Annotated in this window: 101 protein-coding genes, 5 tRNA genes, 1 other RNA gene and 2 pseudogenes (2 of these 109 only partly in view); 75 read left to right on the plus strand and 34 right to left on the minus strand. The window is 66.2% G+C overall.

Going from position 1 to position 114,352, the window contains the following annotated elements; all coding sequences use genetic code 11:
• Window positions 1-487, plus strand: partial view of a lytic transglycosylase domain-containing protein gene (locus ABIB54_RS01750; RefSeq protein WP_354573802.1) — the 3' portion only. 287 nt of this gene lie to the left of the window's left edge; the window shows 487 of its 774 coding nt (coding positions 288-774); the start codon falls outside the window, past its left edge; the stop codon is at window positions 485-487.
• Between the two features lie 4 nt (window positions 488-491).
• Here the strand turns inward: ABIB54_RS01750 and ABIB54_RS01755 are convergent, their stop codons facing one another.
• Window positions 492-1,511: a LacI family DNA-binding transcriptional regulator gene (locus ABIB54_RS01755; RefSeq protein WP_354573803.1), complete on the minus strand. Its 1,020-nt coding sequence runs from the start codon at window positions 1,509-1,511 to the stop codon at window positions 492-494.
• Window positions 1,512-1,642: 131 nt separating this feature from the next.
• On the opposite strand from ABIB54_RS01755, the gene ABIB54_RS01760 reads away from it, so the two are divergent.
• The 4 genes from ABIB54_RS01760 (at window position 1,643) to ABIB54_RS01775 (ending at window position 5,000) form a co-directional block, all read left to right on the plus strand.
• Window positions 1,643-1,724 (plus strand) — tRNA-Tyr (locus tag ABIB54_RS01760).
• Window positions 1,725-1,814: 90 nt separating this feature from the next.
• The gene (locus ABIB54_RS01765) at window positions 1,815-2,606 is read left to right on the plus strand and encodes an inositol monophosphatase family protein (protein WP_354573804.1); all 792 of its coding nucleotides are present in this window, start codon (window positions 1,815-1,817) and stop codon (window positions 2,604-2,606) included.
• A 562-nt stretch (window positions 2,607-3,168) separates the two neighbouring features.
• Window positions 3,169-3,891 (plus strand): M23 family metallopeptidase, encoded by a 723-nt coding sequence (locus ABIB54_RS01770; RefSeq protein WP_354573805.1) that lies wholly within the window; start codon window positions 3,169-3,171, stop codon window positions 3,889-3,891.
• Window positions 3,892-4,121: 230 nt separating this feature from the next.
• Complete coding sequence (locus tag ABIB54_RS01775) at window positions 4,122-5,000, plus strand: M23 family metallopeptidase (protein ID WP_354573806.1); 879 nt, start codon at window positions 4,122-4,124, stop codon at window positions 4,998-5,000.
• Between the two features lie 91 nt (window positions 5,001-5,091).
• Here ABIB54_RS01775 and ABIB54_RS01780 read toward each other — a convergent pair whose 3' ends face one another.
• Entirely contained in the window at window positions 5,092-6,837 is a 1,746-nt protein-coding gene (locus ABIB54_RS01780) for a glycoside hydrolase family 13 protein (RefSeq protein ID WP_354573807.1), read from the minus strand.
• An 88-nt stretch (window positions 6,838-6,925) separates the two neighbouring features.
• On the opposite strand from ABIB54_RS01780, the gene ABIB54_RS01785 reads away from it, so the two are divergent.
• The 4 genes from ABIB54_RS01785 to ABIB54_RS01800 all read left to right on the plus strand — a co-directional run bounded on the left by ABIB54_RS01785 (window position 6,926) and on the right by ABIB54_RS01800 (window position 10,208).
• A complete protein-coding gene (locus ABIB54_RS01785) occupies window positions 6,926-7,984 on the plus strand; it encodes a sodium:calcium antiporter (RefSeq protein ID WP_354573808.1) in 1,059 nt (352 codons plus the stop codon).
• 97 nt (window positions 7,985-8,081) lie between these two features.
• Complete coding sequence (locus tag ABIB54_RS01790; protein ID WP_354573809.1) at window positions 8,082-9,956, plus strand: glycoside hydrolase family 13 protein; 1,875 nt, start codon at window positions 8,082-8,084, stop codon at window positions 9,954-9,956.
• Window positions 9,957-10,033: 77 nt separating this feature from the next.
• Window positions 10,034-10,105: transfer RNA gene (locus tag ABIB54_RS01795), tRNA-Thr, on the plus strand.
• Window positions 10,106-10,134: 29 nt separating this feature from the next.
• A tRNA-Met gene (locus ABIB54_RS01800) sits at window positions 10,135-10,208 on the plus strand.
• Window positions 10,209-10,341: 133 nt separating this feature from the next.
• Here the strand turns inward: ABIB54_RS01800 and ABIB54_RS01805 are convergent.
• The 3 genes from ABIB54_RS01805 to ABIB54_RS01815 all read right to left on the minus strand — a co-directional run bounded on the left by ABIB54_RS01805 (window position 10,342) and on the right by ABIB54_RS01815 (window position 13,625).
• Window positions 10,342-10,941, minus strand: coding sequence for a DUF305 domain-containing protein (locus tag ABIB54_RS01805; protein WP_354573810.1), 600 nt, complete (start codon window positions 10,939-10,941; stop codon window positions 10,342-10,344).
• Window positions 10,942-11,006: 65 nt separating this feature from the next.
• Complete coding sequence (locus ABIB54_RS01810) at window positions 11,007-11,459, minus strand: DUF6153 family protein (RefSeq protein ID WP_354573811.1); 453 nt, start codon at window positions 11,457-11,459, stop codon at window positions 11,007-11,009.
• Window positions 11,460-11,549: 90 nt separating this feature from the next.
• Window positions 11,550-13,625: a heavy metal translocating P-type ATPase gene (locus ABIB54_RS01815; protein WP_354573812.1), complete on the minus strand. Its 2,076-nt coding sequence runs from the start codon at window positions 13,623-13,625 to the stop codon at window positions 11,550-11,552.
• 277 nt (window positions 13,626-13,902) lie between these two features.
• Here ABIB54_RS01815 and ABIB54_RS01820 point away from each other — a divergent pair, with 277 nt between their 5' ends.
• From ABIB54_RS01820 to ABIB54_RS01835, 4 genes and pseudogenes are all read left to right on the plus strand, one after another.
• On the plus strand, window positions 13,903-14,268 hold the full coding sequence (locus ABIB54_RS01820) for an ArsR/SmtB family transcription factor (protein WP_354573813.1): 366 nt from the start codon (window positions 13,903-13,905) through the stop codon (window positions 14,266-14,268).
• 14 nt (window positions 14,269-14,282) lie between these two features.
• Window positions 14,283-15,356: a cation diffusion facilitator family transporter gene (locus ABIB54_RS01825; RefSeq protein WP_354573814.1), complete on the plus strand. Its 1,074-nt coding sequence runs from the start codon at window positions 14,283-14,285 to the stop codon at window positions 15,354-15,356.
• A gap of 113 nt (window positions 15,357-15,469) precedes the next feature.
• Entirely contained in the window at window positions 15,470-16,087 is a 618-nt protein-coding gene (locus ABIB54_RS01830) for a dihydrofolate reductase family protein (protein ID WP_354573815.1), read from the plus strand.
• 132 nt (window positions 16,088-16,219) lie between these two features.
• Window positions 16,220-16,914 (plus strand): annotated as a pseudogene (locus tag ABIB54_RS01835) (SDR family oxidoreductase).
• Window positions 16,915-16,941: 27 nt separating this feature from the next.
• Here ABIB54_RS01835 and ABIB54_RS01840 read toward each other — a convergent pair.
• Window positions 16,942-18,039, minus strand: coding sequence for a DNA glycosylase AlkZ-like family protein (locus tag ABIB54_RS01840; RefSeq protein ID WP_354573816.1), 1,098 nt, complete (start codon window positions 18,037-18,039; stop codon window positions 16,942-16,944).
• Between the two features lie 253 nt (window positions 18,040-18,292).
• Between ABIB54_RS01840 and ABIB54_RS01845 the strand changes: the two genes are divergently transcribed.
• Both ABIB54_RS01845 and ABIB54_RS01850 read left to right on the plus strand, forming a co-directional pair.
• The gene (locus ABIB54_RS01845; RefSeq protein ID WP_354573817.1) at window positions 18,293-18,931 is read left to right on the plus strand and encodes a TetR/AcrR family transcriptional regulator; all 639 of its coding nucleotides are present in this window, start codon (window positions 18,293-18,295) and stop codon (window positions 18,929-18,931) included.
• Between the two features lie 91 nt (window positions 18,932-19,022).
• Window positions 19,023-21,581, plus strand: coding sequence for an MMPL family transporter (locus ABIB54_RS01850; protein ID WP_354573818.1), 2,559 nt, complete (start codon window positions 19,023-19,025; stop codon window positions 21,579-21,581).
• Between the two features lie 17 nt (window positions 21,582-21,598).
• On the opposite strand, the gene ABIB54_RS01855 is transcribed toward ABIB54_RS01850, so the two are convergent.
• A complete protein-coding gene (locus ABIB54_RS01855; RefSeq protein ID WP_354573819.1) occupies window positions 21,599-21,964 on the minus strand; it encodes a VOC family protein in 366 nt (121 codons plus the stop codon).
• Window positions 21,965-22,061: 97 nt separating this feature from the next.
• Between ABIB54_RS01855 and ABIB54_RS01860 the strand changes: the two genes are divergently transcribed.
• Entirely contained in the window at window positions 22,062-22,421 is a 360-nt protein-coding gene (locus ABIB54_RS01860; protein ID WP_354574236.1) for a VOC family protein, read from the plus strand.
• Window positions 22,422-22,554: 133 nt separating this feature from the next.
• Here the strand turns inward: ABIB54_RS01860 and ABIB54_RS01865 are convergent, their stop codons facing one another.
• From ABIB54_RS01865 to ABIB54_RS01875, 3 genes are all read right to left on the minus strand, one after another.
• Window positions 22,555-23,052 (minus strand): hypothetical protein, encoded by a 498-nt coding sequence (locus ABIB54_RS01865; RefSeq protein ID WP_354573820.1) that lies wholly within the window; start codon window positions 23,050-23,052, stop codon window positions 22,555-22,557.
• Window positions 23,053-23,243: 191 nt separating this feature from the next.
• Window positions 23,244-23,666, minus strand: a complete 423-nt coding sequence (locus tag ABIB54_RS01870; RefSeq protein ID WP_354573821.1) for a DUF6114 domain-containing protein — start codon at window positions 23,664-23,666, stop codon at window positions 23,244-23,246.
• The gene (locus ABIB54_RS01875) at window positions 23,666-24,262 is read right to left on the minus strand and encodes a DUF6230 family protein (protein WP_354573822.1); all 597 of its coding nucleotides are present in this window, start codon (window positions 24,260-24,262) and stop codon (window positions 23,666-23,668) included. Before ABIB54_RS01875 ends, ABIB54_RS01870 begins: the two co-directional genes overlap by 1 nt.
• A 128-nt stretch (window positions 24,263-24,390) precedes the next feature.
• Here ABIB54_RS01875 and ABIB54_RS01880 point away from each other — a divergent pair, with 128 nt between their 5' ends.
• Entirely contained in the window at window positions 24,391-24,852 is a 462-nt protein-coding gene (locus ABIB54_RS01880) for a GNAT family N-acetyltransferase (protein ID WP_354573823.1), read from the plus strand.
• A 6-nt stretch (window positions 24,853-24,858) separates the two neighbouring features.
• Here ABIB54_RS01880 and ABIB54_RS01885 read toward each other — a convergent pair whose 3' ends face one another.
• Window positions 24,859-26,178 (minus strand): LLM class flavin-dependent oxidoreductase, encoded by a 1,320-nt coding sequence (locus ABIB54_RS01885; protein ID WP_354573824.1) that lies wholly within the window; start codon window positions 26,176-26,178, stop codon window positions 24,859-24,861.
• Between the two features lie 151 nt (window positions 26,179-26,329).
• Here ABIB54_RS01885 and ABIB54_RS01890 point away from each other — a divergent pair, with 151 nt between their 5' ends.
• Window positions 26,330-27,670: an O-acetylhomoserine aminocarboxypropyltransferase/cysteine synthase family protein gene (locus ABIB54_RS01890; RefSeq protein ID WP_354573825.1), complete on the plus strand. Its 1,341-nt coding sequence runs from the start codon at window positions 26,330-26,332 to the stop codon at window positions 27,668-27,670.
• Between the two features lie 78 nt (window positions 27,671-27,748).
• Here the strand turns inward: ABIB54_RS01890 and fgd are convergent, their stop codons facing one another.
• Window positions 27,749-28,780: a glucose-6-phosphate dehydrogenase (coenzyme-F420) gene (gene fgd, locus ABIB54_RS01895; protein ID WP_354573826.1), complete on the minus strand. Its 1,032-nt coding sequence runs from the start codon at window positions 28,778-28,780 to the stop codon at window positions 27,749-27,751.
• A gap of 131 nt (window positions 28,781-28,911) precedes the next feature.
• Between fgd and ABIB54_RS01900 the strand changes: the two genes are divergently transcribed.
• The gene (locus tag ABIB54_RS01900; RefSeq protein ID WP_354573827.1) at window positions 28,912-29,904 is read left to right on the plus strand and encodes an MBL fold metallo-hydrolase; all 993 of its coding nucleotides are present in this window, start codon (window positions 28,912-28,914) and stop codon (window positions 29,902-29,904) included.
• A 91-nt stretch (window positions 29,905-29,995) separates the two neighbouring features.
• On the opposite strand, the gene ABIB54_RS01905 is transcribed toward ABIB54_RS01900, so the two are convergent.
• Both ABIB54_RS01905 and ABIB54_RS01910 read right to left on the minus strand, forming a co-directional pair.
• Window positions 29,996-30,949 (minus strand): acetylxylan esterase, encoded by a 954-nt coding sequence (locus tag ABIB54_RS01905; RefSeq protein WP_354573828.1) that lies wholly within the window; start codon window positions 30,947-30,949, stop codon window positions 29,996-29,998.
• 37 nt (window positions 30,950-30,986) lie between these two features.
• Window positions 30,987-31,616, minus strand: a complete 630-nt coding sequence (locus ABIB54_RS01910; protein ID WP_354573829.1) for a C40 family peptidase — start codon at window positions 31,614-31,616, stop codon at window positions 30,987-30,989.
• A gap of 455 nt (window positions 31,617-32,071) precedes the next feature.
• On the opposite strand from ABIB54_RS01910, the gene ABIB54_RS01915 reads away from it, so the two are divergent.
• The 3 genes from ABIB54_RS01915 to ABIB54_RS01925 are packed head-to-tail and all read left to right on the plus strand — an operon-like array spanning window position 32,072 to window position 34,047.
• Window positions 32,072-32,518 (plus strand): FAS1-like dehydratase domain-containing protein, encoded by a 447-nt coding sequence (locus ABIB54_RS01915; protein ID WP_354573830.1) that lies wholly within the window; start codon window positions 32,072-32,074, stop codon window positions 32,516-32,518.
• Window positions 32,515-32,934 (plus strand): MaoC/PaaZ C-terminal domain-containing protein, encoded by a 420-nt coding sequence (locus ABIB54_RS01920; RefSeq protein WP_354573831.1) that lies wholly within the window; start codon window positions 32,515-32,517, stop codon window positions 32,932-32,934. Before ABIB54_RS01915 ends, ABIB54_RS01920 begins: the two co-directional genes overlap by 4 nt.
• A gap of 3 nt (window positions 32,935-32,937) precedes the next feature.
• The gene (locus ABIB54_RS01925) at window positions 32,938-34,047 is read left to right on the plus strand and encodes a UDP-N-acetylmuramate dehydrogenase (RefSeq protein WP_354573832.1); all 1,110 of its coding nucleotides are present in this window, start codon (window positions 32,938-32,940) and stop codon (window positions 34,045-34,047) included.
• Between the two features lie 15 nt (window positions 34,048-34,062).
• Here ABIB54_RS01925 and ABIB54_RS01930 read toward each other — a convergent pair whose 3' ends face one another.
• From ABIB54_RS01930 to ABIB54_RS01950, 5 genes and pseudogenes are all read right to left on the minus strand, one after another.
• Complete coding sequence (locus ABIB54_RS01930) at window positions 34,063-34,836, minus strand: M23 family metallopeptidase (protein WP_354573833.1); 774 nt, start codon at window positions 34,834-34,836, stop codon at window positions 34,063-34,065.
• 135 nt (window positions 34,837-34,971) lie between these two features.
• Window positions 34,972-35,634: pseudogene (locus tag ABIB54_RS01935) on the minus strand (LuxR C-terminal-related transcriptional regulator).
• Window positions 35,631-36,788: a sensor histidine kinase gene (locus tag ABIB54_RS01940; protein WP_354573834.1), complete on the minus strand. Its 1,158-nt coding sequence runs from the start codon at window positions 36,786-36,788 to the stop codon at window positions 35,631-35,633. The pseudogene ABIB54_RS01935 and the gene ABIB54_RS01940 overlap by 4 nt, the downstream one beginning before the upstream one ends.
• Window positions 36,789-36,824: 36 nt before the next feature.
• Window positions 36,825-37,667, minus strand: a complete 843-nt coding sequence (locus tag ABIB54_RS01945; protein WP_354573835.1) for an ABC transporter permease — start codon at window positions 37,665-37,667, stop codon at window positions 36,825-36,827.
• The gene (locus ABIB54_RS01950) at window positions 37,664-38,551 is read right to left on the minus strand and encodes an ABC transporter ATP-binding protein (protein WP_354573836.1); all 888 of its coding nucleotides are present in this window, start codon (window positions 38,549-38,551) and stop codon (window positions 37,664-37,666) included. Before ABIB54_RS01950 ends, ABIB54_RS01945 begins: the two co-directional genes overlap by 4 nt.
• A 259-nt stretch (window positions 38,552-38,810) precedes the next feature.
• Between ABIB54_RS01950 and ABIB54_RS01955 the strand changes: the two genes are divergently transcribed.
• The 6 genes from ABIB54_RS01955 (at window position 38,811) to ABIB54_RS01980 (ending at window position 42,576) form a co-directional block, all read left to right on the plus strand.
• A tRNA-Trp gene (locus tag ABIB54_RS01955) sits at window positions 38,811-38,883 on the plus strand.
• A 55-nt stretch (window positions 38,884-38,938) separates the two neighbouring features.
• Window positions 38,939-39,205, plus strand: a complete 267-nt coding sequence (secE, locus tag ABIB54_RS01960) for a preprotein translocase subunit SecE (protein ID WP_185202311.1) — start codon at window positions 38,939-38,941, stop codon at window positions 39,203-39,205.
• 127 nt (window positions 39,206-39,332) lie between these two features.
• Window positions 39,333-40,382: a transcription termination/antitermination protein NusG gene (gene nusG, locus ABIB54_RS01965; RefSeq protein WP_354574237.1), complete on the plus strand. Its 1,050-nt coding sequence runs from the start codon at window positions 39,333-39,335 to the stop codon at window positions 40,380-40,382.
• 448 nt (window positions 40,383-40,830) lie between these two features.
• Window positions 40,831-41,262, plus strand: coding sequence for a 50S ribosomal protein L11 (gene rplK / locus ABIB54_RS01970; protein ID WP_185202312.1), 432 nt, complete (start codon window positions 40,831-40,833; stop codon window positions 41,260-41,262).
• Window positions 41,262-41,951 carry a 50S ribosomal protein L1 gene (rplA, locus tag ABIB54_RS01975; protein WP_185202313.1) on the plus strand — a complete coding sequence of 230 codons (690 nt, stop codon included), beginning with the start codon at window positions 41,262-41,264 and terminating at the stop codon, window positions 41,949-41,951. Before rplK ends, rplA begins: the two co-directional genes overlap by 1 nt.
• Window positions 41,952-42,051: 100 nt before the next feature.
• Window positions 42,052-42,576: a GNAT family N-acetyltransferase gene (locus tag ABIB54_RS01980; RefSeq protein ID WP_354573837.1), complete on the plus strand. Its 525-nt coding sequence runs from the start codon at window positions 42,052-42,054 to the stop codon at window positions 42,574-42,576.
• On the opposite strand, the gene ABIB54_RS01985 is transcribed toward ABIB54_RS01980, so the two are convergent.
• On the minus strand, window positions 42,573-43,532 hold the full coding sequence (locus tag ABIB54_RS01985) for an NADP-dependent oxidoreductase (protein ID WP_354574238.1): 960 nt from the start codon (window positions 43,530-43,532) through the stop codon (window positions 42,573-42,575). The two genes, ABIB54_RS01980 and ABIB54_RS01985, sit on opposite strands and share 4 nt — an antisense overlap.
• A gap of 94 nt (window positions 43,533-43,626) precedes the next feature.
• Between ABIB54_RS01985 and ABIB54_RS01990 the strand changes: the two genes are divergently transcribed.
• On the plus strand, window positions 43,627-44,322 hold the full coding sequence (locus tag ABIB54_RS01990; RefSeq protein WP_354573838.1) for a DUF998 domain-containing protein: 696 nt from the start codon (window positions 43,627-43,629) through the stop codon (window positions 44,320-44,322).
• Here ABIB54_RS01990 and ABIB54_RS01995 read toward each other — a convergent pair.
• Complete coding sequence (locus ABIB54_RS01995; protein WP_354574239.1) at window positions 44,319-44,921, minus strand: YqaJ viral recombinase family protein; 603 nt, start codon at window positions 44,919-44,921, stop codon at window positions 44,319-44,321. The genes ABIB54_RS01990 and ABIB54_RS01995 overlap by 4 nt on opposite strands.
• A gap of 155 nt (window positions 44,922-45,076) precedes the next feature.
• On the minus strand, window positions 45,077-46,273 hold the full coding sequence (locus tag ABIB54_RS02000) for an ROK family transcriptional regulator (protein WP_354573839.1): 1,197 nt from the start codon (window positions 46,271-46,273) through the stop codon (window positions 45,077-45,079).
• A gap of 161 nt (window positions 46,274-46,434) precedes the next feature.
• Between ABIB54_RS02000 and ABIB54_RS02005 the strand changes: the two genes are divergently transcribed.
• From ABIB54_RS02005 to ABIB54_RS02020, 4 genes are read left to right on the plus strand one after another with little or no spacing between them, the layout of a single operon-like run.
• Complete coding sequence (locus tag ABIB54_RS02005) at window positions 46,435-47,202, plus strand: sugar phosphate isomerase/epimerase family protein (RefSeq protein WP_354573840.1); 768 nt, start codon at window positions 46,435-46,437, stop codon at window positions 47,200-47,202.
• Window positions 47,199-48,299, plus strand: coding sequence for a Gfo/Idh/MocA family protein (locus ABIB54_RS02010; protein ID WP_354573841.1), 1,101 nt, complete (start codon window positions 47,199-47,201; stop codon window positions 48,297-48,299). The genes ABIB54_RS02005 and ABIB54_RS02010 overlap by 4 nt, the downstream gene beginning before the upstream one ends.
• A 10-nt stretch (window positions 48,300-48,309) precedes the next feature.
• The gene (locus ABIB54_RS02015; protein ID WP_354573843.1) at window positions 48,310-49,476 is read left to right on the plus strand and encodes a Gfo/Idh/MocA family protein; all 1,167 of its coding nucleotides are present in this window, start codon (window positions 48,310-48,312) and stop codon (window positions 49,474-49,476) included.
• Complete coding sequence (locus tag ABIB54_RS02020) at window positions 49,473-50,489, plus strand: sugar phosphate isomerase/epimerase family protein (RefSeq protein WP_354573844.1); 1,017 nt, start codon at window positions 49,473-49,475, stop codon at window positions 50,487-50,489. The genes ABIB54_RS02015 and ABIB54_RS02020 overlap by 4 nt, the downstream gene beginning before the upstream one ends.
• Window positions 50,490-50,599: 110 nt before the next feature.
• On the opposite strand, the gene ABIB54_RS02025 is transcribed toward ABIB54_RS02020, so the two are convergent.
• The gene (locus tag ABIB54_RS02025) at window positions 50,600-51,379 is read right to left on the minus strand and encodes an alpha/beta fold hydrolase (protein WP_354573845.1); all 780 of its coding nucleotides are present in this window, start codon (window positions 51,377-51,379) and stop codon (window positions 50,600-50,602) included.
• 168 nt (window positions 51,380-51,547) lie between these two features.
• Between ABIB54_RS02025 and ABIB54_RS02030 the strand changes: the two genes are divergently transcribed.
• The 6 genes from ABIB54_RS02030 to rplL all read left to right on the plus strand — a co-directional run bounded on the left by ABIB54_RS02030 (window position 51,548) and on the right by rplL (window position 57,933).
• Window positions 51,548-52,303, plus strand: a complete 756-nt coding sequence (locus ABIB54_RS02030) for a response regulator transcription factor (protein WP_354573846.1) — start codon at window positions 51,548-51,550, stop codon at window positions 52,301-52,303.
• Window positions 52,300-53,835: a sensor histidine kinase gene (locus tag ABIB54_RS02035; protein WP_354573847.1), complete on the plus strand. Its 1,536-nt coding sequence runs from the start codon at window positions 52,300-52,302 to the stop codon at window positions 53,833-53,835. Before ABIB54_RS02030 ends, ABIB54_RS02035 begins: the two co-directional genes overlap by 4 nt.
• Before the next feature lie 54 nt (window positions 53,836-53,889).
• Window positions 53,890-54,735: an NAD-dependent epimerase/dehydratase family protein gene (locus ABIB54_RS02040; RefSeq protein WP_354573848.1), complete on the plus strand. Its 846-nt coding sequence runs from the start codon at window positions 53,890-53,892 to the stop codon at window positions 54,733-54,735.
• Complete coding sequence (locus tag ABIB54_RS02045) at window positions 54,728-56,284, plus strand: hypothetical protein (RefSeq protein WP_354573849.1); 1,557 nt, start codon at window positions 54,728-54,730, stop codon at window positions 56,282-56,284. Before ABIB54_RS02040 ends, ABIB54_RS02045 begins: the two co-directional genes overlap by 8 nt.
• A 693-nt stretch (window positions 56,285-56,977) precedes the next feature.
• Complete coding sequence (rplJ, locus tag ABIB54_RS02050; RefSeq protein ID WP_185202324.1) at window positions 56,978-57,493, plus strand: 50S ribosomal protein L10; 516 nt, start codon at window positions 56,978-56,980, stop codon at window positions 57,491-57,493.
• Window positions 57,494-57,549: 56 nt separating this feature from the next.
• On the plus strand, window positions 57,550-57,933 hold the full coding sequence (gene rplL, locus ABIB54_RS02055) for a 50S ribosomal protein L7/L12 (protein WP_185202325.1): 384 nt from the start codon (window positions 57,550-57,552) through the stop codon (window positions 57,931-57,933).
• Window positions 57,934-58,355: 422 nt separating this feature from the next.
• Here rplL and ABIB54_RS02060 read toward each other — a convergent pair whose 3' ends face one another.
• Window positions 58,356-59,369 (minus strand): LacI family DNA-binding transcriptional regulator, encoded by a 1,014-nt coding sequence (locus ABIB54_RS02060; RefSeq protein ID WP_354573850.1) that lies wholly within the window; start codon window positions 59,367-59,369, stop codon window positions 58,356-58,358.
• A gap of 306 nt (window positions 59,370-59,675) precedes the next feature.
• Between ABIB54_RS02060 and ABIB54_RS02065 the strand changes: the two genes are divergently transcribed.
• The 19 genes from ABIB54_RS02065 (at window position 59,676) to ABIB54_RS02155 (ending at window position 85,029) form a co-directional block, all read left to right on the plus strand.
• Complete coding sequence (locus ABIB54_RS02065; protein ID WP_354573851.1) at window positions 59,676-61,052, plus strand: ABC transporter substrate-binding protein; 1,377 nt, start codon at window positions 59,676-59,678, stop codon at window positions 61,050-61,052.
• A gap of 139 nt (window positions 61,053-61,191) precedes the next feature.
• Window positions 61,192-62,325, plus strand: coding sequence for a carbohydrate ABC transporter permease (locus tag ABIB54_RS02070; RefSeq protein ID WP_354573852.1), 1,134 nt, complete (start codon window positions 61,192-61,194; stop codon window positions 62,323-62,325).
• Window positions 62,322-63,299, plus strand: a complete 978-nt coding sequence (locus ABIB54_RS02075; protein ID WP_354573853.1) for a carbohydrate ABC transporter permease — start codon at window positions 62,322-62,324, stop codon at window positions 63,297-63,299. The genes ABIB54_RS02070 and ABIB54_RS02075 overlap by 4 nt, the downstream gene beginning before the upstream one ends.
• A 355-nt stretch (window positions 63,300-63,654) precedes the next feature.
• Window positions 63,655-65,523 carry an ABC transporter ATP-binding protein gene (locus ABIB54_RS02080; protein ID WP_354574240.1) on the plus strand — a complete coding sequence of 623 codons (1,869 nt, stop codon included), beginning with the start codon at window positions 63,655-63,657 and terminating at the stop codon, window positions 65,521-65,523.
• Between the two features lie 86 nt (window positions 65,524-65,609).
• Entirely contained in the window at window positions 65,610-66,974 is a 1,365-nt protein-coding gene (locus ABIB54_RS02085; protein WP_354573854.1) for a cystathionine beta-synthase, read from the plus strand.
• 19 nt (window positions 66,975-66,993) lie between these two features.
• Window positions 66,994-68,148 carry a cystathionine gamma-synthase gene (locus ABIB54_RS02090; RefSeq protein WP_354574241.1) on the plus strand — a complete coding sequence of 385 codons (1,155 nt, stop codon included), beginning with the start codon at window positions 66,994-66,996 and terminating at the stop codon, window positions 68,146-68,148.
• A gap of 110 nt (window positions 68,149-68,258) precedes the next feature.
• Window positions 68,259-68,681: a cyclase family protein gene (locus ABIB54_RS02095; protein ID WP_354573855.1), complete on the plus strand. Its 423-nt coding sequence runs from the start codon at window positions 68,259-68,261 to the stop codon at window positions 68,679-68,681.
• A 96-nt stretch (window positions 68,682-68,777) separates the two neighbouring features.
• A complete protein-coding gene (locus ABIB54_RS02100; RefSeq protein WP_354573856.1) occupies window positions 68,778-69,791 on the plus strand; it encodes a LacI family DNA-binding transcriptional regulator in 1,014 nt (337 codons plus the stop codon).
• Window positions 69,792-69,996: 205 nt separating this feature from the next.
• Window positions 69,997-71,181: an ROK family transcriptional regulator gene (locus ABIB54_RS02105; RefSeq protein ID WP_354573857.1), complete on the plus strand. Its 1,185-nt coding sequence runs from the start codon at window positions 69,997-69,999 to the stop codon at window positions 71,179-71,181.
• Window positions 71,182-71,381: 200 nt separating this feature from the next.
• Complete coding sequence (gene mmsA, locus ABIB54_RS02110) at window positions 71,382-72,929, plus strand: multiple monosaccharide ABC transporter ATP-binding protein (protein ID WP_354573858.1); 1,548 nt, start codon at window positions 71,382-71,384, stop codon at window positions 72,927-72,929.
• On the plus strand, window positions 72,929-74,296 hold the full coding sequence (gene mmsB, locus ABIB54_RS02115) for a multiple monosaccharide ABC transporter permease (RefSeq protein WP_354573859.1): 1,368 nt from the start codon (window positions 72,929-72,931) through the stop codon (window positions 74,294-74,296). The genes mmsA (ABIB54_RS02110) and mmsB (ABIB54_RS02115) overlap by 1 nt, the downstream gene beginning before the upstream one ends.
• A gap of 84 nt (window positions 74,297-74,380) precedes the next feature.
• A complete protein-coding gene (locus ABIB54_RS02120; protein WP_354573860.1) occupies window positions 74,381-75,487 on the plus strand; it encodes a substrate-binding domain-containing protein in 1,107 nt (368 codons plus the stop codon).
• 485 nt (window positions 75,488-75,972) lie between these two features.
• Entirely contained in the window at window positions 75,973-77,697 is a 1,725-nt protein-coding gene (araB, locus tag ABIB54_RS02125; RefSeq protein ID WP_354573861.1) for a ribulokinase, read from the plus strand.
• On the plus strand, window positions 77,694-78,371 hold the full coding sequence (locus tag ABIB54_RS02130; RefSeq protein ID WP_354573862.1) for an L-ribulose-5-phosphate 4-epimerase: 678 nt from the start codon (window positions 77,694-77,696) through the stop codon (window positions 78,369-78,371). The genes araB and ABIB54_RS02130 overlap by 4 nt, the downstream gene beginning before the upstream one ends.
• Complete coding sequence (gene araA / locus ABIB54_RS02135) at window positions 78,368-79,888, plus strand: L-arabinose isomerase (RefSeq protein WP_354573863.1); 1,521 nt, start codon at window positions 78,368-78,370, stop codon at window positions 79,886-79,888. Before ABIB54_RS02130 ends, araA begins: the two co-directional genes overlap by 4 nt.
• A 123-nt stretch (window positions 79,889-80,011) precedes the next feature.
• A complete protein-coding gene (gene chvE, locus ABIB54_RS02140; protein ID WP_354573864.1) occupies window positions 80,012-81,133 on the plus strand; it encodes a multiple monosaccharide ABC transporter substrate-binding protein in 1,122 nt (373 codons plus the stop codon).
• 90 nt (window positions 81,134-81,223) lie between these two features.
• Window positions 81,224-82,765 carry a multiple monosaccharide ABC transporter ATP-binding protein gene (gene mmsA / locus ABIB54_RS02145; protein WP_354573865.1) on the plus strand — a complete coding sequence of 514 codons (1,542 nt, stop codon included), beginning with the start codon at window positions 81,224-81,226 and terminating at the stop codon, window positions 82,763-82,765.
• Window positions 82,762-83,976 carry a multiple monosaccharide ABC transporter permease gene (gene mmsB, locus ABIB54_RS02150; protein ID WP_354573866.1) on the plus strand — a complete coding sequence of 405 codons (1,215 nt, stop codon included), beginning with the start codon at window positions 82,762-82,764 and terminating at the stop codon, window positions 83,974-83,976. Before mmsA (ABIB54_RS02145) ends, mmsB (ABIB54_RS02150) begins: the two co-directional genes overlap by 4 nt.
• 66 nt (window positions 83,977-84,042) lie before the next feature.
• A complete protein-coding gene (locus ABIB54_RS02155) occupies window positions 84,043-85,029 on the plus strand; it encodes a LacI family DNA-binding transcriptional regulator (RefSeq protein ID WP_354573867.1) in 987 nt (328 codons plus the stop codon).
• 43 nt (window positions 85,030-85,072) lie between these two features.
• Here the strand turns inward: ABIB54_RS02155 and ABIB54_RS02160 are convergent, their stop codons facing one another.
• From ABIB54_RS02160 to ABIB54_RS02170, 3 genes are all read right to left on the minus strand, one after another.
• Window positions 85,073-85,963 (minus strand): carbohydrate ABC transporter permease, encoded by an 891-nt coding sequence (locus ABIB54_RS02160; RefSeq protein ID WP_354573868.1) that lies wholly within the window; start codon window positions 85,961-85,963, stop codon window positions 85,073-85,075.
• Complete coding sequence (locus ABIB54_RS02165) at window positions 85,960-86,922, minus strand: carbohydrate ABC transporter permease (protein WP_354573869.1); 963 nt, start codon at window positions 86,920-86,922, stop codon at window positions 85,960-85,962. Before ABIB54_RS02165 ends, ABIB54_RS02160 begins: the two co-directional genes overlap by 4 nt.
• A 75-nt stretch (window positions 86,923-86,997) precedes the next feature.
• The gene (locus ABIB54_RS02170) at window positions 86,998-88,317 is read right to left on the minus strand and encodes an ABC transporter substrate-binding protein (RefSeq protein ID WP_354573870.1); all 1,320 of its coding nucleotides are present in this window, start codon (window positions 88,315-88,317) and stop codon (window positions 86,998-87,000) included.
• Between the two features lie 204 nt (window positions 88,318-88,521).
• On the opposite strand from ABIB54_RS02170, the gene ABIB54_RS02175 reads away from it, so the two are divergent.
• From ABIB54_RS02175 to ABIB54_RS02190, 4 genes are all read left to right on the plus strand, one after another.
• A complete protein-coding gene (locus tag ABIB54_RS02175; protein WP_354573871.1) occupies window positions 88,522-89,544 on the plus strand; it encodes a LacI family DNA-binding transcriptional regulator in 1,023 nt (340 codons plus the stop codon).
• Window positions 89,545-89,682: 138 nt separating this feature from the next.
• The gene (locus ABIB54_RS02180; RefSeq protein WP_354573872.1) at window positions 89,683-90,876 is read left to right on the plus strand and encodes a Gfo/Idh/MocA family protein; all 1,194 of its coding nucleotides are present in this window, start codon (window positions 89,683-89,685) and stop codon (window positions 90,874-90,876) included.
• A 31-nt stretch (window positions 90,877-90,907) separates the two neighbouring features.
• Window positions 90,908-91,618 (plus strand): ThuA domain-containing protein, encoded by a 711-nt coding sequence (locus tag ABIB54_RS02185; RefSeq protein WP_354573873.1) that lies wholly within the window; start codon window positions 90,908-90,910, stop codon window positions 91,616-91,618.
• A complete protein-coding gene (locus ABIB54_RS02190) occupies window positions 91,603-92,700 on the plus strand; it encodes a Gfo/Idh/MocA family protein (protein ID WP_354573874.1) in 1,098 nt (365 codons plus the stop codon). The genes ABIB54_RS02185 and ABIB54_RS02190 overlap by 16 nt, the downstream gene beginning before the upstream one ends.
• Before the next feature lie 27 nt (window positions 92,701-92,727).
• Here ABIB54_RS02190 and ABIB54_RS02195 read toward each other — a convergent pair whose 3' ends face one another.
• From ABIB54_RS02195 to xylA, 4 genes are all read right to left on the minus strand, one after another.
• Window positions 92,728-93,177 carry an HTH domain-containing protein gene (locus ABIB54_RS02195; protein WP_354573875.1) on the minus strand — a complete coding sequence of 150 codons (450 nt, stop codon included), beginning with the start codon at window positions 93,175-93,177 and terminating at the stop codon, window positions 92,728-92,730.
• Between the two features lie 108 nt (window positions 93,178-93,285).
• Window positions 93,286-93,792 carry a SecDF P1 head subdomain-containing protein gene (locus ABIB54_RS02200; protein WP_354573876.1) on the minus strand — a complete coding sequence of 169 codons (507 nt, stop codon included), beginning with the start codon at window positions 93,790-93,792 and terminating at the stop codon, window positions 93,286-93,288.
• A gap of 221 nt (window positions 93,793-94,013) precedes the next feature.
• On the minus strand, window positions 94,014-95,432 hold the full coding sequence (gene xylB / locus ABIB54_RS02205; protein WP_354573877.1) for a xylulokinase: 1,419 nt from the start codon (window positions 95,430-95,432) through the stop codon (window positions 94,014-94,016).
• Window positions 95,433-95,568: 136 nt separating this feature from the next.
• Entirely contained in the window at window positions 95,569-96,759 is a 1,191-nt protein-coding gene (gene xylA / locus ABIB54_RS02210) for a xylose isomerase (protein WP_354573878.1), read from the minus strand.
• A gap of 98 nt (window positions 96,760-96,857) precedes the next feature.
• On the opposite strand from xylA, the gene ABIB54_RS02215 reads away from it, so the two are divergent.
• From ABIB54_RS02215 to ABIB54_RS02250, 8 genes are all read left to right on the plus strand, one after another.
• The gene (locus tag ABIB54_RS02215; RefSeq protein WP_354573879.1) at window positions 96,858-98,072 is read left to right on the plus strand and encodes an ROK family protein; all 1,215 of its coding nucleotides are present in this window, start codon (window positions 96,858-96,860) and stop codon (window positions 98,070-98,072) included.
• A 4-nt stretch (window positions 98,073-98,076) separates the two neighbouring features.
• Window positions 98,077-99,360 (plus strand): multidrug effflux MFS transporter, encoded by a 1,284-nt coding sequence (locus tag ABIB54_RS02220; RefSeq protein WP_502917039.1) that lies wholly within the window; start codon window positions 98,077-98,079, stop codon window positions 99,358-99,360.
• 542 nt (window positions 99,361-99,902) lie between these two features.
• Window positions 99,903-100,580, plus strand: a complete 678-nt coding sequence (locus ABIB54_RS02225) for a hypothetical protein (protein WP_354573881.1) — start codon at window positions 99,903-99,905, stop codon at window positions 100,578-100,580.
• A 99-nt stretch (window positions 100,581-100,679) separates the two neighbouring features.
• Window positions 100,680-101,192, plus strand: coding sequence for a signal peptidase I (locus ABIB54_RS02230; RefSeq protein WP_354573882.1), 513 nt, complete (start codon window positions 100,680-100,682; stop codon window positions 101,190-101,192).
• 85 nt (window positions 101,193-101,277) lie between these two features.
• Complete coding sequence (locus tag ABIB54_RS02235) at window positions 101,278-101,997, plus strand: phosphatase PAP2 family protein (RefSeq protein WP_354573883.1); 720 nt, start codon at window positions 101,278-101,280, stop codon at window positions 101,995-101,997.
• Between the two features lie 9 nt (window positions 101,998-102,006).
• Window positions 102,007-103,284 carry a saccharopine dehydrogenase family protein gene (locus tag ABIB54_RS02240; RefSeq protein WP_354573884.1) on the plus strand — a complete coding sequence of 426 codons (1,278 nt, stop codon included), beginning with the start codon at window positions 102,007-102,009 and terminating at the stop codon, window positions 103,282-103,284.
• Window positions 103,281-104,393: an o-succinylbenzoate synthase gene (gene menC, locus ABIB54_RS02245; protein WP_354573885.1), complete on the plus strand. Its 1,113-nt coding sequence runs from the start codon at window positions 103,281-103,283 to the stop codon at window positions 104,391-104,393. The genes ABIB54_RS02240 and menC overlap by 4 nt, the downstream gene beginning before the upstream one ends.
• 232 nt (window positions 104,394-104,625) lie before the next feature.
• Entirely contained in the window at window positions 104,626-106,461 is a 1,836-nt protein-coding gene (locus ABIB54_RS02250) for a helicase HerA-like domain-containing protein (RefSeq protein ID WP_354573886.1), read from the plus strand.
• A gap of 18 nt (window positions 106,462-106,479) precedes the next feature.
• Here the strand turns inward: ABIB54_RS02250 and ABIB54_RS02255 are convergent, their stop codons facing one another.
• Together ABIB54_RS02255 and ABIB54_RS02260 are read right to left on the minus strand one after the other, a co-directional pair.
• Entirely contained in the window at window positions 106,480-107,106 is a 627-nt protein-coding gene (locus ABIB54_RS02255) for a hypothetical protein (RefSeq protein ID WP_354573887.1), read from the minus strand.
• A gap of 123 nt (window positions 107,107-107,229) precedes the next feature.
• Window positions 107,230-107,314: transfer RNA gene (locus ABIB54_RS02260), tRNA-Ser, on the minus strand.
• Window positions 107,315-107,457: 143 nt separating this feature from the next.
• On the opposite strand from ABIB54_RS02260, the gene ffs reads away from it, so the two are divergent.
• The 3 genes from ffs to ABIB54_RS02275 all read left to right on the plus strand — a co-directional run bounded on the left by ffs (window position 107,458) and on the right by ABIB54_RS02275 (window position 110,937).
• Window positions 107,458-107,554, plus strand: an RNA gene (ffs, locus tag ABIB54_RS02265) — signal recognition particle sRNA small type.
• A 61-nt stretch (window positions 107,555-107,615) separates the two neighbouring features.
• Window positions 107,616-109,712, plus strand: a complete 2,097-nt coding sequence (gene pta / locus ABIB54_RS02270; protein ID WP_354573889.1) for a phosphate acetyltransferase — start codon at window positions 107,616-107,618, stop codon at window positions 109,710-109,712.
• Window positions 109,713-109,812: 100 nt separating this feature from the next.
• On the plus strand, window positions 109,813-110,937 hold the full coding sequence (locus tag ABIB54_RS02275; RefSeq protein ID WP_354573890.1) for an acetate/propionate family kinase: 1,125 nt from the start codon (window positions 109,813-109,815) through the stop codon (window positions 110,935-110,937).
• A gap of 65 nt (window positions 110,938-111,002) precedes the next feature.
• Here ABIB54_RS02275 and ABIB54_RS02280 read toward each other — a convergent pair whose 3' ends face one another.
• A complete protein-coding gene (locus tag ABIB54_RS02280) occupies window positions 111,003-111,650 on the minus strand; it encodes an SDR family oxidoreductase (protein ID WP_354573891.1) in 648 nt (215 codons plus the stop codon).
• A gap of 226 nt (window positions 111,651-111,876) precedes the next feature.
• Between ABIB54_RS02280 and ABIB54_RS02285 the strand changes: the two genes are divergently transcribed.
• Window positions 111,877-114,021: a DNA polymerase III subunit gamma and tau gene (locus ABIB54_RS02285; RefSeq protein WP_354573892.1), complete on the plus strand. Its 2,145-nt coding sequence runs from the start codon at window positions 111,877-111,879 to the stop codon at window positions 114,019-114,021.
• A 2-nt stretch (window positions 114,022-114,023) separates the two neighbouring features.
• On the plus strand, window positions 114,024-114,352 hold the 5' portion of the coding sequence (gene recR, locus ABIB54_RS02290) for a recombination mediator RecR (RefSeq protein WP_185202393.1). Its footprint extends 271 nt past the window's final position; only the first 329 of its 600 coding nucleotides appear in the window; its start codon is at window positions 114,024-114,026; its stop codon lies beyond the right edge, outside the window.

A 114,352-nucleotide genomic window follows, 5' to 3' on the forward strand; every position in this document is an offset into this window, starting at 1 on the left:
CGTGGCTATCTCGTTCGAGAGTCGTGAGTGCGGAATCGGCTGGAACACGCTGGCGGGCATCGGGGACATCGAGTCGCGCCACGGCACGATCTTCGGTGGGCACATCGCCGCGGATGGCACGGCCACCCCCGCGATCTTCGGGGTGCCGCTCGCCGGGGGAGCCGTCGCGAACATCCCCGATTCCGATAGGGGCACGATCGACGGAGATGCGAGCATCGATCGGGCCGTCGGACCGATGCAGCTCATCCCGGAGGCCTGGCGCAACTGGCATGCGGATGGCAATGCCGATGGGGTACAGGATCCACAGAACATCGATGACGCGACCCTCGCCGCGGCGGGCTACCTATGCCGCGCCGGTGGCAAGGCGTTGAATACGGAAAGCGGCTGGCGGCAGGCGGTGCTCGCGTACAACGGGTCACAGCAGTACCTGGATGACGTCATCAGGTACTCCACAGGCTACGCAGCCGACGTGGCGCCGTCACCCTAGGCGATCACCGCGCCGATGGACGCGCCGTCGTCGAGCGCACCATGAGTTCGAAGGGGAGCGGCGTGTTCGACGAACCGAGGGTTCGGCGATCGGGGTGCAGCTCGTCCATGAGCAACTCGACCGCAAGGCGGCCCTGCAGCTCGGGAAACTGCGCAACCGTCGTGAGCCCGAAGAAGTCGCTGAGCTCGTGGCCGTCGATGCCGATCACGGAGATATCGGCGGGCACCCGAAGTCCGAGGTCGCGTGCGGCCAGGATGGTGCCGATGGCCATCTCGTCGGATGCGGCGAACACGGCGGTCGGCCGGGTCCGGGGGTTGCCGAACAGTTGCTTCGCCGCCGCGTACCCACCCGGAATGGTGAAGTCCGCAGACCGGAACAGCGACGGATCCGGCGAGATCCCCGCGGCTTCAAGCGCGGCCTCGTATCCGACCCGCCGGTTGGTGGGCAGGTGGAAGTCCCGCTCCGACTCCTGGTCGCCGCCGATGTGGGCGATCGACACGTGTCCGAGGGCGAGCAGATGCTCCGTCGCGAGCCGAGCGACCGCCACATCGTCGATGCTGAAGGTGCGCACGCCCTTCAGCGGTCCGCCAACGCCCACGATCGGCTTGCCGAGGGCGAGCAGGCCGGCGAGCTCGACCGGGGTGAGTTCGAGGGAGATCGCGACGACGGCATCCACCCGCTTGCGCAGCAGAAAGTGCTCGAAGACACTGCGTCGTTCTTCCCCGCCCCCACCGAGGTTGTAGAGGGTGAGGTCGTAGCCATTGCTCAGCAGCGAACGTTCGGCCCCCTCGAGCACCGAGCTGTAGAACCACCGGTTGAGAAAGGGGATGACGACGCCGATGTTCTTGGTGCGCCCGCTCGCGAGGCTCGAGGCGTTCGAGCTCACGACGTAGCCGAGGTCCGCGGCTGCGGCTGTCACGCGTGCCTTCGTGATGTCGGAGACGTGGCCGTTGCCGCTCAGGGCCCTGGACACCGTGGCGGTGGACACGCCGGCGGCATCCGCGACCTCCTGGATGCCAGCCATCCACCCGTCCTCTCACCCATCGTCGTGTGACCGACTGAATCTTATGGCCTCGCTCACCCCGCCCTCGATTTCGCGGGAGCCATTCACCCTGTATCCTTTATTTGCGCGTTCGGCCCGTGGTCGATGTGCATGGCAAGTTACCCAAGTGGCCAAAGGGATCTGACTGTAAATCAGCCGTCTACGACTTCGTGAGTTCGAATCTCGCACTTGCCACAGCAGCACCTGCACGACCGACGGCCCGGCTCGATACGAGACGGGCCATTCGTGTCTCATCAGCGCACCGCTACCGAGAGCCAGGAATCCATGACGGCCGAACTGCTCGAGATCGCCCGCACCGTGGCCGTGCAGGCGGCTGCTCTCGCGCAACTGCGCCGCTCCGAGGGGGTCGAGGTTGCGGCGAGCAAGTCGTCGACCGAAGATATCGTGACCTTTGCGGATCGGGAGACCGAGGCGCTCATCCGTTCGAGACTCGCCGAATTGCGACCTCACGACGGATTCTTCGGGGAGGAGAGCGGTGCGGAGACCGGCACGAGCGGTCTCACCTGGGTCGTCGACCCGATCGACGGCACCGTCAACTTCCTCTACGGGATTCCGCACTACGCCGTGAGCATCGCGGTGGTCGAGGGGGATCCGGATCCGCTCACCTGGCGCGCGCTCGCCGGAGTGGTCGCGAACCCCGCCAGTGGCGAGACCTTCTCCGCGCGGGAGGGCGGAGGGGCATACCTCGGCGCTTCGCCGATCCGCGTCGCTCCGGCGGTCGAGCTCTCCCAGGCCCTCGTCGGCACCGGGTTCTCGTATCTCGCGGACATCCGTTCGGAGCAGTCGCAGGTGCTCAGCGGACTGCTCCACCGGGTGCGGGACATCCGTCGCATGGGCGCCGCGTCCCTCGACCTGTGCGCCGTCGCCTGTGGTCGGCTGGACGCCTATTTCGAGCGGCGGCTCAGCCCCTGGGATCACGCCGCGGGTGCCCTCATCGCCCGGGAAGCCGGTGCGCGAGTCACCGGGATGGATGGCGCGCCGCCGTCTCGCGAGTTCGTCCTGGCCGCCGAACCCACGCTCGCCGCCGGGCTCGAGCGGCTGTTCGCAGAACTCTGAGCGCCGGTTCAGGCTGCGCTGCGACGATGGACGGCATCGTTCCGCGCACGCTGGAGCGATTGCCGTTTGGGCGGCAGTGTCGTACCCTTTACCTATTCGTTATAAGTTCCGAGGGCTTGCACCAGGGGCTTAGCGCCAAGAATCACTGACCTACAGACGTACTCGAGTTCTCCAGCTCGCTGTATTTGTTGTTGGAGGACCATCAGCTTGAACGCCTATCCCTCATCCATGCCTGCATCATCGGTGAATCCGGAGAACCGATAGCGTGGCCGGCTTCGATTGGAGCGCCGAGTCCGCCCGTGACCAAGAGTCACGTGACACGGAGCGCAGCGACACGACAGCGGCCGAGCCCGCCGCCACCTCACGCCGAGCCCTGAGGGAACAGGAGACGGCGGCATCCGCGTCCCGAGTTCGCAGCCTGAAGGCACCCCGAGCACTCAAGGAACCCCGAGCCCGCGCCCCGAAAACCCGAGCTCCAAAAAAAACTTCGGCTCGTGCCGCGACCCCGCGACCGAGTGCTCCCCGTGCATCAGCGGTCCGCACGACAACGGTTCGCCCGACCGTGAGTCGCTCGGCCCCCCGTCGCGGGCAGCTCCTGCGCAAGTTCATCACCGTCAGCGCGATGTTCGGTGCTGGCGCACTTCTCGTCGCGACCTCCCTCCCGGCCGTGGCGCTGCAGATGAACTCGGCCAGTGCTCTGACGCCCGAGCTTCCCACCACCTCGAATTCCCAGGTGCAAAGCCTCATCGTGAACCATGAAGCCGCGGATGCCGCCCCCACCCGGGACCCGTACACCGTGGTCAACACGATCCAGCAGGCCCGCATGAAGTTCGGACTGAAGAGCTTCTCGTACACGAACGATACGAACGGCACGATCCAGTGGCCGTTCCCGTCGCCAGTTCCGATCAGCTCGGGCTTCGGCGCGCGCGTCTCCCCCTGCGGAGGCTGTTCCTCGTTCCATGAGGGCGTGGACTTCATCCCCGGAGCGGGAACGCCGATCGGTGCGATAGCGGACGGCACCGTCACCTATGCCGCATATGACGGCAATTTCGGCTACCACGTGATCATCGACCACAACATCAACGGCCAGAAGGTGCAGAGCCTCTACGCCCACATGCTCGCCGGCTCCATCAAGGTGGTGGTGGGCCAACAGGTCACCGTGACCCAGGAACTGGGCCTGGTGGGGAGCACCGGACACTCCACCGGCGCCCATCTCCACCTCGAGGTCCATCTCGACGGCACGCCGGTGGATCCCTTCGCCTGGCTGAAGGCGAACGCGAACTGACGTTCGCCCCCGCTTGCGGGGCTGGCCTTCTTGGCCGCGTTTAGCTACTCTTAACGAATTCGTTACTTTCGTATACACATTGTGATGCTTGGCAGGCGAAGTATCCGTGTGGCCGTACCAGTCCAGTGGTGCCGCGCATTCCCGCAAGGAGCAGCAGTCGTGTCACCATCGTCCAGTGTTCTCTCGAGCGCGTGTGGGAACGATCTCCCTGTGCGCCTCCCGGGACTCGTGTGAGCGGCGACCTCGGACTGCCGCCCGCGCGATCACGTCGCGAGCTGGCGGAGCGTCGATCCTCACAGCCCCGGAAGCGCGCGCGCCGGGTTCGTGCGCTGACACCGGCCGCGCTCCCGGCGGCGCCCCTCCGCCGCAACGCGGTGCGGCGGGTGCTTCGCAAGCTGATGACCGTCGGGGCGATGGCGGGAGCCGCCGCGTTGCTCGTCTCCACCTCCCTGCCGGCAAGCGCCTTCCTGCCCGTCTCCTCCGGATCCAGTGCGTCGGCGACCACAGCATCCCTCAGCGCGGCCGTGCCCGCCGAGGCCCCTGCGGTGCAGAACATGCGGGTGGATGCCGCGGCCGCGGCCGCCGCGCCCACCAGGGACGCCTACACCGTCGTCTCTCTCGTGCAACAGATCGCCACCAAGTACGCGGCTGCCGCGCGCAGCAGCGCCTACACCAACGATCCGAACGGCACGATCCAGTGGCCGTTCCCCGTGCCGGTGCCGATCACCTATGGATTCGGTCCGCGTTCCGTGCCCGGATGTGGATTCTGCTCCACCTTCCACGAGGGCGTCGACTTCACGCCGGGCTCGGGCGTCGCCATCCAGGCCATCGCCGATGGAGTGGTGAGCAAGGTCGAGTTCGACCACGGTGGCCTCGGCAACAACGTCACCATCGACCACAACATCAACGGCCAGAAGGTGCAGAGCATCTACGGGCACATGCTCACCGGTTCGGTGCGAGTCGTGGTCGGCCAGATGGTCAAGGTGACGGATGAGGTTGGCCAGGTCGGCAGCACCGGCGCCTCGACCGGTGCTCACCTTCACCTCGAGATCCACCTCAACAACACCCCGGTTGACCCCTTCGCCTGGCTCAAGGCCAACGCGAACTGACCCGCCGTCGGTCGGGTGGGTCGCGCAGCGACCGTATCGAGGCCTACAGACCTAGAGACCTGCAGACCTAGAGACCTGCAGACCTAGAGACCTAGGCGCGAAGCCAGACCGCGGTGTCACCCGGCAACGAGCGTCCAGCGAAGCCCTCGGAGGCCACGATGATCTCCCCGGCGGGCAGGTCGACCGGCTCGGCACCGGTGTTGGCGATCACGGTGACAGACCCGTTACGGAACGCGACGACGGCATCCGGGTAGCCCGTGAGCCACTCGACATGACCGAGTCCGAGGTCCGCGACGGAGCGCTCGGCCAGAAGTGCGCGATAGAGCTCGAGAGTCGAGCCGGGGACGTCCCGCTGGGAGTCGCGGGCATAGGGAGCCCAGTCCGCCGGTTGCGGGAGCCAGCTCTTGCCGCTGGTACCGAAGCCGTAGGACGGCGCGTCGGCCTCCCAGGGGATCGGCACGCGACATCCATCCCGGCCGTAGCGTTCGCCGTCGGTGCGGAACCAGGTGGGATCCTGGCGCGCCTCGTCGGGAAGGTCGATGACCTCGGGCAGCCCGAGCTCCTCGCCCTGGTAGAGGTAGGCGCTGCCGGGCAGGGCGAGCATGAGGGTCGTCGCGGCGCGCGCGCGTCGAAGTCCGAGGGAGCGCAAGGGGTGGCCAGGGGATCGCGGTCCGATCCCGTGGCCCTGAGGGTTCTCGGCGGTCACCGCGAGGCGTGAGGCGTGACGCACGACGTCGTGGTTAGAGAGCACCCAGGTGCTCGGAGCGCCGACGCCGGTGAACGCGGCGAGCGAGGCGTTGATGATCGCCCGCATCGTCGGGCCGCTCCACGGGGTCTCGAGGTAGGAGAAGTTGAAGGCCTGCTGCATCTCGTCGGGTCGCACCCAGCGCGCGAGCTTGGTCAAGGGCTCCACCCAGGCTTCGGCGCAGAGAACCCGGTCGCCCTCGTATTCCTCGAGCACGGAGTGCCAGTCGCGGTAGATCTCGTGCACGCCGTCCTGGGCCCAATAGGGCCGGGTGACGTCGTTGTCGAGATTCGCGTCGATCTGAGGCTCGAGCCCCAGGGTGCCGCTGCCGCCCATGCTGCCGCCATCGGCCGGAGCCGTGTAGTCGGGAAGGCCGTCGGCCTTGATCAGGCCGTGTGCGACATCCACCCGGAAACCGTCGACGCCGCGGTCGAGCCAGAACCGCAGGATGTCGCGGAACTGTTCGCGCACCCAGGGGTTCTGCCAGTTGAGATCGGGTTGCGAGGAGTCGAAGATGTGAAGGTACCACTGGCCGGGACGGCCGTCGGGGTTGGTGAGTCGGCTCCAGGCGGAGCCGCCGAACACGGATTCCCAATTGTTGGGCGGTAGTTCGCCGTTGAGGCCCGTGCCCTCGCGGAACATGTAGCGGTCGCGCTCTGGGCTCCCCTCTGGCGCGGCCAAGGCCTGCTGGAACCAGATGTGCTGGTCGGACGAGTGGTTGGGCACGAGGTCCACGATGAGTTTGAGGCCGAGTTCGTGAACCCGCTTCTCGAGTGCCGCGAAGTCGGCGAGGGTGCCGAAGATCGGGTCGACGTCGCAATAGTCGGCGACGTCGTATCCGGCGTCCTTCTGCGGCGAGGTGTAGAACGGCGAGAGCCAGACGGCATCCACCCCCAGCTCCACCATCGCGGGAAGCCGTTCGGTGATGCCGATGAGGTCGCCGAGGCCGTCGTCACCCATGCCGTCGGCGAAGGACCGAGGGTAGATCTGGTAGATGACGGCGGAGCGCCACCATTCGTTTCCGGAGGCGCTGGAGAGTGTGGTGGTCTCGGTTGCGGGCGCAGAAAAACCCTGCCGAATGTCGAGGCTCATCCGAAAACCTTATTGCATCCCCCGTTGCCCGAAATCGCGGAGCCGCTGGCCGCCCGCCGGAGTGGCAGAGAGCGTACTGTCTGCAGACGTGAACACTCTGCCCCTCTGGCTGCTTGTGCTGATTTTCGTCGCGGGAGCGGCCGTCATCTGGGTGGCGGGCATCCAACTCTCCAAAACGACGGATGTCCTGGATAAGCGGCTGCACCTCGGTAGTGCCCTCGGCGGACTCATCGTTCTCGCGGTTGCCACCAATCTCCCCGAGATCGCCATCACCGTCAGCGCCGCACTATCGGGGAATATCGAGGTCGCAACGGGAAACATCCTGGGCGGCATCGCGATGCAAACAGTCGTGCTGGCCGTCCTCGATCTCTTCGGACGGCGCGGAAAGGGCGTGCGGCCGCTGACCTACCGGGCCGCCTCCCTGACATTGGTGCTCGAAGCGGTGGTCGTCGTCGCGGTTCTGTCTGTCGTCGTCGCAGGCAGCCAGCTTCCCGCCGGGCTCGTGTTTGCCCGGGTCACCCCGGATGTGCTCGTCATCGCCGCCCTCTGGATTGTCGGCCTGATGCTGGTACAACGCTCCGGCTCACACCTGCCCTGGCACGAGGACGGGGCGGCACCGGACTCGTCTCCGCATCCCCGCGGACATCGACGCCACACTCCCGACAAGAAGATGAGTGTGACGAAAGCCGCCATCGTGTTCGCCGTCTCCGCCCTTGCCACCCTCGTCGCGGGGGTGGTGCTCGAGCGGGCCGGGGATGCCGCGTCGTCGCAGATCGGTCTGTCGGGGGTGCTCTTCGGGGCGACCTTCCTGGCGTTGGCGACATCCCTGCCCGAGATCTCCACCGGGCTTCAAGCCGTGAAGCAGGGCGATGACAATCTGGCGATGAGCGACATCTTCGGCGGGAACGCCTTCTTGCCTGTTCTCTTCCTCGTCGCGACGATCATCTCCGGCGCCTCGGTGCTGTCCCATGCCAACTCCAGCGATATCTACCTCACCGCCCTCGCGGTGCTGCTCACTCTGATCTATATCGTCGGTCTGATCTTTCGACCGTCCCGACGGATCCTCGGCATGGGTGTCGACTCTCTCACCGTGGTCGTCGTCTACGCCGTGGGCATCCTCGGGCTGCTCTCGATCACGAGCGGATGACCGAACTCCCGTCGTAATCGGGCCGTAACGGCGCTACGGTACCTTCGACATCAGTATCGGCGGGCAATTCAGCCCCGCAGGCCATCGAAGGGTCCCCATGGGTATCGTCAACACGCCGCACCACGACGGTTCTCCCCTCTATGTCTCCGATTCCGCACCCCAGCTCGGTGACCACGTGCGTGTGCGCATCCGCATCCCCGCGGGCTTCGGACCGGTCATCGCCGTGCACACCCGCTCCAATCCCGACCACGAGCCGCGGTTCGCCGTGGCCTCGCCCGTTGCGGATGTCGACGGGTGGGAGTGGTGGGAGGCCGAGATCGAGATCGAGAACCCGGTGCACGGCTATCGCTGGCTGCTCTCCCTCGCGGACGGCGGTTCGGTCTGGGTGAACGCCACCGGCGTCCACACCATCGAGACCCTCGATTCGGAGGACTTCCGGATGGTGACCTACCCGGCGGCACCGGACTGGGCCTCGTCGACGGTGATGTACCAGATCTTCCCCGACCGATTCGCCCGGTCTGCAGCGGCATCCGCTCGCCAACTGCCCGATTGGGCCGTGCCGGCCGCGTGGACGGATGATGTGGTGTACGTGGGTGCGGACACTCCCCGCCAGTTCTATGGCGGCGATCTCGCGGGCATCGCCGAGCATCTCGACCATCTGGTGGCGCTCGGGGTGAACCTCATCTACCTGACGCCCGTGTTTCCGGCGCAGTCCAACCACCGCTACGACGCGTTGTCCTTCGCCGAGGTGGATCCGCTGCTCGGCGGGGACGAGGCGCTCGTCGCACTCATCGACGCGGCGCACGGGCGCGGACTGCGGGTGATCGGGGACCTCACCTCCAACCACAGCGGGGACGCCCACGAGTGGTTCCGGGCCTCCCACCTCTCGCCGGAGGCCCCGGAGAGCGAGTTCTATTACTGGCTCGATGAGCAGCAGGATCGCTACGTGTCGTGGCTCGGGGTGCCGAGCCTCCCCAAGTTCAACTGGAACTCGGCCGAGCTGCGCCGACGCTTCATCGACGGCCCAGAGTCTGTCGTCGCGAAGTGGCTCGGCGCGCCCTATAACCTCGACGGCTGGCGCATCGATGTCTCCAACATGACCGGACGCTATCTCGACCAGGACCTCAACCTGGAGGTGCGTCGCACGATCCGCCGCACTATGGTCGCCACGAAGACGGACACGATTCTGCTCGGGGAGTCGACGAACGATGCCGCGAGCGACTTTCCCGGGGACGCCTGGCACGGTGCGATGACGTACGCCAACTTCACCCGGCCGGTCTGGGGCTGGCTCTCCGAGCCCGGGAGCCTCGCGCCCGGCGGCATCGGCATGGCGCTCGGCACCGTCCCCGGCTACAGCGGGATCGAGGTGCATGCGGCGCACATCCGCTTCACCGCGGCGTTCCCGTGGCGCGTGCGGCTGCACAATATGAATGCCCTCGACACCCATGACACCCCACGTTTCCTCACCCATGCCCGGCCGGGCACCGTTCCTGTCGCGTTCGGTCTCTCGGTGACGTTGCCGGGCATCCCCGTCGTCTTCGCCGGCGACGAGTTCGGACTCACCGGCACGGACGGCGAGCACTCCCGCACTCCGATGCCCTGGGGAACCGAGGCGGCGGCCGCCGACACCATCTCCCTCTATTCGCGCCTGATCCACCTTCGAACCTCTCATCCGGCATTGAATGGTGGCGGCATCCGCTGGTTGCATGCCGGCAGCGAGGTGCTGGTCTTTGTGCGGGAGTCAGCCGAGGAGAGCGTGCTCGTCGTAGCGGCCCGGGATGACTTCGACGTGACTCTTCCGCCGCACGCGGTGGCCGGCCTCCCGGTGACACTCTTCGGCCGGATGGGTGCGGTGCAGACGCCGGAGGGCCTCAGGCTGAGCGGATCCGGACCGGCCTTCGGCGCGTTCGAGTTGCCGGGCATCACGCTTCCCGACTTCTTCGAGCCCGGTGTGATCCTCGCCCTCGAGTAGCGGCGCGGCGGGCCCCGCCGCGGATGCTATTCTCTAACGGTGCCAAAATGGCGCGTGGAGAGTCGCGCGCTGCTTTCGCCCCCTTAGCTCATTGGTAGAGCACTTCCTTGGTAAGGAAGAGGTAGTGGGTCCGATTCCCACAGGGGGCTCTCGTAACCCGTTTGTCTGGTTACGTCCCGGCGGGGTAGCTCAGGTGGTTAGAGCACACGGCTCATAATCGTGGTGTCGCGGGTTCAAGTCCCGCTCCCGCTACAGAAGCGCTGGTTGCGCAAGGTCTCGGCCGTTCTCGAGCCCGGCTCGGATGGGTCGATCGGCGGACAGCCGACCGAGAGCCGATCCGAGCGCGGCCGTCGACTCGATCGAACGACGGCCGCCCCGGGTGCCCCTACAGGGTGGCGAGAATGTCCTTCATCTTCTGGATCTCGCCGGCCTGGGTAGAAACGATCTTCTTCGCCAGGGCGATCGCCGCCGCGTTCTTGCCGTCGCTCACCTCGGTCTCGGCCATTGTGATCGCACCCTCATGATGGGCCGTCATGCCTGTGAGGAAGAGGCGTCCGGCCTCGGTACCGGAGGCATCCTTCAAGCCGGTCATCTCCGAGTCCGACATCATTCCGGTGTCGCCGTGATCCATGCCCGACATGCCCGTGCCCGATGCGCCCCAGGTAGTGAGCCACGCGTTCATCGTGGCAATCTCCGGGCCCTGCGCGGCCGTGATGTCGGTGGCCAACGCGCTGATCCGGCGGTCGATCCCGGATTTGGTCAGAATCATGTCCGACATCTCGACGGCCTGTTCATGGTGGGGCACCATCATTTGAGCGAACACGACGTCCTGGTCGTTGAAGGCCCCCTGGGAGGAGCGCGGAGCGGATGACGCGGAATCCCCGTCATTCATGCTGCCCATCGGCTGCGAGCTGGAGCAGGCGGCAAGAGTGAGCGTGGCGGCGAGAATGACGGTGATGACGACGGTGGTACGAATTTTTGGCATGCGTGTTTGTCCAATCAGAGAGGGTGAGTTCGGTGCAGGGGGAGCCCGCATACGGGCGCACGAAATCAGGTTCTGCTGATGGAGAGGGCGTCGAGGTTCGGTGCTGGCGGGACGGCCGACGCGGCGGCCGCGAGTGCCGGGCGAAGGAAGTTGCGCGACCGACGCGGCGGGCCCGACCACTCGGTTCGTCGTGCGCCGGCAGCCATCACGGCAGTGGCCAGAAGGGCGATCACGCACGCCAGGGTGGTCATCACCTGGCCAGGATCACAGACGCCGGAACATCCGTGCGATCCCGCTGATGAGCCGCCGGTGGATTCCATGGCGTCGGCATGGTGCAAGTCTGCTGGCATCGCGTTTGCTGCGCCGGTTCCGCCAGCATGATCGCCCATCGATGACGAGATCGTGTGCATCGCGAGAAGGCCGGCCACGACCGCGACGACGACCGTGAGAAGCAGCAGGGTCTTCCGGAGCGCGGAGGGATTGAGGATCCAGTCAGACGCTCGGATCACACTCACCATGCCACCCCTTCGAATGATGCCAACGCTAGCCGAGCCGGGGAGCTGCGGCCTGAGTCGATGCTGCGCACTGGCCGGGAACACGCTCGGCGCTCATGACCGTGGCGCGGCATCCGACCCGAGCGCCTGGAGTTGCTCGTCCGGCTCCGTGACACCCTCTCGGCCACCAGGGTTCTGCGGAAGAAGACTCGCGACGCTCGCCCCGGGGCGAAGGTCGAGACGGCGAAGCAACTGGGCATTCAGAGCCACGACTACCGTGGATGCAGACATCAGCAATGCGCCGACCTCCATCGGGAGGACGAAACCGATGGGCGCCAGGACTCCGGCGGCGAGCGGCACGGCGATCAGGTTGTAGCCGGCGGCCCACCAGAGGTTCTGCTTCATCTTTCGGTAGGTCTTGCGAGACAGCTCGATGACCGAGAGCACGGATCGTGGGTCATCGCTGGCGAGGATCACGCCGGCGGAGGCGATGGCCACGTCGGTGCCCGCCCCGATGGCGATGCCGACGTCGGCCTGGGCGAGCGCGGGTGCGTCATTCACGCCGTCCCCGACCATGGCGACCTTATGGCCCTCACGCTGCAGTTCGCTGACCTTCGCTGCCTTGTCCTCCGGGTGCACCCCCGCGAATACCCGATCGATGCCGAGGTCATCCGCCACGGACTGGGCGACGGCGTGGGCGTCCCCGGTGATCATCACCACCTGTATCCCGAGTGCGCGGAGGGCATCGACGGCTTGACGGGATTCTGGGCGAACCTCATCGGCGAGCCCGATGGCGCCGATCACTGTCGAGTCCCGGAGCACGTGAAGGATGATCGCCCCCTCGCGTTGCCACGCGAGCGTCTCGGGGAGCGGATCGGCGGCGTGCGAGGCGAGCATGCCAGGTCCACCGACGCTGACCTCGCTGCCGTTCACGACCCCCGTGACCCCGACAGCCGTCGACGCCTGGAAGTCGGTCGCCTTCGGGATCGAGAGACCGCGCGCTTTCGCGGCATCCACGATGGCCCTGGCCAGCGGATGCTCGCTGTCTGCTTCGACGGCCGCCGCGAGTGAGAGCACATCCCGATCCGAAGCCGAAGTCGTGACGGCAAACCGGGTGACGCTCGGCTCTCCCTTGGTCAGGGTTCCGGTCTTGTCGAAGAGCACGGAGTTCACGGTGCGCATGTTCTCCAGCGCGAGACGGTCTTTGACGAGGACGCCACCCTTCGCGGCTCGCTCCGTCGCGATGGAGACGACGAGGGGGATCGCCAGGCCGAGAGCATGTGGACAGGCGATCACGAGCACGGTGATCGTGCGGATGACCGCATCCTGTGGTGATCCGAGGGCGGTCCACACGATGGCGGTGATCACGCCGGATCCCAGGGCGAACCAGAACAACCAGCCGGCGGCAACGTCGGCCAACCGCTGGGCTCGTGACGACGAATTCTGCGCCTCCGAGACGAGCCTCTGGATGCCGGCGAGCGCCGTGTCGCCTCCCACCGCGGAGACACGCACCCGGATGGCGTTGTCGGTGGCCACCGTTCCCGCAACGACCTGGGTGCCGGGACCGCGAGCGACAGCCCGGGATTCGCCGGTGATCATCGATTCGTCGACGTCCGCTGTGCCTTCGGTGACCTCCCCGTCCGCCGGAACACGGCCGCCGGGTCGCACGATGACGAGATCCCCGACCACCAGGTCAGCGGGCGAGATGACCACGATATTTTCGCCGTCGATGCGCTCCGCCTCATCCGGCAGCAGCGCCGCAAGCGACTCCAGGGCGGTTGACGACTGTGCGAGGGACCGCATTTCGATCCAGTGTCCGAGAAGCATGATCACGATGAGGAGGGCGAGCTCCCACCAGAAATTCAACTGACGATCGATGAGGCCGAGACTGGCAGCCCACGATGCGACGAACGCGACGGTGATCGCCAGCGCGATCAGGAGCATCATTCCGGGCTTGCGCGCTCTCAGCTCCGACACGGCACCGGTGAGGAACGGGCGCCCGCCCCACACGTAGAGCACCGTTCCGAGGACGGGTGAAATCGACGCCACAAAAAAGCCGTCGGGCAGTGAGTAGCCCAGGATCATTGCGAACATGTCGCTGAACGCCACGACGGGAACGGCGATGACGAGCATGATCCAGAACAGGCGTCGGAACTGGCCGACATGGTCACCATGGCCGGCGTGGCTCATCCCACCCGGCGAATCATGCTGCGCGGGGGATCCGGCGTGATGAGTGTCAGGAGTGAGATGTGTTGGCTGATCGTGTGAGGGGGCCATCACCGAAATATATACCCCCATGGGGTATATATCAACCCTGGTCCGCGACGGCGAGTCGGGCATTCGTCCCCGCGGGGTGATGACCGGGGAGAGTGTGGACCAGCCCAGTGCGGCCCTGTTTCAGCGCGACGCTCCTCCCGCCCGACCCGCTGGGTGCCGTCCACAATGAGCATCGTGCAATAATCTGCGTATGGATGCAGATAAGCGGATATGCGGCAGGGAACCCGACAGCCAATTCGTGGAGCTCGCTGCGGAGGTGTTCTCCATGCTGGCGGATGCCACTCGCGTGCGGCTCATCCTCGCCCTCCGCGACGGGGAAAAGTCGGTGAACCAGCTCGCCGAGACGCTCGAGAAGCCGCCGGCGGCGGTGTCGCAGCACCTGGCGAAGCTGCGGCTGGCGCGGTTCGTGACGACCAGGCAGGAAGGCACCCGCGTCTATTACCACCTCGAGAACGAGCACGCGGCACAACTCGTGTCGGATGCCATCTTCCAGGCGGAGCACTCGCTCGGCGGGACTCCGCGCCATCATCACGAGCGGGATGAGGCATCCGAGTGACCGAGCATTCCCCCATGCGTGCTGAGCATGACCACCAACACGAGCACGACCACGAGCACGAGCACGAGCACGAGCACGAGCACGAGCACGAGCACGACCACGGGCATGACCACGGCGGCCATTCGCATCCGACCGGCCTCAAGGGCTTCCTCTACGGGTTGTTCGTTCCTCACAGCCACGATGCGGCCGATTCCATCGATGATGCCCTCGAGGCCAGCTCCGCAGGGGTGCGGGCGCTCAAGATCAGCCTGTTCATCCTGCTCGGCACGACACTCCTGCAACTGGTCGTCTTCCTCATCAGCGGCTCGGTGGCACTCCTGGCCGACACCATCCACAACTTCGCCGATGCGCTGACCGCGGTGCCCCTGTGGATTGCTTTCGTGCTCGGACGGCGGATGGCCTCGCGCCGGTACACCTACGGCTACGGTCGCGCCGAGGATCTTGCCGGACTCTTCATCGTGGCCGTCGTCGCACTGTCGGCCGTCGTCGCGGCCTGGGAGTCCATCAGTCGTCTGGTGCACCCAGAGACGATCCACAATCTCTGGTGGGTCGCCGTCGCCGGCCTCATCGGGTTCGCCGGAAACGAGGCGGTCGCGATCTATCGAATCCGCGTCGGGCAGAAGATCGGATCCGCCGCGCTCGTCGCAGACGGTGTGCACGCTCGATTGGACGGCTTCACCTCTCTTGCCGTCGTTCTCGGCGCCGTCGGTGTGATGCTCGGCTTCCCCCTCGCGGACCCGATCATCGGACTCCTGATCTCGGCGGCGATCATCGTGCTGCTGTGGGGAACCGTTCGCAGTATCGGGCGGCGCCTCATGGACGGTATCGAGCCGGAGCTGGTGGACAGGGCCGAGCGCGCACTGGCGCGGACGCCGGGCGTGCTCGCAGTGCCCCACGTTCAGCTGAGGTGGGTCGGCCACCGGCTGCAGGGATCGGCCACCATCACCGTGGCAGACGTGTCGGTGTCCGAGGCGGATGTCATCGCCCACGACGCCGAGCATCTGCTCGGGCATGAGCTGCCCAACATCGACAACATGGTGATTCGTGCCACAGCCTCGCCGCCACACCCGCGGGCACACCACCACTAGCGGGCGCGCGCCCTCCGGAGGCGGTGCTCCTTGACACGGTGCGGATTCGGATGTCGACTCGGTTCACCCGCTGACCGAGCACGTCAGCCCCGAACTGGCCGAGGAGTACCGAGATGAGCACCATCGTCGTGCAGGCATTCATCACCCTGGACGGCGTCGTCCAGGCCGGCGGGGCTCCGGACGAGGATCGCGAGGGTGGCTTCGAGCACGGCGGGTGGACCTCGGAGTATGACGCACGCGACGTGCGTGGCGAGATGGCGGAGATCATCCGCTCCTGGGAGAGCGCAACCGAGGCTCTCCTGCTCGGCCGCAAGACCTACGAGATCTGGGCCTCCTCCTGGGGCGTCTGGGACGAGAACGACGCTGGATTGAGGGGGGAGCTCAACAGGCGGTACAACCGCGTTCCCAAATACGTCGCGTCCCGCACGCTCACCGAGCTCGGTTGGCAGAACTCGCACCTCCTCGGTGCGGATGTCCCGGCTGCGGTGCGTGCGCTCCGCGATCAGCCCGGCGGCGAAATCCGCGTCTGGGGCAGCACCGGGCTCATCCGCACGCTGGCCGAGCACGACCTGATCGACGAATACCGGCTCGCGGTGTACCCGATGGTGTTGGGCACCGGCAAGAAGCTGTTCCCCGAGGGGTTTCCCCGGGTGAGCCTCTCCCGCGCGGAGACCCGAGCTCTGGAATCCGGGGTGCAGGTCACCACCTACCGTCGCTCAGCCCCCGCCTGATCGCTCGCCCGTGTGATCCTGGATCGACTGCCGAAGGCGTCGACAGATTTCGGGAGCCGAGGCCTGTAATCACCACCAGTGCGCACATTCAAGCCCCTGACCCCGACTATTTCCGCGCGTACCGTGCTGGGCATGGCAATCACCCAGTACACCTTCGGAAACCCCGTCACCCGCGACCCCGACATCACCCCACCCGAGCAGCATCAGGACGGGCCGGGAGTGGAAGACGCCCAGAGTTCGGCCCCGGATGTCGGCGAAGACAGCTACGTCGGCGCTGGCCGCCTCACCGGCCGCAAAGCCCTCATCACCGGCGGTGACTCCGGCATCGGCGCTGCCGTCGCTATCGCCTTCGCCAGGGAGGGAGCGGATGTCGCGATCTCCTACCTCGCATCGGAGCAGGAGGATGCCGACCGCACCATCCGACTGATCGAGGCGGCCGGGAGAAAGGCGGTCGCCCTTCCGCACCTCGCGCCCGGATCGACGATCATCAACACCTCGTCGATCCAGGGCTACACGCCGTCCCCGCTGCTGGTCGACTATGCCTCGACCAAGGCCGCGATCAACACCTTCTCCAAGGCACTCGCGCAGCAGCTCGCCCCGCAGGGGATCCGCGTGAACGTGGTGGCGCCCGGTCCGATCTGGACTCCGCTGCAGACCGCGGGCGGCCAGCCGCCGTCGGCGCTCCCGACAACGGGGGAGGAGACGGCCCTCGGTCGGTGGGGCAGCCCGCAGAACTCGCGCCGGCTTACGTGTTCCTCGCCTCACCCGAGTCGAGTTTCGTCGTGGGGGAGACGCTCCACGTCGACGGGGGAATGCCCAATCCCTGAGCCGCTGCTATGAGCCTGGGCCAGGACCTAACGTCGGACCTCGGCGACCTCGGCGACCTCGACACCCAGCCACCGAGCCAGCTCGGAGATCTCCCCTCTCACCATCTCTTCCTCCTCCGGGTCGAAGGGCAGGAATTCGTGTACCGCGGCGATCCTCAGCACGCTCTCGGTGCGATCGATCTCTGCCTCCAGCATGCCGACGAAGCGATCGCCCATCAGGATGGGGTGCGCGAACAGGCCGTACTTGCGCTGTGACTTCGGCTTGAACTGCTCGAGCACGTACTCGAACTGGAAGATCTCCCGAAGCCGCGGGCGATCGAAGAGCAACCCGTCGTAGGGGTTGAGGAAGGCGACGCGCCCTCCGGCGTCTTGGTCGAGCGTCGCGAGTGCCGCCGGGTCGACCCGCCAGGTGGACCGCAGTCCCTCGATCCGCACGGGCTCGCCGGCCATTCCAACCGGTGTCCAGGGGGACTTCTGCCGAGCGATCCCGGCGGCCTGGAGTCGTCTCTCGTCCCACTGCCGATCGGCCTCTTCGCGTTCCAGCTCGGGCAGGTCGGTCGGGTAGACGCGCTCGGCGAGGTCCCAGCGGCGATGCCTGCCCTCGCGCCCGACGATGGCGACCTCGCCCTGTCGGCTGAGGAAGTCCAGCATGATCGGCACCTGGTTGGACCCGAACCATCCATCCGGCGGCCGCGTCACGTCGGCGGTGTCGGGAATGTCGCTCGCGAGAAGCGGCCCATCGGCGCGAAGCCGCGCCAGCACCTCCGACCGGAAGCGCGAGTTGGCGTCGAGCCATTGCCGGGTGCTCTCCCGGCGAGGCCATTGCCGCATCGCGGGGAGCATCAGCGGCAGAAGACTGACCGGGCGGAATGCCCCATCGAACTCGAACAGCAGGTGATCCCGTTCGACGGCATCCTTCAGCTGGCCGGGTTCATAGGCGTAACCGATGCGCGACCACAGCACGGTGTGCTCGCAGGCCGCGATGACCCGAGTCGGATCGATCTTGACGGCGCCGAGCTGTTCGGCGACCTCGATGACATCGCCCGGCCGTTCGGCATCGAGCAGCTGCGATCGCACCGCGATGCGGCGGGCATCGTCGAGCGTGAGCACTCGAGGGCTCACCATGCGCACCTCCCCGTCGCGGATTGATCGGCCCTTCCTCGGCGTTCTCCTATCATCGTCCCCACGACCGACGGTGGGTCGGCGCCCGCCGAAGAGGTGTTCAGCCCGGGCCTTGAGGTTCGAAAGATCCTCCCGACGCCTCCCGCCTCCAGATCGATCCAAACCCGTGGCTGCGACCCAGGTGCATCTTTGCTGGAAGTTCGATGACAAGACATGCACTGAGTGCATCGTTGCACTTAGTGTGAGCGACGTGATCATGTCAACGGCACCCGATCGGCGGGCCGCTCTCAAGGAGCGCCATCGTTCGGCGATCCTCGCCGCAGCCCATGATCTCGTGCAGGAGCGCGGCGGTCCCCGGTTCAACGTCGACGAGCTCGCCGAGCGAGCGGATGTGGCGCGGCGCACGGTCTTCAATCATTTCGCGTCCGTCGACGAAGTGCTCCTTGCCCTCTCCGCCGAGGAGCTCGAAGTGATCATCGACGAATTCATCGCCGCCGTCGCCGCAAGCCCGGTCGGCGACGGCAGCCGAGCGTCGATGTTCACCGAGCTTGCCGAGATGTTGCAGCACGTCGATCTGCCCACGGTGATCGCCTCTGTCGTGAAAGTCCTCGGCGTCGAGGATGCCGACGATGCCCGAGGGCGCGCGCTCACCGATGTGACATTCGCCCGTGCCGCCGAGCGCCTCTTGCGTGAGGTCGCCAGGCGCTATCCGGAGGCGGACACTCTCGACACCGAAGTGCTCGTCGGCTCCCTCATGAACGGTGTCGTCGTCATCGCGAAGCGCTGGCTCGAGGAGTCGGCCGGACGCACCGATCCCGCGGCGCGAGCGGACTGGGACCGCCTTCTCGCCCGGCTCACCGACACCATCAGATCTGGATATTCGCCCACAGTTTGATATCGCGGGGTGCACCGGCGCGCCCCGTTCCGCACGACAGCACCGCACTCACCACACCTGCACTCACCACTGAAAGGAACGAGGATTCGACATGGCCGGCCTCCTCTATCGCCTCGGACGATTCTCTGCACGCCGTCACTGGACGGTCATCGTCACCTGGGTGGTGATCATCGCCCTCGCGGGAGTCGGATACGCGCTGTTCGCGGGCACTCCGTCCCCGTCGATCAGCATCCCCGGCACCGCGACGGCCAAGGTGCAGGATGAACTGAACGCGAAGTTCCCGAAGGCGAGCGGCGGAAGCGGCAGCCTCGTGCTGGAGACGACCTCGGGAAAGGCCTTCACCGAGGCGCAGAAGGCGGATGTCACGCAGCTTCTCGCGGACATCGCCGACATGAGTGGGGTGAAGTCGGCCAACAACCCGTTCACCACGCAAGCGACGCTTGACGACAACCGGCAGCAGGTCACGGATGGGCGGGCGAAGATCACCACAGGCAAGGAGCAGCTCGCGGCGGCGCAGGCACAACTGACTGCGGGCCAGGCACAACTCGACCAGGCCCAGCAGCAGCTCGACGCGGCGAAGGCCGCGGCCGCGGGTGCGCCCGCAGCCGTGCAGGCACAGCTCGAGGCGCAGCAGGCCGCGTTGACCGCCCAGCAGTCGAGCCTCACCGCGAACCAGTCGACCCTCGATGCCAACGCGAAGACCCTCGATGAACAGAGCACCAAGCTCGAACTCGGATCCCAGCTTCTCGACCTGTCGTCGAACATCCGTTTCGTCTCGAAGGATGACAGCAGCGCTGTCGCCACCATCCAATTCACCAAATCGACCAACCTCGTCTCTCCCGCCCTGAAGACCGCGGTCGAGAAGAAGGCCGAGGCCGGCGTCGACGGGGTGAAGGTCTACGTGTCGCAGGACATCGCCCAGGGCGTTCCGAGCATCCTCGGCCCGGGTGAGGTCGTCGGTGTCATCGTCGCGGCGATCGTGCTCATGGTCATGCTCGGCACGCTCATCGGAGCGGCCCTTCCCCTTCTCAGTGCCGGCGTCGGACTCGGCGCCGCGACCCTCGGGGCCATGGCGTTCTCCGGCATCGTGGAGTTCAACTCCGTCACGGTCGTGCTGGGCGTGATGCTCGGCCTCGCGGTCGGAATCGACTACTCGCTGTTCATCCTCAACCGGCACCGCACCCAGTTGAAGCAGGGGATGCCGCTGCACGAATCGATCGGACTGGCCAACGGCACCTCCGGCAATGCGGTGGTCTTCGCCGGCACCACGGTCATCGTCGCGCTGCTCGCGCTCAACATCACCGGCATCCCCTTCCTCGGTCTCATGGGAACCGTCGGCGCTGTGGCTGTCGCGGTGGCCATCCTGGTGGCGATCACTTTCACCCCGGCCATGCTCTCGCTCGTCGGGCTCCGGATCCTGCGCAAGAAGGAACGCCTGGCCATCGGGCATGCGAGCGCCAAGCGAGTGCCGAATACTCCGATGAAGACCTGGCGCGCGATCGTCACGCTCGTCGTCGGCGTCGCGGTTCTCGGCGTCATCGCCCTGCCCGCCATGAACATGCGTCTCGGACTGCCCGTCGGGTCGTCGGAGGCCACAACCTCGAGCCAGTACAAGGCGTACAAGACCCTCGAAGCCAAGTTCGGCGCCGGGCAGAACAGCCCACTTCTCGTCGTCGCAGACCTGCCCGCGGCCGCCACGGGAGACGAACTCCAGCGCCAGGAGATCGCGATCGGAACGAAGATCACCTCCGTGGGCAATGTGGCAGCGGTCGCTCCGATCGGCGCATCGACGGATGGCACGGTCGTCGCCTTCCAGGTGATCCCGAAGGGAGGCCCGTCGAGCGTGTCGACGGAAGCTCTCGTTCACGATCTGCGCGATCTCTCTCCGATCTCGTCCGGCTCCGGAAAGATCACCCTGGGGGTGGCCGGCAACGCGAGTGCGAACATCGACGTGTCAGAGAAGCTCTCCGCCGCGCTTCCGATCTACCTCGTGGTGGTCGTCGGGCTGTCGCTGCTGATTCTGATCCTCGTGTTCCGCTCGATCCTCGTGCCGATCACCGCGACGGCGGGCTTCGTGCTGTCGCTCCTCGCCACCTTCGGCGGGCTCACCGCGATCTACCAGTACGGATGGCTCGGCGCGGTGTTCGGAGTGCACGATCCGGCGCCGATTCTGAGCTTCCTCCCCGTGATCGAGGTCGGGGTGCTCTTCGGTCTCGCGATGGACTACCAGCTGTTCCTGGTCTCCGGCATGCGGGAGGCTTACGCCCACGGGGCGCCGGCGAAGATCGCGGTGCAGCGTGGCCTGCATGCCGGTCGATCGGTGGTGACGGCGGCGGCGATCATCATGATCTCTGTCTTCTCCGGATTCATCTTCTCGGAGTCCTCCACGATTCGCCCGATCGGCTTCGGGCTGGCCTTCGGAGTGCTTCTCGACGCCTTCATCGTGCGGATGCTGCTCATCCCGGCCGCGATGCACCTGCTCGGAAAATCGGCATGGTGGCTTCCGAAATGGATGGACCGCATTATCCCGGACGTCGACGTGGAGGGCGCGAAGCTCGAGCGAACACACCCTGTCTCTCACGAGACCGAGGTGGTGGACCTGGCCGTCGGTGAGGATTCGGCTCCACGGCATCCGGCCCACCGGGCGTGAGTTCGCTCTAGCGGCGGTCAGTCCCCTGGCATGATCAGGCAGAACGGATGCCCGGCGGGGTCGAGGTAGACGCGAAACGTGGGCGTCTCCGATCCGGCCTTGGTCGCTCCGAGTGCGAGCACAGCCGCTTCGGCGACCTCGAAGTCCTCCACCTTCACGTCAAGATGCATCTGCTGCGGGACATCCTGACTGGGCCACCGCGGAGGCGTGTACCGCTCCACCTGCTGGAACGCGATGATCGGGCGCCCTCCGCCGGGCGGGACGATCTCGGCCCAGTCGGTGTCGAATCCGACGATCTCGGCTCCGATCAGTTCGGAGTAGAACCGCGCGAGCTTCTGGGGCTCTGGGCAGTCGATGATGAGAAGTTCAAGGGTTCCGATCATGGGCCGAGACTACTCGGCGGGTGCGACATCGGGACGCGTCGCATCGACCCGGCGCCGGGCGCGCCATAATGGCGAGGGAAAAGGAGTTGCCGTGGACATGCGACTGGAACTGGTGCCCCTGCGTTCGACCGACGTGGACCGCAGCAAGGCCTTCTACGTCGATCAGGTCGGCTTCCTCGTCGACCACGACGTCGAGCCGGGCAATGGCATGCGGGTCGTGCAACTGACCCCTCCGGGATCGGCCTGTTCGATCGCCATCGGCGTGGGTTTCGTCGATTCGGATGCGCCGGCAGTCAACGGCCTCCACCTCGTCGTCGATGACCTCGATGCCGTCAGGGAGAAGCTTCTCGGTGCCGGTGTGGAGGTGTCGGGAATCAGCGACATGGGCGGCGTCCGCTACGCCTACTTCGGCGACCCCGACGGCAACTCCTGGGCGCTCCAGCAGATCTCCCGCTAGCGGGACCCGCCCTCGACGCTCGACCGGTCGCCCCGCTTTCACCCACGGCGTCGCCGGGCACATCGACGACGCTGATCGGAATCCTGCGCCTCGGCGGGAGGGGGGAACCCATTCGGCACCGGCTGTCAGTCCGCTACTTCAGCGACTGGTGCGGCGCGGTGAAGGCGATCGAGTTCGCGGTGACTCCGACGAGGCCGAGGGTGACCCGCAGCATCGTCGGCGGTAGTTCGTTGCCCGGTGGTGGTGTGTTCGCGAGAAGGGTGAGTGCTGTGCCATCGAGCAGAGATGCCGTGAGCGAGTCGAGATAGACCTGCACATTCCCTTTCAGCTGCATCGTCGTGGCGGTGGTCACCAAGGACGGGCCTGTGGCCTTTCGCACATCGAGCAGGAAGTCCTGCACGGTGACACCGTCGGCGACGATCTTGAGCGCCGTCGTGCGGGTGCCGTTCGCGAGGGGTACCGTGACGACGGTCACGGAGTGGAGCCCCGAGATCGAGATCGAGGAGCCACCCAGCTGAGCGGCGGGCAGGGTGAACGTCGGGGCGCCCGCATCCGGTACGCCGATGGCCGGCGCCGGTGGTGCCCCGGAAGCCGGTGGGGGTGGTGGGCCGATCCCGTCGGGAAGTGGCACGACCGGGTCCGGACTCGGTCGAGGACTCTGGCTCGGTGCGGGTGACGGTTGCCCCGACCCGCACTGCATGAGAAACGGGATGCACATGCCCGCGCTCGGCACTCTCGCCGCCCCGATCCCCGAGAGCGCGACGACGAGCACCGCCGCGACCAGGAGAGTCGTCGGTGCGGGCCGGCGCGACCGGGCCGCGTTCAGGATCGACTCGGTTCGACGGGGGCCCGATCCCTCACGGCCCTGGACGGCTCCGCGGTCTCGTGACGTGCCGCCCGTGGCATCCACGCGACGATCAGGATGCCACCAAGGGCACCGAGAAGCATCCCGATGAAGAATCCGCCCAGGTTCACCCCCACGAGGGAGTAGACCGAGATCGCGAGCACGAGCACGCCGTAGAAGATGCGGTGCACCGGCATGACGGTCGCGAGGATGCCGAGCAACACCATCAGCAGCGGGATGATCGTGGCCTGCAATCCCTCGATCCCCACCTGAACGTGGATCTTGCCCACGTCCAGTTGCCCGGAGAAGAACATCTCCACCCCGGCGAGGACGGCGAGCAGCCCTCCGGTGAACGGCCGGTTGCGCCGCCAGGCCGAGAATGCGGCGCGACGGGCGGCCACTAGAAGCACCCCTTGGTGCCGTCCGTGAGCTGGAGGTGCATTCCGGTGAGGGTGAAGACCGAGGCCTGGGTCGACCACGCGGTCTGCTGCAGCCCGACGATCTTGAGGGAGTCGGCATCCTGCGCGAAGTCTCCCGCCGTGCCCTTATGGCTGGTCTTCACGGCCGAGGCATCCACCCCGATGCGAATGTTGTTGAAGGTGGAGTCGCCCTTGAGGTCTGTCATGCCGATCTGGAGGTCCGTTGCGGTCGCCGGCTTCCCGCCGCCACCCGCGGTGATGAGCAGACCGACCTTGCCGAGCGGGGTATCCGTCACGACGGACTGGCACAGATCGGCCAGATTCGCCGACGCGATGTTGGCGATGGCCACCTGGTGGGGCTTGCCCGCTGTGTCGTTGGTGACCCCCGCGTACTGGGAGAACCCGGTGCCGTCGAGCTGGGAGGCACTGATCTGAAACTGGCTGCCGGAGACAGCGAATGACACCGGCACGGCGCCGTTGGCCACTCCGCCCATGAGCACGGTGGCGACGACGGCCACCGGCACCGCCGCGAGCACGATGCGTCCGCCGTGGGTCCCCGTGAGGTTTCGGAACTTCATAGATCCTCCTTGATCCAGACCACATGAGTCATGTGGTCGTTATAGAAGGAGCGACGCGGCCGGAGGGCAACTATGACGCGGATCCGGAAAAGTAATTCCGCGGATGCGGTGCTCGTAGACTCGCGGGCATGAGCTCCGCCGAAGACGCCACCCTCCCTCTTCGGGCGGCCACCGCCACGGATCTCCCGATGATCCTTCGTGGGGAGAGGCTGTACCTGCGTGAGATCGAGCCGGAGAGCGTGGAGCGGTGGACGGCCGCGCTCGATCGCAACCTCGAGCTCTGGATCGCGAACCTCGACCGCACGGGCGTGCTCGAGGCCGAGGGTGCACCTGCGGGCTATGCGATGTGGATGCCCCGGAACGGCGGAGCGGCCCTCGTGACGATGCCCGTGCTTCCGCCGCACCGGCGCCACGGATTCGGGGCACGGTTGCTCGGGTGGTTCGCGGCGGATGCGGCGGCCGCGGGCATCCGCCGCCTGGACCTCGGGGTGCATCGCGAAAACCCCGCCCGATGGCTCTACGAGCGCGACGGGTACCGGCTCACCGGTGAGGACGGGGACTACCTTCTCTACTCCCGCGAGACGGCCTGACGCGGATCAGAAGTCGAGCAGGTTGCCCCTCGCGCCTGCCGTGCCGTACTCGTGGCGCAGCACGCCCCGCTTGCGCAACTCCGGCACGAGGAGATCGAGGTATCCGTGCACGGTCACCGGGTGGAGGTCTCCGGAGAAGATGAACCCGTCGTTGTCGGCCTCGTCTCCGAGGCGCTGGATGAAGTCCGCGACCTGGCCGAGGGTGCCGACGAAACCGGTGCCGTCGGCGATGCGGCCCTTGCGGGCCTTGCGCACGGCGAGGTCGCGAAGGGTCTGCGTCTCGAAGCTGTCCGAACCGCCGAGCAGGCCGTTGATTGTGCCGCGCGACACGTGCTGGCCGAACACAGAGATGTCCAGTGGCTTGTCGAGATCGAGGACGGTGAGATCCGTCTCGAGGTCGCTCGACTGGCCGGCCAGAACCGCCCGCACCTCGGCGTCGGACGGATGCAGCGATGCCGCGACCACTCGATCCACCTCCTCTTGGCTCGCCACGATCTCCGGCTTGAAGACGAACAGGATCTTGATGTCTTCTGCGCGGCGGCCGCGCGCGATGGCGGCCTCGTGCACCTTTGCGCGATAGGCGCGCACACTCTCGACGGTGAGTGGTGCCAGCGCCAGCTGCACGTCGGAGTTGCCGCCGGCGAAGGACAGTCCGCGGCCCGAACCCCCGGGGGAGACGATGAGCGGATCCCCCTCCTCGAATGGCACGGCGTTGAGCGGACCGTCGAGGGTGAAGTACTCACCCTCGTGGTGGAAGGCATCGATGCGGCTGCCGTCCGCGAACTGGCCGGTGACGGCATCCTGAACGAGAGCTCCCTCGTCCCAGCTGTGCCAGAGGCGACGCACCACGGTGAGCCACTCCTCGGCGCGATCGTAGGCCGCGTCGTGCGACAGCTCCTCGAGCCCGAAGTGGCGCGCACTCTTCACGTCGGTCACCAGGTTGATGCCGAACCGGTTGTCGCTGAGGTGCTGGAGGGTGGCGAACTGGCGTGCGGCGAGGTAGGGAGGGTAGGCACCCGCGTTGACGGTGGGGGCTATCGCGATGTGGGAGCTCGCCTCGAAGAGGTAGGGGGTCAGCAGGAGCGGATCGAGCTTCGGCCCGCCATAGGCCGCGCGCACGCGGAGGTCGAGAGTCTCCGGGGAGCCGAGGGAGAGCGCATCCTCGATGATCAGCAGGTCGAGGCCGGCCTGTTCCAGCTCGCGCACGGACTGTTGGTAGAGCTTCGGCGAGGTCCAGCGGTAGTTCCACCGGTAGTCGGGGCGACCCCAGCCCTGTGGGCCGAATCCGCGACCGAAGAACCAGCCGAAGTGTTGGAGTCGTGTCATGGTCTTCGTCTTCCTGTGGGGCCCGCGTGTGCTCCTCGACACTAGGTCGATCCCCGTGGTGGGCGGGGGAATGTGTCGCCGTGTGAAGAGGTGGATTGTCCGCTTGGGCTCCCCGCCGTAGCGTGGGCGGCGCACCCAGAGGAGAATTCCCGTGACATCCACCCCCTTGCCCTTCGGCAGCGAGCACTTCGGTTTCGACACCGACCAGGTGCATGCGGGCGAGCGGATCGGCGACGGGTACGGCGCGCGGGTCACCCCGATCTTCCTGACAGCCGGGTTCGTCTTCGACTCCTTCGACCACGCACGCGACCGCTTCGCCGGCCACGACGGAGCCTGGACCTATTCGCGCGTTGGCAACCCGACGAACGTGGTGGTCGAGGATCGCCTCACCGCTCTCGAACACGGTGTGGGATCCCTGCTGGTCGGAAGCGGCCAGGCGGCGATCACCGTCGCGATGCTCGGCATCCTGAAGGCCGGAGACCACTTCCTCGCGACCCAGAGCCTGTACGAGGGAACCAAGACCCTCTTCCGCGAGAACTTCGTGCGGTTCGGCATCGAGGTCGAGTTCGTCGATGACCCGCACGATCTCGCCGAATGGCACCGTCGGCTGCGGCCGAGCACGCGCGCGGTCTTCGCCGAATCGATCCCCAACCCCAAGAACGACCTGATCGATTTCGACCTCGTCGCGGGCTTCGCCAGGGACGCCGGGGTGCCGTTCATCGTCGACAGCACGGCGGCGACGCCATATCTGCTTCGCCCGCTCGACCATGGCGCCTCCGTGGTGGTGCATTCCGCGAGCAAGTTCCTCAGCGGCCACGGTGCCTCCCTCGCCGGGGTCATCGTCGACGGTGGCACCTTCGAGTGGGCGCGGTATCCGCAGAAGTTCCCGCAGTTCTCTGCACCGCTGGCCGGCCAGGAGGGCGACTCAATGGTGACCCGCTTCGGCAGGAGGGCATTCATCGAGTACGCCCGCACCGTGATCGCGGCCCGGCTCGGCCCGGTTCTGTCGCCCGTCAACGCGTTCCTTCTGCTTCAGGGGCTCGAGACCCTCTCGTTGCGGGTGGAGCGTCATTCGCGCACCGCGCTCGCCGTGGCCGAATGGCTCGAGAAGCAGCCGGAGGTGGAGTCCGTCGACTACCCCGGTCTCGCATCCAGCCCACACCGCGCGCTCGCCGAGCGCTATCTGCCGCGCGGGGCCGGATCCGTCTTCGGATTCACCCTGGCCGGCGGAATCGACGACGCCCGCACCCTCATCGACTCGGTCGAGCTCTTCAGCCGAATGACCCACATGGGCGATGTGCGGTCGATGATCCTGCATCCGGGCACGACCTCGCACGCGCAGGTATCGGCGGCCGACCGGGCGCGTTTCGGCATCGACGACGGACTGGTGCGCCTCTCCGTGGGAATCGAGGACGAAGCGGACCTCATCGCCGACCTCGACCGGGCATTCGCCGCCGTGCGTGCCTCCCGGGTGCTCGCCGCGACCGTCTGATACCGCCTTCGCCTCCGCTGCCGGGCATCCGTCCCGCCACGACCGATCGATCGAGCCTCCCAGCGAGGAGGTAGGTGTCTAGCGCGCGCGCAACCGCGGCGCGAGGTCCCGCTCGAAGGACTCGAGGAAGCGGGCCTGGTCGTGTCCGGGCGCGTGGAAAACCAGGTGGTTGAAGCCCGCGTCGATGTACTCGCCGATCTTCGCTGCCGTCTCGTCGGGATCCGAGCCCACGATCCAGCGCGTGGCGACCTGCTCGATCGGCAGCGCATCCGCCGCCTTCTCCATCTCGATGGGGTCGGTGAGGTCGTGCTTCTGCTCGGCGGAGAGCGAGAGCGGAGCCCAGAAGCGGGTGTTCTCGAGCGCGAGTGCGGGGTCGGTGTCGTAGGAGAGCTTGATCTCGATCATGTGGTCGATGGCGGCGACATCGCGTCCCGCCTTCTCGGCACCGGCAGCCACCGCCGGGAGGAGCTTCTCGGTGTAGAGGTCCATTCCCTTGCCGGAGGTGCAGATGAAGCCGTCTCCGGCGCGACCCGCGTAGCCGGCCACGACGGGTCCCCCCGCGGCGATGTAGACGGGGATGCCGCCGTCCGGCCGGTCGTAGATGCTCGCGTCGTGCGTGGAGTAGTACTCGCCCTCGAAGGTGACGCGGTCGCCACTCCACAGCTCACGCATGAGGGACACCGCCTCGCGAAGACGGGCGTACCGCTCCTTGAACTCGGGCCAGTCCTGCTCCCCGGCCCCACGAAAGCCCGTGGCCACCTCGTTGAGTGCCTCGCCCGTGCCGACCCCGATCATGATGCGCCCCGGGTACAGGCAGCCGAGGGTCGCGAAGGCCTGCGCAAGCACGGCAGGGTTGTACCGGAAGGTCGGGGTCATCACCGAGGTGCCGATCTGGATCGACGAGGTTCGCTCGCCCACCGCCGCCATCCAGGCGAGAGAGAACGGCGCGTGCCCGCCGGTGTGGCGCCAGGGCTGGAAGTGGTCACTCACGGCGACGCTCTCGAAGCCGTGGGCTTCCGCTGCGACGGCGATCTCCACGAGCTCCCGCGGGGCGAACTGCTCCGCGGATGCCTTGTAGCCGAGTTTCACTGGCAGGGTGAGTGCAGACATGGGGCTCGATTCCTGGGGGTGGGGAGGTATCCCTCCATTCTGGTCGTGGCGAGCGTGAGTAAACACCGGGAATCTCCACCGGACGTATCGTTTCTTTCGGAGGCGTTCGCCTCCCCGGCCGGAAGGGCCCCATGCATCCCACCAGTCCTGCCCAGTTCGAGGCGTCGCGCTCCGGCACGATTCCGCAGCCGGAGCTGGTGCGCGATGACGTCTGGGCGGTGGCCCAGCGGATGCCCGGCGGTTATCTCCCCTATTCCCTGCTCTACCTGCTGCGAGACTCCGGCGGCGCATTCCACGTGATCGATCCGGGTTGGGATTCGCCGCAGAACTGGTCGACTCTGCGCGAGGTGCTCGGCGGCCTCGGTGCCTCTGTTGCGGATGTGCGCTCCATCACCTCCACGCACCTGCACCCCGACCACATCGGCATGGCCGAGCGGCTGCGCGAGGCATCCGGGGCCCCGCTCCAGCTGCACGAGACGGAGGCTGCCGCCACCGGCTCTCCCTTCGACGGCCCCGGAGACACGGATGCGGTGAGGCTGCAGCTCGACGCCTGGGGCGTGCCAGAGCACCGCCGCGCCGAGATCCTGAGCATCACCGCCCAGGCTTCGGGCTTCGTACCGCCCGCCGCAGACCGCACCCTGGCCGACGGCGAGCGACTCGACATCCCGGGATTCGACCTGCGCGGCATGCTGACACCCGGCCACACCTCCGGGCACCTGTGCCTTCGTGATGACGGGCGATCACTGCTCTTCACCGGTGATCACCTCCTGCCGATGATGTACGCTGGGCTCGGCCTCGGCGCCCCGAGCGTCACCAACCCCCTCGCCGACTATCTGGCCAGCCTGGATCGGGTGCGCGAGTACCCCGACCACGAGGTGCTGCCGGGCCACGGCTACCGCTTCACCGGGGTGGCCGATCGGGCAACCGAGACCGCCGAACACCATCGGCGCCGGTCGCGGGAGGTCGCCGCAGTGCTCGCGGATGCCCCGGACTCCAGCACCTGGCAGATCGCCTCGTCCCTCACCTGGTCGGCGGGTTGGTCCGGGCTCGTGGACTTCTTGCTCTACTCGGCCCTCGCCCAGACCGAGATGCACCGCGACTACCTTGCTCGCGCGGCCGGCTGAGGCTTTCGGGGTCAGGCGGCCAGATGGCCAGGCGATCAGGTGGCCAGATGGCCAGGCGATCAGGTGGCCAGGTGGCCAGGTGATCAGGCGGTCAGGCGGTCAGGATGCGCAGGGCCGCCAGCTCGTCCTCGATCTGGCCACCCTCGTGGGCGTTGAACGGCCAGACCACGATCTTCTTCTCGCCGCGATACGCGTTGAAGGCGGCGAACACGGTGGACGGCGGGCAGGTCGTATCCATCAGGGCGGTCGAGAACCAGGCCGGGGCCGTGGCGCGCCGGGCGAAATTGACGCCGTCGAAGTAGCCGAGCGTCTTCTGCACTGCCGTGGCCTTCGCGCGATGCACGGCGAGGTAGCGCCCGATCTCGCGATAGGGATCGCTGTCGGTGATCGTGATCGCGCGCGGGAAGTCGCAGAGGAAGGGCACGAACGGGAAGACCGCTCGAAGGCCGTCGACCAGGCCAGCGACGGCGAGAGCGAGCCCGCCGCCCTGGCTGAATCCCAGCACCGATATCCGGGTCGCGTAGATCGCCGGCAACGATCGGGCCGCCTCGATCGCCCGGACGGCATCCGTGATCACCCGGCGGTAGTAGTAGGTCTCCGGGGATTCGATACCCCGCGTCATGAATCCGGGGCTGCTCGGGGCGGAGCCGTGCGGGTCCGCGGTATCGCCGGGACTCCAGATGGACCCTTGTCCGCGGGTGTCCATCTGCAGGTGCGCGAATCCGGCCGACGACCAGAACAGCTTCTCGACGGCATGACCGCGACCGCCGCCGTACCCGACGAACTCCACCAGGGCGGGAAGTGGCTGCGTGATACCGACGGGAAGGCGCAGCCACGCGTGCACCCGGTGACCACCGTATCCGGCGAAGCTCACATCGAAGACCTCGATGGTGCGCAACCCCGAATCGACGGGTGCCACGGTCAGTGCGAGATCGAACCCGCGCGACTCGGCGAGGGTCGCATCCCAGAACGCATCGAAATCCGGTGGATCGACCTGGCTGCTCTCATAGGACCGCAACTGGGCTTCGGGCAGATCCGTGAACATCGTCGTCCTTAGAGAATGTGAAGTGCGGCGACCGGTTCTAGACGGTCAGGCGGATGAAGAGTGGCGAGCCCCACAGGCTGCCCACGTGCTCCACGTACCGGCCCGGGCGTGGCGAGTTGTACATGCCACCGGCGCCGTCGTAGATGCCCACGTGCTGGCCGGGCCAGTAGACGAGGTCGCCGGCGACGGCATCCGCCTTGCTGATGCTCACTCCGAGGCGAGCCTGGTGGTCGGCTCCGCGAGGCAGGCTGATGCCGAATCCGGCGAAGACGTACTGGGTGAATCCGTCGCACGAGAAGCTGGTCTGGGGGCTGTTGCCGGTGCCGTAGGGCACGACGCCCACGAACTGGGCCGCGTAGGCGAGCACCGCCGCTCCGCTGTAGGAGGGGGCCGGGGGGTTGACGGTCACTCCGCTGAAGCGGTTCGCAACGGGAGCCTTACCGACCGCGGCGACGATCACGACGGGCGGGGGCTTGGTCACCGAGTACCCGTCGCGGGAGGGGGCGACGATCGCCACAGAGGAGACAACCGAAGCCGTCTGGACCGTTGCCGGGCGGCCGGTGACCGCGGCCGCGGAGCCGACGACGGCATACGCGGGGATGGCTACAGTCGCGATGAGAGCGCCCGCGGCCACAAGGGCACCGAGCTTCGCGGCGTAAGAAGTCATCCCGACAGGCTAGCCCACGGCCTCCCAAAAGTCTCATTCTGATAACGAGACGCCCGTGAACTGGGGCGTTCCGGGCGCGTTTCGGGGGTGATCAGACCGGTGCGCCTCATTTCTTCGGAGAAATATCGCGACACGCCGAAAACACTAGATGTAGTGGAATGACAGGAGTGTCATTCCGGTTATATAGTAAGAACCCACGACGGCACCGATTGTGAACAAGCGGTGACGGAGTACCAAACTTTCCACCCATCAGCTTCAGGAGGCTCCCATGGACAACGACAACAGCTTCATCGGCGGATACGCAGTACCGGTCGACCCGATGGACGACCTGCAGTGCGACAGCTGCCAGTAATTCTCCATACCTAAAGAAAGCCCCGGTCACCATCGCTGGTGACCGGGGCTTTCTCTTTTGGGGGCCGCCGTCGTTAGGCTCTCTCCGTGCCCAAGGAAACCGAATGACAGTGAACCCCGAGCTCGCCGGCCGGGTCTTTCCGCCGACCGAGCCCTACCTCGTGGGGCGGGAGAAGATCCGCGAGTTCGCGCGCTCCGTCTTCGCCACCAACCCACTCTGCTTCGACGTGGGCGCCGCCCAAGCTGCCGGTTACCGCGACCTCGTCGCACCGCCCACCTTCCCGGTCGTCGTGCAGGAGCGCACCCTGCACCAGTTGCTCTCCGAGCCGGATGCGGGCATCGACTTCTCGCGTGTGGTGCACGGGGATCAGCGCTTCAGCTTCAGCCGCGCGATAGTCGCGGGCGATGAACTCACCGCGACGCTGACCGTCGCGAGCATCAAGTCGCTCGGCGGACACTCCATGGTCACGGCCGAGTCATCCATCGTCGGGGCGGACGGCGAGCACGTCGTCACCGCGACCTCCACCCTCGTCGTGCGGGGTGACGAATGAGCGGCATCACGGCGTCGTCCCTCGAGATCGGGCAGGTGGTGGCTGAAGCCGAGTTCGCGCTCAGCCGCGACTCGCTCGTGCGTTACGCCGGGGCATCCGGCGACTTCAACGCGATCCACTATCGCGACGACGTCGCCCAGTCGGTGGGCCTCCCCGGCGTTCTCGCGCACGGGATGCTCACGATGGGCCTCGCGGTGCAGCCGGTCGTCGACTGGATCGGAGACCCCGGACGCGTGCTCGACTACCAGGTGCGCTTCACCCGGCCGGTGCCCGTGGATGCCGCGGAGGGGGCGCTCGTGAGCGTCACCGCCAAGGTCGGCGCCCTCGAGGCCGGCGTCGCGCGCATCGACCTCACCGTCACCTTCGCCGGCGCAACGGTCCTCGGAAAGGCGCAGGTACGCGTGAGCGTGGCCTGATCGATGGACCTTCGAGAACTCACCACCATCCGCGTCGGCGGCCCCGCGGCGGAATTCTTCGCGCCGGCGACCGCCGATCGGCTCGTCGAGACGGCCAGGGAGGTCTGGGCGAGCGGTGAGGACTGGATCGCCCTCGGTGGCGGTTCGAACCTCGTCGTGGCCGACGACGGAGTGCCTGGCACGGTCATCCATGTTGTCACCCGGGGGATCGAACGGCTGCCGGGCGAGAGCGTGGTGCTGCGCGTGCAGGCCGGCGAGTCCTGGGATGAGCTCGTCGCCCTCACTGTCGAGCAGGGTCTCGCGGGCATCGAGGCGCTCTCGGGCATCCCCGGCTCCTGCGGGGCGGCTCCGATCCAGAACATCGGTGCCTACGGGCAGGAGCTCTCCTCCTCGCTGGTCTCCATCGAGTTCCTCGATTACCTCAGCGGGCAACTCCTGCGCCTGCCGGCCTCCGAACTCGAGCTCGGCTACCGTCGATCCGCTCTCAAGGGCGGCCGGGCAGGAATCGTCATCTCGATCGATCTCGCGCTCGCGCAGAACGATGGTGCCCTCAGCGATCCGATCGAGTACGACCAGCTCGCGACCGCTCTTGGCGTCTCCGTTGGCGACCGACTTCCGCTCGCTCAGGTGCGCTCCGCGGTGCTCGCGCTGAGGCGTGCGAAGGGCATGATTCTCGATCCGGCCGATCCCGACTCGGTGAGCGCTGGCTCCTTCTTCACCAATCCGATTGTGAGCGCGGCCTTCTCTCGCTCGCTCCCCCCGGATGTTCCGCGCTGGCCGGAGGAAGACGGCCCGTCTGGCGCGGTGGCTCCGCGCGTGACTCCGCTCGAGTCCTACGTCCCCGGGCACCTGGCCCCGACGACCGTCTCAGCCGCGGGCGGCGTGAAGCTCAGCGCGGCCTGGCTGATCGAGCACTCCGGTGTGACGCGGGGTTTCCGGCTTCCGGGTTCGCGCGCGGCGATCTCGAGCAAGCACAGCCTCGCGATCGTGAACACGGGGGGTGCGACCGCCGCCCAGGTCGCGGAGCTCGCCCGCTACATCCAGACTCGCGTACTCGGTGCCTACGGCGTCGTTCTGCAGCCGGAGCCCGTGCTGGTGGGCGTGCACGTCTGAGGTGACGGCCGACCCCTAGTTGGCGTTGGCGATTAGCCAGGCGTAGGGGTCGACGAAGCTTCCGTCGAGGGAGATGCCGAGGTGGAGGTGTGCGCCGGTCGAGGCGCCCGTGTTGCCGACCAGCCCGAGGGTCTGCCCCACGGTGACCGTCTGGCCGACCGCGACGGTCGGTGATCCGGCGATCATGTGCGCGTAGAGGCTCTCGACCTTCTGCCCATTGATCACATGTTCGATGACGACGCGTGTGCCGTAGGAGGCGTAGCCGCCGGTGTCCTGTCCGACGATGGTCACCACCCCGGGCGCGATCGCCCCGATGGGCGCACCGGCTCCCGGGAGGAAGTCGAGACCGTCGTGGTACGACGAACAGCCACGACAGGGGGCCGATCGTGCACCGAATCCGCTGGCGATGGGCACGTACCGGGGGAAGGGCCACTGGATGGTGCCATTGGGGTTCGGCGTGTACAACATGCTGCCGCGGGGGGTGAAGTTCGCCAGCTTGGCCTGGCGTACCGGGGGCGGCGGGGGAGGAAGGGTGACCGCGTAGCCGTCGCGACCAGCGGAGGTCGGGGCGGCGATAGTCGCCTCGGCGCTCGCGGCGAATGACTGGGTGGGAGCAAGGTCGCGCAACGACGAATTGGTGCGGGTGAGGGCTGCCGCGGAATCCGCGCGGTACAGCGCCGCCGCAGGAAGCGACGTCGACACGATGAGCGCGGCGACGCCGAACAGTGCGCCGATGGCGGTGACCTTGGAGGTCACCCTCTTCAGGGCCGATCTCTGTTGCTGTGGCACAGGGTGAGTCCTCTGCCCTGAGCGACCTCTGCGTCAGAGGTCGAGACTCGGGCGTGTTCGGGATTCGCCACCGTTTAGTAACGAATCGGTAAAGGCTAGCAAGACTCGGGCCATTCGACCAGTGCAGCTGCTGCCTCAGCGCTTCAGCAGCCCGAGTTCCATGGCGAGGGTCACGGCGCGGGTTCGGTCGCGCACACCGAGTTTCTCGAAGACATGCAGAAGGTGGGTCTTCACCGTGGCCTCGCTCAGAAACAGAGCTTTCGCGATGGACGGGTTGCTGTTTCCGTCAGCGACAAGTGCGAGCACCTGGCTCTCGCGGGCGCTCAGCGTCACCGCGGCCGGCTTCGCCACCCTGCGCACCAGCAGCGCTGCGATGGAGGGCGCGAGAGCCACCTCACCGCGAGCCACCGAACGGATGCCGGCGAGGATCTCCTCCTGCGGCGCGGCCTTCAGCAGTTAGCCGGTGGCCCCGGCCTCGATTGCGGAGAGGATCGCCTCGTCGGACTCATAGGTCGTCAGCACGATGACACGGATGCCGGGCTCCGAGGCGAGGATCTGCAGGGTCGCGGCCACACCGTCGATCTCCACTTCGCCGACGGAGGCATCGCCGGAACGAGACGGAAGAGGCATGCGCAGGTCCATCAGCACGAGCTCTGGTTTCAGCCGGAGTGCGGTCTCCACCGCCTCGGTACCGCTCGCGGCCTCGCCGACGACTTCGACATCCGGAGCGTCCTGGAGCAACGCCACGATGCCGCTGCGCACGATCGGATGGTCGTCGGCCACCACGATGCGGATCACGCGGCGACCCCGATCGGCAGGGACACCGAGAGGGAGGTGCCTCCGCCGGGCACGCTGGACACCGCGAGCGCGCCGTTCACCAGGGCGAGGCGGTCACGCATTCCGGGCAGCCCGAAACCGGGCTCCGCCTCACTCGAGTCGAAGCCGGTGCCGTCATCGGTGACGGCGAGAGTCGCCGTGTGCAGCTCGGTGACCAGCCGCACAGTGGCGGATGTCGCGTGTGAGTGCTTGCGCACGTTGGCCAGCGCCTCCTGGGCGCACCGCAGCAGCACGACCTCGGTGTCGCGATCGAGCTCGACCGAGACCTCCGCCGTCACGGTGATCGCGATCCCGGACTCCCGGCGGTAGCGTTCCGCGAGCCTCTCGAGGGCGGCCGCTATGCCGCCGCCGAGGTCGACCGTTGCGCTCGCCGCGACGAGCGAGCGCGTCTCGACCAGCACATCCCGAGCGCTCTGTTCGAGCAGGCGCAGCTGGCCGGCGAGGGGCTCGAGCCGCTCATGGGCGAGTTCGCGCTGGGCGCGCTGGCACATCATCACGATCCCGGTGAGGCTCTGGGCGATCGTGTCGTGGATCTCCCGGGCGAGTCGTTCCCGTTCGCTGACGACCCCGGTGTCATGGTTTGCGGCCGCGAGCTCGGCCTGCGTCGCGGTGAGTTCGTCGAGAAGACGAAGGCGCTCTGCGCTCAGGTCGGCGATGCGACTGATCCACAGCCCGAGCGCCAGGCTCCCGACGAGCGAGACGCTCTGGATGAGCGCGGTCTGCGCGAGGTTCTCGGAGCCCGTTCCCACCGAAACGATGAATCCGGCGCTCACCGCGAGAGCGAGACCGACATTCGCCACCATTGCCACCCTGGTCGAGGGGATCACCACCCACAGCAGCGGGAACGCGATCACCTGAACGAAGGCGAGATTCGGCGAGCAGGCGACGAGTGCCCCGGAGCCGATGATCAGCGCGAGAGCGAACGGCAGCCTGAAGCGGGCCTCTCCGCTGAGCGCTCGTCGTCCCACGGTCAGATACACGATCGACAGCAGCGCGATGGTGGCCCAGGCTCCGATCCGTTGGCCGGTGCTCGGCGCCCAGGAGAACACGTTGATGACCGCGAGCATCGCCATGGTGGTGGCGAAGAACACGTGCCACCAGCGGTTTCCGGTCATGGGCTCAAGCCTCTCACCAGCCTGCTCGGCCGCGGCTCAGGAATCCTTGCGGATCCAACGGAAGGTCAGGCGGCAGGCCACGAGTCCCACCACGAGCCAGATCGCCGTGACGAGAGCCACCCCGCCGAGGTTCCAGGTGCCGCCCATCTCGAGAGTCTTGAACGAATCCGGAAGGAATACCGAGCGCATCCCCTGCGCCAGCCACTTGAGCGGGAAGATGCTGGCGAAGTTCTGCAGCCAGTCGGGCAGCTGCGAGAAGCTGAGATAGACGCCCGAGATGAACTGCAGGATCAGCGTGATCGGGATGATCACCGCCGTGGCGCTCTTACCGGAGCGGGGCAGGGCGCTCAGCGCGATGCCGAGCACCGCACAGGTGGAGACGCCGAGCAGGAACACCCAGGCGAAGGTGAGCCATTTGATGGGATCGGTAGGCAACGGGACCCTGAAGGCCACCGCCGCCACGACGAGCAGCAGTGCCGACTGCAGGATGCCCGTCACGATCACCTGACCGATCTTGCCGATGAAGTAGCTCAGCACGGGCAAGGGGGATCCCCCGAGGCGTTTGAGGGTGCCGTCGCTCTTCTCGGTCGCGATATCGATCGACATGTTCTGCAGTCCGCTGAGAAGCACGCCGGCGGCGAGCATCCCGGGCAGGTAGAAGTCCGCGGCCGTCAGGTTGGCTCCGCTCGCGGTCTTGCCGAAGCTGCCCTCGCTGAAGGCCACCGAGAAGATCGTGAGGAAGACCAGGGGGAAGAGGAAGGTGAAGAAGACCGAATCGCCCTGGCGGAAGTAGGTCTTGATCTCGTACCCGATACGGCTCGCCCCCAGGGCGAGGGTGCGGCCGGCGGGCAGTTTGGGGGTCGCGATGGCGGTGGTCACAGTGCACGCTCCAGTTCATCCATGGTCTTGTCCTCAGTGCTGTGCGCCGCAACGAGGTCGAGATAGACGTCCTCGAGGCTCGGGCGTCGCACTTCGAGGCCGGCGGGTTCTCCACCGGTCGCGGCGAACAGGCGGGCGACGACGGATGCCGGTTCGGTCGTCCGTTCCTCGTGGGATCCGTTCTCGTCCTGCCACCGCACCACCGGGATGCGGGCATCCGCGCCACCGATCTCGTCGATCGTGCCGATGTCGATGAGTGTGCCCCCGGCGATCACTCCGGCGCGGTCGCCCAGCTGAGCGGCCTCGTCCAGGTAGTGGGTGGTCAGCAGGATCGTGGTTCCCTCGCGCTTGAGGGAGCGGATGAGCTCCCAGAACTCGCGTCGCGCCTCCGGGTCGAAGCCGGTGGTCGGCTCGTCGAGGAAGAGCAGCTCCGGACGCCCGATCACCCCGAGCGCGACATCCACCCGCCGCCGTTGGCCGCCCGAGAGGGACTTGATGCGTGACTTCGCCTTCTCGGTGAGTCCCACGGCTGCGATGACCTCGTCCACGTCCCTCGGGTTCGCATAGAAGCCGGCGAAGTGGGCGAGTTGCTCGCGCACGGTCACATTGCCGCTCTCTCCGGTCGACTGCAACACGATTCCCAGGCGAGCCTTCCAGGCGGTGTCGCCGCGCTGGGGATCCACGCCGAGCACGAGGGCCTCTCCGCTTGTGCGATCGCGGTAGCCCTCGAGGATTTCGATGGTGGTGGACTTGCCCGCGCCGTTGGGGCCGAGCAGGGCGAAGGTCTCGCCGGCTTCGATGTCGAAGCTCACGCCGTCCAGAGCCGAGAAGTCGCCGTATTGCTTGCGCAGGTTGCGCACACTCACGTGGGGAGGAGTTGTCATGTGCCCATAGTCCCGCGCCACGCGGCCCACGACAACGGTGCACCGGATGGAGGCTCATCAACCGATCGGTGGATGGCGCGAGGAATCCGGTCGGCAGTCGGCCGGAAATCGGGCTCGCCCGCATGCTCGCCCGCAGCTTTGCGCCCCGCGCGACCGTCGCCTAGACTGGGGCGGGTAGTTGAAATCTGCCATCATTTTCTATGCCCTTTTTGCGAGCGACCGCGACTCGGGCTGACGGATGATGACGGTTCGGCTGCGAAGGGCGGTGGCTCAATTGGTAGAGCAGCGGTCTCCAAAACCGCAGGTTGCAGGTTCAAGTCCTGTCCGCCCTGCAGCTCGATTCGCGCACCTGTGCGGGTCGACAGTTTCGACGAAGGTAGTAACCAAGTGGCGAGAAATGTCATCGACGAGCCGAGTGAGGACATCGTCGCGAATGCCAAACAGGATCGTGGCGCAAGCCGCGGCCCGTTCGGTCGACTCGTCATCTTCCTTCGGCAGGTAATCAATGAACTGAAGAAGGTCGTCACCCCGACCCGCAAGGAACTGTTCAGCTACACCGGTGTCGTGTTGGTCTTCGTGGTCATCATGATGGCGCTGGTCTATGGGCTCGATCTGGTCTTCGCACTCGGAGTGAATACCGTCTTCGGCAAATAACGATCCTCAGCTGGTCCGGGTCGCACGATCCGGATGCACGATCTGATCTGGGGGAGCTGCGGCTCCCGAACCGGCGGCGGCACGCGATGTGCCCGATTCGCCTAAAAAATATGGAATGAGATTCACAGTGTCTGGAACAAACCGCGACGACATCGACCTCGCGACTGCCGCCGAGCAGTCCTCCGAGGAGGACGAAGCGCAGGAAGGCAACGAGCTGGCCGCGGATGAAGCCTCCGACGAGTCGGCCGAGAGCCGTGCCATCCACGTGGTCGATGAGACCGACGAAGACGACACCGACAGCGATGTCGAGGCCGACCTCGATGCCGCGCTCGACGCGGTGGCCCTCGCGGTGGATCCCGAAGCTGATGCCGTCGTGGCCGACGCCCTCGAGATCGACGACGCCGACGAGGCCGAGGCCGCCGTCGAAGCGACCGAGGACGAGGTCGGATTCGTGGAGGGCGAGACCGAAGAGGTCGTGCCCTTCGACGACGCGTTCGAGGCGGAGATCGAGTCCGAGCTCGCCGAGCAGTCGAGTGTCGACGAGGCCGAGGGCGAGACAGAGGTCGACCCCTACGACGAGTTCCGCAAGGAGCTCAAGGCCGCCTACGGCAAGTGGTATGTCATCCACTCCTATGCCGGATTCGAGAAGCGGGTCAAGCAGAACATCGAGAACCGCAAGGTCTCGATGGCCATGGAGGACTTCGTCTTCCAGGTCGAGGTTCCGATGGAAGATGTCGTCGAGATCAAGAACGGGCAGCGCAAGCTCGTCACTCGCGTGCGCATCCCCGGCTACGTGCTCGTGCGCATGGATCTCAACGAAGACAGCTGGTCGGTCGTGCGTCACACCCCCGGTGTCACCGGGTTCGTCGGCAACTCGCACAACCCGACACCGCTGCGTTTCGAAGAGGCCTTCAACATGCTGAAGAGCCTCGTGCAGATCGTCGAAGCTCCGGTCAAGGCCGGCGTCAAGGGCGGGAAGGCCGTCGGTCGCTCCATCCCCCAGGAAGTCGACTTCGAAATCGGCGAGACGATCACCATCAAGGAGGGTTCGTTCGCGGGCCTTCCCGGGTCGATCAACGAGATCAAGGCGGAGAGCGGCAAGCTCATCGTGCTGGTCTCCCTGTTCGAGCGCGAGACCCCGGTGGAGCTCAGCTTCGACCAGGTCACCAAGCTCTAGCAGCGCCCTCGCAAAGCCCGTCGCTCGCGCGGCGGGCTTTTTGCGTTCGCCCATGCGGGTGGGGCTTGCTCTGCGGGTGGGGCTGCCTCTGCGGGTGGGGCTGCCTCTCCGGGTCGGGCTTGTCGAGACATCCCGAACCGGTGACTGCACGCAACTGGCAGTTGCGGTTCTCTACCGTGGTCCCAGAGCGCACCAATTGCCAGTTCTGCGATTTCGCTTTCACCAGAACTGGCACTTCGTGCGCAGAACGGCCACACAGCCAGCACCAACCGCCAGTTGTGCGGCTCTTACCTGACCGCCGTGCGCTCTTTACCGCAGTTCAATAGGCAGCCGCCGACATGTACCGTAAGATAAACAGGTTGCCCTTTCGGGGGCGAATCCACCGCATCCATCCGGATGTCGGGAGAGTCGGCCAACACGGGTCGGCTCGATACAGAAGAGGAAAATAATGGCACCGAAAAAGAAGGTCACGGGTCTGATCAAGCTTCAGATCCAGGCCGGCGCCGCCAACCCCGCACCGCCCATCGGGCCTGCGCTGGGTCAGCACGGCGTTAACATCATGGAGTTCTGCAAGGCGTACAACGCCGCGACCGAGTCGCAGCGCGGCAACGTCATCCCGGTCGAGATCACCGTCTACGAGGACCGTTCATTCACGTTCATCCTCAAGACGCCCCCGGCCGCCGAGCTCATCAAGAAGGCTGCCGGAGTCGCCAAGGGATCCGGCACCCCGCACACCACCAAGGTGGGACGCCTGTCGAAGGACCAGCTCCGCTCGATCGCCGAGCAGAAGATGGTCGACCTCAACGCCAACGACGTTGCAGCGGCAGAGAAGATCATCGCGGGCACCGCCCGCTCTATGGGAATCACGGTGGACGCATAATGGCTACGAAATCCAAGGCCTACCGCGCCGCTGCCGAGAAGATGGAAGAGGGCAAGTTCTACACGCCCAATGAGGCCGTCGGAATCGCCCGCGAGACCGGTTCGAAGAACTTCAACTCCACAGTCGAGGTCGCCCTCAAGCTCGGAGTAGACCCCCGCAAGGCGGACCAGATGGTTCGTGGAACGGTGATCCTCCCGCACGGAACCGGCAAGACCGCCCGCGTCATCGTGTTCGCAACCGGACCGGCCGCTGACGCCGCGATCGCTGCGGGCGCCGACGAGGTCGGTGGCGACGAGCTCATCGAGAAGGTGGCCGCCGGCTACACCTCGTTCGACTCCGCCGTCTCCACGCCGGAGCTCATGGGCAAGGTCGGTCGTCTCGGAAAGGTGCTCGGCCCGCGTGGCCTCATGCCCAACCCGAAGACCGGCACCGTGACCACGGACGTGGCGAAGGCCGTCTCCGAGATCAAGGGTGGAAAGATCGAGTTCCGCGTCGACAAGCACTCCAACGTGCACTTCATCGTTGGCAAGGCGGCTTTCCCCGCCGAGCAGCTCGAGGAGAACATCAAGGCGGCGCTCGACGAGATCGTGCGCTCCAAGCCCAGCTCCGCGAAGGGCCGCTACATCCAGAAGGGCACCGTCACGACCACTTTCGGTCCGGGCATCCCGCTGGACGTCAACGTCCTCTAGCAGCACCAGATTTATCGGAAAGGGGACCACTTCGGTGGTTCCCTTTCTGCGTTCGCGGCACCCGCTGCGAGCGACGGGTCTCGATATTCAAGGAGAGCGGATGACCGTGCGCAGGGCCGAATCCGGCGAGGGGCAGCTCCTCCACGAGCTCGCCGCCGTCACCTTCGGGCTCGCGTGCCCACCGGGCACCACCGAGCTCGAGATCAGCGAACACGTCGCCCGTCACCTCTCCACCGAGAGTTTCGAGAACTCGCTCGCCGACCCCGACCGGGAGATCCTGGTGGCTCTCTCCGATTCCGGCTTCGTCGGTTATACGATGCTCGTGTTCGGCGCACCGACGGATGCGGATGTCGCGGCCGTGGTCACCGCTCGCCCGACGGCCGAGCTGAGCAAGTGCTACGTGCTCGCCGGTGAACACGGCAGCGGCGTGGCATCCGAGCTGATGTCCGCGACGATCGAGGTCGCGCGACTGCGCGGGTCGGCGACGATCTGGCTCGGCGTGAACGACAAGAACGATCGGGCGAACCGCTTCTACGGCAAGCACGGATTCGAGCGGGTCGGCTCGAAGCGCTTCGCGCTCGGTGACCGGTTCGAAGACGACTACGTGCGGGAGCTCACTCTCTAACCGAACTCCGACACGCTCAAAACGATCTTGCCGCGGGTGTGGCCGGTCTCGATAGCGGTGTGAGCCTCGGCTACATGCTCGAGGTCGAAGACGTGGTCGACGGTCACGTGCACATCTCCGGAGTCGAGCAGCCGCCCGATGATGGCGAGGGTGGAGCCGTCGGGGGAGGTCTTGTAGGTCGTCGCGCGCACGCCTGCGGCCGCGGAATCCTCCATCAGGGTCGGCCAGCTTCCGCTCGGGGCGTTCACGAGAAGGCCGCCGGAGCGCAGCACCGACAGGGAACGCGTGCCCGTGTCATCCTGCACATTTCCGATGAGGTCGATGACCACGTCGACGCGGCTGACGACGTCTTCGAACCGGGTGGTGTTGTGGTCGACCACCTCCGCCGCGCCGAGTTCCCGCAGCCAGCTTTCATTGCGAGCCGAGCCGGTGGCGATCACATGCGCGCCGAAATAGGCGGCGAACTGCACCGCGAAATGACCGACGCCACCGGATGCCGCGTGGATGAGCACTCGCTGGGCCTCGTGTGCCTTCGCGACATCCACCACCATTCCCCAGGCACTGAGGGCGGCGAGCGGCACGCCGGCCGCCTCGACATGGGTGAGGCGAGCCGGCTTGCGGGCGATGCTCATCGTGGGCACGCTGACATATTCCGCGTAGGTACCCGCAAGCCGTGGCACGGCGACCATACCGAAGACCTCATCGCCGGGCTTGAACGGGCAGCTCTCGTAGGGACTCTCCACGATGATGCCGCTGAAGTCGGCGCCGAGCACGACGGGGAAGCTCGCGATCGCCGCCGAAGACCCCGCACCGGAGCGTGTCTTCGCATCGATCGGGTTCACCCCCGCGGCGATGATCTTGACCACGACCTCGGCGCTCACCTTCATCGGCATCGGCAGCCGGGCCGGAGTGAACACCTCGGGTCCCCCTGTGGCCGCGATCACCATCGCTCGCATCGTGGTCATGAACACAGTCAAGTCGCACAATGATTCGCCGGTGTTACAACGGTGTCAATTGGATGCAAACTATGCGAGGCCGTAGCATTCAACAATGACCGCGCCGATGCCTCCCCATCGCCGGTCTCTCGAGTTCGGCGGAGCCATTCTCGGCTCGGTATTCGTGTTCGCGGCGCTCGTGATCATCTGGATCGCCCGGCTGTCTCAGGGGCGCGATCTCTACGTGAGCGAACTCGGTGCGGCCGGCCAGCCGACGGCCCACTGGTTCGAGGGCGCACTGCTCCTCATTGTGGCCGGCGGCAGCCTCATCGCATATTCCGTTCGCGGCATCCGTTCCCGCTTCGCCGTTCTCTCCGTCTGGGCGCCGGCGGTCTCGCTCTGGATCGGATGCGGGTTCTTCTTGGTCGCCTCGCAGGTCACGTGCACCACCGGATGCCCGCTGCCGGTCGGGGCGAGCTTCACCTGGCAGGACCTGATCCATACGGTCGTCGCCGTACTCGCTTTCGCGGCGGCATGCCTCGGCATGCTGCAGGTCTCCTTCGCGGCCGGGCACCGCTCACTCGCCCGCTTCTCCCTCGCTGCCGGAATCGCCGTCGCGGTGATCGCGGGCGTCGGGGGCATTCTCTCGCTCGCGCAGTTCCAGACCGACTTCGGCAGCAGGCTCGAACTCGCGGCGACCACGATCGCGCTCGGCTGGCTCCTCACCCTCGGACTCATGACCGCGCTGAGTCCCGCACTCTCGAGGGAGCTGGGAACAGGCGCCCTCGGGGACTCGCTGTCGGTCGGCTAGCGCGACCGGTCGGCCACCAGGCGGAGCACCTGGTCCGCGAGTTGTACGAGCAGGTGGATCTGGCTCTCGTCGCGATCGATCCACCGGCATTCCGGCTCGGCATTGGTCGGCACGAAGTCCTCGTGCTGCTCCCAGACGAGAAGCGTCCGTTCCGCGCCGAGCACGTACTGCTGCCACCAGACCTGCCGCAGGTACGAGCGCGGAATTGATCGCCAGGCCGAACTCGTCGTCTTGATCTCGGCCAGTTCGAGATGACCGGATGCGGCTACCGCAAGCCCGTCGGGAGTGGCGAGGTGTGCCGTCTCCCCGGCGGCGTGAAACAGGGCATCGCTGGAGACGATTCCGTACTGTCGTTCCACCCAGCGGGCGATCTCCGGTTCACGTGCCCGACCGTGATCGGTGTAGGCGTTGCCGCCGAAGCTGCTTCCGTTGATCTTGTCGAAGGCGAGGGCCTGCACCGACGCGGTTCCCGACAGGCGCGCGGCATCCGTCGCGGTGATCCCCCGGCTGCGGGCCCGAAGCCACGCGACGCGGTCGGCTGCCCGCGCGACGATGCGGTCGCGGTGATCCGGAGCCGGCTCGTCCCAGAGGGAGAGCATGGGCTGGATGACGGTCACGCCACCATTGTCTCCCGTGGCACCGTCCCGGGCATAACTCCTGCACGGTGCGGCACCCGGGCGAAGGCGCCCCGCGGTTTCGGGGTCTGCGCCGACTTGTCCCCACAACTGCAGGAGTTATGCGGGGTAGAGGGGGGTCAGGGCTGCAGGGCGACTACCGCCTCGATCGCGTCGGCGGAGAGTACGTGCTGCGCGACCAGCATCGATGCGCCGAGGATGCCAGCGTCGTCGGCCGAGCGGGCGAGTGCGATGGTGAGATGCGCCGTCGCCAAGGGGAGGGAACGGGTGTAGACGACCTCCCGCACGCCGGCGAGCAGATGATCGCCCGCGGTCGCCAGCGATCCGCCGAGCACGATGACCGAAGGGTTGAGCAGGCTCACGCAGGTCGCGAGCACCTCCCCGAGGTCCCGGCCCGCCTGGCGGAGCGCGGCGACGGCCGCGGGGTTGCCGTGCCCCGCCAGCGCGACGAGGTCTCCGGTGCGCACGTCGCTTCCCTGGGAGGCGAGTGCTGCCGCAATCGCCGGGGCTCCCGCGAGGGCCTCGAGGCATCCGATGTTTCCGCAGCGGCAGATCACGTCGGCTCCACGCGCCACCCGCACGTGGCCGAGGTCGCCGGCGCTGCCCATCGCTCCCCGTTGCAGCTGGCCGTTGCCGATGATTCCGGCCCCGATTCCCGTCGATGCCTTCACGAAGAGCAGGTTGCCCTGATCCGGCCAGTGGGTGCGCTGCTCGCCCAGCGCCATGATGTTGACGTCGTTGTCCACGAGCACCGGAACGTCGAAGGCACGCCGCACATAGCCGGGCACGTCGAAGTCGTGCCAGCCGGGCATGATGGGCGGGTTGGCTGGTCGGCCGGTCGTGTGATCGACCGGACCGGGGAGACCGATACCGACGCCGCCCAACCCGCCGGCGTGCGTGCCGAGGGAGTCAAGCAGCTGACGCGCGTGATCGATCACGAGGTCGAGCACAGGCTTCGGGCCCTCCCCGATGGCGATCTCGGCCCGAAGGCTCGTGAGCACTGTGCCGGCGAGATCCGTCACCGCGATCACGCTGTGCGAGGCCCCGAGGTCGACGGCGAGCACGGTTCGGGCGGCGGGGTTGACAGCGAATCGAGAGGGCGGGCGACCACCGGATGAGGCGGCCCCGCCGACCGCGATCACGAAGCCCGAAGCCATCAGGGCGTCGACCCGCACCGCAACCGTGGAGCGGGCGAGACCGGTGAGGGCGGCGAGCTCGGCTCGGGTGCGGGGTGCCCCGTCGAGCAGCAGCTGGAAGAGGTCCCCGGACCGCGCGGAGCCCAGCACCGGGACGGCAGGCACGCTCAGGAGGACCATGTCTCATTGATAGCAGTTGCGCTTCGTGCTGTCACGCCGTCAATAGATGTCGATCAACAAAATACTTTTGATTGACTATCGACAAAAGCGGGCATATTTTGTTGGGAGCGCGTTCCCAGCGCCGCCGATACCAGCATCGCCGCTCGATCCGAGGAGAACCAGTGCCAACGACGCCCCCGCTTTCACTCCAGCTCTACACCGTGCGAAAAGAACTCGATGCTGACTTCGCAGGCACGATGCAGCGGGTCGCCGACATCGGGTTCACGCGGGTCGAGCCCTATGACTTCCTCGCCAGAGCGGATGCCCTCGCTGCCGGTCTCGCCGCGACCGGCCTCTCCGCGCCGAGCGCCCACTTCCGGTTCCTCGACGACGAGAGCCTGGGCGGCGCCAGCCTCGACGACGTGTTCTCCACGGCTGCCCGCCTCGGCATCCCGACGGTGATCGACCCCTTCGTCGACCCCGCGAAATGGCTCTCGGCCGCCGACATCCATCGAACGGCGGATGCCCTCAACGCCGCTGCGGAAGTCGCGGTCAAGCATGGCATCCGCATCGGCTATCACAACCACTGGTTCGAGTTGGAGTCTGTGATCGACGGGGACACCGGGCTCGAGATCCTCGGCTCGGGACTCAACCCGGCGGTCATCCTGGAACTCGACACCTACTGGGCTGCCGCCGGGGGGCAGGATGTGGTGGCGCTTCTCGGCCGGCTCGGCGACCGGGTGCGCCTGCTGCACATCAAGGACGGCCCGATCGAGGCAGATCCGGCCACCCAGCTCGCGGTGGGCGCGGGCAACATGCCGGTGTGGGACATCATCGCCGCCGCCACCAGCCTCGAAGTGGCCGTCGTCGAGCTCGATTCCTTCGCCGGCGACATGTTCGACGCGGTCACCGACAGCTTCTCCTATCTCAACGCCGGAGCCAGCGCGTGAGCCGCCCCATCGGGGTCGGCCTCATCGGGGCCGGAACGATCAGCAAGCAATACCTCGAGAACCTCACCACCTTCCCCGACATCGTGGTGCACTCGATCGGCGATGTCTACGAGCCCGTGGCCAGGGAACGGGCGGCGGAGTTCGGCATCGAGACCTCCGGCGGTGTCGAGGCGACGCTGGGGCATCCGGATGTCGAGATCGTCATCAACCTGACCATCCCCGCCGCCCACGTGGAGGTCGCTCTCGCCGCCGTCGCCGCCGGAAAGCACGTGTGGAGCGAGAAGCCGTTCTCCCTCGATCGCGCGAGTGGTCTCTCGCTGCTCGCCGCCGCGGAGAAGGCTGGCCTGCGCCTCGGTTCCGCGCCGGACACCTTTCTCGGCGCGGGTCTGCAGACCGCTCGCCGCATGATCGAGCGTGGAGACATCGGCGTGCCGCTCACCGCGCTGACCCTGATGCAGTCGCCCGGTCCGGAGTCGTGGCATCCGAACCCCGCATTCCTGTTCCAGGAGGGGGCCGGGCCGCTCTTCGACATCGGCCCGTACTACCTCACCACCCTCATGCAGACCTTCGGATCGGTGCGTCGCGTCGCCGCGCTCGGTTCGACATCGAGAGACACCCGGGTCATCGGCTCCGGTCCCAAGGCCGGCGAGCGGTTCGCTGTGACCGTGCCATCACACGTGAGCGCGATCGCGGAGTTCGAGGGCGGCCAGTCATCGCAGAGCATCTTCAGTTTCGACTCCCCGATGGACCGCCACGGTTTCGTCGAGGTGACCGGCACCGAGGGCACCATGTCGTTCCCCGATCCGAACAACTTCGACGGGGAGATCCGCGTGAAGCATGCCGGCGCGGCGGAGTGGACCTCGTTCCCCGCCGTCGGGTCCACGAGTTCGCGGGGGTCCGGTGTGCTCGAGATGGGGCGTGCCATCCGCGCCGGGCGGCCGCATCGCGCGACCGGCGAGCTCGCGTACCACGTGCTCGACACGATGGTCTCCATCAGCGAATCGATCGACCGCCACAGCTTCGTGGAGGTGGCGAGTTCGGTCACCGCAGCTCCCGCCCTTCCGGAGGACTGGGATCCGACGGCGGCGACGCTGTAAGACCGCGATGATGACCACTACCGCTCGGCCCCTCGGCGTCGCGATGATCGGCTATGCGTTCATGGGTCGCGCCCACTCCCACGCCTGGGCCACCGTCGGGAGTTTCTTCGAGGTTCCCGCCTTCGAGCGGCGCGTGCTCGTGGGGCGGGATGCCGCCGGAGTCGCGGCTGCGGCATCCGCATTCGGATGGTCGGAGTCCGCCACCGACTGGCGGGAGGTGATCGCCAGGCCGGACATCGACATCGTGGACATCTGCACGCCCGGACACCTCCACGCCGAGATCGCAACCGCTGCGCTCGCCGCCGGTAAGCATGTGCTGGTCGAGAAGCCCCTCGCCAACACCCTGGCGGAGGCCGAGGCCATGGAGGGCGCCGCGGCCAAGGCATCGGCCGCCGGTGTCGTGTCGATGGTCGGCTTCAACTACCGGCGCATTCCCGCGCTCGCGCTCGCCCGCAAGATCGTCGCCGATGGCCGGCTCGGCGCGATCCGCCAGGTGCGTGCCTCCTACCTTCAGGACTGGCTCGTGGATGCCTCCGCGCCGATGAGCTGGCGGCTGCGCCGGGAGACCGCGGGCTCCGGCGCTCTCGGCGACCTCGCCTCGCACGCCGTCGACCAGCTGCAGTTTCTGCTGGGGGAGCTGGTGACCGAGGTTTCGGCCCGCACTCACACCTTCGTGACCGAGCGACCGGGGGAGCTCGGCCCCGAGCCGGTCACCGTGGACGACGCGGTCTGGGCGAACCTGAGTTTCGGTTCCGGCGCGCGCGGAAGTCTCGAGGTGTCGCGGGTGGCGACCGGGCGCAAGAACGCCCTCTCGATCGAGCTGTTCGGGTCGACGGGCGCGCTGCGATTCGACCTCGAACAGCTCAACGAGCTGTGGTTCCTCGACGCAACAGAACCCATCGAGACCCAGGGCTTTCGCCGCATTCTCGTGACCGAGCCGGAGCATCCCTACCTTGCGGCGTGGTGGCCGCAGGGCCACATGCTCGGCTGGGAACATTCCTTCGTGCACGAGGTGCGCGACCTGCTCCTCGCCATCGAATCCGGCGGTCCGGGGAGTCCCTCATTCGCCGATGGACTCGCCGTGCAACGCGTTCTCGCCGCGATCGAAACCAGTGCCGCCGCACGTGGAACCAGTGTGACCCTCGTCGAACCCCCGCCCGTGAAGGAGCAGATATGACCGCCTCGACCCATCCCGTGACACTTTTCACCGGCCAGTGGGCCGACCTCAGCCTCGAGGAGGTGGCTCGGCTCGCATCGGGCTGGGGCTATGACGGGCTCGAGATAGCGGCATCCGGAGAGCACCTCGACATCGCTCGTGCCGCCGACGACGACGCGTATCTCCAGGGTCGCCTCGACATCCTCGATCGGTACGGACTGAAAGCCTGGGCGATCTCCAACCACCTCACGGGCCAGGCCGTGTGCGATGATCCGATCGATTTTCGTCACCAGGCGATCATCCGTCCGGCCGTCTGGGGGGACGGAGATCCCGAGGGTGTGCGCCAACGGGCCGCGGAGGAGTTGAAGCTCACGGCCGTCGTGGCGCGGAAGATGGGGATCGACACTGTCGTCGGGTTCACCGGATCGAAGATCTGGCAGTACGTGGCGATGTTCCCTCCGGTTCCGGCATCGGCGATCGACGCCGGGTACCAGGATTTCGCCGACCGGTGGAATCCGATCCTCGACGTGTTCGACTCGGAGGGAGTGCGGTTCGCGCACGAGGTGCATCCCTCGGAGATCGCCTACGACTACTGGTCGAGCGTGCGTTCGCTCGAAGCCATCGATCATCGAGCGGCCTTCGGTTTCAACTGGGACCCGAGCCACATGATGTGGCAGGGCATCGATCCGGTGGCGTTCATCACCGAGTTCGCGGACCGGATCTACCACGTCGACTGCAAGGACACCCGGCTGCGCACGCCCAACGGGCGCTACGGAATCCTCGGATCTCACCTGCCCTGGGGCGATCCGCATCGCGGCTGGGACTTCGTCTCGACCGGACACGGTGATGTGCCGTGGGAGGACTCCTTCCGCGCGCTGCGGTCGATCGGCTACGGCGGCCCGATCTCGGTGGAGTGGGAGGATGCCGGCATGGACCGGCTACACGGCGCGGCCGAAGCCGTCGGTTTCGTGCGTTCCCTGCTCTGGGAGCTGCCGGCGCAGTCCTTCGACGCGGCCTTCAGCAACCAGGGCTAGCCGTACTTCCTAGGGACGTTGTGAACGCGTTCGATGGGTGATTTGCCGCCGAAGCCGCCGGGAGTGGTCTGCGGGCGCAATTCCTGCCGGGTCGGCAGGATCCGGGTCGGCTATGCCGCGTCGAGGAATCGCAAGATCTCCCGAGCAAGGCGCGGGTTGCGAGAGGTGCTGAGGTGACCGGCGCCCGGGTACAGGGCGAGGCGTGCGTTCGGTATTCGCCGGGACGCGTGCTCGAAGAGTTCCGCGGAGTAGAAACGATCGCGTTGGCCGCCGGCGATGAGCGTGCGCGCCGCGATGGTCTCGAGGCGGGCATCCAGGTCGAAGCCGTCCTCGGCATCCAAGGTGATTAGCAGGTCGAGATCACCCCGACCGACGACGGAACGCGGGGCGAGAAGCCCTGCTACCGAGCGCAACGCATTGCCCAGCTGAGAGGCCCCCGTGTTGCCGAGGAACATCGCCGCTGCGCGCCGGTCGTGGCCGGCCCGCAGGAGCTCGGCGACGGATCGCTGCGTCGCCCGTCCCCGGTCGCTCAAGCGGTGGGCGGATGACACCAGCACGAGTCGTCGCAGAAGCTCGGGATGATCGGCAGCCAACTGCAGCGCGATAGTGCCCCCGGTGGAGATGCCCATGATGTCGACGGGTTCGTCGAACTGGGAGCCGATGGTGTGGGCGTACTCCCTCGCGATGTCTGCAATCGAGGTTCCGGCCTCGAGGTTGTACCGCCTATCGATGCTGACGACGGTGCGGTCGCCGATGAAGTCCGCGATCTCCTCGTGCTTCATCCAGGTGCGGAGAGCCGCCGGAGTGCCCGCACGACCGGAAAGCCCGGGCACCACCACCAGCGGCGCCCCTGCGCCCTTCCGCAACTGCGGCAGCTCACCTGAAACCATTTCCCTAGGAAATCACGGAAATATTGCCGCGAGATGATCTTTGTGTACGGATCTGGTTAGAGCATTCCGAGTCGGGTCTCCGAACCGGCCGGCACGGCACGGCCACGGCACAGGCAAGGTTTGGGTGAAACATAGGCAGTTCATAGGAATGTCGCGATAGTAGGGAGGGTGACCTCCAACAACCACAGTTCCGCAGCCCCCACAACCGGTCCGAAACTCCGCCGCGCGGACGGTTCGCCCGTGCGCGTGGTTGTCGTCGACGACGAAGCGACCCTCAGCGACTTGCTCAGCATGGCGCTGCGCTACGAGGGATGGGACGTGAAGACTGCTGCCGAGGGCAGAACCGCCATCCAGCTGATCCGCGAATTCCAGCCCGACGTCGTCGTGCTGGATGTGATGCTCCCCGACATCGACGGCCTGGCCGTGCTCAAGCGACTGCGCGACGACGGCCAGGACACGCCCATCCTCTTCCTCACCGCGAAGGATGCTCTCGACGACCGCATCGCCGGCCTCACCGCCGGTGGTGACGACTATGTGACCAAGCCCTTCAGCCTCGAGGAGCTCGTCGCCCGGCTGCGCGGGCTCATCCGCCGCTCCTCCGTTGTGGTGGCTGACTCCTCGGATCCCCTGCTGCGTGTCGGCGACCTCGTGCTCGACGAGGAGAGCTACGAGGTGCGCCGACAGGGACGCCTCATCGAGCTGACCGCGACCGAATTCGAGCTGCTGCGCTTCCTCATGCGCAACCCGCGCCGCGTGATGAGCAAGGCGCAGATCCTCGACCGGGTCTGGAGTTACGACTTCGGCGGCCGATCGTCGATCGTCGAGATCTACATCTCCTACCTGCGAAAGAAGATCGACGCGGGGGAGGCCCCGATGATCCATACCGTTCGAGGGGTCGGCTACATGATCAAGGCCGCCGGATGACGATTCCGTCGATTCGGCTGGCCAGACCCCGGTGGTCGTTGCGCCGGCGTCTCGTCCTCGCCGTCGTCGGACTCCTGGCCATCGTCGCGATCGTGATCGGCTCGATCAGTGTGCTCGCCCTGCAGGGCTTCCTCATGAACCGTCTGGATGACCAGCTCAGTGCGGCCAACGGCCGATCCCAGACAGGCTTCGGTCCACCCGGCAGTCAGCCGGGGGATGCGTCCTCCGACCCATTCACCAACGAGCAGTTGAAGCGGACTTTCGATCGCCAGGCGCCGGAGACCGTCATCGGCATCGTCGCGGGCTCCACCGTCGGCGGGGTGCGGAAGGACCAGAGCGGCACGCCGGTGAACCTCAGCGCGGCCCAGAGCAAGCCCCTCGCGAGCGTCCCTTCGACCGGATTCGCGACAACGGTGAATCTGGGAAACGGTCTCGGTTCGTATCGGGCGATCGCCGTGGATTATGCAAACGGGGTGCGCGTCGTCACGGCGCTTCCCCTGGGCGAACTTCAGACGACCCTGCTGCAGCTCGGCCTCATCATCGCCATCGTCACCGCGGCGGGGCTCGCGCTCGCCGCCTTCCTCGCGCTCTGGATCGTGCGGGTCGCGCTCAGGCCGCTCGAACGCGTCGTCTCCACGGCCACCCGCGTCGCCGAGCTTCCCCTCGACCGCGGAGAGGTCGCTCTCGGAGTGCGGGTGCCCGACGAAGACTCGGATCCGCGAACCGAAGTCGGGCAGGTCGGCGCCGCGATCAACCGCATGCTCGGGCACGTCGCATCCGCCCTCACCTCCCGCCAGGCCAGCGAGAACAAGGTGCGCCAATTCGTTGCGGATGCCAGCCACGAGCTGCGCACTCCGCTCGCGGCGATCCGCGGCTACGCCGAACTCACGCGAAGGGGCGACTACGACCTTCCCGACGACGTCGTGCATTCGCTCGGGCGGGTCGAGTCCGAGGCGACTCGAATGACCTCTTTGGTCGAAGACCTGCTCTTGCTCGCGCGCCTCGACGAGGGCCGTGACCTCAAGAGCGATCCGCTCGACCTCTCCCGGCTGCTGATCGATGCCGTGAGCGACGCCCATGCCGCGGGCCCGGAACACGGATGGTCGCTCGAGCTGCCGGAGGAGCCCGTGATGATCGACGGCGACGTCGCCCGCCTTCACCAGGTGTTTGTCAACATCCTCGCGAATGCCCGGGTTCACACCCCTGCGGGCACCGATGTGGTCACCGCGGTCGCGATCGATGGCACCACCGCGGTGGTGACGGTGACCGATGACGGCCCGGGCATCCCACCGGACCTGCTGCCTGTGCTCTTCGAGCGCTTCGCGCGCGCTGACAGCTCCCGGTCCCGTGCCGCGGGCAGCACGGGGCTCGGTCTGGCGATAGTCGCCGCCGTCGTCGAGGGACACGGGGGCGCCGTTGAGGTGCAGAGCGAGCCGGGTAGCACCAGCTTCCGGGTCATCCTCCCCATCACGGCGCCGGTCGACTCGCATCCGCACGGTGTTCCGGCTGGTGCGGAGCGTGCCACTGCCTGAGCAGGGGGCAGAGGGATGTCAGACTGGAGGCACCCCCAGTTGTTAGGAACTTTCGTGCGAATTGCAGTCACAGGTGCCAGTGGGAAGCTCGGACGCGCCGTCGTCGAGCGTCTCCGTGCCTCCGGAAATGCCGTCCATGCCCTCGATGTGGTCGGAGAACGCGGCCCCGGATTCACCAGGGTCGACTTCACCGACTACGGCCAGACCGTGGATGCGCTGTTCGGCATCAACGACCGTCACGATGGCCTCGATGCGGTCGTGCATCTCGCCGCGGCGCCGGCCGGCGGGATCCTGCCCGACTCGCAGACCTTCCACAACAACATGTCGGCGACGTTCAACGTGTTCCAGGGCGCACGGCGAGCCGGAATCAAGACGATCGTCTACGCCTCGAGCGAGACGGTGCTCGGCATCCCCTTCGAGACACCGCCGCCGTACATCCCCCTCGACGAGGAGTACGACACCCGACCCGAGAGCATCTACTCGGTCACCAAGCACCTGGAGGAGCAGCTGGCCCAGAAACTGGTGCGCTGGGATCCCGAACTGAGCATCGCCGCGCTGCGGTTCTCCAACGTGATGGACGTCGCCGATTACGTGCCGTTCCCGTCCTTCGATGCGGATGCCGGCATCCGCAAGTGGAATCTCTGGGGCTACATCGATGCGCGGGATGGCGCCCAAGCCGTCGAGCGTGCTCTCGCGCTCGCCCGGCCGGGCTTCGAGGCCTACATCATCGCCGCGGCTGACACCGTGATGTCCCGCTCGAGCGCGAGCCTCGCCGCCGAGGTCTTCCCCTCCACCACGATCACCCGCGAACTCGGCGAACACGAAACGCTGCTGTCCATCGAGAAAGCCCGCAGGGTGCTCGGCTTCGAGCCGGAGCATTCCTGGCGGGACCATGCGTAGTGCGACCCTCGCGCTGAGAAAGGCCGTCGCCGTCGCCGTTCTGGCGGCGGCGGCGGTCTTCGCCTCGGCCGGCCCCGCGAGCGCCCTCGACGAGCCGCGGGTGCCCGAGAACGTCAGCCAGTATTTCGCGGTCAGCCTCGTGCCCCGGCTCGTCGACCTGTTCGGCGCGAAGGCCGGTGCCGAGGTAGTGCTCGACGGAACGGCGAAGGTGGGAGCCATCCACCGCGTGCTGTCTTGGACCACCGCCTACCTCTCCGGCGCGAAGACCGAAGATCCGACGCAGATCACCAACACCTGGGTCGCCCCGATCTCGGCGACGGATGGCACGATAGCCGGCGTCGCGACAGTCTGGATCAATCCCGCGAGCGACCAGCCCGAACTCGCCGACTTCTCCTCCGGGCCCGCTCTGGCGACTGCCCTCGCGACGGCCCCGACCGGCACCCTGCTCATACGGGACGACTCGCACGCCGCCTGGTTCGCCACCGACGGCACAACACTCACACCCCTCGTGAGCGGCTCGTCCGGCGTCGCCGCGCCGACGACCCCGGATGCCTACCAGCAGAAGTTCACCCTCGCCGCGCCTGCGCCCGTCGTGGCATCCCCCAACAGCGGCTTACTGATCGCGGTTCTCGTCCTCGGCATCGTCGTGGTCTTGCTCGCCGTGTTCGTGCTGCTTCCGGACCGTCGCCGTCGTGCGGCGGCCACGCTTCCACCGCGTGGCGAGTCGCGGGGTGCGATCCCGCCCGGTGTCGTGAGTGACGTGGCGGCGGCATCCGCCCGGGTCGTGCCCACGCGGGACGGTGCGAGCGAGACCTCGGTTGCGGGCGAGGAGCCTGCGGCGGAGCCTGCAGTGGTGAAATCCGTGCCGGCGAAGCCTTCGGTTGGGAAGTCTGCGGTTGGGAAGCCTGCCGTTGCGAAGCCTGCTTCGGTGAAGGCTGCTGCGGTGAAGGCTGTGGTGGTGGAGCCTTCGGTGGAGAAGCCTGCCGCCATGAAGCCTGCGGTGGTGAAGCCTGCGGTTGTGAAGCCCGCGGTTGTGAAGCCCGCCGCGGTGAAGCCTGCGGTTGTGAAGCCTGCCGCGGTGAAGCCTGCGGTTGTGAAGCCTGCCGCGGTGAAGCCTGCGGTTGTGAAGCCTGCCGCGGTGAAGCCTGCGGTTGTGAAGCCTGTGGTCGTGAAGCCCACAACCGAGGCGCCAGGTGGCGCGAAGCCTGCGCGGGTGAGGCCGGCGATCAGCGGGACCCGCGCCGCGAAGGCTTCCCCCGACAAGCCCGCTGCTCCTCGGCGTGCGGCCGCGAGTCCCCAAGTCGAGACGCCTTCGGCCGAACAAACTGCCGACGCGGAGCGCGTGACTCCGGGGTCCACTACCGCTGAACCTGCATCCGCGAAGCGCAGCACCCGGAAGCCCAATGCCGCTAAACCTGCATCCGCGAAGCCAGCGGCAACAAAGTCGACGTCCGAGACAACTGAGACGGTGAGGTCTCGCGCCGCGAGCCCTGCAGCATCGAGGCCCGCCACCACGAAGCGTCCGCCGTCTCCTCGGGAGACTTCGTAGTCGAACTGCGCCCCATGCTCTCACCTTCACGGGGAGGCCCCCACGTCGTAGAGACCCTTCGCGCCGGGTCGCGAACCCGAGCGGCCTTCTGGCCGAAATGCTCTTCGAGACGTCTCCATCCGTCAGAAATCGCTCGCTCGGGGCGCTGGGCCAGCCGAAAGTGACGGGTGGGTGCGCGTGCTGCTAGGCCCGCCGAATGTGACGGGAGGGCCCGACGGGGTACCATGCCGGCGATGGTGCCCGGCGAGGCCGAGCGGCGCCTGGCCGAGACGCTCTTCGAGACGTGTCCGTCCGTCAGAAATCGCTCTCTCGGGGTGCTGGGCCAGCCGAAAGTGACGGGTGGGCCCGCGGGGCGAGGGGCCAGCCGAAAAGGGGCGAGGGGCCAGCCGAAAATGACGGGTAGGCGCGCCCAGCACGCCCGCGAGCACAGCACGATTTGCACGGCCCCGGCGCATCCCGTACCCTGAGGGAAGCCAAAGACCGCCGGTTATCGGTGTGCCGTTATTCAGAAATGATGAGCAGCCCCGATCGAAGGTTCGAAACATCCTGAATGGATGCGACGAAAACCTGCGCAGGTGTATTGAGAAGTCCCTTTCGGGTTTGCTCCGTGCGCTTGCGCCGGAGTCCTTTTTGTTTAACCCGCCGCGGTCCAGGTCGAAGACATAATGCACCACCAATCCACCTAGGAGCCACATGGCGAACAAGGAAGCTTCGGTTGCCGAGCTCACGGACAAGTTCCGCGACTCGACCGCCGTACTGCTCACCGAGTACCGCGGGCTCACTGTTGCTCAGCTGAAGACGCTGCGCACCACCCTCAGTGAGCACGCCACGTACGCCGTGGTGAAGAACACGCTGACCAAGATTGCGGCCAACAATGCGGGGATCTCGTCGTTCGACGAGGACCTCGTGGGTCCGTCCGCAATCGCATTCGTACACGGCGACCCGGTCACCGTTGCGAAGGGTCTTCGCGACTTCGCCAAGGCAAACCCCCTGCTCGTGATCAAGGGCGGTTACTTCGACGGTAACCCTCTCACGCCGGCAGAGGTCATCAAGCTCGCCGATCTCGAGACCCGAGAGGTGCTGCTGGGCAAACTCGCCGGCGCCTTCAAGGCTTCGCTGTTCGGCGCTGCCTACATGTTCAACGCACCGCTCGCCAAGGCCGTTCGCACGGTCGACGCGCTGCGCGAGAAGCAGGATTCCGCCTCCTAATTCCCTCACCGGGTTAGACAGCGCGGCTTAAACACGAAACAACAAGGAGAAAAATCATGGCAAAGCTTTCAGGCGACGACCTCATCGAAGCATTCAAGGAGCTCACGCTCATTGAGCTCAGCGAGTTCGTCAAGAAGTTCGAAGAGGTCTTCGAGGTCACCGCTGCCGCCCCCGTCGCGGCCGCTGCTGCCGGTGGCGCTGCTGCCGTCGTCGAAGAGGTCGAGGAGAAGGATTCCTTCGACGTCGTCCTCGAGTCGATCGGTGACAAGAAGATCCAGGTCATCAAGGAGGTCCGTGCCCTCACGAGCCTCGGCCTCGGCGAGGCCAAGGCCGTCGTTGACAACGCCCCCGGCGTCGTGCTCGAGGGTGTCAACAAGGAGACCGCCGAGAAGGCAAAGGCTCAGCTCGAAGAGGCCGGCGCAACCGTCACCCTCAAGTAGTCATTCCCGGATGACGCCCCGCGGGGCGCCCTCCGGTGCAGCATAGCGACGGCCCCCGTGCCTGCCCTCGAGGCGGACACGGGGGCCGTTCTTCGTGCCGCGGTAACCAAGATCCGCATAAGTGAGCGTACTTGCGGTTTCTCACCGTGTCCACCATAATGAGGACTCGTGAAGGCCGTATCCCGGGGCTTTCGCATCGCACAGAACTCAATTTGTACCCCACGAAAGCGTTGTTCTGGACAGCCTTACCCTCTGGCCAGCCCACCGATGATTTCGACGCAACAGCCTCGCGGAGAATATTCCGCACCGGGTTCTGCACGATAGGGGACGATCACCGTGCACACCGACAGCCTGCGATGGGTGCCCTCGATGAGAGGGTGCCCATCAGCGGTGTCGTGTTGGTGGATGCGACCGCTTCGGGCCTAGTGGGGCGGCGCCGTCGTGCTCCGGCGCACAACGAAGTCGATGGCTACCCCGATCCGCTCGTCGACCGCGAGTCCGGCATCCGGTCCCAGTCGTTCGAGGATCAGCTGCACGGCATGTTCCCCCTGTGCGCTCGGGTGTTGCTCGAGGGTCGTGAGTCCGAACAGCTCGGCGAGGTTGTGCCCGTCGATCCCCACGACCGACAACTGTGCAGGCACGGCGATCCCGAGCTCGCGCGCGGCGAGGATCACCCCGATCGCGATCTCATCGCAGCCGGCGACGATGGCCGTCGGTCGGGTGGCGGGGTTGGAGAGCACCGCCAGCGCCCCGGAATAGCCCCCGGGAATCGAGTAGGGCACAGCGCGGAAGTCGTCGGGGTGCGAGAGTCCCGCGGCCGCGAGAGCCCGGCGAACGCCGGCCAGTCGGCGGGAATGGACGGCGAAATCCATCTGGTGGTTCTGGTCCCCGCCGAGATGCATGATGCGAGTGTGACCGAGGCTCACCAGGTGCTCGGTGAGAAACTGGGTCGCGGCCTCATCGTCGATGCTCAAGGTCGAGATCGCCGGTATCTCGCCTCCGATCCCCACGATGGGTTTGCCGAGGCCCTTCAGCGATCGCACCTCGTGAGCGCTCAGCGAGATGCCGATCGCGATCACCGCATCCACTCGTTTGCGCGCGAGGAAGTAGTCGAACACCCGCTGCCGCCGCACGGGGTCGTCGTGCAGCTGGTAGAGCGTGAGGTCGTAGCCCGCCGAGATCAGCGCGCTCTCGATGCCCTCGAGCACCTCCGCGAAGAACCAGCGATTGACGAAGGGGATGACGACTCCGACTGTGCGGGTGAGTCCGGTCGCGAGGCCGGAGGCGATGGATGACGGCACGAAGCCGATCTCGGCCGCGGCATGTTCCACACGCGTGCGGGTCTCCTCCGAGACATAGCCGTTGCCGCTGAGCGCGCGCGAAGCCGTGGACTTCGACACGCCAGCGAGGCGAGCGACATCAGCGATTGCGCTCAAGAGGACCTCGAATTCGACAGCATTGACGAGCGATGGCTCATCCTATGCACATGGGAGGCATTGTGGGAAACGCACCACATTTCCATGGGTGCGCTCCCACGCCCGATCCCCGTAATGACGGGCATCGACAGGAGCGTGACTAAAACGTTAGGTACTAGCACGGAACAAGCGCTTGCATAACGCTCCCATCGCCCGTACCTTGTCCAATGGAACCGGTTCCCCATGGCGAGCGTCCCCGCGTCGATCTCGAAGCGGACTGGATCCACCCGTATGGCCCAATCCCTACCCTCAACGAGGAGGAGTCACATGAGTCCCACCCTGCTCCGCAGCGCAGCACACAGCAAGAAACTTCATCGCCGCATCACCGCACCGATCGTGTTCTTCACGATCGCAGGCCTCGCTCTCGCGGGCTGCTCATCATCCGGCGGGGGCACCAGCACCGCCGGCAAAGGCCCCGGCGACGCCGGCAAGGCCGACGGAGTCGTGACCATCTACGGCACGATCGTCGACACCGAGGCAGAGCTCCTGCAGAAGTCCTGGGCGGACTGGGAGAAGAAGAACAAGATCACCATCAAGTACGAGGGCTCCAAGGAGTTCGAAACGCAGATCAGCGTTCGTGCACAGGGTGGCAACGCTCCCGACATCGCGATCTTCCCGCAGCCCGGCCTCCTCAAGGACCTCGCTTCGCGTAACTACATCCAGCCGGAGCCCGCTGCGGCAGCAGCCAACGTGAAGAAGAACTGGTCGAAGGACTGGGCTAACTACGCGTCGTCCGACGGCACGCTCTACGCCTCGCCACTCATGGCGAGCGTCAAGGGCTTCATCTGGTACTCCCCGGCGAAGTTCAAGGAGTGGGGCGTCGAGGTTCCCAAGACGTGGGATGAGCTCCTCACCCTCACCAAGACCATCCAGGAGAAGACCGGCACCGCACCCTGGTGCGCGGGCTTCGGATCGGATGCGGCAACGGGATGGCCCGGAACCGACTGGGTGGAAGACCTCGTTCTTCGCCAGGCCGGCGCGGCCACCTACGACAAGTGGGTCAATCACACGATCCCGTTCACCGATCCCGCCATCAAGAAGGCCTTCGACTCGGTCGGGGAGATCCTCCTCAACCCGAAGTACGTGAACGCGGGTCTTGGCGACGTCAAGTCGATCAACTCCACGCCGTTCGGTGATGTTGCTCGGGTCGTCGGTAACGGCCAGTGCGCCATGACGCACCAGGCATCCTTCTTCGACGGGTTCATCCAGGACCCCAAGAACGGCAATGCGACTGTCGGACCTGACAAGCAGGTTTGGGCCTTCATCACCCCGCCGATCGATGCCAGTGCCGGCCCCGCCGTCACCGGTGGTGGAGAAATGGTTGCCGCGTTCTCCAACGACGCGGACACCCAGAAGGTGCAGGCCTACCTGTCGAGCGCTGACTGGGCGAACAGCCGTGTCAAGCTCGGCGGTGTGATCAGCGCCAACAAGGGCCTCGACCCGGCCAACGCGTCGAGCCCGATCTTGCAGGAAGCCATCAAGACGCTCCAGGACCCGAAGACCACCTTCCGCTTCGACGCATCTGACCTGATGCCCGGTGTGGTCGGTGCAGGATCGTTCTGGACCGGAATGGTCGACTGGATCAACGGCAAGTCGACGGACGAGGTCTTGAAGACCATCGACGCGTCATGGCCGTCCAAGTAGCAGTTCTCGTCATCTAGGTAGTACCCAGCGCGAAAGGCCGGCAGAGAAAAACTCTTTGTCGGCCTTTCCGCGCCCCTTAGCTCCGGTGTCTAATACATATGCACGCTCATGAGTCCACCGCCGTACTCGAAAGGGCACAATGTCAGATTTCTTCAACTGGATCTCCACGCTTCCCGCGTTAGCCCAGATCCCCCTCGTCGTCGGCGCGTTCGTCGCCGTCGTCGCTGTCATCCTGTTCTTCGTCGAGATCGCCCCGCGATCAGGACGTCGCTACACGATCATCCGTCTCGCGGTCTGCGTTCTCGCTCCGCTGGCGATCTTCATATTCCTTGGATCGGTCCCCTGGGCCGCAGCGGTTGCCGCGGTTCTCGGCGGGGTGTTCTTCATCCTCGATTACCGGGCGAAGCAGGGAGTCGGCTACCTCTTCCAGCTGGTCGGATTCCTCGCTCCGGCGCTGATCCTGCTGCTGATCGGCCTCGTCTACCCGACGATCCTCACCGCGATCGCCGCATTCCAGAACAACCGCGGTAACCGGTTCATCGGCTTCGAGAACTTCGTCTGGATCTTCACCCAGCCCACCGGCATCCGGGTCGTGCTGAATACGATCATCTGGGTGCTCATCGTTCCGGCGTTCTCGACCGCGATCGGTCTCGCCTACGCCGTGTTCATCGACAAGTCGCGCGGTGAGAAGTTCTTCAAGATCCTGGTCTTCATGCCGATGGCGATCTCATTCGTCGGTGCGTCGATTATCTGGAAGTTCGTCTACACGGCGCGGCCGGCCGGGCAGAACCAGATCGGTCTGCTCAATCAGATCGTGGTGCTCTTCGGTGGGCAACCGACCGACTTCGTGTCCATCTCGCCGTGGAACACCTTCTTTCTCATCGTCGTACTGGTGTGGATCCAGACCGGATTCGCGATGGTCGTGCTCTCAGCGGCCATCAAGGGCGTGCCGACGGAGCAGTTGGAAGCCGCGGAGCTCGACGGCACCAATGCCTGGGAGCGGTTCATCAACGTGACCGTGCCCGGCATCCGCTCATCTCTCATCGTCGTGCTCACCACGATCTCGATCGCTTCCCTGAAGGTGTTCGACATCGTGCGGACCATGACAGCCGGAGCCAACAGCACGAGCGTCATCGCCAACGAGATGTACACGCAGTGGAAGGGATTCGAGAACGGACGCTCGGCGGCCTTCGCTCTGGTGCTTTTCGTGCTGGTCTTACCGATCGTCGTCTACAACGCACGGCAGATTCAGAAGCAGAGGGAGATCCGATGAGCGCCGTCTCACCCATCGATGTGCCGATCGACGCCGCGACCCAGCGACAGCTCGGTGCCGGCGAACGCACTGCCGAGCGGAGCGTCACCAAGCGCACCAAAAAGCGCCTGACGAGTCGGGGGGCGACCATCGCGTCCCTGATCATCGCGGTTCTGTGGACGGTCCCCACCTTCGGACTCTTCATCTCCTCGATCCGTCCGGCCGCCCTGATCAACACCACGGGCTGGTGGACGATCTTCCAGAATCCCGGGTTCACCTTCGACAACTATTCGCAGGTTCTGAAGGCCGGTAACAGTCAGCTGAACCTCGGGCAGGCGTTCATCAACTCGATCGCCATCACGCTGCCGGCGACGCTCATCCCGCTCACGCTGGCGAGCCTCGCGGCCTACGGCTTCGCGTGGATGAACTTCCGGGGCAAGAACTGGATGTTCATCGGCGTGTTCGCCCTGCAGATCGTCCCGCTGCAGATGGCCCTCGTTCCCCTGCTGAGCCTCTTTTCCCGCGGGCTCAACATCGGCGGTGTTCAGCTCTTCGCGGGGCTGAATGCGAGCGGCTCGTACACCCAGGTCTGGATTGCCCACACGATCTTCGGGCTCCCGCTCGTGATCTTCCTGCTCCACAACTTCATCGCGGAGCTTCCGTCAGAACTGATCGAGGCGGCGCGAGTGGATGGCGCGGGGCATGGGCAGATCTTCTTCCGCATCGTGCTTCCGCTCACCATGCCGGCCATCGCATCGATCGCGATCTTCCAGTTCCTCTGGGTCTGGAACGACCTGCTGGTCGCCCTGGTGTTCGCCGACGGTGAGGTCGCCCCGATGACCAAGCTGCTCGCCGAGATCACCGGTGGGCGTGGTCAGGACTGGCAGCTGCTCACCTCAGGTGCGTTCATCTCCATCCTCGTCCCGCTCATCGTGTTCTTCGCACTGCAGCGGTTCTTCGTGCGTGGCCTGCTCGCGGGCAGCACCAAGGGCTGAGGCCCCGTCCGCCGTGCTGATCGAGTAGCGAGCGCCAGCGAGCGTGTCGAGATCGGTGTGACGGTTTCGACACATCGCTGGCGCTCCTGCTCATCCGGCACAGGCGTGCTGATCGAGTAGCGAGCGCCAGCGAGCGTGTCGAGATCCGTGTGACGGTTTCGACACATCGCTGGCGCTCCTGCTCATCCGGCACAGGTGTGCTGATCGAGTAGCGAGCGCCAGCGAGCGTGTCGAGATCCGTGTGACGGTTTCCACACATTGCTGGCGCTCCTGCTCGACCGGCAGGTCCATTGCGCTGGGGGCGAATCCGCACGGGAGTGTCACCGTCGGTGCGTAAGGTGAACGAGTGAGCGGAATGCACGGCGGAAGCACCCCGGTGGGGCGGATGGGCAAGCAGCGAACCCGCATCAGCGGCTCGGATCCGGATGCCCAGAAGGCCGAGAATGCGGATGCCCCGCGCATCCCCGACCTGCTCGCCCGCATTGCGCAGCTGTTCCAGCCGCACCGTCGAGCGCTCGCGGTCACGGCCGTGCTGGTCATCGTCAGTGCGGGGCTCTCGGTGCTGCCCCCTCTGCTCACCCGCCAGGCCTTCGATGTCGGCCTCTTCCCGGCATCCGGTCGCCCGAATGTGCCGGTTCTGCTCGAGATCGTCGGGCTGATGATCGTGATCTACGTGTCCTCCGCTGGGCTCGGTGTCTGGCAGACCTTCCTCACGGCCACCGTCGGCAATCGCGTGATGGGCGCGCTGCGAGTGCGGCTGTTCGGGCACCTCCAGAAGATGGAGCTCGCCTTCTTCACGCGAACGAAGACCGGAATCATCCAGTCCCGCCTGCAGAACGACGTCGGCGGAGTTTCGAGCGTGCTCACGAACACCGTGGCGAGCGTTCTCGGCAACACGGTGACGGTGGCGGCGGCCTTCGTGAGCATGCTGGTGCTGTCCTGGCAGCTCACCATCGTGGCGGTCATCCTCATGCCTATCCTGGTGATCGCCCAGCGGCGGGTGGGGCGGGTGCGCGCGAAGATCGCCACCAAGACCCAGGAGTCGCTCAGCGACATGACCGCGATCACGCAGGAGACCCTGTCGGTGTCGGGCATCCTGCTGGCGAAGAGTTTCAACCAGCAGGGCGCGGAGGTCGCCCGGTACAGCGACGAGAACGACAACCAGATCCGGCTGCAGGTGCGAGAGCAGATGAGCGGCCAGTGGTTCTTCGCGATGGTGCAGATCTTCCTCGCCATCATCCCGGCCGTCATCTACATCTGTGCCGCTTGGCTGCTGTTCCAGAATGTGGCGGTTACCGCGGGCACGATCGTGGCGTTCACCACGGTGCAGGCCCGGCTGATGTGGCCGCTGCTGGGACTGATGCGCGTGGCGCTCGACCTGCAGACCTCCCAGGCACTCTTCGCGCGCATCTTCGAATACCTCGACCTGCACCCGGCGATCGCGGATGCTCCGAACGCCCACCCGGTCGACCCGTCCCGTCTCGGTCGCGTCGAATTCGACGAGGTGGTGTTCGCCTACCCCGACTCCGGAGACGGCACGCCTCCCACTCTCAAGGGTGTCTCCTTCTCGATCGAGCCTGGCCAGTTCGCCGCCTTCGTCGGGCCGTCGGGGGCGGGTAAGACCACGGTCTCTTACCTGATTCCCCGCTTCCACGACGTCACCGGCGGCCGCATTCTCTTTGCGGGTGACGATGTGAGACAGCTCGAGCAGGACTCGCTCGTCTCCAACATCGGCATCGTCAGCCAGGAGACCTACCTGTTCCACGCGACGATCGCGGAGAACCTTCGCTACGCGAAGCCGGGAGCGACGGATGCCGAGCTCCAGCAGGCGGCGCGGGCCGCGAACATCCACGAGACCATCGCATCGTTCCCACTGGGTTACGACACGGTCGTCGGCGAGCGTGGCTATCGGCTGAGCGGCGGCGAGAAGCAGCGCATCGCCATCGCGCGGGTGCTGCTCAAGGACCCGCGCGTGCTCATCCTCGACGAAGCCACGAGTGCGCTGGACTCCCTCTCCGAGCGGATCGTGCAGGACGCGCTCGACACCGCCTCCGCTGGCCGCACCACGATCGCGATCGCGCACCGGCTCTCGACGATCGTCGGAGCCGACGTGATCTTCGTGGTCGATGCCGGCAGGATCGTGGAGCGCGGCACCCATGCCGAGCTCACCGCCCAGGGTGGCGTCTACGCGCGCCTGTATGCGCAGCAGGTGTCGCAGATCTGAGGACTGGGTTGCCCGGACCAGGCGGTGCCTCGGGCGGGGAGTCTAGCGGAAACCCCCGGCTGGCCCGCTGGTAGATTGGCGGCACTATGAAGTTCGCCAACACCGTGATCGACCTCGTCGGCAATACCCCACTCGTGAAGCTCAACCGGGTGACGGAGGGCATCGCCGCCACCGTGCTCGTCAAGGTGGAGTATCTCAACCCCGGCGGGTCGTCTAAGGACCGCATCGCCACCCGGATCATCGACGCGGCAGAGCGTGAGGGGCTGCTGAAGCCGGGCGGCACGATCGTCGAACCGACCTCGGGCAACACCGGCATCGGCCTCGCTCTCGTGGCGCAGCAGCGGGGGTATCGCTGCGTCTTCGTGCTGCCCGACAAGGTGGGCGAGGAGAAGCGCAACGTGCTGTTGGCGTATGGCGCCGAGATCGTCGTCACCCCGACCGCTGTGGCGCCAGACAGCCCGGAGTCGTACTACTCGGTCTCGGATCGACTGGCGCGCGAGATCCCCGGGGCCTTCAAGCCCAACCAGTACTCGAACCCCAACGGTCCGCTGAGCCACTACGAGACCACCGGCCCGGAGGTCTGGCGCGATACCGAGGGCGAGATCACCCACTTCGTCGCCGGGGTGGGCACCGGCGGCACGATCAGCGGTGTCGGCAAGTACCTCAAAGAGGTCTCGAACGGCGCGGTCACGATCATCGGAGCCGACCCGGAGGGTTCGGTCTACTCCGGTGGCACCGGTCGCCCGTACCTCGTCGAGGGCGTCGGTGAGGACTTCTGGCCCGAGGCCTACGACGGTTCGGTCGTAGACGAGATCATCGCCTCCTCCGATGCCGAGTCCTTCGACATGACGCGACGTCTCGCCCGCGAGGAGGGACTGCTCGTGGGAGGGTCGAGCGGCATGGCCGTGGCATCCGCCCTCAAGGCCGCTCGCACGCTCCCGGCCGATGCGGTGATGGTGATCCTGCTTCCGGACGGCGGCCGCGGCTATCTCAACAAGGTCTTCAGCGAGAAATGGATGCAGTCCTACGGCTTCACGCAGGTCTCCGATGAGAAGACGGTCGGCGATGTCGTCGGCCACAAGAGCGGCTCTCTTCCGGCCCTCGTGCACGTGCACCCCTCGGATACGGTGCGCGACGCCATCCAGATCATGACGAAATACGGCGTCTCACAGTTGCCCGTACTCTCGGCGGAGCCGCCTGTCGTCATCGGCGAGGTCGTCGGGGCGATCGAAGAGAAGAGCCTGCTCGAGCAGGTGTTCAGCGGGGACGCGAGCATGACCGACCCGGTGGGGAAATTTATCGGAGCCCCCCTGGGTTTGATCGGTGTGCACGAATCGGTGACCTCCGCACGCGCCGCCTTCGGCAAAGCGGATGCACTGCTCGTGACCGAGGACGGCAAGCCCGTCGCTGTCGTCACGCGGCACGACCTGCTCACCTTCCTGTCCGACTGACCCCGCCACAGAAAAGACCATCGTGACCGACTTCTCCACTCGTGCCATCCATTCGGGCCAGTCCTTCGATCCCGCCACCGGTTCGGTCATCCCGCCGATCTACCTGACCTCCACCTTCGTGCAGAAGAGCATTGGCGAACTGCGCGGCGGCTACGAGTACGCCAGAAGCGCCAACCCCACACGGGATTCCCTTCAGCACCTCGTCGCCGACCTCGAGGGGGCGAAGCACGGCTTCAGTTTCTCCTCCGGCCTCGCCGGAGAGGACACCCTTCTGCGGTCGATTCTCGTGCCGGGCGATCACGTGATCATGGGCAACGACGTCTATGGCGGAACCCACCGGCTGGTCAATCGGGTCTTCGTGCCCTGGGGCATCGAACTCGACACTGTGGAGATGACGGATCTCGACGCCGTTCGTGCGTCGATCCGCCCGAATACCCGGGTGCTCTGGGTAGAGACCCCGAGCAACCCGATGATGAAGATCAGCGACATCGCGGCTCTCGTGGAGATCGGACACGCCGCGGGGGTCATCGTCGTCGTGGACAATACCTTCGCGTCGCCCTACCTGCAGAACCCGCTCGCCTTCGGGGCCGATGTCGTCACCCACTCGACCACGAAATATCTCGGCGGCCACTCGGATGTGCTCGGCGGCGCCGTTGTGCTCAACGACGATGAGCTCGCCGAGAAGCTCGGCTTCCTGCAGTTCGCCATCGGTCCGGTCTCCGGACCGATGGATGCGTGGCTCACCGTTCGCGGCATCAAGACGCTCGCCGTGCGCATGGACCGTCACTCCGCCAACGCGCAGGCGATCGCCGAAGCGCTCGTCGGGCATCCGGCGGTCGAGCGCGTGTACTACCCGGGCCTCTCCGGCCATCCCGGCCACGAGCTCGCCGCCCGTCAGATGCGCGGATTCGGCGGGATGCTCTCGGTGCAGCTTGCCGGTGGGCCCGCGGTCGCGCGTCGCTTCGCCGAGTCGACCGAGCTGTTCCAGCTGGCCGAATCACTCGGGGGAGTCGAGTCGCTGATCGGGTACCCGACAGAGATGACCCACGCCTCGGTGCGGGGAACGGCGCTCGCCGTGCCGGAGAACCTGGTGCGGCTCTCGGTGGGAATCGAAGGTGTCGATGATCTCCTCGGCGACGTGCGGGGCGCTCTCGATCGCGCCACCACCAGCTGAGACGCAGGAATAGCCGGGCTGCAGCGCTCGCCGAGAGGGTGCGGTCGGCGCCTTCACTGGACTCTCTCGCTCTAGACGTTACCGTTCCCGCGGCGCTCGCCTCCGTGGGTGTGGACCTCGGCTCTATCGTCGGCCCGTTCCGCCGATTCGAGGGCGGAACGGATCGTGCCGGACTCGGTCTCGAGACTGTCTTCGGCCGTCGCGGCGAGATATTCCCTTTGAGGGATACATCCATGGGCGGTGTCCCGGGGGAGAGTTTCGGCGATCGAGATCTCGGTGCAAAGACCGTGCATCTCCACACCCGCTGGAGTCGCCCGTTCGGCACTGGAATCGACACTCTCACCATCGACGATGACGGGTCGGGAGGGGAATGGTCCGCGCATTCGCTGTTGCTCCTGGCGAGAATCCGCGTGGTCGAACACCTGGCCGAGCTCGACCCGTTGCCGGAGTCGGGCGGCCGTGATGCGGCGGTGGCTCCGAAGCTCGAGGGATTCGATTCCCTACCCGCGGGGGCGTCCGCGCGAGTCCCCTGAGTCGCGCCAGGCAGCGCCACGTGGGTCATAATGGTCTGCCGAGCGGCATTTCGTCGCCGCGCTCTCCGATCTCGACGAAGCCGGATACCCCTGTCCATGGAACCAGTGAAGGTTCGCGCCCCCAGCATCCGCGATGTCGCGCGGATCGCCGGGGTGTCCTACCAGACGGTTTCGCGGGCGCTCAACAACTCCGAGAACATCCGCAGCTCCACGAAGGATCGCGTGCTCGAGGTGATCGAGCAACTCGGCTACCGTCCGAACCAGGCCGCGCGCGCCCTGGTCACGAGTCGGTCGCGCACCATCGGGGTGCTCACCTCCCAGGTCGCCAATTACGGTCCGGCCACGAGCCTCGCCGCGATCGAGGATGCCGCACGGGATGCGGGCTATCTCGTGACGACTACCAGCCTTGCGGCGACCGATTCGGAAGCCATCCACGATCGACTCGAGTACCTGTTGAGTCAGGCCATCGAGGGACTGGTCGTCATCTCGCCCCAGATGCGCGTCTTCAATGCGATTCGGGATCTGGACATCCGACTACCGCTTGTCACGCTCGACTCGACGGGCCGCGACGGCCAGCACAGCCTCTCCGTGGACCAGACCTCCGGGGCGCGGCTGGCCACCCGACACCTCATCGAGCTGGGTCACCGCAAGATCCTGCACCTCGGTGGCCCCCAGGACTGGATCGAGGCCGAGGCGCGCATGACGGGTTTCCTCGACGAGCTGATCGAAGCGGATCTCGACGTGCGGGCCCCGATCCTCGGTGACTGGACCGCCGATTTCGGCTACACCGTCGGACGGGAGCTCTCGCGATATCGGGACTTCTCCGCGGTGTTCGCCGCGAACGACCCGATGGCCCTCGGCCTGATCCACGCCTTCCGCGACGCGGGTCTCGACGTGCCGGGCGACATCAGCGTCGTCGGTTTCGATGACGTTCCGGATGCCGCCCACTACTGGCCGCCGCTGACCACCGTGCGGCAGGATTTCGCCGAGATCGGTCGGCGTTCGGTCGCCATGCTTCTCGCGGAGCTGAACGGCCAGTCGGGCCTCGGGCACGAGCCGATCCTTCCCGAATTGATCGTGCGCGGTTCGACGGCCCCGCCCCGCGGGTAGTCGAGGTGACCCGGGCCATCGAGTTGCACTCTTTTGCGGCCTAGCGCGACTCGCGACCCGCACAAGAGCGCGACTCGACGCCGCCGTGCCAGAGGCACGGAGCGCCAGACGCCGAAGCGCAACGCGATGTGACTGCTCTCATTTCTTGATAACGGTTGCGTTAACTTCTTGACGACAAGACTCGGGATGATGCACTCTCGTAGTCATGCCTGCAACGATGCAACCCCTGCCGCGGGGTGCCCGGAATCCCGGATCGCAATCGGCGCTGCGCGAACTCAACCAGAAGCGCGTGATCGACACCCTCCTCGCCAGCGGCCCGCTCACCCAGGCGGAGTTGGCCAGGCAGACGGGACTCTCCACGGCGACGGTCTCGAATATCGTGAAGACCATGGCGGCAATCGGATCGATCGAGACCGAGCCGACGACCAGTTCTGGGCGTCGAGCGCTGCTCGTGCGCCTGTCCAACAACGGTGCTGTCGCCGTGGGAATCGACTTCGGGCGCCGGCATCTGCGCATCGTTCTCGCGAGTCTCGGGTTCACGGTCGTGGCGGAACAGTTCCTGGAGCTTCCGCTCGGCCATCGAGCCGAAGAGAGCATCGATTGTGCGTCGCAACTGCTCGCCCGGATGCTCGAGGAACGCGACATCGCGCCCTCGGCCGTGCTCGGTGTCGGCGTGGGCATCCCCGGCCCGATCGACCAGCGCACCGGCACCGTTGTGCAGGGCGCGATCCTGCCGGAATGGGTGGGCATCCACCTGCAGGACCTCGAGAAACGCCTGCATTTTCCGGTGGTCTTCGACAATGACGCCAATCTCGGCGCCCTCGCCGAAGTGACCTGGGGGCCGCACAACACGGTGGACAACCTGGTCTTCGTCAAGATCGGCAGCGGCATCGGCGCCGGCCTCATCCTGGGTGGCCACCCGTTCTCCGGCAGCCTCGGCATCACCGGGGAGATCGGGCACGAGACCATCACGGACAACGGGGTCGTCTGCCATTGTGGCAACCGGGGATGCCTCGAGACCGTGGCGTCCACCTCGGTGATGATGGCGCTCCTCGGCACCCGGGCGCCGGTGACGACGGCCGACATCGTGCGGAACGCCCTCTCGGGGGATGCCGCCACGCTGAGGGTGCTCGACGACGCGGGTGCCGCGATCGGCCGGGGCCTCGCGAGCATTGCGAACCTGATCAATCCGGAGGTGATCGTGATCGGCGGTCCGCTCGCCGGGCTCGGGTCGATCCTCCTCGCACCGATCGAGCGTGGGCTGCTGCGTCACGCTGTGCCGAGCGTCGGTGAGGCGACCGCTCTCGTGATGTCGTCACTCGGCGATCGGGCGGAGGCCCTCGGTGCCGCATCGCTGGTTCTGCAGTCCCCGGGACTGCGGCGGGACTGATTGTTTCAGAGTCGTTACGTGTTCGTTGCGTTCACAACTTGACGACAAGCCCGCAAACAAGGTTTAGTCTGTTAGCGGGCAATTTCTTCCCCCTAACGAGACAAGGTAGTCCGGCGTGAAACCACAGGCGGCATTCGCAGTTGTGAACGTACACAACCCGCGCTTCCCAGCGATTTCGGTGGCCATAGCGGAGGTGTCCGATGGCGAATGAGCCGATCATCCTCGAGATGCGTTCGATCACGAAGGAGTTCCCGGGCGTCAAGGCGCTGGACAAGGTCTCCCTCGTAGTCAAAGCGGGCGAGATCCACTCCATCTGTGGTGAGAACGGCGCCGGAAAGTCCACCCTCATGAAGGTGCTCTCCGGGGTTTACCCCTACGGCACCTACCAGGGCGACATCGTCTTCCAGGGTCACGAGTCGCGCTTCAAGGACATCGGCTCGAGCGAGGCCGCCGGCATCGTGATCATCCATCAGGAGCTCGCGCTGATCCCGGAGCTCTCGATCACCGAGAACATCTTCCTCGGCAACGAACCGCGCCGTTTCGGAGTCATCGACTGGGTCCAGGCGAAGAAGCGTGCGGTAGACCTCCTCGCCCGCGTCGGACTCGAGGACGACCCCGACACGCAGATCAAGAACCTCGGAGTCGGCAAGCAGCAGCTCGTGGAGATCGCGAAGGCGCTCGACAAGTCCGTCAAGCTGCTCATCCTCGACGAACCGACCGCGGCGCTCAACGAGGCCGACTCCCAGCACCTCCTCGACCTTATCCTCGGGCTGAAGGGCCGAGGGATCTCGTCGATCATGATCTCGCACAAGCTCAACGAGATCGAGCAGATCTCGGACTCGATCACGATCATCCGTGACGGCAAGACCATCGAGACCCTCGACGTCAAAGCCGATGGCGTAGACGAAGATCGCATCATCCGCGGGATGGTCGGTCGCACTCTGGAGAACCGTTTCCCGGATCGCAATGCCGACATCGGCGAGGTGTTCTTCGAGGTGAAGAACTGGACGGTGCAGCATCCCCTCACGGCCGAGCGGATGGTCGTCAAGAACTCGAGCTTCGTCGTTCGACGCGGCGAGGTGGTCGGCTTTGCCGGACTCATGGGAGCCGGTCGCACCGAACTGGCGATGAGCCTGTTCGGCCGCTCGTACGGCACCTTCATCTCCGGCCAGGTCTTCAAGGACGGCAAAGAGATCCAGCTGCGGAACGTGAGCGAGGCCATCAAGAACGGGCTCGGCTACGTGAGCGAGGACCGCAAGGCTCTCGGGCTCAACCTGCTCGACGACATCCAGGATTCCATCGTGTCAGCCAAGCTCTCCAAGATCGCGAAGCTCTCCGTTGTCGACAAGGTTGAGGAACATCGTGTCGCCGAGGGCTACCGCAAGAGCCTGCGGATCAAGGCACCGCGCGTAGACGAGGGCGTCAACAAGCTGTCGGGCGGCAACCAGCAGAAGGTCGTCCTGGCCAAGTGGATGTTCACCGACCCCGATCTGCTGATTCTTGATGAGCCCACCCGTGGCATCGACGTCGGCGCGAAGACCGAGATCTACGGCATCATCCGTGACCTCGCCGCGTCCGGCAAGGGCATCATCCTCATCTCGTCTGAGCTGCCGGAACTGCTCGGCGTCTCTGATCGCATCTACACGATCTTCGAGGGCGCGATCACGAACAACCTCAGTGCCGACGAAGCAAATCCCGAAACTCTCCTGAGAAGCATGACTTCCGCGAAGAAGAAAGTTAACAGCTAATGAGCGCTACTCCCGAAGCTCCACAGAAGAGCGGCTTCCAGCTGCGCGACCTCGGCAAGATGTTCGGTGGCTCGCAGGGGACCGGTCGCCAAATCGGCATTCTCGCGGCGCTCGTCGTCATCATCGTCTTCTTCCAGATCGCCACGGGTGGCCTCACGCTCAACCCGACCAACCTGATCAACCTGGTGAACCAGAACGCCTACGTGCTGATTCTCGCCATCGGCATGGTGATGGTCATCATTGCCGGTCACATCGACCTGTCCGTCGGATCCGTTGCGGCCTTCGTCGGCATCGTCGTAGCGACCGCCATGGTCAGCTGGCACTTTCCACCGCTGCTCGCGTTCGTGCTCGGCCTCGCGATCGGCCTGGCAATCGGTGCCTGGCAGGGATGGTGGGTCGCCTACGTCGGCGTGCCCGCCTTCATCGTGACGCTGGCCGGCATGCTCATCTTCCGCGGGGCGAACCAGTTCTTCGGTAACTCCAACACCGTCACCGTGCCGGACTCCTTCACGGTGATCGGTGGCGGTTCGATTCCCGATTTCGGTCCGAACATCGGATACAGCAATGGCACCCTGATCCTCGGGCTTCTGGTGATCGTGGCCCTCGTCTGGCAGGAACTGCGCCAGCGACGCACCCAGTCGCTCATGGGTGCCGAGCCGGCCCCGGTTTGGGTCAGCATCGTGAAGATCGTGATCCTGGTGGTCGTCGCCGGAGGCGCCACCTACCTCTTCGCCACCGGCCGCGTCGGCACGAGCTACCCGATCTCGGGAATCATCCTCGGCATCCTCGTGCTGATCTACTCCTTCGTCACCCGAAACACCACTTTCGGTCGGCACATCTACGCGGTCGGTGGCAACTGGCACGCTGCAGAACTCTCCGGCGTGAAGATCAAGCGGATCAACTTCTGGGTCATTGCGAACATGTCGGTGCTCGCCTCGATCGCGGGGATGGTCGGTGTGGCACGAGCCGGAGCATCAGGTCCCGGTGACGGCACCGGCTGGGAGCTCGACGCGATCGCCGCAGTCTTCATCGGTGGTGCAGCGGTCGCCGGTGGTATCGGCACAGTAGTCGGGTCGATCGTCGGTGGCCTCGTGATCGCCGTGTTGAACAACGGCCTCCAGTTGCTCGGCGTCTCCAACGACCGGGTGCAGATCATCAAGGGTCTCGTGCTTCTGCTCGCCGTTGGCATCGATGTCTACAGCAAGCGGCAGGGCAGGCCATCCCTGATCGGCATGTTCGTTCGTGGCCCGAAGGCTTCCAGCGGAGACACTCCTGCCTCAACGCCGATCGATCGCCCGGATATCGCACCAGGAGGCGAAAGCGCCGAAGCCTCATCCCGCCCACAATCCACTACTCCGAACGCATAGCAGCGCCGGTGTAGTCACCGGGGAAGACCCGTCTTCCCCACAGCAATCCCCCTGCACAACCACACAACTAAGAAAGTGATCACAATGCGCAAAATCGCAATCACGACTGTGGCAATCGCCGGAGTCGCACTGATGGCCCTCTCGGGCTGCTCGAGCCGCGGCACGGACGCCGCGTCGTCGGGCTCCGCCGCGGGCTTCAAGGCCGGATCCGTCATCGGCGTCGCCCTCCCGGACAAGACCTCGGAGAACTGGGTCCTCGCCGGCAAGCTGTTCACCGACGACCTGACCAAGGCAGGCTTCAAGGCCGACGTGCAGTACGCCCCCTCGGCGAACACCGCCTCCGAGCAGGCAGCCCAGATCTCGACCATGAACACCAAGGGCGCCAAGGTCATCATCATCGGTGCATTCGATGGCAAGCAGCTCGGTTCACAGGTGAAGGCAGCTCACGACAACGGCGCCGTCGTCATCGCGTACGACCGTCTCATCCAGGACACCAAGGATGTCGACTACTACATCGCGTATGACAACGAGAAGGTCGGCGAGCTTCAGGGCCAGGCCCTCCTCGATGGCATGAAGGCACGCTTCCCCGACGCGAAGACGTACAACATCGAGCTGTTCTCCGGTGCATCCACCGACCCGAACGCGGCCGTGTTCTTCGGTGGCGCAATGAAGATCCTGCAGCCGAAGATCGACGATGGAACGCTCAAGGTCGTCTCCGGACAGACCGCGATCGCCCAGACGCAGACCACCGGATGGCTCGCAGCCAACGCGCAGACCCGCATGGACACCCTCCTCGCCGGTAACTACTCCGGCACGGTGCTGAACGGCGTTCTTTCGCCCAACGACACCCTGGGTCGCGCCATCATCACCTCGATCAAGGCCGCCGGCAAGGCGACCCCGATCATGCCGGTTGTCACGGGCCAGGACTCGGAAGCCGCTTCCATCCCGCTGATCATGTCTGGTGAGCAGTACTCCACCATCAACAAGGACACGTCGAAGCTCGTCGCCCAGGCTGTCGCCATGGTGAAGGACCTCGCCGCAGGCAAGAAGGCGTCCACCAACGCCGACGCAACGGACAACGGCTCGGTCAAGGTTCCGACCTACTACCTGCCGCCGGAGCTCGTCACGAAGGACAACGCTGCACAGTCCTACGCGAACAACCCGACCCTCCTGGCGCTCGTCAACAAGTAGTCCGCCCCGATAGTCACGAGTCCGGCCCCCGCGGTTTCGCGGGGGCCGGACTTTTTCGTGCGCGCGGCCGCCGATTCCGCCGCCACCCGCCGCCGTCTATGCGGCAGACACTGTTCGAAATGCAGGGCTCAGTGTGACGGATGCATGCTGCACGGTCTGACGCACCACTCCGGTCACGAGGACTCCTGCATTTCGAGCCGCGAATCAGCAGCAGCGTCCGCGGATGGCAGGTGGCGGGGATGCAGCAGGCATAACTCCTGCAGAATGCCAGGGGCGGGGGAGGCGCCCCCGTGTTCCCGGGGGGCCAGGGCACCGCTGTCGGGGGATGCAGGAGTTATGCAAGGGGGAGTGTGCCCGGGGTTGCGGATTAATGGGAAGGGGCGCTAGTCTTCTGTCAAATGTGATCGCTCACATTTCCAAAAATGTGATCGCTAACATTATTCCGATACTGAGCCGTTCCCCAGCACGACAAAGGAGTCCCTGAGGTGAGTTCCCCCACGCCCGTCCCGGCAGCCGAGCAGTACGTCATCGGCATCGACTACGGCACCCTGTCCGGTCGTGCCGTTGTGGTGCGCGTCTCGGATGGCGCGGAGCTCGGCACCGGCACGCACGAGTATCCTCACGCGGTCATGGACACCGTTCTGGCGTCGAGCGGTGCGGTGCTCCCGCCCGACTGGGCGCTGCAGGTGCCGGCCGACTACGTCGAGGTGCTCAAGGTCGCCGTGCCGGCCGCCATCGCGGCATCCGGAATCGACCCGGCCCTGGTCATCGGCGTCGGCACCGACTTCACGGCGAGCACACCCCTGCCGGTACTCGCCGACGGCACCCCCCTCAACGAACTACCGGAGTATGCGGACCGCCCTCACGCCTACGTGAAGCTGTGGAAACATCACGCGGCACAGGGCCAAGCCGACCGCATCAACGAACTCGCGGCGTCGCGTGGCGAAAGCTGGCTCCCACGCTACGGAGGGCTCATCTCGAGCGAGTGGGAGTTCGCCAAGGGGCTTCAGCTGCTCGAAGAGGATCCGGATGCGTACGAGCGGATGGACCACTGGGTCGAGGCGGCCGACTGGATCGTCTGGCAGCTGACCGGCCGCTACATCCGCAACGCCTGTACCGCCGGGTACAAGGGCATCCTGCAGGATGGCGTGTACCCGAGTCGCGACTTTCTCGGCGCGCTCAATCCGGCCTTCGCCGGCTTCGCGGAGGACAAGGTCGCGCACGAGATCGGCCAGCTCGGGGCATCCGCCGGCACCCTGTCGAGGCGGGCGGCGGAATGGACCGGTCTGCCCGAAGGCATCGCGGTCGCCGTCGGCAACGTCGACGCCCACGTGACCGCTCCCGCCGCGCGGGCCGTCGAGCCCGGCCAGATGCTCGCCATCATGGGTACCTCGACCTGCCACGTCATGAATTCCGATGTGCTCACCGAGGTCCCGGGCATGTGCGGTGTCGTCGACGGTGGCATCGTCTCCGGACTCTACGGCTACGAGGCCGGCCAGTCCGGGGTCGGCGACATCTTTGCCTGGTACGTGAAGAACCAGGTGCCCGGCAGCTATCGGAGTGCGGCGGATGCGGCGGGCCAGGGCATCCACGAATACCTCACCGATCTCGTCAAGGACCAGCCGGTGGGCGGGCACGGACTCGTCGCCCTCGACTGGCAGAGCGGCAACCGCTCGGTTCTGGTCGATCACGAACTCAGCGGGTTGCTTCTCGGCACGACTCTCACCACGCGGCCGGAGGAGATCTACCGCGCCCTCTTCGAGGCGACGGCCTTCGGAACTCGCATGATCGTGGAGACCTTTGCCGCGAGCGGGGTGCCGGTCACCGAATTCATCGTGGCCGGAGGGCTTCTGCGCAATGCCTTCCTCATGCAGGTCTACAGCGACGTGCTGCGGATGCCGATCTCCATCATCGCGAGCGAGCAGGGGCCCGCGCTCGGCTCGGCCATCCATGCCGCGGTCGCGGCGGGGGCCTACGCGGATGTACTCGCGGCGGGCCGGGCGATGGGCAAGGTCGATAGTGCCGTCTACACGCCCGACTCCGCTGCGGCTGACGCCTACGACCTGCTCTTCGCCGAGTACGCGAGCCTGCACGACTACTTCGGTCGCGGGGGCAACGAGGTGATGCACCGGCTCAAGGCGATCAAGCGGGAGGCCGCTGGTCTCATAGCGAGCGGCAGCGAGCGTATCGAGATCGGGGCAGGCGCATGACTGCCACCCAGGATGCCATCGACACGGTCCGCGCCGATGTCGCGAAGCTGCACGAACTTCTCGTGCGCTACAACCTCGTGATCTGGACCGGCGGCAACATCTCCGGCCGGGTGCCGGGCGCCGAACTCTTCGTCATCAAGCCGAGCGGGGTCGAGTACGACGACCTCACGCCGGCGAATATGATCCTCTGCGACCTCGACGGCGCCGTCATCGAGGGATCGCATTCGCCCTCGAGCGACACCGCGGCGCACGCCTATGTGTACCGGAACATGCCCGAGGTGAACGGGGTGGTGCACACCCACTCCACCTACGCCACGGCGTGGGCCGCGCGAGGCGAGGCGATCCCCTGCGTCATCACCGGGCAGGCCGACGAGTTCGGCGGCGAGATCCCGGTCGGGCCCTTCGCGATCATCGGTGACGAGTCGATCGGCGAAGGCATCGTCGAGACCCTCACCGGTCATCGATCGCGCGCGGTACTCATGCAGAACCATGGCGTCTTCACCATCGGCTCGAGCCCGCGCGACGCCGTGAAGGCCGCCGTCATGGCCGAGGATGTGGCGCGCACCACGCACATCGCCCGCCAGCTCGGCGAGGTCATCCCCATTCCCCAAAAGAGCATCGACGCGCTGTTCGACCGCTATCAGAACGTCTACGGACAGAAGGACACCGAATGAGCCGCTCGATACTCCCCGATCTCGCCTCCTCCGAGATCTGGTTTCTCACCGGGAGCCAGGGGCTCTACGGGGAGGAGACGCTCGCGCAGGTCGCGAGCCAGTCGCAGGAGATCGCCGCGGCTCTCGGGGCGGCAACCGACATCCCGGTGACCATCGTCTGGAAGCCGGTGCTCACCGACTCGGAGTCGATCCGACGGATGGCTCTCGACGCGAACGCGGCCGACGGTGTCATCGGCGTGATCGCCTGGATGCACACCTTCAGCCCCGCAAAGATGTGGATCACCGGACTGGACCTGCTGCGCAAGCCACTGTTGCACCTGCACACGCAGGCCAACGTCGAGCTGCCCTGGGCCACGATCGACATGGACTTCATGAACCTCAACCAGGCCGCCCACGGCGACCGGGAGTTCGGCTACATCCAGACCCGGCTCTCGGTGGCGCGCAAGACCGTGGTCGGCCACGTGTCGAACCCGCAGGTCAAGGCCGGGATCGGCACCTGGAGTCGCGCCGCCGCCGGCTGGGCGGCCACCCACGAGCTCAAGCTCGCCCGCTTCGGTGACAACATGCGGTTCGTCGCCGTCACGGAGGGTGACAAGACCGAGGCCGAACTGCAATTCGGGGTGCAGGTGAACACCTGGGGGGTGGGCGACCTCGTTGCGGCCGTGGACGCGGCATCCGAATCCGACATCGATGCCCTCGTCGCCGAATACGCAGAGCTCTATGAGGTCGCTTCCGAACTTCTTCCCGGTGCGGAGAAGCACGACTCGCTCCGTTACGGTGCCCGCATCGAGCTCGGACTTCGATCCTTCCTCGAAGCCGGAGGGTTCAGCGCTTTCACCACCAGCTTCGAAGACCTCGGCGGGTTGCGCCAGCTGCCGGGGCTCGCGGTGCAGCGGTTGATGGCCGACGGCTACGGCTTCGGAGCGGAAGGCGACTGGAAGACCGCGGTGCTCGTGCGCGCGGCGAAGGTGATGGGCGCCGGGCTTCCCGGTGGTGCCTCGCTCATGGAGGACTACACCTACGACCTGACGCCGGGACAGGAGCTGATCCTCGGAGCCCACATGCTCGAGGTCTGCCCGTCGCTCACCACCTCGAAGCCGCGGCTCGAGGTGCATCCCCTCGGCATCGGCGGTCGCGAAGATCCGGTTCGCCTCGTCTTCGACGCGGATGCGGGACCTGCGGTCGTGGTCGCACTCAGTGACATGCGTGACCGCTTCCGACTCGTGGCCAATGTCGTGGAGGTCGTCGATCTGCCGCATCCGCTTCCGCAGCTGCCGGTCGCCCGCGCAGTGTGGAGGCCAGAACCGGACTTCGCCACGAGCGCCGCCGCCTGGCTGACCGCCGGTGCGGCCCACCACACCGTGATGTCGACGGCCCTCGGTCTCGAGGTGTTCGAGGATTTCGCCGAGATCGCCAAGAACGAACTCGTGGTGATCGACAAGAACACGAACCTGCGCGACTTCGGGCGCGAACTGCGCTGGAACCAGGCCTACTACCGGCTGGCTCAGCGGATGTAGCGACAAGACGTGCCGACCGCCACCCGGCGGTTCGGCGGGGATCGGGCCGACTTGGGCGGGCCGGATCCTGAAGGCACCACCCATGACAACGTCGTCCAACACATAAATCGAAAGGCAATCACAGTGAAGGCTAAAAAAATTCTCATCGGCATCGCCGCCGTCGGGCTCGCATTCTCTCTCGCCGCCTGCTCCGGCGGGCGTGGAGGCACCAGCAGCTCATCCTCATCGGGAAGCAGCAAGGGTGCCCTCATCGGCGTCGCCATGCCGACCAAGACATCCGAGCGCTGGATCAAGGATGGTGACGCCATCAAGTCCGACCTCGAGAAGCTCGGCTACAAGGTCGACCTCGAATACGGTGACGACAAGATCCCGCAGCAGGTGCAGCAGATCAGCAACATGCTGACCAAGGGTGCGAAGGTCCTGATCATCGCGTCGATCGACGGAACGGCACTGAGCGACCAGCTCGACCAGGCCGCGAAGTCCGGCGTGAAGGTCATCGCCTACGACCGCCTCATCAACGGCAACAAGAACGTCGACTACTACACCACCTTCGACAACTACAAGGTCGGCGTCGACCAGGCGACGAGCCTGCTCACGGGACTCGGAGTGGTCGACAAGGACGGCAAGGACACCGGAAAGAAGGGCCCGTTCAACATCGAGCTCTTCGCCGGCAGCCCCGACGACAACAACGCGACGTTCTTCTTCAACGGCGCGATGGACACGCTCAAGAAGTACATCGACGACGGAACCCTCGTCGTCAAGAGCGGCCAGACCGGATTCACCCAGGTAGCGACCCTTCGCTGGGACCCGGCCACGGCACAGAAGCGCATGCAGAACCTGATCGCGAGCACCTACTCGGGCGGTGACAAGGTGCAGGGCATCCTGTCGCCGTATGACGGTCTCTCGATCGGAATCATCTCCGCTCTCACCTCGTCGGGCTACGCCACCGATGCGCTCCCGATCATCACCGGACAGGACGCGGAGGCGGCATCGGTCAAGTCGATCATCGCCGGCCAGCAGTACTCCACCATCTACAAGGACACCCGCAAGCTGGGTAATGAAGCCGTGAAGATGGCGGATGACCTGCTCAACGGCAAGACGCCAGAGGTCAACGACACCAAGAGCTACAACAACAAGGTCAAGGTAGTTCCGACGTTCCTCTTCCAGCCCACCGTGGTCACGAAGGAGAACTACAAGTCGGTTCTCGTCGACAGCGGCTACTACACGGAGGCGGACCTCAAGTAGGTTCGTCCCGCCCCGGGGGTGGCGTCGGCCTTCCGCCGTCACCCCCGGACCCCTTTTTCCTCGTCGCTGTCAACGCAGAAAGAAGCATCGGTGACCACCAACATCCTCGAGATGCGCAACATCACGAAGACCTTCCCCGGCGTCAAGGCGCTGCAGGATGTCTCGATCGGCGTGCAACGCGGCCACATCCACGCGATCTGCGGGGAGAACGGCGCCGGCAAGTCCACGCTGATGAAGGTACTCAGCGGCGTCTACCCGCACGGAAGCTACGACGGCGACATCGTCTTCGAGAACGAGACCGTCGCCTTCCGCAACATCAACGATTCCGAGGCCGCGGGCGTCGTCATCATCCATCAGGAGTTGGCACTCAGCCCTTACCTGTCGATCGCGGAGAACATCTTCCTCGGCAACGAGCAGCAGACCGGCGGCTGGATCGATTGGAACAAAACGAACCTCGAAGCGGGAAAACTGCTCGCGAGGGTCGGTCTCAAAGACAACCCCATCACCAAGATCCGTGACATCGGCGTGGGAAAACAGCAGCTCGTGGAGATCGCCAAGGCGCTCTCCAAGGAGGTGAAGCTCCTCATCCTCGACGAGCCGACCGCGGCCCTCAACGACGAGGATTCTGCCCACCTGCTCGACCTGATCAAGCACCTCAAGGGCCAGGGCATCACGTCGATCATCATCAGCCACAAGCTCAACGAGATCAAGGCCATCGCCGACGAGGTGACGATCATCCGCGACGGCAAGACGATCGAGACTCTCGACATGCATGCCGATGAGGTGACGGAGGAGCGCATCATCAAGCTCATGGTCGGGCGCGACCTCGAGAGCCGGTTCCCCGCACACACGCCGAAGATCGGCGAGGAGCTGTTGCGCATCGAGAACTGGACCGTGCACCATCCCCTCGACCATGAACGAGCGGTGGTGAAAGAAGCCAATCTCTTCGTTCGTGCGGGAGAGATCGTGGGGATCGCCGGGCTCATGGGAGCGGGGCGGACCGAGCTCGCGATGAGCGTCTTCGGCAAGAGCTACGGCCACAACATCTCCGGGACCGTCTACAAGAGCGGCAAGAAGATCGACACCACGACGGTCTCAGCCGCGATCGCCAATGGCATCGCCTACGCCACCGAAGATCGCAAGGTCTACGGGCTCAACCTCATCGACGACATCAAGCGCAACATCTCGGGCGCCGCCCTCAACCTGCTCTCCCGCCGGGGCTGGATCGATGAGAACAGGGAGATCGTGGTGGCCGAGGGCTTCCGCAAGAGCATGAACATCAAGGCGCCGAACGTCGAGGTGCTCACGGGAAAGCTGTCCGGGGGAAACCAGCAGAAGGTCGTGCTCTCCAAGTGGATGTACTCGAACCCCGACGTGCTGATCCTCGATGAGCCGACCCGGGGGATCGACGTCGGTGCGAAATACGAGATCTACGGCATCATCAACGCGCTCGCCGACGAAGGAAAAGGAGTGATCGTGATCTCCTCGGAGCTGCCAGAGCTCCTCGGCATCTGCGACCGTATCTACGCCCTCTCGGAGGGACGAATCACCGCGGATCTGACGCGCGAAGAAGCGACCGCAGAACGCGTCATGCAACTCATGACCCAGGAAAGGGAGAAGGACCACGAATGAGTGACCTGACCAAGAAACCCGTCGCGCAGAAAAGCGCCTTCGCGTCGGCGACGACCTATCTCGCCAGCCAGCTGCGCCAGATCGGACTGTTCATCGCCCTGATCGTGATCGTGATCTTCTTCGAGATCACCACCGCCGGGATCACCCTGAAGCCGATCAACGTCTCCAACCTGATCGTTCAGAACAGTTACATCCTGATCCTGGCGATCGGCATGGTGATGGTGATCATCGCCGGGCATATCGACCTCTCCGTCGGCTCTGTCGTCGCGTTCGTCGGAGCGATGGCGGGGGTGATGATCACCCAGTGGCACATTCCGTGGGGGATCGCCATCGTGCTCTGCCTCGTCGTTGGCGCCCTGGTGGGCATGTGGCAGGGATTCTGGATCGCCTACTTCCGGATACCGGCCTTCATCGTGACCCTCGCGGGAATGCTCACCTTTCGTGGCCTCACCCAGATCGCCCTCGGTAACGCGCAGATCTCACCCTTCCCCGACGGCTTCCGGGCCCTCGGCTCCGGCTTCCTGCCGGATCTCGGTGGGGGCGTCAGCTTTCTGGAGCCGCTCACCGTCGGTATCGGCATCCTGGCCACGCTGTTGGTCATCGCTCAGGGCATTCGCCAGCGGGCCGCGCGCCGCAAGTTCGCGGTCGAGGATGAGCCGCTGCCCTGGTTCATCGCGAAGCTGGTCTTCACCTCTGCACTCATCCTCCTGATCAGCTACCTCCTCGCCAGTTACAACGGGACGCCGATCGTGCTCATCGTGCTCGGTCTGCTGGTCGTGATCTACTCGGCGGTGATGGCCCGGAGTGTGTTCGGCCGCCATATCTACGCGATCGGCGGCAATCTCAATGCCGCGGCGCTCTCGGGGATCAAGACCCAGCGGGTCACCTTCCTGCTGTTCGTGAACATGGGTGTGCTCTCCGCGCTCGCCGGGCTCGTCTTCACCGCCCAGTTGAACCTGGCGAACCCGAAGGCCGGTGACGGATTCGAGCTCGATGCCATCGCCGCCGTCTTCATCGGTGGGGCGGCAGTGACGGGAGGAATCGGAACGGTGACCGGGGCGATCGTCGGTGGCCTCATCATCGGGATCCTCAACAATGGAATGTCGATCCTCGGCGTCGGGTCCGAGTTCCAACAGCTGATCAAGGGACTCGTGCTTCTCGCCGCCGTTGCGTTCGACGTGTATAACAAGCGTCGCAACGGTGGTCGGTGACGCAAGGGGCACGGCTTACAGGGAGGCTGATCGTCGGGAAGCCGGCGATCAGCTAGCCTCGGTTTCGTGGCGAACATCATGGAGGTCGCGCGCCTTGCGGGCGTCTCCCACCAGACCGTGTCGAGGGTGCTCAACAACGAGAACACGGTGCGTCCGCAGACGCGGGCAAAGGTGGAGGCCGCGATCCGGGAGCTGCGTTACCGACCCAGCTCCGTTGCGCGGGCGCTCGCGACCCGCAAGACCCACACGCTGGGTCTCGTGAGCACCGGCAATCCGCTCTACGGTCCCGCGAGCATCGCCTTGGCATTCAACGGGGCGGCACGTGAGGCCGGCTACCAGGTCATCACCGCGAGCATGGCCGAAGCCGGTCGGGAGGAGATCCTGCAGGCCATCGACGTGCTGTTGAGACAGCAGGTCGAAGCGATAGTGCTCGTCGTCTCCGACCACTCCTCGATCGAGGCGATAGACGGACTCGAGCTCGACATCCCGCTCGTGACGGCCGACTCGAGTGGACACGGCAGCTTCCCCAGCGTATCGATCGACCAATTCTGCGGCGCCGAACTGGCAACCGCCTATCTCGCGGACCTCGGCCACCGCGACATCTTGCACCTTGCCGGTCCCGAGGGATCACTCGACGCCCGCGAGCGCGAGCGCGGCTGGAGGAGCGAGCTGGCGCGTCGGGCACTTCCGGTGCACGAACCCCTGCACGGTGACTGGACTGCCGACAGCGGTCGGGCCATCGGGGAGCGCCTCATCGCGGCGGGGATGACCTCCGCGATCTTCGTCTCGAATGACCAGATGACGCTCGGCCTGCTTCATGCGCTGGATGACCACGGCATCGCCGTGCCCTCAGAGGTGAGCATCGTCGGCTTCGACGACATTCCCGAGGCCGCCCACTTTTCGCCCCCGCTCTCCACGATCCGTCAGGACTTCACCGAGCTCGGTCGGCGGATCATGGGCACGGTGTCGTCCGTGCTCGACGGGCGTGTGCTCACCGATCCGGTGAAGACCGCTCCCCATCTGGTGGAGCGCGAATCGGCGGTCCGGCGCTGACGAAGGGTGCGGTCGACGCCGGGTACGGTCGCGCCAGGTCCGGTCACCGCCCGGCCAGGGAGCCACCGATCCCGCCGACGCTGAAGTACTTGTTCAGGGCGGCGAAGAGCAGCACCGGCGGCAGCATCATCACTACCGCAACAGCCATCACGAGGCCCCAGTTGGTCTGATTCTGCTGGAAGAAGGTCTGCAGGCCGATCTGCAGGGTGTAATTCTGATCGGATCGCAGGAACACGACAGCGACCAGATAGTCGTTCCAGGCGAGGAGGAAGGCGAAGATCGCGGTGGAGAGCACGCCCGGCAGCGAGTTGCGCAGCACGATTCGCGTGAAGCTTCCGAACACCGAGCATCCATCCATCCAGGCTGCCTCCTCGAGCGTGATGGGGATGGAATCGAAGTAGGCGGCCATCATCCAGATCGCGACGGACATGGTCGAGCCGACATAGATGATCGTGACACCGGCCAGATTGTCGACGAGGCCGATTTGGGCGAACAGGATGAAGAGGGGGATGACCGCGGTGACCACCGGCAGCGACTGGACGATGAACAGGATGAGCGAGTAACCGGAGACGAGCCTGCTGCGCCCCCGGGAGAGCACATAGCCGGCCGGCGCGGCGACCGTCACCGAGATCACGACGGTGACGATGGTGACGAGAAGGCTGTTGGCGAGCCAAGCGCCGACAGAGGTCTCGCTGAAGATCTTTCCGAAGTTCTCGAGTGTGACTCCGCGTGCGGTGCTGCCGAGTGAGGGTTCGAGGGAGAGGAGCACGACAGCGATAATCGGCACGAGCACGATGGCGCAGATGACGAGGATCAGAACGAATCGCCACCACTTGCCCCGCTCCTGGGCCTGGCTCAGGGTGCGGCGTTTTATCGGGCGTGCGGTCGTCTTGTATTGCCCGACGATCGCGGCACGGGAGGTTTCGACGCTCATTCGATGTTCACCTTTCGGATCTGGCGGTACAGCACCGTGGCGATGATCACGAGCACGATGGTCATCATGAACGCGATCGCAACCCCCGGTCCGGTCTGGAAGTTCTGGAAGACGGTCGAATATGCCAGCACCACGAGGGTCTGGGTGGAGTTGACCGGCCCGCCGCCGGTGAGCAGGAAGATGCTCGGGAAGTCATTGACGCAGAAGATGGTCATCAGGATCCAGCTGATGTAGGTCGAGCGGGAGATCATCGGGAGGGTGATCCGACCGAAGGTCTGGAACGCGGTCGCGCCATCGACCTTGGATGCCTCGTAGACGTTGACGTCGACGGAGGCCAGGGCCGAGGACATCATCATCATCATGAAGGGGAAGCTGATCCAGACCTTGAAGACACAGACCGTCACCTGTGCGAGTGTCGGATCGGCGAGGAACAGCACATTCCCGAGGCCGAGAGCCTGGGCGAGAACCGGGAGGGGTGACTGCGGGGTTGCCACCAGCCAGTTCCAGGATGTTGCCGAGACGACGACCGGAACGACCCAGGGCAGCAGAAGCAACACCTTGAAGACGCCACCGGCCGGGATGCGGGTGCGAAGCAACAGGGCCAAGCCGAGCCCGATCGCCCAGCTGCCGAACACCCCGACGAGCGTGAAGACGACGGTGAATCCGGCGGCGTGCCAGAAGGCCGGGGTCTGCACCATGGCGATGTAGTTGTTCAGGCCGACGAAATTGCCCGCGCTGAGCAGGTCGCCGTTGCGAAGCGACTGCAGCCCCGCATAGATGACCGGGTACAGGTTCAACAGCACGAGAAGAATCAACGACGGCAGAACGAAGAAGACGAAAGCCCGCGAGTGGGTGAACCGTCTTCTGCGCTCGCGCTCGCTGGCCGGTTTGCCCGACCCGGCGTTGCCCACGCCGCTCCGCGCCTTCTTGAGCGCTCCGATCACGGACTCGGTCGTCATGTACTTCTCCTTTGAAGGTGGTCGAGGTGCACAAAGGGTGGGTCCGACTCGCGTCGGACCCACCCGAAGCCGGTGCTACTTCATCAGGCCTTCCATCGAGGTCTGCAGTGCGGTGAGAGCAGCCTTCGAGGTCGTGTTGCCACCGAGGATGGTCTGCGCGAAGGTGATCATCGGAGCGGTCCCATCGACGGTGTTCGCGATGTTGTAGAAGAGGCCCGATCCGCCGGGTGCGGCCCAGGTCTTGAAGATCGGCTGCCATTCCTTGATGATCTTCACGTTGTTCGGGTCCGCCTGGAACTCGGGGGTCTCGGAGATCGACTTGAGCGGCGGAAGGCCGATGCCCGTCTTCTTCGTCCACAGCTCCTTCATGTTCTGGTAGTAGTACGTGAGGAATGCCTCTGAACCCGCCTGACTGGGAGTGTTCTTGTACATCATGATGTTGTTCGGGAAGTACAGGCCGCCCTTCTTGCCGCTCGGGCTGGTGAGCGGACTGCCGACCACGAGGTCGCCCGCGACATCGCCGACGGCACCCGCTGCGAGACCGGCGCCGTCCCATCCGAATCCGAACTTCTTGGCCTTCCACTGCGATTGCACGTTCGCACTCGTGTAGGTGGCAGATGCCGGGTCGCTGTAGCCGCTCTTCACGAGGTCGAGGATGAAGTCCATGGCCTCGATGTTCTCGGGCGTGACACAGTCGGGCTTCTTGTCCGCGTTGAACAGTCCGCCGCCGTTGTTGATCATGAAGGCCGTGAGGATGTGGCTGCCGGTGAAACTGCCGGCTCCGGATCCGAGGCCGAAGCCGTAGACACCGTTCTTCTTGAGCGCCGCGCAGACGTTCCGGTACGAATCCCAGTCCGTCGGCGATTCGACGCCCGCCTCCTGCATGAGCGTCTTGTTGTACCAGGAGATCCGCACGTCGAGGTTGTAGGGCACCGCCGCGTAGCCCTTGTCCGTCTTGAGGGTGTCGACGAGGCCATCGAAGAAGTCATCATAGATGCCGTTCTTCTTCCAGCTGTCGATGAGGTTGTCGGCGTAGGCGATCTTGCCCTGCTCGGCGAATTGGAACGCCTGCGTGCCGCCACCGGAGCTCACTGCCGGCCCCGTGTTGGAGGCAACGGCCGAGGAGAAGGTCTGGGTGAAGTTCGCCCACTGGATCTCCTGGTAGGTGGCGGCGCCCATACCGCTCTTCGGCTTGTACGCGACGGTGATCTTCTTGTCGAGCGGATTGAACTCGGTGCCGCCCCACGGCATGTTCCAGAACTTGATCGCCTTCGCGGAACCCCCGGATCCGCCCCCTGTCGAACACGCGGCCAGGGCGGCGGTCGCTGCCACGCCCCCGGCAATTCCGAGGAACCCCCGCCTCGAGAAGGAAGAACCTGTGGATTGTGACGCCATGACAGTTTCCTTTCCAGCCGCCGTCGCCAATGGCGGCGGCCATGATTCGTCTTTGGATGCATGTGTCGCTCTATGGATGAAAAGGTTTCGTGCCGCGACGGTGTCAGTATTCAATGGTTCTCGGACGTTGTCAACAGGTGAGGAGGGAGCGGGGTGTGCATTCCTCGCCTCAGGCCGGCCTCGGATGACCGCTACCATGAGCGCATGAGTCAGCTAAAGGTTTCGCCGGGTCGCGCCACGCTCGCGGAGATCGCGCGGGATGCATCCGTGTCGACGTCCACGGTGTCGAAGGTGCTCAACGGCAGGGCCGGCGTCTCTGATGCCGTGCGGGAACGAATCGAAGGGCTCCTGCATACCGCCGGCTACAGTCGGCGCGGCAGCTCTCACGAGCAGGGCAAGCTCATCGAGCTCGTCTTCGACAACATCGACAGCGAGTGGTCCCTCCAGATCATCCGCGGGGTCGAGGCGGTCGCGCGGGAGAACGGGCTCAGCGTGATCCTGACCGAGAGTGGTGGTCACCTGTTGGTGGCGCCGGACTGGATCGACGGCATCCTGCGACGGCAGCCGGTGGGTGTCGTCCTGCTCTTCTCGAACCTGTCCGTCGACCACAAGCGGCAGCTGGCAACCCGCAATATCCCGTTCGTCGTGCTCGATCCGGCCGGGGATCCAGATCCGGATGTCTCGTCGGTGGGCTCTGGCAACTGGTCGGGAGGCCTCGCGGCGACCCGGCACCTCGTCGAGCTGGGCCATAGGCGGATCGCCCTGGTCAGCGGTCCGCAGGAGATGCTGTGCTCGCGAGCTCGGCTGTCCGGCTATCGTTCCGCGCTGGAGGAGGCGGGGATTCCGTTCGATCCGACGCTGATCGACGGAGGGCGGTTCCACTACGAGGATGGCGTAGCCGCCGGCATGAGGCTGCTCACGATGCCGGATCGGCCCACCGCCATCTTCGCGGGCAACGACCTCCAGGCCTTCGGGGTGTACGAGGCCGCACGCCTTCTCGGACTCGTGGTGCCGGATGACATCTCAGTCGTCGGCTTCGACGATGTGCCCAGCGCCAGCTGGATGGGGCCGAAACTCACGACGGTGCGCCAACCGTTGATCGAGATGGCCGAGCAGGCGACGCGCCTCGTGCTCGCTCTGCGCGACGATCCGGACCGCAAGCTCGTGCGCATCGATCTGGCGACGAGCCTCGTGGTGCGAGAGAGCACGGCCCCGCCCCGGGCGTGATCCGCTTCGTCAATGGCGACACATTTCGGTATTGCCAGAGAAAACTTGCGTTGATCATTGCGACCGGGATAACGTGTCGACACACGCACAACGACGAGCCAGGTGGTCGTCGCCGAATGGATGAAGGAGTCTGCGGAGATGAGTCGACCCCCCTTCGGTGTGGCGCTCGTCGGATACGGCTTCATGGGGGCGGCCCATTCCCAGGCGTGGCGCGTCGCCCCCCGATTCTTCGACCTTCCGGTCGAGCCGCGCATGTCGGTGATCGTCGGTCGTGACCTCGCGCGGGTCGAAGCGGCAGCGGACCGGTTCGGCTGGGCCGAGTCGGAGACCGACTGGCGCCGGGTGATCGAGCGCGACGACATCGATCTCATCGACATCTGCAGCCCGGGTGCCACCCACGTCGAGATCGCGATTGCGGCCCTCGAGGCCGGAAAGCATGTGCTCTGTGAGAAGCCGCTCGCCAACACCGTCGACGAAGCAGTGCGGATGGCCGATGCCGCCCGCCGTGCCGCCGCGCGCGGCGTCTACGCCATGGTCGGGTTCAGCTATCGGCGGGTGCCCGCCATCACCTTCGCCCGCGACCTGGTCGCGGCGGGCAAGATCGGTGAGCTCAGGCAGGTGCGTGCGCTGTACCTCCAGGATTGGCTGGTCGACGCGGAAGGTCCGATGACGTGGCGACTCGACAAGGACCTCGCGGGTTCCGGGTCCCTCGGTGACATCGGGGCGCACGCGATCGACGCGGTCCAGTTCGTCACGGGTCGGCGGGTGCAGGGCGTCAGCGGCATTCTGCAGACTCTCGTGAACGAACGGCCGCTGCTCGGCGAATCGATCGGACTCAGCGGCACCGCCTCTCGGGAAAGGGGGCTGGTGACCGTGGACGATGTGGCGCTGTTCACCGGCAGGCTCGAGGGCGGCGTTCTCGGTTCGTTCGAAGCCACGAGATACGCGACCGGGCGCAAGAACGCGTTCCGTCTCGAGTTCAGCGGATCGCTCGGCGCGATCGCATTCGACCTCGAACGGATGAACGAACTCGAGTTCTACGACGGCACCGACCCGGCGGGACTGCGCGGCTTCCGCCGCATCCTCGTGACCGAGCCGGAGCATCCGTACATGGCTGCATGGTGGCCGACCGGGCACGGCATCGGCTACGAACACCCGTTCTCCCACCAGGTGAGGGATCTGCTCGTCGACATCGCCGCGGGTGTCCAGCCGCGACCATCCTTCGACGACGGGCTGCAGGTGCAGCGGGTACTCGCGGCGGTCGAGGCGAGTTCGGCGAGCGGGAGCTCCTGGGTCGCCGTTGATGACAGTCCTGAAACGCAGAGACAGTGAGTGGCAATCGCCCTCCGAGGAGGAGAACTCGATGACATCGGCAACACCACCGGCGCGCAACGCCCTGATCGTGCGGGGCGGATGGGACGGCCATCAGCCCGTCGAGACCACCGACTCGATGATCCCCTTTCTGGAGGGAAACGGGTTCACGGTGCGCGTAGAGGAATCACCTGCCGTCTACACGGATGCGGACTATCTGGCGACAGTCGACCTGATCCTGCAGATCAACACCATGGCATCCATCACGAAGGACGAATTCGCCGGGCTCCAGACCGCCGTCCTGAACGGCACCGGGATGGGCGGTTGGCACGGCGGCATCGCGGACTCCTATCGCGACAACGCCGACTACCTGCACATGATCGGGGGACAGTTCGCCCACCATGCCGGCAAGGATCCGGCCGATCGCACCGGCGAGCAGTCCGACAACTACATTCCCTACACCGTGCACATCACCGATCTGGGGCGCTCACATCCCATCACCCGCGGAATCGAGGACTTCGATCTGGTGACCGAGCAGTACTGGGTGCTGAGCGACGAATACAACGACGTGCTGGCAACGACGACCCAGTCCGTTCGTCCCTGGGACGCGTGGAATCGACCTGTCACCGCGCCCGCCATCTGGACCAGGCAATGGGGCAAGGGGCGCATCTTCGTCTCCGCGCCCGGTCATCGGCTCGAGATTCTCGACGACCCGAACGTTCGAACGATTGTGGGGAGAGGCTTACTGTGGGCGGCACGCTGAAGGTCGGAATCATCGGGGTTGGCACGATCAGTGCCCAGTATTTCGCGGAGTTCCCGAAGCTGGAGGGGCTGCAACTCGTAGCCGTTGCAGACGTCAACGAGGCTCGGGCGCGGGAGGTGGCGGCCGATCAGGGTGTGGAGGCGTTGAGCGTCGACGCGCTGCTCGCGGACCCGCGAATCGACGCGGTGCTGAACCTCACCATTCCCGCGGCGCACGTGGACATCGCGACACGGGCGCTCCTGGCGGGCAAGCACGTCTACGGCGAAAAGCCCCTCGCGCTGGATCCTGCCGAGGCGGCGCCCATGCTCGAACTCGCCCGAGAGCGGGGGCTGCGTGTGGGCAGCGCGCCGGACACCGTGCTCGGCACGGGCGTGCAGACGGCGCGGGCGCTGTTGGACTCCGGATCCATCGGCGATGCCGTCGCCGCGGCGGTGCACTGGAGCTCGCCGGGTCACGAGCTCTGGCATCCGGCGCCCCGGTTCTACTACCAGCCCGGCGGTGGCCCGCTGTTCGATATGGCTCCGTACTATCTCACGACCCTGGTCACACTGCTGGGGCCGGTGATCCGGGTGTCCGGGGTCGCGACACGATCGGGCCGGGATCGCACGATCGCCTCGGGGGGAGACGCCGGCGGCAGCATCCCCGTCGATATCGAGACCCACGTCAGTGCGATTCTGGAACACGCGAGCGGAGTGACATCCACAGTGACGGTGAGCTTCGAGGTGTGGGCGTCGCGGGCACCACTGTTCGAGGTCTATGGAACGCGGGGCACCATCGCGGTGCCCGATCCCAACCGCTTCTCCGACCCCGTGGAGGTCTGGACGGTCGAGACCCCGGAATGGACGGAGGTGCCCGCTTCAGCGGGCTATGCGGATGCCGGTCGCGGTGTCGGGCTCGCCGACCTCGCGCGTGCCATCGAGACGGATCGCCCCCACCGGGCATCCGGCGAGCTGGCATTCCACGTGCTCGAGATCATGGATGCGGTGCTCCGCGCGGCGAGCGAACACCGGGTGGTAGAGCTGACCAGCACCGTCGAGCGACCGGAGCCTGTGCCATCCGGAGCCTCCCCGAGCAGCTGGTGAGAGTTGCGGGTGCTCGGGCGGGTTCGCTCACCGGCCGCGTGCCTGATTGACGGCGTTGATGAGGAACGACCCCCTGGTCGCCAGTTCGTACTTTCGCTCGATGGCTACGCTCCGCGGATCGTGCAGGGCCTTCTCCACATCTTCGACGTCGAGTCCCACCAGCCGGGCGATGTTCTGAACGGTGAGGCGGCACTCGACCGTCAACGATTCGAAAATCGCTTTAAGACGGTCATCGTCACCGATCTGCAGGCCCGCCGTCAGCTGGGCCGCGAGAAGGGCGAGCCTCGAGGTCTCTTCGGTCGATGGGGACGGCGGCTCCGTGGTGACTCGCATCATCCCGGTCTGTGTTTCCGCGAGGGAGCGGAGGAGGGCATCCGGCTGGATGCCCGTGATGGCCTGGAGCGCATCTTCGGAGAGGCGACCCTCCGCGATGAGGCGCCTCAGTTCCGCCGCGGGATTCTGTGCCTCCACCGTCATGGCTGTCCTGCTTTCTCGTCGTAGAGCGACGGGGAAAGGGTAGACGTTGTGTGATCCCCCCGCATTTCTTGGGCTGTGAAACTCGGCTGCGCCCGAGTCACCGTCGGATCAGGGAGTCTCCGGACCCTTAATCGCTGCCGCGGTCTGCTCGGCCTCCGAGGCGCTTCCGAAGGCGAGTGTGAGTGAGCTGGTGGTGATCGGTGCTGCCACCAGTGGCGCCGAGAGCACCCGGCCGTCGAGGAGTATCGCCAGCTTCTTGCCGACGGCACCGCCGGATACCGTGCCGAGCGTGCTGGTGTCGGCGGTGCTCAGCTCGAGGATGACCGAGTGCGTCGATGCCTGGTCCGTGGGGGAGGTGACGGAGGTGGGGGTGACCGTACCCAGCGACCTGCCCAGCTCATAGGTGATCGTGCCGGCCGTATCGCACGCCCTGCCCGCGCCATCGGTGGTGAGTGCCGGATCATCGCAGGCTCCGTCCACCGACGAGGTGACCAGACGGAACTCAAGCGGCTTGACCGACGAAGGGGTGTCGCCGCCGGGGGTGCCGCTGCAGCCGGCGAGGAGTGCAATGCCCGCGAGCAGTGCGGCGGATCGAATCCCAAGCCGAGTATTCATCTCTTTACAGTAGGGCTCAGTGGCACGCGGGGGAAGGGTGGGTTGTGGGGTGAACGGGGTGTGCGGGTGAGGCCCAGAGCGATCGCATGAGTGGCCGGCTGGATGAAGCAGTCTGCCTCGACTATGCCTTTTCGGGCGCGATCGGCGTGGACGTCACGGCTGAGATCTGGACTGCGGCGGGTCGTGTTGCGGCGACGAGTCACCTGACGCCGTGCAGCGGATCAGCGCCGTGCGGCGTACTGCTCGCGGATGATCGCGCGGGTGTCGTGGGCCGGGCGCGCTGAGAACTCGAGCGGCCAATCCGGTCGCGTGCCGCTGAGGGCCCAAGCGGCCTGGAGCGCGGCACCGAGGGCCACGTACTCCCCCGGGGTGGGCACCTCGACGGGGATGTCGAACACCTGGCCGGCGATCGTCGAGACCGCTTTGTTCTGCGCCGCGCCGCCGATGAGGAGGATCCGTCGGGCGTCGACGCCCTGCGCTCGGATCGCGTCGAGCCCGTCGGCGAGCCCACACAGCATCCCCTCGATGGCAGATCTGGCGAGGTCGGACCGAGTCGCCGATGTGAGGCTGAGACCGAAGAGCGTCGCCGTGGCATCGGGCAGGTTGGGGGTGCGCTCGCCCTCGAAATAGGGCTGCAACACCAGCCCGCCCGCCCCGGGCTCCGCCTGCAGGGCGAGCATCCCGAGTTCTGCGTGGTCCACCCCGAGCAACCCCGCGACCGAGTCGAGCACGCGTGCAGCGTTCAGGGTGGCGACCAACGGAAGGAACGCTCCGCTGGCATCCGCAAAACCGGCGACCGTGCCGGAGGAGTCGGTCGACACGGTCTCGGTGACAGCGAAGACGGTGCCGCTCGTGCCGATCGAGACGACGACGTCGCCGGGGCCCGCGCCGAGCCCGAGCGCCGCGCCGGCGTTGTCGCCGGCGCCCACCCCGATGACCCGACCGCCCCGGATGCCGTGGGCGGGCAGCGCGGCGGTCTCGCCACCGCGCGCCCCGGGCTTCATCACGCGGGGGAGCATCGCCGCATGCCCCAGAGCGAGCTCGAGCAGTTCGCGGTCGTACCGGCCGGTGTTCGGATTCCAATACCCGGTGCCGCTCGCATCGGAACGATCGGTGATCAGCTCCTCGAGCCGCGGTCCGCCGACGGTCTCATCGGCGGGCCCGAAGCCGCGCAGTCGCCAGGTGAGCCAGTCATGGGGAAGCACCACCGCCTCGACCCGGGCCGCGTTCGCCGGCTCGTTGTCGCGCAGCCACCGGAGTTTGGTCGCCGTGAAACTTGCGACGGGAACGAGACCGGTGCGCTGCGCATAGTCCTCGGCGCCGACCTCGGCGATGAGATCCGTCGCGGCGCGAGCGGAACGGGTGTCGTTCCAGAGCAGGGCGGGGCGGATGACGCGGCCCTCGACATCCAGCACGACCATTCCGTGCTGCTGGCCCGCGATGGAGACGGCGGCGACGTCGGCGAGGCCGCCAGCGTCGTCGATCGCCGCGAGCAGCGCATCCCACCAGGCCGCGGGATCCACCTCCGTGCCGGCGGGATGGGTGGCTCGGCCGGAGCGGACCACCTCACCGGTGCCGGCGTCGCGAATCACCACCTTGCAACTCTGGGTCGATGAATCGACCCCGGCGACCAGTGTCATGCCTGTCTACTCCGCTCGTATAGGTGCATTATTCAGGAACCTGTGGTGCAGGGGGTGCTGGCGTGACAGGAGTTCTCCCCACGCGCCTCACGGGCACCATCCGTCCCACAGCTTCCTGAATGATGAAGGTGCGGGGTCAGCGGGCGCCGAGCAGGTGTTCGAGGGCCAGCTGGTTGAGGCGCACGAAGCCGAAGCCCTTGCCGCCGAAGTAGGAATCGGTGTCGAAGTCCTCGAACGAGGCGCGGTCGGCGAGCAGGTCGTCGTAGGTCTCACCGGCGGAGAGGGTCGTCTCCTGGATCTTCGCGACGCGTGATGCTGCGAGGGCATCCTGCACCTCCGGGTCCGCCCGGAACGCTGCAGCGCGCTCCTTGAGCAGGAGGTAGGTGCGCATGTTCGCGGCGGCGGAATCCCAGACTCCGGTGATGTCCTCGGTGCGAGAAGGTTTGTAGTCGAAATGGCGCGGTCCGTCGTAAGACGGCCCCCCATTTGCTCCCCCATTCTCGAGCAGGTCGACGAGGGCGAAGGCGTTTGCCAGGTCGCCGTGGCCGAACACCAGGTCCTGGTCGTATTTGATGCCCTTCTGGCCATTCAGATCGATGTGGAAGAGCTTGCCCTGGTAGAGCGCCTGGGCAATGCCGGAGGTGAAGTTGAGTCCGGCCATCTGCTCGTGCCCGACCTCGGGATTCACGCCGAAGAGCTCCGGACGTTCGAGGGTCTCGATGAACGCGATCGCGTGACCGACGGTGGGCAGCAGGATGTCCCCGCGCGGCTCGTTCGGCTTCGGCTCGATCGCGAACCGGATGTCATGCCCCTTGTCCGTCACGTACTGCGCAAAGACATTCACGGCCTCTCGGTAGCGCTCGAGGGCGCCACGGATGTCCTTGGCCGAGTCGTATTCCGCACCCTCGCGGCCGCCCCACATCACGAAGGTCTTGGCGCCGAGCTCGACGCCGAGCTCGAGCTGCCTCATGGCCTTGCGCATCGCGAAGCGCCGCACGCCGCGGTCGTTGGAGGTGAAGCCGCCGTCCTTGAAGACGGGGGCGCTGAACAGGTTGGTGGTGACCATCGGGATGATCATCCCGGTGTCGGAGAGAGCCTGCTTGAGGCGGTCGATCTGCTTCTGGCGCTCGGCATCCGAGGATCCGAAGGGGAACAGGTCGTCGTCGTGGAAGGTGAGGCCGTAGGCGCCGAGTTCGGCGAGGCGGGTGACGGCCTCGACCACGTCGAGCGGGGGACGGGTGGGGCCGCCGAAGGGGTCGGATCCGTTGTATCCCACCGTCCACAGGCCGAAGGAGAACTTGTCGTCGCGGGTGGGGGTGGAGACCATAAGAAAAAGTCCTTCAGCGTCATCGATGATTTGTTGTTGTTGAAAACATATCAGGGGTCCTGCCGAATTTCGAGACTCAAACAACATATCCTTCTGACATGCCTTCCCTAGCGACGATCGACGACCCACCGATGGGGCGGGGCAACAGCAACGATTCCCTGCGGCGACACAACCTGTCGGTGATTCTCGAGCTCGTCCACCGCAACCGCGGACTCTCGAGATCGCAGCTCACCCGGCAGACCGGCCTCAACCGCTCGACCATCGCCGCCCTGGTGGCCGAGCTCGTGAGCCTCGGTCTGGCCATCGAAGGCGAACCGGACTCGGCCAGTCGCGTCGGTCGACCGAGCCCGATGGTTCGACCCGACCCCTCAACCGTCGGAATCGCGGTCAACCCCGAGATCGACGCCGTGACGATCGGCGTGGTCGGGCTCGGCGGGACCGTGGTCGAGCGGGTGCGGTATCCGGTCGATCATCCTCCGACCGTCGGCGAAGCTGTCGACATCGCCGCCGCCGGCATTGCGACGCTGCGGGCCGACCTCGATCCCCGCTACCGGATCCGCGGAGTCGGTGTCGCGGTTCCCGGCCTTGTGCGCACCGGCGACGGACTCGTGCGGCTCGCCCCACATCTCGGCTGGCACGACGAACCCTTCGCCGAGTTGCTCGCCGCTGCGACCGGGATGTCTGTCGTCGTGGCGAACGACGCCCACCTCGGCAGCCGTGCCGAGAGCATCTTCGGCGCTGCCCGAGACATCCGCGACCTCATCTATCTCAACGGCGGGGCGAGCGGGATCGGCGGGGGAATCGTCTCCGGTGGGCAGCCGCTGGGAGGCACCGCGGGCTACGCCGGCGAACTCGGGCACACGCTGGTGACCAGTGCCGGCGTCGCCTGCCACTGCGGGGCGAGCGGATGCCTCGAGACCGAGGTTCGGCGTGAGCACCTGCTAGCGCTCGTGGGTCTCGCCAACGCCGACGGCCACGAACTCGAGATCGCGCTCAGCACCTCGACGGATCCGGCCGTGAGCACGGAAGTGCGCCGACAGCTCGACTTCCTCGGGGTGGCGCTGCGCAATGCCATCAACATGCTCAACCCTCGGCTCATCGTGCTCGGCGGATTCCTCGCGTCACTGTATGCGGTCGATCCCGGCCATCTCGACGCGCTGCTCGCGTCCCAGCCCTTGGCGGCATCGCGGGAATCGGTGACGGTGTTGCGCACAAGGCTCGGCTCCGATCTCCTGCTGGTCGGGGCCGCGGAGCTGGTGTTCGAGTCCCTGATCGCCGATCCGGCTTCGGCCGGCCCGCCGGTGCGACGATGAAAGAATGCGCTGGGAGATTTCGGGGAATAGTCTGCGTGTCGGCCGGTTGTCCCTCTCTGTGACCACGACCCTGCACCCTGGCGACTCGTTGTCCCGGCGCCAACGCCTCGTCTACGTGCTCGTGCTCGGCGCGCTCACCGCACTCGGGCCGTTCACGGTGGATCTGTACCTTCCCGCCTTCCCGGACCTCCAGAGCGATCTCGGGGTATCGAAGGCACTCATCCAACTGACGCTCACGGCCACGACTCTCGGTTTCGGTGTCGGCCAGCTGCTCGTCGGTCCGTGGAGTGACAAGGTGGGCCGACGGATCCCGCTCATCGTGGCGAGCTCGGTTCACGTGCTCGCCAGCCTCGGCGCCGCGCTCTCACCCGACATCGTCTGGCTGGGACTCTTCCGGGTGTTGCAGGGGATGGGTGCTGCTGCCGGAGGAGTGGTGGCGATGGCTCTGGTGCGGGACCTGTTCGGCGGGGTACCCCTCGTGCGGATGCTGTCGAGGCTCGCCCTCGTGAGCGGACTCGCGCCCATCCTCGCGCCGGTGATCGGCTCTCAACTGTTGCGCTTCGTCGACTGGCGGGGCATCTTCGTCTTCCTCACGGCCTACGGCGTGCTGGTGGTGATCGCCGCGGTGTTCTTCATCGTCGAGACCCTGCCGCGGGATCGACGCGCCGACCGCGGGCACAGCACGGCCCGCGAGAGGTACGGGGCGATCTTCAGCGACCGGGTCTTCGTCGGGGTGGCCATCATCGGGGCGATGAGCTTCTCGGGACTCTTCGCCTACCTCTCCGCGTCATCGTTCCTGTTCCAGGATGTCTATGGGCTCTCCGCCCAGCAGTTCGGCCTGCTCTTCGCCATCAACTCCCTCGGCGTCGTCGCGGGGGTGCAGATCAGTTCGAGGCTGGCCCGCCGGATCGGCCCGCAGTGGATCCTCGCCTGTTCGACGGCCGTGCTGCTCGTCTCGTCGCTGACGATCGTGGTGCTCGACTCGCTGCATGTCGGGCTGCTCGGCATCCTCATCCCCCTGTGGTTCTTCATCGCCGCCTGCGGGTTCGGCTTTCCGCTCGTGCAGGTGCTCGGACTGGTCAATCACGCGGGGGAGGCTGCCACGGCGGCATCCGTTCTCGGGGCCGTGAACTTCGGGCTCGCCGGGCTGATCTCGCCGATCGTCGGCCTGTTCGGCATCCACAACGCGGTGCCGATGGGAACGGTCATGGCGTCGACGGCTGCGATCGCCGTGCTCGCACTGTGGTTCGTAGTGCGCCCGCGCACCGTACCCGCACTCGGGCGCTGAGCGGCCGCGGAAGGTAGATCGCACCGCCGGATGACGGCGCGGGAGTCGGTCGATCACAGTTTGGCTCGGTAATCACGACCAGATTCGGGGGCGAATCGTGCGCGGCTCATCGCTCCGCGTCGCGCCTTCGAAGCAAACTCGACAGCATAAAAAAGAGAAGCAACGTCACCTATTGCGGATTCGGGTCGGGACTGGTTGGATTGCGAAAGAAGATCACATTCAGTGATCTAACCCGCCGAACCGTCGCTTACCCGCATCCCGGTTCGGCCCGATCGGGTGACCGTCATCGCTGACGGTTGCCAGTCCAATCGAGGCACCCCCAACCCCCTTGTCTCGAAGGGGCACCCGACAGCCGAGTCAGTTCCCGCTCGACTGTGCAAGAAACAGCGCGGCGTCGCCCGACTTCCGCTCTGACAAAACCCGACGGTCACACCGGTAATCGTCGCGCCTGGACGACCCTCGCGGGGCGCTTCAGCAACCCGAAATGAGCGACGCTACCCACCCGGGGAAGCGTCGTGTGCTCAGAAACAGAAAGAAAATCGATGCCAACGAATTTCAAGGTCAAAGCCCTCTCCATCGCCGCCTCGGTGGCCCTCCTCGGGGGAACCGCATTCCTCGCCTCCGGTGCGACCGGTGCGTACTTCAGCGACACGCATTCCGGCAACATCTCCGGCACCGTCGGCAACATCCATGTCGTTCCCTTCGGCGGTGGCGGCGCAACGGGCACCGACCTCGCGTTCTCGAACCTGCTTCCCGGCGTCGCGAAGACCGTCACGCTCAAATACAAGAACACCGGCTCCGACAACCAGGACGTGTACATCGTGTTCAACAACGCGACCGCACTCAGCGCACTGAACGACGCCGGGACCTTCGGGGAGGTGCACCTGGCCGCCAACGGCACCCCGATCTTCGACTCCGCGAACCTCAATGACCACCTGTCCCCGTTGCACTGTCTGACCTTTGACCCGTCAGGCTGCTGGCCGCTGAAGTCGCAGTACCTCCTCGCCAGCAACGTCGCCCCTGGAGCCACAGGTGACGTCTCGTTCAGCTACACCATCGCGGGCAAGTACAAGGGTCAAGCTGCTGCCGGCGCGGCGGCAGCGCCGTGGAACAGTTTCCCGGTTGCTGGCCAGACCACCACCAACAGTGCTGATGGCACGAGCGCGGGTCTCCCGTACGAGATCGTCGCCACCCAGCACGGCATCACCCCCGGTATCTGATCGACCGAGCGGATGCCGGGGCTGCGTGGTTCGCCGCCCCGGTATCCGCTCGCACGCGACTCGACCAGGCAGGAACGGCCTCGAACGGACACGACGGAAATGACACGACGGAAGATCATCACGCTGGTCGTCGGTGCGGCCCTCGTGCTGACGGCTTTTCTAATCGTCGTGTCTGGGGTTCTGCCATATCGGGTATTCATCGTGCACACCGGATCGATGACACCCACCATCTCTTCCCGCAGTGCCGTGATCGTGCAGCAGCACGTGTACCGGGTCGGACAGCCCATCTCGTTCTACGAGCAGGGCGGCGTCGTCACCCACCGTCTGGTTCGAGTGAACGCCGACGGCACGGCGACGACCAAGGGTGACGCAAACACCACCGCAGACCCCTGGAGCATTAAGACCAGCTCGATTATCGGCGGCGTCGTGGCCTCCCCGCCGGAGCTCGGGTATTGGCTTATGTACCTGAAGAACCCCTTCGGTGTCGCATCCGTGCTTCTCAGCGCCATCGTCTGTTGGCAACTCCTCGCCCTCGGCGACCGCAAATCCGAGCCGGTCGAGGCACAGCATCGGGCGGATCCGGCCACCGGATCGCCTCACCCCGCTACCTGAGGGCGCTTCTTCTGCCCGGGTGAAAGCGTCGGCTACCGAAGCCGCACCCCCTTGAAGGCGCGAACGAAACGGGTACGGTAAAACAATGACTTCCAGTTCGCCGCGCCCCACCGATACCCCAGCGCAGCAGCAGGCCGCGCGCGTCAGCCGCCGCTGGCCGCTGGTGAGCGGCGGCATGGCGGTGCTGCTGGTAGCGGCGCTCGGCGCGATCATCGCCTACCGGGACAACAATCTCCCGTTCTCATTCGACCTGGCCTTCCTCGGCGAGCTGGTGGAGCACCGGTCCCCGTTCTGGACGGTTCCGGCACTCGTGATGAACAACATCGGTGCCGGACTCATCGGCGTCTTCATCGTGCCGATCGCGATCGCCCTTGTTTTCCTGCTGTTCCGGATGAAGTGGGCCGCACTCTATTTCCTGATCGCGACGATCGTGAGCGCGGGTCTCGTCCAACTCCTCAAGAACACCTTCGATCGACCGCGTCCGCAAGACATCCTGGTGACCGCGGATCCCGGTTCATTCCCCTCCGGGCATACAGCGAACGCGGCGACGATGGCGGTGGTGCTCGCGCTCGTGCTCCGTCGGGTCTGGATCTGGGCCGCCGGCACCGTCTATACGGTCATCATGTTGCTCAGCCGCACCTATCTCGGCGCGCACTGGCTGAGCGACACCATCGGTGGGCTCGTGCTCGGCAGCGCCGTCGCCGTGATCGTCTGGGCACCCCTCGCCCATCGACTGCTCATCGAACGGGAGCGACGCATTGGCCCCGTCAAACCGACCGAGACCGAACCGGCTGCCACCCGCTAGCGTTGTGGCATGAGAATCCTCCTCGTCGGCGCCGGAGGCGTCGGCAATGCGATCGCGAAGATCGCCGCCCGCCGAACCTTTTTCGAGACCATGGTCGTGTGCGACTACGACCTCGCCCGTGCCGAGGCGACGATCGCCTGGATAGAGGCAAAGCACGGCCCGCAGGGGGACCGCTTCGTCGCCGCGAAGATCGATGCCTCCGATCCGGATGACGTGGCGGCGGTGGCGACAGCGCACAACATCAGCCACGTGATGAACGCCGTAGAGCCGAAGTTCGTGCCGACGATCTTCGCGGGCGCTCTCGCCGCCGGAGCGGACTACCTCGACATGGCGATGAGCCTGTCCGAGCCACACCCCTCCGAACCGTATTCCGAGACCGGCGTGAAGCTCGGCGACGACCAGTTCGCGCAGGCACCCGACTGGGAGACCGCCGGTCGCCTCGCCCTCGTGGGCATGGGAGTCGAGCCGGGGCTGAGCGACGTGTTCGCCCGCTATGCGGCCGACCACCTGTTCACCGAGATCGACGAACTCGGAGTGCGCGATGGCGCGAACCTCGTGGTGCGTGACGACCTCGGCAACGAGATTTTCGCGCCCTCCTTCAGCATCTGGACCACGATCGAGGAGTGCCTGAACCCCCCGGTGATCTGGGAGAAGGATCGCGGGTGGTACACCACGGAGCCATTCAGCGAGCCGGAGGTGTTCGACTTCCCCGGCGGCATCGGCCCCGTCGAGTGCGTGAACGTGGAGCACGAGGAGGTGCTGCTCATGCCGCGGTGGGTCGACGCCAAGCGTGCGACGTTCAAGTACGGTCTCGGCAACGAATTCATCGGCATCCTCAAGACGCTGCATCAGCTTGGGCTGGACAAGACCGCGCCGGTGCGCGTGCGGTCCGCCAACGGCCCGGTCGAGGTCGCCCCGCGCGATGTGGTCGCGGCGGGACTGCCCGATCCGGCAACCCTCGGGCCGCGGATGAGCGGCAAGACCTGCGCCGGACTGTGGGTGACCGGACGCGGTCTCGATGGGGCACCGAAGGCGGTGTACCTGTATCACGTGGCTGACAACGACTGGACGATGGCCGAATACGAGGCGCAGTGCGTGGTCTGGCAGACCGCGCTGAACCCGGTGATCGCGCTGGAACTGCTCGCCTCCGGAGCCTGGTCGGGCACCGGTGTTCTCGGCCCGGAGGCTTTCGACGCCGAGCCGTTCCTCGAACTCATGGCGCGCCCCGAAGCGGATGACGGCTACGGCCAGGAATGGGGCCTCGAGGACCGCACCGTGGCGGTGTGAGAGTCCGATCGCTGGAACTGCACCGCCTGGCCATCCCTCTGGTGCGTCCGTTCGAGACATCGTTCGGCCGCCAGACCGGGCGTCAGGTGCTCATGGTGCGCGTGCGGACTGATCTCGGAGACGGCTGGGGGGAGTGCGTCGCGGGGACGGATCCGGTGTACTCGAGCGAGTACGTCGACGGGTGCGAAGACGTGATCCGTCACTATCTCGGCCCGGCACTGCTCGCGGCCGATGATGTCACGGCCGAGGGTGTCGCGGCACTCTTCGCCTTCGTCATCGGACATCGCATGGCGAAGGCTGCCGTGGAGACAGCGATGCTCGACGCCCAATTGCGCGCCGTCGACACCAGCTTCGCGAGCTACTTCGGTGCCGAGCGTACCGAGGTGGACTGCGGTGTCTCTGTGGGCATCTCGCCGACCATCCCGGCGCTGCTCGACGAGGTATCGCTGTATGTGTCGCAGGGATACCGTCGCATCAAGCTCAAGATCAAACCGGGGTGGGACCTCGAACCGGTCGCCGCGGTGCGCGATCTGCTTGGCCCAGATGTCCTGCTCCAGGTCGACGCGAATACCGCGTATACCCTGCTCGACCTCGATCACCTCCGGCGGCTCGACGAGTACAACCTGCTGCTCCTCGAGCAGCCGTTCGTGGAGGACGACATCCGCTCACACGTCTATCTGGCCGCCGCCATCTCCACTCCGGTGTGCCTCGACGAGTCGATCGTCAACACCGAGCTCGCGCTCGACGCGATCGATCGTGGCGCAACCAGCATCATCAACATCAAGGCGGGCCGCATGGGTGGCTACCTCGAGGCGCTCGCCCTCCACGATGCGTGCGTCGAGCAGGGCGTTCCGGTCTGGTGCGGAGGGATGCTGGAGACCGGAGTGGGCCGGGCCGCGAATGTCGCCCTCGCCGCGCTGCCCGGATTCACGCTGCCGGGCGACACCTCGGCATCCGACCGTTACTTCGCTGAGGACCTCACCGAGCCGTTCGTGCTCCACGACGGTCGGCTCTCCGTGCCGACCGGTCCGGGGAGCGGAGTGACGGTGCGAGAAGAGCTGCTCGGAGCCTGGGCACAGCGACCGGTCGAGGTTCTGCGCGCGGGCTGAGCGGTCGGACTCGCCCGCCCAACCGTCACAGGTTGCTCGTTGGGCGCTGCGGGGGAGCAGTTTGTGACGGGTCGGCGGCCACGGGCGCTGGCGGTGGGAGTGGGCGGCGCTCGATCCGTCACAGGTTGCTCGTTGGGCTCTGTGGGGGAGCAGTTTGTGACGGGTGGGCGGGCCCGTCCGCGCAGGCCGAGCAACTGTAGAGCCTGACGGAGTGGGTCAGTATGCTGGCGACATGACGGATGCTGCTGCCCTGGTCGAAGCTGCGAAGAAGGCCCTTGCAGATGCCGAGGCGGCCCTCGCGAAGGAAAGAGCCAGCGCTCCAGCCGCGCCCGCGCAGCCGCCAGCCGCGCCCCCGTCGACGGCGCCGGCAGACGCACCCACGCAGCCGGCCGCAGCACCAGCCAACCCTCTCGATGCGTCCGCTGCACCAGCGAGTCCGCCCGACGCGCCCCCTTCTCCCGCTGGGCCCCTCGATGCCGCCGCCGTCGAGGTGATCCGTTCCGGCTACGCGTTCAGCGGCACCGTGCTGGAGATCGGCGCCCTCGTCAACGGTGATGCGCAGCCGCAGGTGCAGGTGCGCATCCCGATCGCGATGCTCAATCGGCACGGCCTCGTCGCGGGAGCCACCGGCACCGGCAAGACCCGCACCCTGCAGGTTCTCGCCGAGCAGCTCGCCGCGGCGGGAGTGCCCGTTTTCGCGGCGGACATCAAGGGCGACCTGTCCGGGGTGGCGACGGCCGGCGCGGAGAATCCCAAGCTCATCGATCGCACCAACGGCATCGGGCAGCACTGGACCGGAGCATCCTTCCCCACCGAGTATTTCGCCCTCGGAGGAGTGGGAAAGGGGGTGCCCGTCCGCGCCACAGTCTCGGGTTTCGGCCCATTGCTGCTCTCGAAGGTGCTCGGCCTCAACGGCACCCAGGAGTCCTCTCTCGGGCTGGTGTTCCACTACGCGGCTCAGGCCGGGCTGCCGCTCGTCGATCTCTCCGATCTTCGAGCCGTGCTCAGCTATCTCACCAGTGCCGACGGCAAGGGCGAGCTCACCGGTCTCGGCGGTCTCTCGAGCGCAACGGTCGGGGTGATCCTGCGGGAGCTGATCACCTTCGCCGACCAGGGCGCCGACGTGTTCTTCGGAGAGCCCGAGATCGACACCGCCGACTTCCTCCGCACCCACCCAGATGGCCGCGGGATCATCAGCCTGCTCGAGGTTCCCGGGGTGCAGGACAAGCCCGAGCTGTACTCCACCTTCCTGATGTGGCTGCTCGCCGACCTCTTCAACGACCTGCCGGAGGTCGGAGACCTCGACAAGCCCAAACTCGTGTTCTTCTTCGACGAGGCCCATCTGCTCTTCAAGAACGCATCGAAGGACTTTCTCGACTCGATCACCCAGACGGTGCGGCTCATCCGCTCGAAAGGGGTCGGCATCGTCTTCGTGACCCAGACGCCCAAGGATGTGCCCGGGGACGTGCTCGCCCAGCTCGGATCGCGCATCCAGCACCAATTGCGTGCCTTCACCCCGGATGACGCGAAGGCTCTCAAGGCGACGGTCTCCACCTACCCGAACTCCGACTACGACCTTGGGAGCGTGCTCACCACCCTCGCCACCGGGGAGGCCATCGTCACGGTCATGGGCGAGAAGGGCGCACCGACACCGGTCGCGTGGACACGGCTGCGGGCGCCACAGGGCGCGATGTCGCCGAGCGCTCCGGAGCTGATCGAGGCGACGATCGCGTCATCCGCTCTTCTGCCCAAGTACGGGACGGCGATCGACAACGAATCGGCCAAGGAGATGCTCGGCCGCAAACTCGAGGCGGCGGCCGCGACGGCGGCGGCGGCACACACCGCGGCCGAGCAGGCGACGGCGGCGAAACAGCAGCAGGCCGATTACGAGCGGATGCTGCGCGATGCCAAGAAGTCCCAGCCGCGCGCCTCCTCGACCACGAGCCGCCGGGCACCGGCCCCGCGCGCGGAGAAGAATCCGATCACCGACTTCCTCGGATCATCCGCCGGCAAGTCGATAGTGAACTCGGTGGTGAAGGGCATCTTCGGCACGCTGCGCCGTCGCTGAGACGGTCGGAGGCACGCCTCAGGCGACGATGGGCAGCCCGAGCAGCACCATGAGGCCGAGCACGATCCCGATGCAGGCCAGGCCGATCAGCACGATGACGCCGATGGCGAGACTGCGGCGGTTCTCGAACCAGTAGGCGGTTCCCGAATACAGCTCGAAGAACTGCTTCGAGGTGAGCGGCTCGGCAGGTTCCTCGAGAGGAGTGCCGATCGCGGTCGCGGCCTGGCGCATGGACTCTTCGGTCCAGAAGACTCCGCGCATTCGCAGGATCCGCTCCCCGCGGGCGTTGCGCAGAATCAGTTGAGGGAGAGTCTCGCTCGACGAGGAACTGAAGGTCTGGGCGAGGACCATCGACTTCACCTCCGAGATCGGGGTGACCACCGGGCGCCGGAAGAACCCACGTTCGGTGAAGTGATCGGCTGAGATGACCACATAGGTCGTCCTCAGGAGGTAGAGACCCACGAAGAACAGAACGATGACGAGAGCCTCGGTGATCGCTGACACCAGCCAGGACCCGCTGGGAAGGCCGAGGGTGATCAGCATCGCGAGGATCGGGATCGGCACGATGATGAAGATCAGGATGCCGCTCCACAGGAGGCTGCGCCGAGGGCGAAGCCAGACATCGACGTTACTGTCGTTCGTCACCGACACGCGATCTCCCCGAAAGCGCCGATCACTGGCGCAGCGACAGGGCCATGTCGATTCCAGCGCTCCTAGTAGCGCTGTACTTCCGTCCGATTCCCGTCGGGCGCGGTGACATGTCCTGCGCGGAGAATGGGGGATTCGAACCCCCGAGGGCTTGCACCCAACACGCTTTCCAAGCGTGCGCCATAGGCCACTAGGCGAATTCTCCTGGGCGGCCCGAGCTTCAGGCCTCGCAATATCGTACCCGACCCGGACCCGGACCGGGGCCGAGGACGATCGCGGGCCCCATACGGTAGCGACGCTCACCTCGGGCCGCACATCACGCCGTCTGATCTGACCGGCTAAACTGTCAGTGGCTCCTCGCGTGGCGCCATCCAGGCCAACTCCCCCAGGACGGAAACGTAGCAAGGGTAACCGGGCTCTGGCGGGTGCGCGAGGAGTCACTTCAGTTAAGGGCACTTCAGTTGCGGGCACGGCCACCGCACACCTGTGGAGCCTAGGCTGGCCTCGTGACCCGCAGCATCTACATCACCTCCATCGAGGGGCATGCCGGCAAGTCGACGGTGGCCCTCGGAATGCTCGACACCCTCAGCCATGAGACCGAACGGGTTGGGGTGTTCCGCCCGGTCGCCCGCTCGAGTGACGAGCGCGACTACGTGCTCGAGATGCTGCTCGCCCACGATGGCGTCGACCTGGACTACGACGAGTGCGTCGGGGTGAGCTACGACGACGTGCACACCGATCCGGAAGCAGCCCTCAGCGAGATCGTGTCGCGCTTCAAGGCGGTCGAGAGGCAGTGTGACGCCGTCGTCATCCTCGGTTCGGACTACACGGATGTCGGCAGCCCCACCGAGCTCGGATTCAACGCGCGCATCGCCGCCAACCTCGGGGCCCCGGTGCTCCTCGTCCTCGGCGGACAGCAATCGGATGCCGCGGGCAGTCGCAGCCCCGACGACCTGCGCCAGGTCTTCACCCTCGCCCGCCAGGAGCTGGACAGCGCCCACGCCCACGTGCTCGGCATCGTGGTCAACCGTGCCGATCCGCAGCGGATCGACGAGATCGTCGCGGCGGTGGAGGAGGAGAGCGATCGATTGCCGGTCTGGGCCATCCCGGAAGACCGCTTCCTCATCGCCCCGAGCATCGCCTCGCTCATGGAGGCCGTCGACGGCACCCTGATCAAGGGCGACCCCGCACTCTTGGGCCGGGAATCGCTCGGCGTCGTCGTCGCCGCCATGTCGATGGAGAACGTGCTCACCCGCCTCATCGAAGGCGGAGTGGTCGTGGTGCCGGGGGACCGGGCCGATGTGCTGCTGGCGGTGCTCATGGCGAACGCGGCCGAGACCTTCCCCTCCGTCTCCGCGATCATCCTCAACGGCGGCTTCGAGATGCTGCCGCAGATCGCGCTGCTCATCGACGGACTGGACAACTCGCTTCCGATCATCCGCAATTCGCTCGGTACCTACGACACGGCCCTGCGGATCACGCAGACCCGGGGGCGCCTCGCCCCCGAATCGCCCCGCAAGTACGACACCGCGCTCGCGCTCTTCGAACAGCACGTCGATGCCGATGTGCTGCTACGCCTGCTCGATGTGAGTCGCTCCGATGTGGTGACGCCGCTCATGTTCGAATACGACCTGCTCGACCGGGCGCGCGCGAATCCCCAGCACATCGTGCTGCCGGAGGGTACCGACGACCGAATCCTGCGGGCGGCCTCCACACTGTTGCGCCGAGGGGTCGCTCGCCTCACGATCCTCGGTGACGAGTCGGAGATCCGGGCGCGGGCCACCGATCTCGGCCTCGACATCGCGGAGGCCGCCATCCTGAGCCCGTTCGATCCGGAGCTGCGGGAGCGGTTCGCCGAGGAATACGCACGGCTGCGCGCCCACAAGGGAATGCGACTCGAGGAGGCCCGCGAGACCGTCACCGATGTCTCCTACTTCGGCACGATGATGGTGCACCTCGGGCTTGCCGATGGGATGGTCTCGGGTGCCGCCCACACCACGGCGCACACCATCCGTCCCGGTTTCGAGATCATCAAGACCAATCCCGGGGTCTCGGTCGTCTCGAGTGTCTTCCTGATGTGTCTGGAGGATCGCGTGCTCGTCTACGGCGACTGTGCGGTGAACCCGGATCCGAATGCCGACCAGCTCGCCGACATCGCGATCTCCTCGGCGACCACCGCCCAGCAGTTCCAGATCGAGCCGCGGATCGCCATGCTGTCGTACTCGACCGGAGCCTCCGGTGCCGGTGCCGACGTCGACAAGGTGCGCACTGCCACGGAGCTGGTGCGCTCGCGCCGGCCGGACCTGCTCGTTGAGGGGCCGATCCAGTATGACGCCGCCGTCGACGTGGCCGTCGGCAAGTCGAAGATGCCGGATTCGCAGGTGGCCGGCCGGGCGACAGTCTTCATCTTCCCCGACCTCAACACCGGCAACAACACCTACAAGGCCGTTCAGCGCAGCGCCGGCGCGGTGGCGATCGGTCCGGTACTTCAGGGCCTCCGCAAGCCGATCAACGACCTGTCGCGCGGCGCGCTGGTGCAGGACATCGTGAACACGGTGGCCATCACCGCGATCCAGGCCCAGACGCTGTCGCAGGTCGAGTAGTGCGCGAATACCCCGCAGGTCGAGTAGCGAGCGAATACCCTGCTGGTCGAGTAGCGAGCGCCAGCGAGCGTGTCGAGACCCCCATCCGAACGGACACAGCGTGACCCAGATCTTCGTCGTCAACTCCGGCTCGTCCTCGATCAAATACCAGCTCATCGATGTCGAGACGGAGGCCGTGGCCCTCAGCGGGCTGATCGAACGGATCGGCGAGCCCGGTTCGAGCGTCGCGGATCACGAGGCCGGGATACGGCAGGTGCTCGGGACACTGGGGTCGGCGACGGAGATCGTCGCCGTCGGTCATCGGGTCGTGCACGGAGGGTCGATCTTCGATCGCGCCACGCTCATCACCGGCGAGGTCGAGTCCCAGATCGACGATCTCGCCGCCCTCGCGCCTCTTCACAACCCGGCGAACCTGCAGGGCATCCGGGCAGCGAAGAAGGCGCTGCCGGAGGTGCCCCACGTGGCCGTTTTCGACACGGCGTTCCACCAGACGCTTCCCCCGGCGGCTTACACCTACGCGATCGATGCGGAGCTCGCGAAGAAGCATCAGGTGCGGCGCTACGGCTTCCACGGCACCTCGCACAAGTACGTCTCCGAGCAGGCAGCGCTCTTCCTCGACCGGCCCCTCTCCGAGCTCAAGAGCATCGTGCTGCACCTCGGTAACGGGGCATCCGTGGCCGCCATCGACGGCGGGGTCTCGGTAGAGACGAGCATGGGGATGACGCCGCTCGAGGGGCTCGTGATGGGCACCCGCTCGGGCGATGTCGATCCGGCTGTGCTCATCCACCTGCACCGCCAGGCCGGTCTCGATTTCGACGAACTCGACACCCTGCTCAATCGGGGGAGTGGACTTCTCGGACTCACCGGCAGCGGCGACATGCGCGATGTCCAGGATGCCGCCTCGCAAGGGGACGCGACGGCCGAGGCCGCGCTCGCCGTCTACCGGCATCGCGTTCGGCGCTACATCGGCGCCTACATCGCCCACTTGGGGGGCCTCGACGCGCTCGTGTTCACCGCCGGAGTCGGGGAGAACAATGTCCTTTTGCGTCGTCGCACCCTCGCCGGGCTGGAGTTCCTCGGAATCTCGATCGACCACGACCGCAACGAACTCGTCTCGAAGAAGGCGCGCTTCATCTCCCCGGATGGTTCGCCCGTCGCCGTGCTGGTGATCCCCACCAACGAGGAGCTGGAGATCGCCCGGCAGGTGTTCTCTCTCGTTCGCTGACGTCGCCCGAACCTTGTTGCCACCCGTTAACGGCGGGCGAGCGGTAGCGCTCGCCCCGCGCTCGGCTAGAGAGCGCCGAGCGCCTCGACGATGGGCGTGGAACCGGACGTCACCTCGAATTGGCGACCGACGGCGGTGCCCCCGACCAGCAGCGCGCTCACCAGAGCCGCGACATCCGCTCGGGGGATGCTACCGCGCGCGACCGACTCGCCCAGGGTTACGACACCGGCGGGATCCGAGTCGGTGAGGCTGCCCGGGCGCACGATGGTCCAGTCGAGGTCATGCTCGCGAACCGCGGCATCCGCCTCGCTCTTCGCTCGAAGGTAGACCTGGAATCCGTCGTCGGAGGAGGCGTCGAAGCCATCGGCGCCCATCGATGAGATCACTATCATTCGGCGCACCCCGGCCCGCACAGAGGCATCGGCAAGGAGGATCGCGCCGTCGCGATCCAGGGTCAGCTTGCGATCCGGACCGCTGTCCGGTCCCGCTCCGGCGGCGAAGACTGTGGCATCTGCGCCCGTGAGCGCGACCGCCAGTTCGTCGATGGTCGAATGTTCGAGGTCGAGCACCAGTGGTGTGGCGCCGACAGCGCGTAGGTCGTCGGCCTGCTCGGGCTTTCGGATGATGCCCACCGGTTCGTGGCCGGCTTCGGCGAGCTGGCGGGAGAGTAGTAGGGCGATCTTGCCGTGTCCTCCGGCGATGACTATGCGCATGCCTCCACGGTACGCCGGTGTGCAGCCCGAGCCCCCCGGCATAACTCCTGCACTTTTCTCGTCGGGGCGGGAGGAACCCCGGATTTGCGGAACCGGCGCGCCCGTCGGCAGGATTCTGCAGGAGTTATGCGGGCGGGATGGACGGCACCTCGCTCGCGGCGAACACCGGCCGCCGCTGGGGGCGAACGGCCCGGGTCGTGTCGTCTGCCCCGGGTAGTCTTGGCTGGTGGTCACCGCCCTGTATCGCCGTTATCGGCCAGAGACTTTCGCCGAGCTGATCGGGCAGTCGCAGGTGACCGATCCGCTGCGCACGGCGCTGCGAAACGACCGGGTCAACCACGCCTATCTCTTCAGCGGACCGCGCGGCTGTGGCAAGACGACCTCCGCCCGGATACTGGCCCGGTGCCTCAACTGTGTGGAAGGCCCCACCGACACTCCGTGCGGCGTCTGCCCGAGCTGCATCGAGCTGAGCCGCGACGGCGGTGGATCGATGGATGTCGTGGAGATCGATGCAGCGAGCCACAACGGTGTCGACGACGCACGCGACCTGCGGGAGCGCGCCGTGTTCGCCCCGGCGAGGGACCGCTACAAGATCTTCATCCTCGACGAGGCGCACATGGTGACGCCACAGGGGTTCAACGCGCTGCTGAAGATCGTCGAAGAGCCGCCGGAGCACGTCAAGTTCATCTTCGCGACGACGGAGCCCGAAAAGGTGATCGGAACCATCCGCTCGCGAACCCACCACTATCCCTTCCGCCTCGTTCCTCCTGCGCAGATGCTCGAGTACGTTCAGTCGCTCTGCCAGAGCGAGAAGGTGGATGTCGAAGCCGGCGTACTGCCGCTCGTCGTGCGGGCCGGCGGCGGTTCCGTGCGCGACACCCTGTCACTTCTCGACCAGCTCATCGCCGGCTCCGAGGGCTCGTTGGTGCAGTACGAGCGCGCTGTGGCACTGCTCGGGTACACGCACGGTGCCTTGCTCGGCGAGGTCGTCGACGCGCTCGGTGCCCGGGATGCCTCTGCCGCGTTCGCCGCGATCGACCGCGTCATCCAGACCGGCCAGGATCCGCGTCGCTTCGTCGAAGACCTGCTCGAACGACTCCGCGACCTCATTATCGTCAGCGCCACGGGCGACGGCGCCGCGGCGGTTCTGCGCGGTGTGCAGCCCGACGAGCTCGACCGCATGGGCCAGCAGGCCTCGAGGTTCGGTACCGCCGAGCTTTCCCGGGCCGCGGATGTCGCCAACTCGGCTCTCACCGAGATGACCGGCGCCACCTCCCCGCGCCTGCACCTCGAGCTCATGATCGCGCGGGTGCTGGTTCCCGAGAGCGACGAGAGCAACCGCGGCGCTCTCGCGCGGGTCGAGCGCCTGGAGCGACGCATGGGGATAGATGCTCCGGCCGGTCTCGACACGGCGGAGCGCCCTGCTCGACCCGCTGAACCGCCCGCCAGTCGAGGAGCGAGCGCGAGCGAGCGCATCGAGAGCCCCGCGCCGCAGCCTGCTGGTCTCGACACGGCGGAGCGCCCTGCTCGACCCGCGGAATCGCCCGCCAGTCGAGTAGCGAGCGCCGGCGAACGCATCGAGACCCCCGCACCGCCGGCCGGCCCCGTCTACGGCTTCGGTGCCGCACCAAAGACTCCCGAGCCGGTCACGGAGCCCCCGATCATCCCGAGTGTCGTCACCTTCCAGCAGGTGAAGGACAGCTGGCCCGAGATCCTCGAGCGGGTGGAGAAGGCGAAACGAACGGCCTGGATGGTCGTCTATACCGCAACCCCGCTCGCGCTGCGTGACGGCAACATCCTCGATCTGTCCTTCGCCAGCCAGACTGACGTCGATGCCCTCAAGCAGCGCACCACCCCCGGCGAAGGAATCTCGGACTACCTCAAGCAGGCCGTGTACGACGTGCTCGGGTTCCGTCCGCTGCTGACCGCCCGTGCCGAGACCTCCCGTGCGGAGACCTCCCGCGCGGAACCGTCCCGTGGGGACGCTCCGACCGCGCCTGCCGCCGCGCCCGCGCCGACCGCCGCGCGACCGCCGGTCGCCGATGGCCCGCCCGCCTCGCAGGAGCCGCCAGAGCAGACCGAGCCCGACATCGAGCCAGCCGCTCCCTCCGGTGCCACCTGGGAGACCGCGGTCATCACCGACTCCGAGCCCGAGACCAAGCCGAAGCCTGTGGCCGAGAAGAAGCAGATGCCCGAGCCGGTGCTCGCGCCGGTCGAGACGACCGAGCCGGCGGCTCCCAAACGCCCCGCACCGGTCGCGATGGCCGACGGCAAGCAGCGCTACGGGGAATCCGTCGTGCGGGAGATCCTCGGCGCCAGCTTCATCGAAGAACAGACCGTGGCCCCCCGGGTCGCCCCGAGAGAGCAGTAGGCGTGTACGACGGAATCGTCCAGGAACTGATCGACGAGCTCGGGCGTCTGCCCGGCATCGGGCCGAAATCAGCACAGCGCATCGCCTTCCACATCTTGCAGACCGAGACCTTCGACGTGACCCACCTCGCGGAGGTGCTGATGACGGTGAAGGAGAAGGTGCGCTTCTGCGACATCTGCGGCAACGTCACCGAGCAGGAGCTCTGCAACATCTGCCGCGATCCGCGTCGTTCCCCCGCCACGATCTGTGTGGTCGAGGAGGCGAAGGACGTGGTGGCGATCGAGCGCACCCGCGAGTTCAAGGGCCTCTACCACGTGCTCGGCGGTGCCAT

Origin of the sequence: Frigoribacterium sp. UYMn621 (assembly GCF_040549525.1) — a bacterium.
Taxonomy (GTDB): Bacteria; Actinomycetota; Actinomycetes; order Actinomycetales; family Microbacteriaceae; genus Lacisediminihabitans.

Bases quoted from the DNA above. Each gene is read 5' to 3' on its own strand.
- ABIB54_RS01755 (WP_354573803.1), bottom strand. From the start codon at position 1,511: ATGGCTGGCATCCAGGAGGTCGCGGATGCCGCCGGCGTGTCCACCGCC.
- ABIB54_RS01765 (WP_354573804.1), top strand. From the start codon at position 1,815: ATGACGGCCGAACTGCTCGAGATCGCCCGCACCGTGGCCGTGCAGGCG.
- ABIB54_RS01780 (WP_354573807.1), bottom strand. From the start codon at position 6,837: ATGAGCCTCGACATTCGGCAGGGTTTTTCTGCGCCCGCAACCGAGACC.
- ABIB54_RS01790 (WP_354573809.1), top strand. From the start codon at position 8,082: ATGGGTATCGTCAACACGCCGCACCACGACGGTTCTCCCCTCTATGTC.
- ABIB54_RS01805 (WP_354573810.1), bottom strand. From the start codon at position 10,941: ATGCCAAAAATTCGTACCACCGTCGTCATCACCGTCATTCTCGCCGCC.
- ABIB54_RS01810 (WP_354573811.1), bottom strand. From the start codon at position 11,459: ATGGTGAGTGTGATCCGAGCGTCTGACTGGATCCTCAATCCCTCCGCG.
- ABIB54_RS01815 (WP_354573812.1), bottom strand. From the start codon at position 13,625: ATGAGCCACGCCGGCCATGGTGACCATGTCGGCCAGTTCCGACGCCTG.
- ABIB54_RS01820 (WP_354573813.1), top strand. From the start codon at position 13,903: ATGGATGCAGATAAGCGGATATGCGGCAGGGAACCCGACAGCCAATTC.
- ABIB54_RS01825 (WP_354573814.1), top strand. From the start codon at position 14,283: ATGCGTGCTGAGCATGACCACCAACACGAGCACGACCACGAGCACGAG.
- ABIB54_RS01830 (WP_354573815.1), top strand. From the start codon at position 15,470: ATGAGCACCATCGTCGTGCAGGCATTCATCACCCTGGACGGCGTCGTC.
- ABIB54_RS01840 (WP_354573816.1), bottom strand. From the start codon at position 18,039: ATGGTGAGCCCTCGAGTGCTCACGCTCGACGATGCCCGCCGCATCGCG.
- ABIB54_RS01845 (WP_354573817.1), top strand. From the start codon at position 18,293: ATGTCAACGGCACCCGATCGGCGGGCCGCTCTCAAGGAGCGCCATCGT.
- ABIB54_RS01850 (WP_354573818.1), top strand. From the start codon at position 19,023: ATGGCCGGCCTCCTCTATCGCCTCGGACGATTCTCTGCACGCCGTCAC.
- ABIB54_RS01855 (WP_354573819.1), bottom strand. From the start codon at position 21,964: ATGATCGGAACCCTTGAACTTCTCATCATCGACTGCCCAGAGCCCCAG.
- ABIB54_RS01860 (WP_354574236.1), top strand. From the start codon at position 22,062: ATGCGACTGGAACTGGTGCCCCTGCGTTCGACCGACGTGGACCGCAGC.
- ABIB54_RS01875 (WP_354573822.1), bottom strand. From the start codon at position 24,262: ATGAAGTTCCGAAACCTCACGGGGACCCACGGCGGACGCATCGTGCTC.
- ABIB54_RS01880 (WP_354573823.1), top strand. From the start codon at position 24,391: ATGAGCTCCGCCGAAGACGCCACCCTCCCTCTTCGGGCGGCCACCGCC.
- ABIB54_RS01885 (WP_354573824.1), bottom strand. From the start codon at position 26,178: ATGACACGACTCCAACACTTCGGCTGGTTCTTCGGTCGCGGATTCGGC.
- fgd (WP_354573826.1), bottom strand. From the start codon at position 28,780: ATGTCTGCACTCACCCTGCCAGTGAAACTCGGCTACAAGGCATCCGCG.
- ABIB54_RS01900 (WP_354573827.1), top strand. From the start codon at position 28,912: ATGCATCCCACCAGTCCTGCCCAGTTCGAGGCGTCGCGCTCCGGCACG.
- ABIB54_RS01905 (WP_354573828.1), bottom strand. From the start codon at position 30,949: ATGTTCACGGATCTGCCCGAAGCCCAGTTGCGGTCCTATGAGAGCAGC.
- ABIB54_RS01910 (WP_354573829.1), bottom strand. From the start codon at position 31,616: ATGACTTCTTACGCCGCGAAGCTCGGTGCCCTTGTGGCCGCGGGCGCT.
- ABIB54_RS01915 (WP_354573830.1), top strand. From the start codon at position 32,072: ATGACAGTGAACCCCGAGCTCGCCGGCCGGGTCTTTCCGCCGACCGAG.
- ABIB54_RS01920 (WP_354573831.1), top strand. From the start codon at position 32,515: ATGAGCGGCATCACGGCGTCGTCCCTCGAGATCGGGCAGGTGGTGGCT.
- ABIB54_RS01925 (WP_354573832.1), top strand. From the start codon at position 32,938: ATGGACCTTCGAGAACTCACCACCATCCGCGTCGGCGGCCCCGCGGCG.
- ABIB54_RS01940 (WP_354573834.1), bottom strand. From the start codon at position 36,788: ATGACCGGAAACCGCTGGTGGCACGTGTTCTTCGCCACCACCATGGCG.
- ABIB54_RS01950 (WP_354573836.1), bottom strand. From the start codon at position 38,551: ATGACAACTCCTCCCCACGTGAGTGTGCGCAACCTGCGCAAGCAATAC.
- rplK (WP_185202312.1), top strand. From the start codon at position 40,831: ATGGCACCGAAAAAGAAGGTCACGGGTCTGATCAAGCTTCAGATCCAG.
- rplA (WP_185202313.1), top strand. From the start codon at position 41,262: ATGGCTACGAAATCCAAGGCCTACCGCGCCGCTGCCGAGAAGATGGAA.
- ABIB54_RS01980 (WP_354573837.1), top strand. From the start codon at position 42,052: ATGACCGTGCGCAGGGCCGAATCCGGCGAGGGGCAGCTCCTCCACGAG.
- ABIB54_RS01985 (WP_354574238.1), bottom strand. From the start codon at position 43,532: ATGCGAGCGATGGTGATCGCGGCCACAGGGGGACCCGAGGTGTTCACT.
- ABIB54_RS01990 (WP_354573838.1), top strand. From the start codon at position 43,627: ATGACCGCGCCGATGCCTCCCCATCGCCGGTCTCTCGAGTTCGGCGGA.
- ABIB54_RS01995 (WP_354574239.1), bottom strand. From the start codon at position 44,921: ATGCTCTCCCTCTGGGACGAGCCGGCTCCGGATCACCGCGACCGCATC.
- ABIB54_RS02000 (WP_354573839.1), bottom strand. From the start codon at position 46,273: ATGGTCCTCCTGAGCGTGCCTGCCGTCCCGGTGCTGGGCTCCGCGCGG.
- ABIB54_RS02015 (WP_354573843.1), top strand. From the start codon at position 48,310: ATGACCACTACCGCTCGGCCCCTCGGCGTCGCGATGATCGGCTATGCG.
- ABIB54_RS02020 (WP_354573844.1), top strand. From the start codon at position 49,473: ATGACCGCCTCGACCCATCCCGTGACACTTTTCACCGGCCAGTGGGCC.
- ABIB54_RS02025 (WP_354573845.1), bottom strand. From the start codon at position 51,379: ATGGTTTCAGGTGAGCTGCCGCAGTTGCGGAAGGGCGCAGGGGCGCCG.
- ABIB54_RS02035 (WP_354573847.1), top strand. From the start codon at position 52,300: ATGACGATTCCGTCGATTCGGCTGGCCAGACCCCGGTGGTCGTTGCGC.
- ABIB54_RS02045 (WP_354573849.1), top strand. From the start codon at position 54,728: ATGCGTAGTGCGACCCTCGCGCTGAGAAAGGCCGTCGCCGTCGCCGTT.
- rplJ (WP_185202324.1), top strand. From the start codon at position 56,978: ATGGCGAACAAGGAAGCTTCGGTTGCCGAGCTCACGGACAAGTTCCGC.
- rplL (WP_185202325.1), top strand. From the start codon at position 57,550: ATGGCAAAGCTTTCAGGCGACGACCTCATCGAAGCATTCAAGGAGCTC.
- ABIB54_RS02065 (WP_354573851.1), top strand. From the start codon at position 59,676: ATGAGTCCCACCCTGCTCCGCAGCGCAGCACACAGCAAGAAACTTCAT.
- ABIB54_RS02070 (WP_354573852.1), top strand. From the start codon at position 61,192: ATGTCAGATTTCTTCAACTGGATCTCCACGCTTCCCGCGTTAGCCCAG.
- ABIB54_RS02075 (WP_354573853.1), top strand. From the start codon at position 62,322: ATGAGCGCCGTCTCACCCATCGATGTGCCGATCGACGCCGCGACCCAG.
- ABIB54_RS02080 (WP_354574240.1), top strand. From the start codon at position 63,655: ATGCACGGCGGAAGCACCCCGGTGGGGCGGATGGGCAAGCAGCGAACC.
- ABIB54_RS02085 (WP_354573854.1), top strand. From the start codon at position 65,610: ATGAAGTTCGCCAACACCGTGATCGACCTCGTCGGCAATACCCCACTC.
- ABIB54_RS02100 (WP_354573856.1), top strand. From the start codon at position 68,778: ATGGAACCAGTGAAGGTTCGCGCCCCCAGCATCCGCGATGTCGCGCGG.
- ABIB54_RS02105 (WP_354573857.1), top strand. From the start codon at position 69,997: ATGCCTGCAACGATGCAACCCCTGCCGCGGGGTGCCCGGAATCCCGGA.
- mmsA (WP_354573858.1), top strand. From the start codon at position 71,382: ATGGCGAATGAGCCGATCATCCTCGAGATGCGTTCGATCACGAAGGAG.
- mmsB (WP_354573859.1), top strand. From the start codon at position 72,929: ATGAGCGCTACTCCCGAAGCTCCACAGAAGAGCGGCTTCCAGCTGCGC.
- ABIB54_RS02120 (WP_354573860.1), top strand. From the start codon at position 74,381: ATGCGCAAAATCGCAATCACGACTGTGGCAATCGCCGGAGTCGCACTG.
- ABIB54_RS02130 (WP_354573862.1), top strand. From the start codon at position 77,694: ATGACTGCCACCCAGGATGCCATCGACACGGTCCGCGCCGATGTCGCG.
- araA (WP_354573863.1), top strand. From the start codon at position 78,368: ATGAGCCGCTCGATACTCCCCGATCTCGCCTCCTCCGAGATCTGGTTT.
- mmsB (WP_354573866.1), top strand. From the start codon at position 82,762: ATGAGTGACCTGACCAAGAAACCCGTCGCGCAGAAAAGCGCCTTCGCG.
- ABIB54_RS02160 (WP_354573868.1), bottom strand. From the start codon at position 85,963: ATGAGCGTCGAAACCTCCCGTGCCGCGATCGTCGGGCAATACAAGACG.
- ABIB54_RS02165 (WP_354573869.1), bottom strand. From the start codon at position 86,922: ATGACGACCGAGTCCGTGATCGGAGCGCTCAAGAAGGCGCGGAGCGGC.
- ABIB54_RS02170 (WP_354573870.1), bottom strand. From the start codon at position 88,317: ATGGCGTCACAATCCACAGGTTCTTCCTTCTCGAGGCGGGGGTTCCTC.
- ABIB54_RS02175 (WP_354573871.1), top strand. From the start codon at position 88,522: ATGAGTCAGCTAAAGGTTTCGCCGGGTCGCGCCACGCTCGCGGAGATC.
- ABIB54_RS02180 (WP_354573872.1), top strand. From the start codon at position 89,683: ATGAGTCGACCCCCCTTCGGTGTGGCGCTCGTCGGATACGGCTTCATG.
- ABIB54_RS02185 (WP_354573873.1), top strand. From the start codon at position 90,908: ATGACATCGGCAACACCACCGGCGCGCAACGCCCTGATCGTGCGGGGC.
- ABIB54_RS02195 (WP_354573875.1), bottom strand. From the start codon at position 93,177: ATGACGGTGGAGGCACAGAATCCCGCGGCGGAACTGAGGCGCCTCATC.
- ABIB54_RS02200 (WP_354573876.1), bottom strand. From the start codon at position 93,792: ATGAATACTCGGCTTGGGATTCGATCCGCCGCACTGCTCGCGGGCATT.
- xylB (WP_354573877.1), bottom strand. From the start codon at position 95,432: ATGACACTGGTCGCCGGGGTCGATTCATCGACCCAGAGTTGCAAGGTG.
- xylA (WP_354573878.1), bottom strand. From the start codon at position 96,759: ATGGTCTCCACCCCCACCCGCGACGACAAGTTCTCCTTCGGCCTGTGG.
- ABIB54_RS02215 (WP_354573879.1), top strand. From the start codon at position 96,858: ATGCCTTCCCTAGCGACGATCGACGACCCACCGATGGGGCGGGGCAAC.
- ABIB54_RS02220 (WP_502917039.1), top strand. From the start codon at position 98,077: ATGCGCTGGGAGATTTCGGGGAATAGTCTGCGTGTCGGCCGGTTGTCC.
- ABIB54_RS02225 (WP_354573881.1), top strand. From the start codon at position 99,903: ATGCCAACGAATTTCAAGGTCAAAGCCCTCTCCATCGCCGCCTCGGTG.
- ABIB54_RS02230 (WP_354573882.1), top strand. From the start codon at position 100,680: ATGACACGACGGAAGATCATCACGCTGGTCGTCGGTGCGGCCCTCGTG.
- ABIB54_RS02235 (WP_354573883.1), top strand. From the start codon at position 101,278: ATGACTTCCAGTTCGCCGCGCCCCACCGATACCCCAGCGCAGCAGCAG.
- ABIB54_RS02240 (WP_354573884.1), top strand. From the start codon at position 102,007: ATGAGAATCCTCCTCGTCGGCGCCGGAGGCGTCGGCAATGCGATCGCG.
- ABIB54_RS02250 (WP_354573886.1), top strand. From the start codon at position 104,626: ATGACGGATGCTGCTGCCCTGGTCGAAGCTGCGAAGAAGGCCCTTGCA.
- ABIB54_RS02280 (WP_354573891.1), bottom strand. From the start codon at position 111,650: ATGCGCATAGTCATCGCCGGAGGACACGGCAAGATCGCCCTACTACTC.